This window comes from Cupriavidus yeoncheonensis, from assembly GCF_905397275.1.
Classification (GTDB): domain Bacteria; phylum Pseudomonadota; class Gammaproteobacteria; order Burkholderiales; family Burkholderiaceae; genus Cupriavidus; species Cupriavidus yeoncheonensis.
Window position 1 is genome coordinate 1 of sequence record NZ_CAJPUY010000017.1, and the last position, 113,383, is coordinate 113,383.

Sequence of the window (113,383 nt, forward strand, 5' to 3'; positions counted from 1 at the left end):
GACGCTGCGCGCGCAGATGGAGCAGGCCAGCGCCAACGCCGCGGGCCATCAGCAGCAGATCACCGACACGCTGGCGCAGACCGCGCGCGATATGTCGGCGGAAGCGCGCACCCACGCCAGCAGCACCATCGCCGAGATCGACCGCCTGGTCCGGGCGGCGGAACTGGCCCCGAAGGCCGCCGTCGCGCTGCAGGAAGAACTGGCCTCCCGCGATCAGCAGCGCCTGGCCGCATGGACCGAGGCGCTGGCCGGCATGGCGGCGACGCTGCGCGCGCAGATGGAGCAGGCCAGCGCCAACGCCGCGGGCCATCAGCAGCAGATCACCGACACGCTGGCGCAGACCGCGCGCGCGATGTCGGCGGAAGCGCGCACGCACGCCAGCAGCACCATCGCCGAGATCGACCGCCTGGTGCAGGCCGCCGAGCAGGCCCCCAAGGCCGCCGTGGCCCTTCAGGCCGACATGGCCGCGCGCGACGAGCAGCGCATGACCGCCTGGACCGAGACGCTGGGCACCATGGCCGCATCGCTGCGACAGGAATGGGAGCAGGCCACGACGCAGACGACCAGCCGCCAGCAGGAAATCTGCGACACGCTGGCGCAGACCTCGCGCGAGATTACGGCCCAGACGCAGGCACAAGCCAGCCACACCATCGCCGAGGTCTCCCGCCTGGTGCAGGTCGCCACCGAAGCGCCCAAGGCCGCGGCCGAGGTCATCGCGGAACTGCGCCAGAAGCTCACGGACAGCATGGGGCGCGACAACGCGATGCTCGAAGAGCGCGGCCGCCTGCTGGAAACGCTGGGCACGCTGCTCGATGCGGTCAACCATGCCTCCACCGAGCAGCGCGCGGCCGTCGACAGCCTCGTCGCCACCACGGCCGACCTGCTCGATCGTGTCGGCACGCGCTTCCACGATCAGGTGGAAGCCGAAACCGGCAAGCTCGCCAGCGTGGCCGCGCAGGTCACGGGCAGCGCCGTCGAAGTGGCCAGCCTCGGCGAGGCACTTGGCGTGGCCGTGCAGATGTTCAGCGCGTCCAACGACAAGCTGATGGCGCACCTGGAGCGCATCGAGACCGCGCTCGACAAATCCATGGTGCGCAGCGACGAGCAGCTTGCCTACTACGTGGCGCAGGCGCGCGAGGTCGTCGACCTCAGCATGCGCTCGCAGAAGCAGGTGCTTGACGACCTGCAGCAGCTTGCCGGGCAACAGGCATCCAACGCAGAGGCGGCATGAGAGACGACGACATCGACGCAGGGGTCGAGCCGTCGGTGCCGACCTGGGCCGTCTTCGGCGACCTGATGTCCGTGGTGCTGGGGGCGTTCGTGCTGATCCTGCTGGGCGTCATCGGCGCGCAGATGGAACTCACGTCCAGGCTGGAGAAGGAAGCGAGGCAGCGCCAGGAAGAAATGCAGCGCCGAGAGAGTCTGGAAAAGGCGCTCGCGGCGCCGCTGGCCGCCGGCCGCGTGACGCTGGTGAACGGCCGCATCGGCATCAATGGCAACGTGCTGTTCGCGCTCAACTCGGACCAGCTCCAGCCGCAGGGCCGTGACGTGCTGAAGAGCCTGGCCGGCCCGCTGTCGGCCTACCTGCGCTCGCGCGACGAGATCCTGATGGTGAGCGGCTTCACCGACGACCAGCAGGTGCGCGAACGCAACCGCCGGTTCGCCGACAACTGGGAACTGTCCGCCCAGCGCGCCCTGACGGTGACCCGCGCCCTGATCGATGCGGGCATTCCGGCCGCATCCGTGTTCTCGGCCGCGTTCGGTGCCGAGCAGCCGGTGACGTCGAATGCCGACGAGGCCGGCCGCGCCCGCAACCGGCGCGTGGAGATCGCTCCCGTTCCGCGCGTATCCATGGGCACGGGGAAGCCGCATGGCTAGCGACGCCGTGCTCGACACGCTGGCCGCCTGGCGCGAGAGCGGCGCCGACCGCGTCGACCCGGTCCGGTTCCGCCTGATCGAAGCGATGGCACGGCGTGCGGCTGGCCACAGTGGCGACGCACGCAGCCTGCTCGACGGCAGGCTGTCGGAACTGGTCAGGGCCTACGGCGATACCGTGGGACACGCAGCGCTGCGGGACGCCGGCGATGCGCCGCACCCCGGGCTGCCGGCGCGCGGCACGCTGGCCGAGGTGGTCGACTACATCGCGAGCCAGGCCCCGTTGCGCGATGCCACCGCTGCCCCCGGCGCGGCGCCGCGCAGCGCGCCACGCGACAGATGGCGCGTCGAGCCGAAGCTGATCGACTATTTCCGGGATACCTGGACGCGCGTCAGCGCGAGCCAGCAGTTGCAGCAGTCGCTGGAGCGGGTGCCCGAGCACGCGGGGCCGCTCAATTCCAGCCATCTCGTGCATCGCTCGCTGACGCTGATGCGCGAGATGTCGCCCGCGTACTTCGAGCAGTTCCTGTCTTACGTGGATGCGCTGACGTGGCTGGAACAGATGCATGGCGGCGGCGCCGCGGCCGTCAGGGAAGCGCCGCGCGCCGGCGTGGTGAAGAAGGTCGTTCGCGCCAGGACGACGCGCAAGTAGGCGGGCGGCACGCAAGCGTTGACTGGCGCCCATGACGGAACGCAGTGGTTCCGTCATCCATGTATCCCGGATAAGGCGGATAAGCGCGACTCACGCGGCTCCGGCTCCGGCGCGCCTCAATAGATCCTCGCTTCCCCCGCGGGCCGGTTCTTGAAGCGGCGGTGCACCCAATAGTACTGCTCGGGATTTCGCAGGATCTGCGTTTCGAGAAACGCGTTCATCTGCGCCGCGTCGGCCGTCACGCAGGCAGACGGAAAACCCTGCAGGGGCTTGAACACCCGGAGCTTGTAGCCGCGATAATCGGGCAAGACCTCGGTTGTGAATGGCACCACCTGCGCACCTGTTACCCTGGCGAGACGGGACACCGAGATCAGTGTGCAGGCCGAGACGCCGAAGAACGGCACGAAGACGGAGTCCTTCAGGCCGAAGTCCATGTCAGCGGCAAGCATGACCGGCACGCCCTTGCGCAATGACTGGATGACCTGCCTGGCGCTGTCGTTGCGCGGCACCATGACCGCGCCAAACCGCTCGCGCTGCGTTCTGGCAATGTTTTCGAGCGCCCGGTTCGACATCCGGGTGTAGAGCGACGTCACGGGGTTGGCCATCGAATAGAACATGCAGCCGGCTTCGATGGCGACGAAGTGGAAGCCGAGGAAAATCGTCGGCGTGCGCGAGCACGACGACAGGTCGATCTCGGATTCCAGTCGCATGAGGCCATTGAGGCGCTCGCGGTCACCAAACCATTGCACGCCTCGCTCGACGTAGCTGCGCATGACGTGGCGAAAATGCAGCCGTGCCAGGCCGCGCCGTGCGGCATCGGTCAGGTCGGGGAAACACAACGACAGGTTGGTATGGACGATGTCCCGCCTGCGGCTCGGGATGCAGTAAAGCAGCCCGCCAAGTGCTGCGCCAATGCGGGCGGACCATCGATACGGCACTGCGGCGAAAGCCTTGAGCAGCAGGGTAAGCAATGCCGCAATGAGGCTGTCGATCATGAGGGGGAGATAGCGGCGTCGCTGGCACGCGGCCGGACGACTGGCATGGGAGGACCTGCACTGTAGCACGCCGGCCGGATTCGCTGCGGCAATCCGTCAGCCCGGGAGGCGGCCCGGGAGGGAGCCCCGGGTCGCCGATGGCAGGCGCAGCCTTCTGAAGCCGCCGCCCGCCGTGCATTGCCGCAGCGCCATCAGTCCAGCGTGATGCCTTCGCGCTGGATCACCGCGCCCCAGTTCGCATCCTCCTTCTCGATGCGCTTCGCGAACGTGGCGGAATCGATCATCACCACATCGCCCTGCTGCCCGAGGGCCGCCTTCGCCTTGCTGTCCTCAAGCATCCCGTGCGTGATCGCATTCAGCTTCTGAACGATCTGCGGCGGCGTGCCGGCGGGGGCGAGCATGCCGATCCAGAACGTCACGTTGAACGGCGCAATGCCGAGTTCTTCGAGGGTCGGCACATCCGGCAACTGCGTCATGCGCTTCGATGAACTGACGGCGAGCGGCTTGAGCTTGCCGACCTTGATCTGCGGCAGCGCGGTCCAGGTGTCGAAGGCGGTCTCCAGCTCCCCGCTCATCACGGCCATCTCCGCCTGCGCGGCGGACTTGTACGGAATATGCGTCGTCCTGATCTTCGTCCGGTTGTTCAGCATCGCGAAGCTCAGGTGCGCGATATTGCCGGGGCCCGCCGAGCCGTAGCTGATCTTGCCGGGATTCTGCGCCGCGAACTTGACGAGGTCCGGCACCGTGCCGACGGCGTTCTTCTGCGACCACTCCGGGTTCGTCACGAGGATGAATGGCGCCTCTAGCACGAGCGTGACCGGCGTGAAGTCCTTCGGCTTGTAGTTGCTCTTCTTGTAGACCTGGTGGTTGATGGTGATGCTGCTGGAATTGGTGACCAGCAGCGTGTAACCATCCGGCGCCGCCCTGGCGGCCTCGGCCACGCCGATCAGCCCGTTCGCGCCGGCCTTGTTGTCCACGATCACGGACTGTCCGAGCGACTTGCTCAGGTGCTCGGACAGGACGCGCGCCACGGTGTCGGTGAACGATCCCGCCGGGAACGGCACGATCATCCGGATCGGCTTGTTCGGCCAGTTTGCGCTCTGCGCGGCGGCCGGACCCGACATGGTGCAAGTCAGCGCGACCAGCGCGGCGACGGCGAGTCCGAACCGGCCCGCGGCCCGCTGGCAGCGTGAAGCAATGTTGCGTTCCTGCATGCTTGTCTCCTGTTCCTGCTGATAGTTCGTGAAAGGCTGGTTGACCTATGCGGCCTTGCCCGATGACCTGGGCTGCGCCGTCTTGCCGGTAATTCCCATGCGTTCAAGTTCCGCGATCCGCGCCGCGCCGAGTCCCAGCACGCAGGCCAGGACTTCTTCGGTGTGCTGGCCCAGGGTCGGCGCCGCGTTGCGGATCGGCATGGCTTCGTTGCCGGTGCGGAACCATGCGGTGCTGGCGGTGTACGTGCCGCTGTGCGCGCGCTCCAGGCCGCGCCAGAATCCGCGTGCGCGCAGGTGGGCGTCCTGGAGCACCTGCGACATCGGACGGACCACGCCAGCGGCGATGCCGGCCTGCTGCAGCAGGCGCATGGCGTCTTCCGGATCGCGCGCGGCGGTCCACGACGCGATCGCCGCCTCGATCCTGTCCTGCTGCGCACGACGCCCTGCGGCATCGGCCAGCCGTCGATCGTCGCCGAGGTCTCCCCTGCCGATCGCGCGGCACAGTCCGGGCCAGTCCGCATCCGTGGCGGTCAGCACGATCCACGCGTCGTCGCCAGCGCAGCGGAAGCAGCCATGCGGTGCGTTCACGGGATGGCGATTGCCCTGGCGCGGCGCGACCGCGCCCGAAACCGACTGTTCGATGATGAACGGCGCCGCCATCGGCAACATGGCTTCGACCTGCGACAGATTGAGATGCCGGCCCTTGCCCGTCGCCTGCTGCGCGAACAGCGCCAGCAGCATCGCGGCCCCCGCATTCAGGCCACCGACCGGATCGCCGTAGGCGTACGAGGTCATGGCAGGCGGCCCGTCCGGGTGTCCGGTGTGGAGCGGCAGCCCGCTGGCCTGCTCGAGCGTGCCGCCATAGGCGCGCGTGTTGCTCCACGCGTTGCCCAGCCCGAAGGCCGGCATCGACACCATGACCAGGCGTTCGTTCACGGCGCGCAGTGCCTCGTAGTCGAGGCCGAGCTTCGGCAGGACCTCGGCCGAGTAGTTCTCGATCACCGCGTCGGCGCGTGCCACCAGGTCGAGCAGCAACTGCCTGCCTTCGGGCCGCGTCAGGTCCAGCGTGATGCCGAGCTTGTTGCGGTTCATCAGGTTGAAGTTGGAGTTCTTCTCGTACAGCCGCTCCCGATAGAATTCCTCGGTGAAGTTGGCGCCGCGCCACCAGTCCGGATAGCCCGTGCTCTCGACCTTGATGATCTCCGCGCCGAAATCGGCCAGTGTCCGCGACGCGAGCGGCCCCGCCCAGCCCATCGTCAGGTCGATGACGCGAACGCCCTGCAGCGGGAGTTCCGCAGAGGACGTCCTCCTGAGCTGCCGGCGCGGGTGGTGATCCAGTCCGGCGGCCCGGTAGAAGGCATCCTGCGCGCCCTTCACCGGTGCCGGACCGCCGAGCAGCGGCCCCGCCGCATCGAGGCGCAGCGGCACGACCGGGCCTTCGAATGCAATGCCTCCGGCTTCGACCGGCACGAACGCATTGCGCTGGCGATGCACGTCCTGCCGCAGCAGTTCCTCCATGGTCGGCACGATCACCGTCGGATGCTTCTTGTCGCCGAGGATCTCGAACCACTCCCTGGCCGTGCGCGTCCGGAACGCGGGAATGAGCAGCGCGTCGATCTCGTCCGCCCGAGCCATGCGTTCCTGGCCGTTGGCGAAGCGCGGATCGCTGCCCAATTCGGGACGCCCGATGGCTTCGCACAGTGCCTTCCACTGCGGCAGCGTGTGCGTGAAGATGCCGATCCAGCCCTGCGCGGTCTCGAAGATGCCGGCCGGATGCGTGCCGCAGAAGCGGTTGACGCCAAGGCGCCGCAGCGGGTGGCGCTGGTCGGGCACCATGCCGGCTTCCATCTCGACCACGCTGAAGATGCACTCATGCTCGCTCAGCACGTACCGGCGGCTGCCTTGACCGCTGCCGATCAGGCCTGCCACCGCGGCCGAGAATGCGGTCAGGCCGACGACGATCGCGGTCTGCACATCATGGGGCATGTGCGGAGGGCCGTCTGCCGGGCCGCTTCCGTGCACCGCGCCGGCAAGGGCCCGGCACATGGCCTCCCCGCCCGCATACTCGCTGTAGGGCCCGCTCTCTCCGAACCAGGTGAGGGCCACCTCGACCGGCTCATGCCCGCCGTCCGCGCCGGACCAGACCGGCGTGGCGAGGATGCCCGCCCCCCCGGTCAGTGCGCGCGCGTCGAGCACCACGTCGCAAGTGCGCGCGAGCTGTGCAAGCCATGCGCTGTCGTCCACGCTTGCCACATCGGCGGTGACGCTGCGCTTGTTGGTGTTCAGCCACGCGAACAGCGCGCTGTCCGGCTGCGCCGCGCCGGGCACGCTGACCATCGGCGGCATCTGCCGCCATGCATCGCCCGCAAGGCTTTCGACCTTGATGACTTCGGCGCCGAAGTCGGAGAACAGCTTGCCCGCGTACGCCAGCGCCGGACCGGCGCCGATTTCGAGTACGCGCAGCCCGCCCAGCGCGAGCTGCGCCGGATCAGGACCTTTCATGATCATGGAAACTCCCTGGCTGTGATGGACGGATCTCGCTGCGCCGGCGCTTACCACGCATCGACGAACGCGCGGCGCTCGCGGCGGCTGCGCACCTCGGCCGACGCAATGCCCTGTGCGATCCATTTCCGCGTCTGGGCCGGGTCGATCACGGCATCGATCTCCACCGCCGCGGCCGTGTTGATCGCGTGGCCGCGTTCGTACGACTGCGCGACCAGCTTGTCGAACAGCGCCTTGCGTTCGGGGCCGTCCGGCACCGCTTCGAGTTCCTTCCTGAAGCCGAGCCGGACGGCGCCTTCCAGGCCCATCGGGCCGAATTCGCCGGTCGGCCACGACACGGTGAAGTTCGCCGAGCGGAAGCCGCCGCCCGCCATGGCCATCGCGCCCAGGCCATAGCCCTTGCGCAGCGTCACGGCCAGCAGCGCGACACGCAGCTTGGCCGCCGTCAGGAACATGCGCGACACATGGCGCACCTGCGCGCGGGCCTCGCACTCGGGCCCGACCATGAACCCCGGGGTGTCGACCAGAGAGACGATCGGCAGCCCGTGCGCATCGCACAGTTGCATGAAGCGCGCGGCCTTGTCCGCGGCATCCGCGTCGATGGCGCCGCCGAGGTGATAGGGGTTGTTGGCCATGATGCCCACGGGCCGGCCTTCCACGCGCGCCAGCGCGGTGTGGATACCCGCGCCGAAGCCGCCGCGCAGCATCAGCACGCTGCCGGCGTCGGCGATCCCCTCGATGGCCTTGCGCGTGTCGTACACGCGCAGCCGGTTCTCGGGCACGACATGGCGCAGCGCCAGCGGGTCGGGCGCGCTCCAGTGTTCGACGCGCCCCTGGAACATCGACAGGTAGTGCTTCGCCACCTGCACGGCTTCCGCCTCGTTCTCGACCAGCACGTCGATCACGCCATTGGCGAACTGCACCGGCGCGGGACCGACCTCTTCAGGGCGGAAGATGCCGAGACCACCGCCTTCGATCATCGCCGGGCCCGCCATGCCGATATTCGCCGACTTGTCGGCAATGATCACATCGCAGCAGCCAAGGAACGCGGCGTTGCCGGCGAAGCAGCGGCCCGACACGATGCCGACCACCGGCACCTCGCCGCTGAGCTCCGCGAAGGCGGCAAACGACGGCTGGTAGAGCCCGGACACCGAGGGGAAATCCACGTCGCCGGGCCGCCCGCCGCCGCCTTCGGCGAAGAGCACCAGCGGCAGTTCATCGCGCAGCGCCACTTCGACGATGCGGTCGGTCTTGATGTGATTGCGCTTGCCCTGCGTGCCCGCGAGCACCGTCGCGTCGTAGGCCATCACCGCGCTGCGTGCGCGGTCCGTGCCGACGAGCGCGCCGTTGATGTTGCCGATGCCGGTGATCAGTCCGTCCGCCGGCGTGTTGGCGATAAGGTCCTCTTTCGTGCGGCGGGTCGACTGCGCCGCGAGCGCCAGCGCGCCGTATTCCACGAAGGAATCGGCGTCGCACAGGTCGGCGACGTTCTCGCGGGCGGTGCGCTGGCCGCGCGAGCGGCGCCGGGCGACGGCGTCGGGCCGTGCGGCGTCTTCGAGGATGGCATGCCGGTCCAGCACGCGCTGCAGGTCCGCCCGGATCGCGTGCGGATCGGCTTTCTGGGCCGCTGCAACGGACACGCCATCGGCCTCGACCTGCTCCAGCACGATCAGGATCTGGCCTTCGGATGTCAGCGCGCCCTTCTCCAGCCGCAGGTCGACCACGCGTCCACCGCATGCGGCCGCGATCGCGTGTTCCATCTTCATGGCGTCGAGCACCGCCACGGTCTGCCCTGGCTTGACGAGGTCATCGAGCCCGACGGAGATCTCGACCACACGGCCCGTCAGCGGCGCACGGATCGCGACCAGCCCTTCCTCCACCTCTTCCTCGGGTTCGGACGCGCGTGGCGTGTGCGCTGCCGCCGGGCGCGCGGCACCGCCGAGCAGCGCCTCCTGCGCACGCCCGGCTTGTGCAATGGCTTCGGCCGATGCCGCCAGCTCGGGCAGGATCGCTTCGAAGTGCCGCGTATGCACGTCCTGCGCGAGGAAGTCGTCGCGCTGCACCAGCGCGCGCAGCAGATCGATATTGGTCGGCACGCCGACGATCCGGAACTCCGCAAGGCTGCGCTGCAGGCGCCGCACGGCGGCGTCGAACTTCGGCGCGGCGCTGGTCACGATCAGCTTGGCCAGCAGGGTGTCGAAGTTCGGCGATGGCTCGTAGCCGGTGTAGCCATGCGAATCGACGCGCACGTCGGGGCCGCAAGGCGGGTCGAAGCGCTCCAGCCGGCCATGCGCCGGCCGTGCAAGGCCCTGTGCATCGGTAATCTCCGCGTTGACACGGACCTGGATCGCATAGCCCTTCGGTTGCGGGGGCGTGGCCGCGTCGAGGCCAAGCTCGCCGAGCGTGCGCCCCGCTGCGAGACCGATCTGCAGCGCGACGAGATCCACGCCGGTGACCTGCTCGGTGATGGTGTGCTCGACCTGCAGGCGCGGATTGGCCTCGATGAAGACAAAGTCCTTCTGCTCGCCCGATGCGGTTTCCTCGACCAGGAACTCGAAGGTGCCCAGGCTCCGGTAGTTCACGCGGCGCGCGAGCCGCAGCGCGGCCTTGATGATCTGTTCGCGCAAGGCTGGCCGGAGCACCGGGCTTGGCGCGATCTCGACGAGCTTCTGGAAGCGGCGCTGCAAGGTGCAGTCACGTTCGCCGAGCGCGATGACGTGGGCACCGTCGCCGGCAATCTGCACTTCGATATGGCGCGCGCGGCTGACCAGCCGCTCGGCATAGAGCGCATCGACCCCGAACGCGGAGGCCGCTTCGGACCGGCAGCGCGCATACGCTTCGGCCAGCTCCTCGCGCCGCCGCACCACGCGCATGCCGCGGCCGCCGCCGCCGCCGACGGCCTTGATGACCACGCCGGCGTCGCCCTGCGCGTCGAAGAAGCTGGTGATCTCTTCGAGCGAAGCGCTGCCGCGCGTCGCGGGCATGACCGGGACGTCGCTGTCCATCGCCAGTTCGAGCGCGCGCCCCTTGTCGCCGAACAGCGCAAGCTGCTCGATGGCCGGTCCGACAAAGGTGATGCCGGCATCGCTGCACGCCTGCGCGAAATCCGCGCGCTCGCTCAGGAAGCCGTAGCCCGGATGGATCGCATCGCTGCCGGAAGCCTTCGCCGCGGCGATGATCCCCGCAATGTCGATGTAGGCGGCCGGCCCCGAGCCGTCGAGGGCAATCGCCTCGTCAGCCAGCAGGCGGTGCCGCGCGCTGGCATCGTCCTGCGAATACACCGCGACGGTGGCGATCTCGAGATCGCGCGCGGCGCGCAGGACGCGCAATGCAATCTCCCCCCGGTTGGCGATCAACAGCTTCTTCAATTCGGTCTCCTCGTTCAGATTGCGGTGTCCGAACCGCGCCGACAGCAGGCGCGGGGCGGGACGATGGTCGTTTGGCTTCTGCGGCCAGTCCAACGGTGTGGTGCCCATGCCGCGGCCACGGCCACGGCATGTCGGTGAATCGCGTTCAGGGCCGGATGCCGAACCGGCTGATGCCGGTTTCGCGCAGCGGCGCGGCCAGATTGGCGAACTCGCACAGCAGCGTGCGGGTCTCGCGCGGGTCGATGATGTCCTCGATGACGAAGGCCTCGGCGCTGCGGAACGGCGACGTCAGGCTGCGCACGCGCTGCTCGATCTCGGCGCGCTTCTGCACCGGGTCGTCGGCGCCTTCGATCTCGGCCTTGTAGGCCACCTCCAGGCCGCCTTCGATCGGCATCGCCCCCCAGTTGGCCGAAGGCCACGCGTAGCGGCAGTTGAACCGTCCCATATGCTGGTGCGCGGCGGCGGACATGCCATAGGCCCGGCGCAGGATGACCGAGCACCACGGCACGGTCGCCTGGTACACCGCGGCCAGCGCGCGCACGCCATGGCGCATGGTTCCTGCCTGCTCCGCTTCAAGGCCGATCTGGAAGCCGGCGGTATCGACCAGGTTGACCACGGGCAGGTGGAAGGCTTGCGCCAGGTCGACGAAGCGCGTGAATTTCTCGGCGGTCGCGCTGTCCCAGCCGCCGCCATGGAAATAAGGGTCGCTCGCGATCACCGCCACGGGCCAGCCGTCCAGCCGGGCCAGCCCGGTCACGATGGCGCAGCCCCATTGCCGGCCGGTCTCGAAGAAGGAGCCGTCGTCCACCAGCGCCTGCACGATCGGGCGAATCTTGTAGACGGCACGGCCATCGCGCGGAATGGCGGCGAGCAGCCACTCGTCGCGGCGCGCGGGATCATCGGTCGGCTCGGTGCGCGGCGGCAGTTCATGGACCGACGCCGGCAGGTAGGACAGGAAGCGGCGCGCTTGTTCAAAGGCCTCCTGCTCGGTGGCGACCTCGTCGTCCACCACGCCGTTGCGCGTGTGGATATGGCTGCCGCCCAGTTCGCCCTTGGTGAGCTGCTGGCCGATGCGCGCCACCACGGGCGGCCCTTCCGTGAACACCTGCGAAGTCTCCCGGACCATCACCGAGTAGTGGCTGGCGGCGACGCGTGCCGCCCCCATGCCCGCAACCGATCCGAGCGCCAGCGACACCACCGGCACCACGGACATGTTCTCCACCACGTGCTGCCAGACCTTCATGGTGGGGATCAGCGTATGGCCCTTGATCTCGATATTGCGCACCGAGCCGCCCCCGCCGGTGCCGTCCACCAGCCGGATCATCGGCAGGCGCAGGTCATGCGCCATCTTCTCGGCGTGGATCAGCTTGTCGCCCACCGCGCCGTCATTGGCGCCGCCGCGCACGGTGAAATCGTCGCCGACCAGCACGACCGGACGTCCGCCGACCTGCGCGCGGCCCATCACCAGGTTCGACGGCACCAGGTCCACCAGGCGGCCGTTGCTGTCATAGCGGCCGCTGCCGCTCAGGCCGCCGACTTCGCGGAACGATCCCGCATCGGCGATCCCGGCGATGCGCTCGCGCACGGTCAGCTTGCCGGCCTCGCGGTGGCGCGCCACCTTGTCTTCGCCCCCCATGCGCTCGGCAAGCCGCCGCCGCCAGGCCAGTTCGTCGATTTCGGGTTGCCAGGTCACGGCGTGTCTCCGGGTGGGATGGGGGCGATGTGCCGGGTTCAGTACCGCACAAGCCGTGCCAGGTTGAAGACACACCGGTCCCCTTTGATTTCATTGAGGATTCTTCTCCCGCGGTCTATGATGTCCGCCACAACGACAGAATGTGTCCATAGCAAGGACACTCACGGAGACCGTCTGTGTCCTCAGCAGCAACACAAGACACCGGCACAGCCGCCACGGTTGGCGCCGTGGTGCGCGGACCGGATGGCGGGCGCGTCGCAGCCGTCGGCGTCTGCGCCGACCCCGCCACGGCCAATGCGGCGGAGGCTGCCTGCGACCGGGCCACCGATCGCGCCAACGGCAGCCGGCTGTTTCCGGTCGACGCCGGCGCGCACCGCTACATCGGCCTGTGCCTGGAGGACGGCGGCCACCAGTTGATCCTGCTGCACCGCGCGGACACGCACGCGGTGCTGTTCGACTTCCTTTGCACGGTCCCTTTCGCCAGCGCCATCCTCGACCACTTCCTCACCGACCCGTACCAGGCCATCACCGTGGCCGACCGGGACGGGCGCGTGCGCTTCATCAGTCCCGTGCACGAGAAATTCCTGGGCCTGGACCCCGGTGAAGGCATCGGGCGCCCCGCCGCCAGGGTCATTCCGAATTCGCGGCTGCCGCAGGTCGTGGCGAGCGGCAAGGCGGAGATCGGGCAGCTGCAGCAGATGAACGGCATCACGCGCGTGGTCAACCGCATTCCGATCCGCCAGGACGGCGAGGTGGTCGGGGCCATCGGCCAGATCCTGTTCAAGGGGCCGGAGGCCATGGTCCGCATGCACGACGAGCTGACCGAACTGCGCTCGCAGGTCGAGCGCTATCAGCGCGAACTGGATGGCCTGCGCGAGCACCAGCCGGCGCCGGGCCTGATTGGCGAAAGCGCGCCGATGCAGCGCCTGCGCCGCGAAATCCAGACCGTGGCACGGCTGGACGTGCCCGTGCTGATCCTCGGCGAAAGCGGCACGGGCAAGGAGTTGGTGGCCAACGCCATCCACAGCGCGGGGCGCGAGCCGGCGGGCGAACGGCCGCTGGTCAGCCTCAACCTGGCGGCGCTGCCCGCCACGCTGATCGAGTCCGAACTGTTCGGCCACGCGCCCGGCGCCTTCACCGGCAGCCGGCGCCAGGGGCAGGCCGGCAAGCTGGAACTTGCCGCCGGCGGCACCGTGTTCCTCGACGAAGTCGCGGACATTCCGATGGAGATGCAGGTCAAGCTGCTGCGCGTGCTGGAAGACCACATGGTCGAGCGGCTCGGCAGCCGGCGCGCGCAGCGGGTGGACTTCCGGCTGATCTCGGCGACCAACCGCGATATTCCGGCGCTCATCGATGCCGGGCGCTTCCGGCTGGACCTGTACTACCGGCTCAGCGGCGTGGTGCTGCGCATTCCCGCGCTACGGCAGCGGCGCGAGGACATTCCCGCGCTGCTGCAGCACTTCGTCAGCGCGTTCTGCGCCCGCAACGGCGTGCCTTTGCCGAAGATCGATCTTGATGTGGCGCGTCACCTTGCGGGCCAGCCCTGGCCCGGCAATGTGCGCCAGTTGCGCCAGCGCATCGAGGAAGCGCTGGTGTTCTGCGATGGCCGCACGCTGCGCGTCGTGGATTTTGCGCGCGGCGAAGCGGCGCGCGGGCTGGTCGGCGTGGAGAGCGAACCGCCCGTGCATCCGCTGGCGCGGGCCTATTCGCACGAAGACGCGGAAGCGGGCACCCTGCCTGCCGCGGCAGCGGCGCCCTTGCCAGTGAACGAGACGTCTGCGGGAATGAGCGAGCTGGCCTATGCGGCGGTGGTCGACGCGATCGCCCGCCATGGCGGCAACAAGAAGCGTGCCGCCGGGCAACTGCGGATCTCGCGCTCGCATCTGTACAAGATCCTGGAGCGCGGGCCGGGGCGGTGAACGCCCGGGAATGATGAGCGCCAGCCACGCCGTTGCGGCGCGGCCGGCGTGGTGACACTTGCGGTGAAACTTACTCGACCGCGATCCCCTTCTCGCGGATCACCTTGCCCCACTTGGCGTAATCCTGGCGGATACGCTGGCCCATCTGTGCCGGAGCCTGGTAGCTGGCAATGGCGCCGGCCTTCAGCAGCTTGTCCTGGACATCCTTGTCGGCCAGGATCTTGCCGACTTCGGTCGAGACGCGGTCCACCACGTCCTTCGGCGTTCCCGGCGGCGCCAGCAGGCCGCCCCACGACACCGCGTCATAGCCCTTGAAGCCTTGCTCGGCGATGGTCTTGACGTCCGGCAGCATGGCCACGCGCTGCGGCGAACCGACGGCGATGGCGCGCAGCTTGCCCGCCTGAATGTGCGGCAGCGCGGCGACGAGGTCGGCGTACATGATGGGCACCTGGCCGCCGATGGTGTCGCTGATCGCGGGCACGCCGCCCTTGTACGGCACGTGCTGCATCTCGAAGCCGCCCATCTGCTTGAGCAGTTCCATGCTCAGGTGGCCGAAGCTGCCGGCACCCGAACTGGTGTAGTTGAGCTTGCCGGGCTGGGACTTGGCCTGCGCGATCAGCTTCGGCAGGTCCGTCACGTTCGGCAGCAGCGTGGGGTTCACCACGATCACGATGGGCAGGTCATAGACCGTGGCCACCGGCGTGAAGTCCTTGAGCGTGTCGTAGCCGGCCTTCTTGTACAGGTGCGGCGCGAGCAGCGTGGGCGTGGCCAGCATCATGAACGTGTAGCCATCGGGCGCGCTCTTGGCCACCTGCGCGGCTGCGATGGAACCCGATGCACCGGCGCGGTTCTCGACGATCACGGGCTGCTTGAGGGCCTCGCCCAGCTTCTGGCCGACGATGCGCGACGCGGTGTCCGTCGGGCCGCCCGGCGGGAAGGGCACCACGAGCTTGATCGGCTTGCTCGGCCACGCCTGTGCGAACGCGCTGCCGATCAGCAGCGGTGCGGCGGCCAGTGCCAGGATGGCACGACGGCGGGAGTGGACCATACGGGTGAAATTTCGAATGCGCACTTTATTGTTCCAGTTTGAGTCAGTGCAAGGTCTCCAATGGGCCCCCTTGCCAGGCCTGGCCGCGCCAACTCTCATGACGTCCGCGCGGCGCGAATGCTCAGGCGTTGCCCGGTGCCTCCGGCAGCGTCAGCACGCCACGCGCCTGCAGGTCCTGCAGTTGCTCGTCGCTCAGTTGCAGCAGGTTCTGCAGCACGGCACGCGTGCCCTCGCCCAGCGTCGGCGGCGCGCTGCGGATCGGCAGGCGCTGGCCGTCGATGCGGTACGGCGGCGCGAACACATGCGTACTGCCCGCCACCGGGTGCGGCATTTCGCGCAGCAGGCCGCCCTGGCGGGTCCGCTCGCTGGTCAGGGCTTCGTGCAGGCCGGCCACCTTGCCGCACGGAATACCGCAGGCCGTCATGCGTTCGAGCAGCAGGTCGCGCGCAAAGCTGTGGATCAGGCCCGTGATCAGCGGGGTCAGCGTCTCGCGGTTCTTCGCCCGCTCGACATTGGTCGCATAGCGCGGATCCTCGACGATGTCCGGGCGCTCGATCACCTGGCGGCAGAACTTGTCGAACTGGCTGTTGTTGCCCACGGCGATGATCAGCGGACCGTCGGCGGCATCGAACATGCCGTAAGGCACGATGGACGGATGGGCATTGCCGTAGCGCGCCGGGTCGCGGCCCAGCAGCATGGCGTCCAGGCCGTAGTAGCCGGTGACCATCAGGCCGCAGTCATACAGCGCCATCTCGATCAGCTGGCCCTTGCCCTTGCGCTCGCGGCGGAACAGTGCCGCCAGCACGGCCTGGGCGGCGTACATGCCGGTCATCAGGTCGACCACGGCCACGCCGAACTTCAGCGGAGGCGTGTCGGCTTCGCCATTGAGCGCCATCAGGCCGGCCTCGCCCTGGATCACCAGGTCGTAGCCGGGGCGCTTGGCCTCGGGGCCGCTGGTGTTGTAGCCGGACACCGCGCAGTAGATCAAATCGGGCTTGATGGCCTTGAGCTGTTCAAAGCCCAGGCCCAGCTTCTCGGCGCCGCCGGTCTTGAAGTTGTGGATGACCACGTCGAACTGCGGCAGCAGGTCATAGACGATCTGCAAGCCTTCCTTGCTCTGCAGGTCCAGCGTGACAGACCGCTTGTTGCGGTTCATGCTGTTGTAGTACGTGGTCTCGGTCTTGCCGATGCGCATGCCCCAGTCGCGCGTGTCGTCGCCGCGGCCCGGGTGCTCGACCTTGACTACCTCGGCGCCGAAGTCGGCCAGGACCTGGCCGCACAGCGGCCCCGCGAACACGCGCGACAGGTCCAGCACACGCACTCCCTCCAGCGGGAAGTCGATGCCCCGGGATTGTTCCGTTGTAGTTTGCATTGCTCGTCTCCATGGGCTGCGACGAGGCAGGGTTGGCCTCGTCGCAATGAACTACTTTGGCCAGGCGGGCGCCATGCGCCGCGCCTGTCAGCGGGCCTGGTTGAGGCTGGCGAAATCCTTGCCTTCCGCCACCAGCTTCTCGAGCAGCGGTGCGGGCTTCCAGAACAGCGGGTCTTCCTTGGCGAAGGTGCGGATATCTTCCAGGATAGCCGGCAGGCCGACCATGTCCGCATACTTCATCGGGCCACCGCGGAAGCGCGGGAAGCCGTAGCCGGACAGGAACGTCACGTCGACGTCGAGCGGACGCAGCGCGATGCCCTCTTCCACCACCTTGGCGCCTTCGTTGACCATGGCCGCCATGTAGCGGCGCATGATCTCCTCGGCCGTGAACTTGCGCGGCGCGATGCCCTTCTTCTGGCGCTCGGCATCGACAATGGCGAGCACTTCCGGATCGGCCTGGCCGACGCGCGCGCCTTGCGGGTAGAGGTAGAAGCCGCGGCCGGTCTTCTGGCCGAACCAGCCGCGCTCGCAGATGCGGTCGGCGACCTCGACATAGCGCGCCTTCGGGTCGCGCGTCGCGGCGCGGCGCTTGCGCGTGGCCCAGCCGATGTCGCCGCCGGCCAGGTCGGTCACCTGGAACGGGCCCATCGGGTAGCCGAAGCCGCGCACGGCCTCGTCGATCTCGTAGGGGCTGGCGCCGTCTTCCATGATGTAGTCGGCGGCCTGCTTGTAGACGGCCAGGATGCGGTTGCCGATGAAGCCGTCGCACACGCCCGCGCGCACCGGGATCTTCTTCATACGCCTGGCCAGCTCGAACGCGGTCACCACCACGTCGGGGCTGACCCTGGCCGGCACGACGATCTCCAGCAGCTTCATGATGTTGGCCGGGCTGAAAAAGTGCAGGCCGATCACGTCCTGCGGGCGCGAGATGCTGCCGGCAATCGCGTCGATATCGAGATACGACGTATTGGTGGCCAGCACGGCGCCGGGCTTGCATACGCGGTCCAGCTGCTGGAACACCGCCTTCTTGACCTCGATGTCCTCGAACACGGCCTCGATCACCAGGTCCACGTCGGCGATGGCTTCATACGACGTGCTCGGCGTGTAGCGCGCCAGGATCGCGGCCTTGCCTTCCTCGGTCATGCGGCCCTTGGCGATCAGGCCGTTGTAGACCTTCTCGACGTTGGCCTGGCCGCGCGCGATGGACTCCGCATCGCGCTCGATCATCACCACCGGCAGGCCCGCGTCCAGTGCGGCCACGGTGATGCCCGCCCCCATGGTGCCGCCGCCGATCACGGCGACGCGGTTGAGCGCGCGCGGCGCGGCGCCTCGCGCTTCGGGCACCTTGGCAGTTTCGCGTTCGGCAAAGAAGGCGTGGACCAGGCCCGCGCGCTGCGGGCTGTTCAGGCATTCGACAAACAGCGCACGCTCGCGCGCCAGGCCTTCGTCGAACGGCAGTTCCACGGCGGCGCGCACGCATTCGACGATCTTCAGCGGCGAGAACAGGCCGCGGCTCTTCTTCGCGGTATCGGCCTGCAGGGCGTCGAGTTCGGCCAGCGCGGCAGCCTTGTCGGCAATGGCCAGGTTGCGCGTGCGGCGCAACGGCGCGCCCTGCTCGAGCAGTTCGTTGACATAGGCCAGACCGGCGGCCACCGGATCCTCCCCTTCGGCCAGGCGATCGACCAGGCCGGCGGCCTGCGCGGCCCTGGCCGACAGGTGCTTGCCGCTCAGCATCAGTTCGGCGGCTGCCTTCGCGCCCATCAGGCGCGGCGCACGCTGCGTGCCGCCGGCACCGGGCAGCAGGCCCAGGTTGACTTCGGGCAGGCCCAGCTTCGCCGCCGGCAAGGCCAGGCGATAGTGCGCCGACATGGCGACTTCCAGCCCGCCGCCAAGCGCCGGGCCATGGATGGCGGCGACCACGAGCTTGGCGCTCGCTTCGATCTGGTTGCAGACCTCGGGCAGCGACGGCGGCATCGGCGGCTTGCCGAATTCGCGGATGTCAGCCCCGGCGATGAACGCCTTGCCTTCGCCCACGACCAGCACGGCGCGCACGCCGGCATCGGCCTGCGCCTGCTCGATGGCCTGCTTCAGGCCCTGGCGCACAGCCACGCCCAGCGCATTGACCGGCGGATTGCTGATGCTGATCACCTGCACGTCGCCGTGGCGGACAGCGCGGACGACGGAAGCTTCGTTGGTCATGGTTGTCTCCGGTTGAGGTCAACCCGGCATTTTGCCTCGATAAGCCGGCTATACAATCCCAATGGTCATTGACAAAATGTCAAATATAACTTGACGATGCACCGCGTAATCGAACAGGAGCCGTTTGCGCCCTGATATTCAGCCAGGAAGTGCATCGATCAGCACTCATCGGACCGCAATGCCGGTCCGCGACGCGTCGATACGGTACATCATCCTCCGCTACGCTGAAGCGTCAGGATGCCCCGAACCCTGAACTAGCCGCGCGGCCCCGCGCGGGGGCGGGTGTCATGACCGCATCGCGGCGGATGCCGCTCCGGCAGCCCCGGGAGTTTCAACGGGCAAAATTTTTCTGCGTCGCAAAATGACGGCACTTGCCGGTTGGCCTATAACCGCTCCTGCAGGTTTCACGTGACGAAAACCTGGCAAGGAGACAACCGGCGTGACCACTCCCAGCACTTCGCTGCAGAAGGCCTGTCGCCTGCTGCGCGCGCTGACCGATGCCCGCAACAGCCGCCTGACCGACCTCGCGAACGCCGCCGGCGTGGACAAGGCGTCGGCGCTGCGCCTGCTGGAAACGCTGGTGGCGGAAGGCATGGTGCAACGCGACCCGGCCACCAAGGCGTTCACGCCCGGCCCGGAATGGCTGACGCTGCATGCCACCACCGTGCAGCGTACCGACCTGCGCCCGCTGGTCCGGCCCGCGCTGATCCGGCTGGCCAATGCCTTCCAGGACAGCGCCATCCTGTCCGTGCCCAGCGGCTGCGAGTCGGTGTGCATCGAGCTGCGGCTGGGCACCTTCCCGATCCGCGCCAATTACCTGGACGTCGGCAGCCGCCGGCCGCTGGGTATTGGCGCGGGTAGCCTGGCGTTGCTGGCCGCGCTGCCCGACACCGAGGTGGAGGCCGTGCTCGACGGCATCGCGCCGGCCATGCGCCGCTACCCGCGCTTCAGCCGGCCCATGCTGCTTGGCCACGTGCAGGCCACGCGCGAGCGCGGCTACGCGGTGCTGCTGGACGTGGTGATTGAGCGCATGGGCGGCATCGCCATCGCGCTGCCCGGCCCCGACGGCTATCCGCTGGGTGCGATCAGCATCGCGGCGCTCAATGAACGCATCACCGACCGCGAAGCCGCCATGGCGCGCGCGCTGCGGCGCGAGGCCGATGCCATCTGCCAGACCTGGCACCCGCGCGCGGGCGCCACCCCCGGCACAGAACAAGAACGGCCGGCCGCCCGGCCCCGCACACGAGAGGAGGCATGACATGCGCTGGAAGCAACGTCCGCAAGGTTCGAACTGGGGCGATTTCGGGCCCGACGACCAGCTCGGCCGCATCAACCTGATCGGCCCCGAGCAGGTCGTGAAAGGCGCGCGCGAGGTCCAGGCCGGCCTCAGCTTCTGCCTGTCGCTGCCGCTCGACTACCCGGGCGGCAACAAGCTCAATCCGCGCCGCCACCCGCCGGTGCTGCGCCCGACCTTCCGCGACGACATCCCGTACGTGAACTTCCCGCTGGCAAAAGTCGACCCGGCCGCCACCGACGTCATCAGCGACGACCAGGTGCTGATGTGCCTGCAGTACAGCACCCAGTGGGACTCGCTCGCGCACGTGGGCGCGCTGTTCGATGCCGACGGCGATGGCAGGCCCGAGCGCGTCTACTACAACGGCTACCGCGCCAACGAGCATATCGTCGGCCCCGTGGACTACGCCGAGGACGATCACTTCGCCGCCCACCCATGCGGGCACGACCACAGCGCCGCGCAGGCGCTGGGCATCGAGAACTTCGCGGCCAAGGGCATGCAGGGCCGCGGCGTGCTGGTGGACCTGGCGCACGCCTTCGGCATGGACTTCCGCAACGTCGGCTATGACGACCTGATGCATGCCATGGACGCGGCCAACGCTGAAGTCGAGCCCGGAGACATGCTGCTGCTGCGCACCGGCTTTGCCGAAATCGTCCTGTCGATGCAGCGCGAGCCCGACGAAGCGGTGCTGCACCACAGCTGCTGCGCGCTCGACGGGCGCGACGACAGGCTGCTGCAATGGATCACCGATACCGGCATTGCCGCGCTGGTCGCCGACAACTACGCCGTCGAGCGCTACCCGGCCCGCCCCGCGCCCGATGGCGACACGCACCACCCGCTGCTGCCGCTGCACCACCACTGCCTGTTCAAGCTGGGCCTGCCGCTGGGCGAGCTGTGGTACCTGCGCGAACTGGCGGACTGGCTGCGCGCCAATGGGCGCACCCGTTTCCAGCTCACCGCCCCGCCGCTGCGCCTGCCGGGCGCGGTGGGCTCGCCGGTGACACCGATCGCCACGGTCTGACCACGCCACACGACACGACACGCCAGGGAGACGACATGAAGCTACGCCATTCGATGTTCCGCAAGGCCGCCGGCACGCTGACCATGGCCGCCGCGCTTGCCTGCGGCGCCGTGCAGGCCCAGACAACCGCAGCAATCTCCGACGACGTGGTCAGGATCGGCATGCTGCTCGACATGAGCGGCCTGTACGCCGACGTCACCGGCCGCGGCAGCGCCACCGCGGCGCAGATGGCCATCGACGATTTCGGCGGCAAGGTGCTGGGCAAGAAGATCGAGCTCGTGGTGGTCGATCACCAGAACAAGGCCGACATCGCCGCCAACAAGGCGCGCGAGTGGTTTGACACCGGCCATGTCGATGCCATCCTCGACGTGGCGGCATCCGCGCCGGCGCTGGCCGTGCTGGACGTGGCCAAGCAGAAGAACCGCATCGTGGTGTTCTCGGGCCCCGGCAGCGAGCGCATCACCAACGACCTGTGCACGCCAGTGTCGGTGCATTACGCGTACGACACCTATGCGCTCGCCAATACCACCGCGCGCGCCATGGTGCAGCGTGGCGGCAAGACCTGGTTCTTCCTGACCGCCGACTACGCCTTCGGGCACACGCTGCAGGCATCGGCCACCGCGGTGATCAACGAAGCCGGCGGCAAGGTGCTGGGCGCCGCGCGCCACCCGATCGGCGCCAGCGACTTCGCGTCCTACCTGCTGCAGGCACAGGCCAGCAAGGCACAGGTGGTCGGCCTGGCCAATGCGGGCGGCGACACCGTCAACGCCATCAAGGCCGCGTCGGAATTCGGCCTGACCCGCAACGGCGCCCAGCGCCTGGCCGGCCTGCTGCTCTATATCAACGATATCCATGCGATCGGCCTGAAGACGGCGAGCGGGCTGGTGCTGACCGAGGCGTTCTACTGGGACATGAACGACGCCACGCGGGCCTGGTCGCGGCGCTACTTCGAAAAGGTGAAGAAGATGCCGAACATGAGCCAGGCGGGCGCCTATTCATCGGTCATGCACTACCTGAAAGCCGTACAGGCCGCCGGCACCGACGAAACCGCCGCGGTAATGAAGAAGATGAAATCCATGCCGATCAATGACTTCTTCGCGAAGAACGGCCGCATCCGCGAAGACGGCCGCATGATCCACGACATGTACCTGTTCGAGGTGAAGAGCCCGGCGGAATCCAGGTATCCGTGGGACTACTACAAGGTGCTGGCGACGGTGCCGGGCGAACAGGCCTTCATGCCGGCGGCGAAGTCGCAGTGCCCGCTGCTCAAGCACTGATATGGCGAGCAAGAGCTATCTGCGCGGTACCGGCAATACGCGCTTCGGCCGGCTGGAGGGCAGCACGCCGCTGACGCTGATGGCGCAGGCCGCCGATGCCGCGCTGGCCGATGGTGGGCTGGCACGCGCCGACATCGACGGCGTGCTGTGCGGCTATGCCACCACGCTGCCGCACCTGATGCTGGCCGACCGCTTCTGCGAGTACGCCTCGCTCACGCCGGCCTATGCGCATGGCGTGGCCGCGGGCGGCGCCACCGGCGGCGTGATGGCGATGCTCGCGCACGAACTAGTGCGCGCCGGCCGCTGCCGCCACGTGCTGGTGGTGGCCGGCGAAAACCGGCTCAGCGGCCAGAGCCGCGACCAGTCGATCCAGACCCTGGCGCAGGTCGGCGAACCGCATGCCGAAGTGCCCAACGGTGCCTCGGTGCCGGCCTACTACGCGCTGCTGGCCTCGCGCTACCTGCATGAAGCCGGCATGGATGCCGATGCGCTGTCGGGCTTTGCCGTGCTGATGCGCGAACACGCCGCGAGCCATCCCGATGCGCACCTGCGCGAACCGCTGTCGCTGGCCGACGCGCGGGCAGCGCGCGCCATCGCCACGCCGCTGCGCCTGTCGGATTGCTGCCCGATTTCCGATGGCGCGGTCGCCGTGGTCGTGTCCGCCGAGCCCGGTGCCGGCACGCCGGTGCGCATCGCCGGCGCGGGCCAGGCCCACCGGCACCAGCACCTGAGCGCGATCGACGACGTCATGCAGACCGGCGCCGCCGACGCCGCGCGGCGCGCGTTTGCCGAGGCCGGCGGCGGCGCGGACAGCATCGACTACCTGGCGGTCTACGACTCGTTCACCATCACGCTGGTGATGCTGCTGGAGGAGCTTGGGCTGGCCGGACGCGGGCAGGCGCATGCGCGGTTGCGCGGGGGCGACTTCGGGCGCGACGGCCCACTGGCGCTGAACACGCACGGCGGCTTGCTTGCCTTCGGGCACTCGGGCGTGGCCGGTGGCCTGATGCACCTGGCCGAAGCCGCGCGCCAGCTCGCCGGCCGCGCCGGCGCACGCCAGGCCGGCACGCGCCGGCGCGCGCTGTTCCATGCCGATGGCGGCGTGCTGTCATCCCACGTCAGCCTGGTGCTGGAGGCCATGCCATGACCCATCCGTACACAGCGGGCCTGGGCGCCGGCGTGGTGCGCTACCAGTGCTGCCGCGACTGCGGCGCCTGGCAGCCGATGGAGCGCCACGCGTGCCGAGCCTGCGGCGGCCTGCAGTTGAGCTGGCGCGATGCCGTCGGACTGGCAACCGTCCACGCCGTGACCGAGATCAGCCGCGCGCCGGACGAAGCGTTTCGCGCGCTCGCGCCCTACACGCTGGTGCTGGCCACGCTCGACGAAGGCCCGCGCGTGATGGGCCATGCCGAGCCCGGCGTGGCCATCGGCGACCGGGTGCGGGCGGGCTTCCTGCGTTTCGGCGAAGGCACGCTGCTGCGTTTCCGGCGCGAATAGCGCCGCCGCTGGCGCCTTGCCGGCAAGCGCCTGTCCGTCCCGGCCGGCATCCACAACCGGAGTACCCCTTTGGCACCGAATCGATCCCGGCGGCACGCGTTCGCCCTGATTTCCTGTCTGGCCCTGTCCGCAACGGCCTTGCCGGCCGCGCAGGCACAGTCGTTCCCGCACAAGCCGATCCGGCTGGTAGTGCCCTATCCGCCGGGCGGCCCGACCGATATCGTCGCCCGCGTGGTCGGGCAGAAGCTGTCCGAGAAGCTCGGCCAGCCGCTGGTGGTGGAAAACCGTCCGGGTGCCGGCGGCAATATCGGCGCCGAAGCCGTCGCGAAGGCCGCGCCTGACGGCTACACACTGCTGGTCGCCACGACCGCGCACGCCATCAACATGACGCTGTTCAGCAAGCCCGGCTACGACACGCGCAGGGATTTCGCGCCCGTCAGCATGCTCACGCGCGGCCCGCTGGTGCTGGTGACCGCGCCGGCCACGCCGGCCGGCAACGTGGCCGAGCTGATCGCGCTGGCCAGGGCCAGGCCGGGACAGGTCACCTTTGCCAGCTCCGGCAACGGCCAGTCGACCCATCTCGCCGCGGAACTGTTCAATAGCATGGCCGGCGTCCATATGACGCACGTGCCGTACAAGGGCAGCGCACCCGCGCTGACCGACGTGATGGGCGGCCAGGCCACGGTGATGTTCGACACCATGCTGTCCGCCATGCCGTTCGTGCGCGACGGCAAGCTCAAGGCGCTCGCCATCACGGGCGCCACGCGCTCGCCCGCCGCGCCGGACACGTCGACCATCGCCCAGTCCGGCCTGCCCGGCTACGAGGCCAGCGCGTGGAACGCGCTGCTGGCCCCGGCCGGCACGCCGCCCGCTGTCCTCGGCACGCTCAACGGCGCCCTCAAGGCCGTCCTGCAGGATCCGGACGTGCGCGCGCGCTTCGCCACGCAGGGCTTCGCCGCCGAATGGACCGATCCCCCCGCCACCGTCCGTTTCATCGGGCAGGAGATCGACAAGTGGTCCAGGGTCGTCAAGACCTCGGGCGCCACCGTCGACTGACCTCTCACAACTCCGCTCTCACCACTCCGCTTACGCCTTGCTCATGACCGCCCCACTCCAGTCCCTGCTCTCCCCGCGCTCGATTGCCGTGATCGGTGCCTCCGACAATATCCACAAGATCGGCGGCCGGCCCATCCACTACATGAAGACGCACGGCTACGCCGGCACGCTCTACCCCGTCAATCCGCAGCGCGACACCATCCAGGGCCTGCGTGCCTATCCCACGCTGGACGCGCTGCCGCAAGTCCCGGAGCTGGCCATCATCATCGTGGCCGGCGAGGCTGCGGTGCAGGCCGTGCGTGACTGCGCGCGGCTTGGCGTGGCGGCGGCCATCGTGATCGCCTCGGGCTTTGGCGAGGCCGGCGCCGAAGGCCGCCGCCAGCAGGACGAGATGGTGCGCGCCGCGCGTGCCGGCGGCCTGCGGCTGGTGGGCCCGAACAGCCAGGGGCTGGCCAACTTCGGCAGCGGCGCGATCGCCAGCTTCTCCACCATGTTCATCGAGGTGCCGCCGCACGACGGGCCGGTGGCCGTGGTCAGCCAGAGCGGCGGCGTGGCGGCCATGGTCTACGGGCTGCTGCGCGGCCAGGGCATCGGCGTGCGCCATATGCACGCCACCGGCAACCAGGCCGACGTTACGGTCAGCGAACTTGCGCTGGCCGTCGCGCATGACCCCGGCGTGCGGCTGGTGCTGCTGTACCTGGAAAGCCTGACCGATCCCGAGGTGCTGGCCGAAGCCGCGCGCGTGGCGCGGGCCCGCAACGTGCCGGTCGTGGCGGTCAAGGCGGGCCGCTCGCAGGATGGCCAGCGCGCCGCGGCCTCCCATACGGGCGCCATCGCCAACGAAGACCGCGCCGTCGATGCCTTCCTTGCCCGCCACGGCATCTGGCGCGTGGACGATGCGCATGCGCTGGCGCGCTGCGCGCCGATGTACCTGCGTGGGTGGGACGCCGCAGGCCGCCGGCTGGTGGTGGTGAGCAACTCGGGCGCGAGCTGCGTCATGGCGGCCGACGCGGCGCAGACGTTCGGACTGACGCTTGCGCCGCTGTCCGAGACCACGCGGGCCGCGCTGGCCGAACGCCTGCCGGGCTTTGCCACCACCACGAACCCGGTCGATGTCACCGCGGCGCTGCTCTCCAACAGCGCGCTGTTCGGCGAGGTGCTGCCCGTGGTGGCAAGGGATCCCGCCGCCGACCTGTTCCTGCTCGACATCCCCGTCTCCGGCATGGGCTACGACGTGCCGCGCTTTGCGCGCGACGCCGCTGCGTTTGCCGACACCTCAGGCAAGCCCATCGCGGTCGCGGCCTGGCAGCAGCCGGTGGCCGAGGCATTCCGCGAAGCCGGTGTACCGACCTACGCCAACGGCACCGAAGCGCTGTCGGCCTTCTCGCAACTGGTCTCGCACCAGCAGCGCCTGCGCCAGATCGCGGCCGAAGGCGAGCCGCCAGTGCCGGCACGCCCCGCGCCGCCAGTCGCTGCTGCGGGCGTGACGCTGAGCGAGGCCGCCAGCCTTGCCCGGCTGGTGGCCGCCGGCATGCCGGTGGTCGAGCACTACGTCTGCCACGACGTCGATGCCGCGGTGGCGGCATGGCAACGCATCGGCGCCCCTGTGGCGGTCAAGGCAAGCTCCCCACAGGTGCCGCACAAGAGCGAGCACGGGCTGGTGGCCCTGCACTGCAACGATCCGGAGGCGGTCGCCAGCGCCTTTGCGGCCCAGACCCGCACGCTGCGGGCCATGGGTGCCACGTGCGAGGGCGTGGTGGTCGCGCGCATGTCGCGCGGCCAGCGCGAGTGCATGATCGGCGCGCACTGGGATCCGGTATTCGGCGCAGTCCTGGTGATTGGCGATGGAGGCAAGTATGTCGAGGTGCTGCGCGACACCGCGGTGCTGCTCGCCCCCTGCGGCGAGGCCGAGGTGGAGCGCGCGCTGGCCGGCCTGCGCATCGCCCCGCTGCTGCGGGGCGTGCGCAACGAGCCGGCCGTGGACATTGCGGCGCTGTGCCGGCTGGCCGTCCAGGTGGGTGAACTGGTCCATGAGGCCAGTGGCTCCATACACTCGATCGACCTCAACCCGGTGATGGCAAGCCCGGATGGCGTGGTGGTGGTGGATGCACTGCTCGAGGTCGCGGCAACCCCGCATCAGGGAACCGCTGATCGCATCGCTGCCGATTCAGCCTGAAGGTTCGATACGAGCGATAGGCCATGTGCACTGGCTTGCTGGAGCCGGCCAGGGTCTGTTCCATATAGAACCTGCGTGCGCAAGGGGATACGCGGCGCAGTGCCAGGCGCTGGTCGCGCCGCCGTCAGCAGTCTGAGCGACGACTTGCATCCCACCCCATCGTTTCGCCCAGCCGCCAAGTCGACAATGCCTTCACCCCTTGTGAAATCGGCCTCATCTTGGCCGGATTCCGCCTCAATCAGTCGCACAGGGTGCACGTCCGCTTGACGAAGCTGCACTATTAGGCCGTGCGCCGGCCAATCTATCCACTGGACCCGGATACTGCTCCGAATACGCATAGCTGACACGGCTGCAAGCACCGGGCGATCAGGTGCGGCGTGTCCGCATCCGATCGCAGCCAATCCGGCAATGGCACAAGGGAACAGACCATGAAACTGCACGCTCGATTCCGCAGACGTCTTCGCGACTGTCTGATGATCAGCGCATTGACCTCGACACTGTGTGCATTCGGCACGAATAGCGCCCTCGCTGCCGGTCAGCAGGCTTGGCCGGCGCGCGCCATCACGTTATTGGTGCCAATCGCCGCTGGCGGCGGCACGGACATCATTGCCCGCGCAGTTGGCGAAAAACTGGCGGCTGAACTGGGCCAGCCGATCATAGTCAAGAACCAGGCAGGTGCGAATGGGGCGATTGGCAGCGCGGCGGTTGCCCGTGCCCCGGCGGACGGCTACACCATTCTGGTCGGATCGATCGGCACCCACGCGGCCAATCAATGCCTATACAAGCTGCCTTACGACCCGGTGCAAGACTTTACCCCGGTGGCACTGCTGGCCAAATATAACAATGTTGTTATGGTGCGACGCGATTCTCCCATCAAATCTCTTGATGACCTGGTCAAGCTCGCCAAAGCCCATCCGGCCACTCTGACGTATGCCATCACCGTGGTCGGCAGTTCTGCGCACCTGGCACTGGAGCGATTCAAGTCCGAAGCAGGCCTGGACATGTTGGGAGTACCGTACAACGGAGCTGTTCCCGCAACGGTAGATGTCCTGGGAGGCCAGGTCGATTTCATGCTGGACACCGTGGTGTCGCAGTATGGAAATCTGACGTCCGGCAGAGCCCGCGCATTGGCGACCACAATGGGCGAAAGGCGATCGGACATCTTGCCCAAGGTGCCGACAATCGCCGAACAGGGTTACCCGAAATACGATGTCGCTGGCTGGACCGGCCTGTTCGTACGGTCCGGCACGTCCGCGGAAATCGTCGAGAAAATCAGCACGGCTCTGCAGCGCGTCTACGCCACGGGCAAATTGCAAAAGCTGCTGGGTAGCCAGGGCCTCGACGTCACCACGAACACGCAAGCAGAATTCGCCGCCTTCGTTGCCAAAGAGCGTCAGACTTGGTGCGACGTTATCAAGACGGCCAACATCAAGGTCGAGTGACTATGGGGAGAGACGGGCGATATCCTGCGCCATGTATTGGGCAAGCCCGTTCCTGGCTGGCGCTCACCTTCTGGCCGAAAAAGAGCGACCTGACCATGCGCGGACTCAAATCGATGGGCTATCTCACGCGCGCTTCAGGCGACCAGGGGCATGGGCGACTCTTCATTCTTCGCCCTTGCTGATTCGGCCGCGGCCTCTTCAAAGAACCGCACCGCGTTCTTCCCCGCGCGCTTGGCGGCGTACATAGCGTGGTCGGCCCGCTCGACGAGCAGCCTGGGGTCGACACCATCATCCGGATAGACGCTGATCCCGATGCTCGGCGTGACTTGAACTGTGTTGCCTACCGCCAGGATGGGCTCCCCGACCGAGGCCAGGAGCTTGCTTGCGATCGGCTCGATCTGGAAATGCGCATGCAGATCTTCCAGCACGACGGCGAACTCGTCGCCGCCCAGCCGTGCGACGGTGTCCGCTTCGCGCAATCCACCGCGCAGTCGCTGCGCTACCGTGCGCAGCGTTTCGTCCCCGGCCTGGTGCCCGAGGCTGTCGTTGATCTCCTTGAAGTGGTCAAGATCCACGAACATGACAGCGACCAGCGAAGATGCGCGATGCGCACGCGCGATCGCGTGTTTCAGGCGCTCATTGAACAACAGGCGATTGGGCAAGTCCGTCAGCGGATCGTGGGTCGCCAGGTACTCTCGCTGCTCTTCCTCCATCTTCTGTCTGGTAATGTCCGAACAAATGGCGGCATAGTGGGCGTCGTCGGCGCCGCCAATCCTGGAGATCGAGATGGACTCGAGATAGAGCTCACCACACTTCCGGCGATTCCAGATTTCCCCTGTCCAACTACCATCGGCTTCCAGGCACCGGAACATCTCCCGATAGAACTCCGGCGGCTGCCGGCCGGAACTCCACATGCTTGGGTTGCGGCCCAATACCTCGGCCTCGGTGTAGCCGGTGAGCTTGGTGAAGGCGGGGTTGACCTTCGTAATCGTTCCGACCTTGTCCGTGATGATGACGCTATCCGTGGACATCTTGTAGACCTGATCGACCATGAGCAAATGCTCAATGGATTCCTGGACAGCGTCGTCCCGCTGCCGCATCAGCCGCAGCGCCAACGTCATGACCCCGATGACAGCCAGCACAAATATAGCGATGGCCGTGCCGGTGACGACCCGGATCGTCGACGCGCTTTTTGCTACAAAGCTGGCGGCCTGGGCCGCATTCACGTCAATGTCTTTCGTGATCCGTTCGTCCATCTGGTCGAGGAACGGGATGTAGGTCAAGAGCCATTGCATCGCGTCGTCGTAGTTGCCCGTGCCGAGATGATCGAGGCTACCGTGGATGATCGCCACGAAGCGCGGCATGTCGACGACGAGCTGACGGGCTAGCTCGGCCTCTCTAGGGCTGCTGACACCCGCCGGATAGTAGAGTGCCCATTCGCGCTCGCTCAGCGCCAGCTTCTCGCGCATCTGTGCCAGAAGCTCATTTGTTTGCGCGGGGTCACGTTGTGCCAGGATTCGCCATTGCAGCCGCCTGATGTTGGTCTCCGCGGCACGGATGTCGGCCAGATGCGTGATCGGTTCTGTATTGCCGTAGTACATCGTGTGGAGGAACGAGTCGAGCTCCTTCATCGTCATCGCACTGATGACGATCAGTGCAGAGAGGGCCGCAACACCGGAAAATGCCGCCGCTGCGAGTCGCGATCGTGATCTTCGCAAATAGGCTTTCAATCGATGTTCTCCCTGGCAACCGGAGCCGCGCCCGCGGCAACATGGCAGCTTGTAACGGCAAGTTACGCTGTTACCTAATTGTGACAATCCATCAGAATCCTGGGAGCTAGCAAACTTGATCTTGCACAAATTCGGTACTGTCGATTCCCGGCGTAGTTGAGCTCTGCCCGCGTAAGAAGGAGCAGGCGCCCACCGCGCTTCGTTTCGCACTGATGGCGCTCACCGCTGCCAGTACCTGCTCCAGACTGTCGAGCTCCCCGATTCGGTGGCCAGCTCCAATTCGGCGCTGTCACGTAGCCGAATGGAGTCATGCAAGCCCGGACGATGAAGGGCGAATCGCGCTACCAGGGCCATTGATTTCCATCGGTGATTATTTCTGCCTCCACGATCGACCAGTACCTTTGCGTATTTTCCGCACAGCGCCGGATCGCTTGGCATTTCCCGACGCTAAGCCAGTGAGACGTTCATCCTGAAAAAAAATCATCTGATTTGGAAAATTGTCGTCGACGTGTCCGCGGATCACGAGAAGGACACCCGAGAGTAGATGTCACGATTGGTGTGTGGTCAATTGGTGGACACAGGCGGCACAGTTGCACCAATGAACATGAGCCTACGACGTCGCTTCGGCATGCGCATTCGTGAACTGCGACAAGCTATCGGACTATCCCAGGAAGCCCTTGCCGACCAGGCGGGATTCGCACGAACCTATCTGAGTCGCATTGAAACCGGCGGAGCAAATCCGTCGCTGGACGCCATCGAAACGCTGGCGACAGCGCTGCAGATAAATGTCGAGAGTCTCTTTGTCGTCTCGAAAGAGACGCTGGAATGACTCCTGCCCCCGGGGCTCTGTCGCGGTAAGGGAGTGAAGGCGCAGAAAGTCCGATGTGCGCGATAGCCTTATGCTCTCGTAGCTGACGACCATGCCGCGCTCAAACAGCAGATCCTCGATGTCGCGCAGGCTCAGCTAGATGCGAAAATGCCAGCGCACCGCACAACTGATGACAACGGCAGGGAACGGTGACCGTGATACAGCGGCTTCTTTTTCATCGCACCATCCTATGCGCCCTAGCCAACGTGACTGAGCTGCGCCACCACCGACCGCATCCAGCGGTGCGACGGAACCTCATCCCAACGCGCGTGCCACACCATGTTGTAGCGCGATTTCGGCAAGCTGAAGGCCAGGTCCTTCACGTGTAGCCGATGGAATCGTGCGATGTAGTTGGCCAGCCTGCGCGGCATCGTCACCGCCAGGTCGGTTTGCAGCAGGATCAGAGGCACGTGGCTCATGCTGGACACGTAGAGATCGAACCGACGCTGGTAGCCTGCGCCATGCAGCCAGGCGTCCACCTCATTGTTCTTGCCGTACATGTCCGTGGTGGTGACGAAACGCAGAGCGCTGAAGGCCGCGGGTGTCAAGCGCCGCCGCGCCGCAGGATGGCCATGCCGCAGCAGGCAGACGCGGTCGTCATCGAACAGGACCTGGCTGCGAATGCGTCCCCCCACGTCCTCGAAACGGCCGAGCGCGATATCGATGGAATGATCCTCCAGCTGCTTCTCAGGCAGTGCCACGCCTTGCATATTGACGAAGCTGAAGCGCACCAGCGGCGCATGGATATCGCAATAGCTGCGCAGGCTCGGCGCCAGCATCCATTCGAGGGTATGGCGCGCCGCGATGCGGAAGGTGCGTGTCGATTTGAGCGGGTCAAACGCGCCTCCGTCTTCCATGATGCTGCCGATGGCCGCCAGCGCCTCGCGCACCGTTGGCCGTATTTCCATCGCACGCGGTGTGGGCACGAGCCGGCGCTTGGTCAGCACGAACAGGGGGTCGCCAAACATCCGCCGCAGTTCGGCCAGTTTTCGACTGATGCCCGGCTGCGTCGTGTGCAGGCGTGCAGCCGTCTCGGTGGCGCTACGGGTTTCCATGAGAAGCTCGAATACCGTCAGCAGGTTCATGTTCATCTTGTGCAGGGTATCCAGTTCCATGGCGAGAGTCCTTGGTCCAATCCGGCTTAGGTCATATCAAAATCGGCATTATATGTTTCGCATAAATGATTTGAATGTATGAAAAAGCGTATTTAGCATCTTTCCTGACCCCGGGCCGACCTGGCCGGGCAAACCAGGAGAGCATGCATGAACAGGCAGGCCCAGATGCCATTTCCGCTGTACGAAGTCACTGGTGCCCCGCAGGAGCGCGGCCGCTCCTACGGCGAACAAGCAAGACAGCGCATCGTACGGTCCATCGAGCACTACAGCGAACAGGCCGCGAAGCTGAAGCTGGCGCCGCTGGAGATCGACAAGATCATCCACAGCTACATTCCCACGGTCCGCAAGTTCGACGAAAACTATCTTACGGAAATGCAGGGCATCGCGGACGGTGCCGGCGTGCGCCTGGAGGACATCCTCCTGCTGAACGCCCGCACCGAAATCATGAAGCTGGCGGTGCACCCCGACCTGCGCGCGCGCCTGCTGCGCGAGACCAACGACGGCTGCACCTCGGTCAAGGTAACGCGCGATGCCACCAGGGACGGCGAACTGATCCATGCCCAGAACTGGGACTGGAAGGAAGAGTGCGCAGAAACCGGCGTGGTGCTGCGCATCCTGCGCGAGGACGGCCCCGACCTGCTGACTTTCACCGAAGCCGGCATGCTGGCTCGCTCGGGCTTCAACGCCGCTGGTGTTTCCATCACCGGTAACAACCTGGAGTGCGACCGCGACTATCGCCAGATTGGCGTACCCCTGCCCCTCATCCGTCGCAAGGCCCTGGAGAGCGGCTTCGTCGCGCACGCCATGCACGCGGTGTACGCCACCCCCAAGACCGGCTCCAACAATATGGCGATCGCCCACGTGGGCGGCGTGATCATCAACTTCGAATGCGCTCCGGACGAGACCTTCCAGTTGCATCCGGAGAACGGCCTGCTGGTGCACGCCAACCACTGGCTCAGCCCGATCGCGCTGACCAGGCTCAAGGACATGGGTATCGCTTTCTCGCCCTGCACGCTGTACCGGGAACAGCGCGTGCGCGAACTGCTGGCGCCGCATGTAGGCCACATCACGATGGACGACGTCAAGCAGGCGCTGCTGGATGACTACCAGTCGCCCTGGTCGGTCTGCCGGCCGCCGCGCGGCGACTTTGGCCGTGACACCCGCAGCGCAACGGTCGCCACCGTCATCATGCGGCCCGCCGCCAACTATATGGAGGTGGCGAACCTGCCGGCGCTGGATCCGACCTTCACCCGGTACGAACTGCCGCAGCGGAGTTGATTGAACGCGCGATGCACGACACGCATCTCCACAAGACCATGGGAACCCAGTGATGAAGCCCACTCTCACCTGCCTCCTGCGCCTGGCGACCGGCGCCGCCCTCGCCGCCCTCGCCGCCCTGATGGCCGCGCCCGGCCTGTCGTCCGCCGCAGATACCTATCCCGACCACGCCATCCGCCTGATCGTTCCCTTCGCAGCGGGCGGCGGCACCGATATCATGGCGCGCATCATCGCGCAGGACGTCGGCAAGGAACTGGGCCAGACGATCGTCGTTGAGAACCGCCCGGGAGCCGGTGGCGGCATCGGCGCCGCCTTCGTCGGGCAATCCAGGCCTGACGGCTATACCCTGCTGGTCGGCTCGACCGGCACGCACAGCGCCAACATGTTCCTCTATTCCAGGCTGCCATACGACCCGGTCGGCGGCTTCACTCCGATTTCCGTGCTCGCCACCTTCGACAACGTCGTGGTCGTGCCCAAAGCATCCAAGACCCACACGCTCAAGGAGTTGATCGACAGCGCCAGGCAGAACGCGGGCAAGCTGAGCTACGGCGTCACGACCGTGGGCAGTTCCTCGCACCTGGCGGCCGAGAAGTTCAAGCGCGACGCTGGCATCGAAGCCAGTGCCGTGCCCTACAACGGCTCTGGCCAGGCGACGACGGATCTGTTGGCCGGCCGCCTGGACTTCATGCTCGACCTGGTCGGTACGCAGATCGGCAACATCAAGTCTGAAAGGCTGCGGCCCATTGCCACGACGGGTCTGAAGCGAAATGCCCTGCTCCCCAAAGTGCCCACCATCGCCGAATCGGGCTACCCGGGCTTCAGCGCCGTGGGCTGGATCGGCCTGTTTGGTCCCGCCAATATGCCTAGATCGACGGTGGACAAGCTCTACAAGGCCATCGACAAGGTCTACGCCTCGCCGGACTTCCAGGCCAATATGCGTGCGCGCTCCTTTGATATCGCCCAGATGCCGCCCGGCGAATTCACCAGGTTCCTGGCCAGTGAGCGCGAAAAGTGGGGTAGCGTGGTGCGTGAAGCGCATATCAAACTGGACTGACCAAAGCAGGAGGACAGCAATGAGTCAAGGAACGACTTTTCCTGAAGAGATGCGCTGTGTGGTGCTGATTGGCATCGACTTCGATGGCCCCAGCCACGAAGTCGGCCGCGGCATCGCGCCGCTGGGCAAGCATTCCTGGGGCAATTACTCGGCCCGCTGCGGCGTGCCGCGGCACATGGAGATGCTGGCGCGCCACGACGTCAAGGCCACCTTCTTCATTCCTGGCTATGATGCCGAACGGCACCCTCAGACCATCGAGCAGATTGATCGCAACGGCTTCGAAGTCGCCGCGCATGGCTATCTGCACGAGGCCTGGGAACTGGGCGCGGAAGAAGAGGAGGCGCTGCTGCGCAAGACCGACCGCATCCTCAAAGAGATCGTCAACAAGCCCGTGCTCGGGTGGCGCTCGCCGTCCGGCCGCAAGAGTGACCGCACCATGGCCGTGCTCAAGTCCATGGGCTACATCTACGACTCCAGCGACAAGGATTACGACCGTCCCTACCGCCTGCGCTTCGGCAAGGGCGAGGATGACATCATCATCGAACTGCCGAACAACACGTACAGCCTGGATGATTTCCCCTTCTACAAGTTCAGCTACACGCCGCCCTCGGAAGTACTGGACCAATGGAAGGCGGAATTCGACGCCATCTATGGCGCCGACCGATTCTTCGTGCTATCGCTGCATCGGCGCGCCGGCTGGGGCTCGGGCACACCCTCGCACACCCGCATCCTGTCGGACCTGATTGCCTATATGAAGAGCCACGACGGCGTACATTTCATGGAAGCGCGGGGCTTCGCCAAGTGGTGCCAGGAAAATGCCAACAACCTGGAAGAGGTCTCCTTCGCATGAGCACGCACACGTATACCTGGCCTCAAGGCGCGCGCACCGTCGTCCTGCTGAGCGTGAATTTCGACGCTGAATCTTTCGACCTCAGGGAAGCTGCGCCCGAACGCATGTTCGGCCGCTATTCCTACGGCCGCTACGGCGTGCGCGCGGGTTTTCCGCGCCTCGTCGAACTCCTTGGCAGGCACGGCGTGCCAGCCACCTTCTTCGTGCCGGGCGCCGATGCACGCCGTCATCCCGGACTCATTCGCGAACTGGCCAGCCACGGCCATGAAATCGCCGCCCGCGGCATCGACCTGGAGAACTTCGCGACCCTGGGCGACCGGGAAATCGAAGTGCTGAAGACCTCGCGGGATATGCTTGCCGACATCGCCGGCAAAGCGCCGCAGGGCTTCCGCGCGCCCGGCGGCGAGCTGTCCTCGAAGACCCTGCATCATCTGGCTGACCTGGGTTTTATCTATGACGCCAGCTTCCAGGATGCCGACTATCCCTATGTCTACGGATTGGGCGTCGGCAAGCAGCTCGTCGAACTGCCGTCCAGCTTCGCCCTGGACGACGCACCCATCTACTCCGCGCGCCACACCCACGCACGCCTGCAGGCCATATGGCGCGAGGAGATGCACGCGATGTACGCCGAAGCCACGCTGATACCCATCACCATCAGTCTGCGCGGCGACTTCGGCTCGACCCGCGCAGCGCGCATCGCTGTGCTGGATACGCTGCTGACGGAACTCAGGCAGTTGGGCGAGGTGCGCTTCATGACCTGCCAGCAGCTGGCTGAGCACACGTTGTCGCTGAACCTGACACCGGAGCCAGATCCCTATCTGGCCCACGCCGAGACCTTGTCCAGGACCGTGTATCGGGGCGATCTGGCGATCAAACCCCTGTAAGCGAGCGATTGCAAAACAAATCAGGAAGTCAGGCGTGTCATTGCAACTCGGACAGCGCCTGCCGCAATGAGGTCGAGGCCCCATACAGAGGCATGTATCCCGCCAGCAGAACCTGCGCGCTGCGCTGATAGGCCGCCGAACGGATAGCCAGCGCGCCGTCCTCCATGTGGGCAACGACAGTCGTACCGAGCACGCCCGCCGGGTTCTCGATGCCGACTCTGACTTCGCATTCTTTTGCTTGTGCCTGCTTGGGGGCAATCTCGTGTGCGACAGAGCCAGGGATCAACGTGGCGGCGGCCAGACAGCACCCGCCCGATACCGCCATCGAACCGTGCACGGTCTGCGGCGTAAAATAGCGCACCGACAGATCGCCCGTGCCGCGCGGTGCGCCGATGATGCAGACCTTGGGGATCGTTTCGCTGCGAGCTATATCCTCTCGCGTCATCAAGCTGCCGTCCTTGCGCCGCAAATTCATTCGCAAGCCGGCCTCGATCCAGAGCGCCTTCAGTCGTTGGAGAAATTCTTTATCGGCGGCCAGTTCCCCTGGCGGCTCGTGGCCAGTCTTGCCGAAATCGGCCGCGCGGGCGATGACCATGGGCACCGCCACGTCGACGCAGCTGACACATAGGTCATCGATGACGTCTACCACATTACCGGTCGGTAGCAGCGCACCTGTCTTGGCGCCGGCCGGATGATGCAAGAACAGATCCACTGCGGGGTGACGGCCCATCACCCCAGGAATCTCGGCGACTTCGAAACCACCATCCTGCGCAATGATCATGCGCGAAGTGGTCAGGACCCCGGTGTTGGTATTCCGGATGGTCAGCGTCTGGAGGCCGGTGGTGGATCGTCTGGCTAGCCCGGTATCGAGTGCCCAAAGCTGTAGCGCCGAGGACATGTTCCCGCAGTTCACGCTCCAGTCAATGCGACCGTGATCCGACGCCAACTGCGCGAGCGCACTGACGAGACGACGACCATCGGCCGCGTCCTCCATGTCGGCAAAGAAAACTTTGTTGCTGGTTGCGGGCCCTCTGCCCAGCCCCGTAGTCTGGCGGTTGCCGGGATATTCCCCTCTGAGTGGCACCCCCATCAGGTGGCGCAGCAGTTCTTCACGCAGCTCCGGCTGTGTCGGGGCGATACGGTCCCAGATGACGAGGCCAGTGGATGTCCCACCACGCATGTGATGGACGGGGAATTCCCAGGTGTCGTGGCGCAGGCGAGGAGGCTGTAGATCGATCATGAAAGTTGATAGTGCGTGTATGCGAAATGTGGCTCTGTCGCAGTAAATGAGCGCTCCGCGACCATGGGATCGTCGGTGCACGCGTCGATGACGCGGATGGGGCAGTCCCAGGCGCCAGCCGGTAGCTCAGGGACGTCGCGCATGTCGTCATCGCTCCAGCATGCGTTGGGCGAAGGCGCGGCCCGCTTCAGCAGTGCCCAGGCGGCCACCGATGTCGCGCGTGGTCTCGCCCGCCTGGATCGCGGCGATCATCGCTTCGTCGATGGCGCGCGCAGCAGCCAGGAAGGCAGACAGGCTCCTGCGCTGGCCATGCCAGCCAAGCAGTTGTCCGGCGGACACGATCAGCGAGAAGGGATTGGCAATGTCCTGGCCCGCAATGTCGGGCGCCGATCCGTGTGCGGCCTGGCCCATTGCATGGTCCTTGCCGGCGTTCAGTGACCCGCCCAGGCCCAGGCTGCCGGACAACTCCGCGGTAAGGTCGGACAGGATGTCGCCGAACATATTGGTCGTGACGATCACGTCGAATCGCTGCGGGGCGCGCGCGACGTGTGCCATCATTGCGTCGACAATGAAGTCGTCGACCTGTACCTCGGGGAATTCGCGCGCCACCTGGCGGCAGATGTCGATGAACATGCCATCGCCGATCTTCAGCACATTGGCCTTGTGCACGATGCTGACATGCCTGCGACGTGTCATGGCCAGCTCGAACGCCGAGCGCGCAATGCGCTCGCAGCATTGCCGCGTAATGCGACGCAGCGAGATGACAACATCCGGCGTGATCAGCATCTCGCTGCCGCCGGACTCGATATTGCGGTCGGCATAGAAGCCCTCGGTATTCTCGCGCACGACGACGAGGTCGAACTCGCCAGCCCGGTGCTGCAGGCCCGGATAGGTGCGGGATGGCCTGATGTTTGCATACAGGTCCAGTTCCTTGCGGAAGAACTTCGAGGGATTGATCTCGCCCCTGGCTTCATCCTTGAAATCATAGGTGGCCATCGGTCCGAGCATCAGGCCATCGGCGGACTTCACTTTCTGCAACAGGGCCGGCGTCACGGTGGCCCCATGCCGGCGCAGGCTCTCATGGCCGGCAACGTCCAGATCGAATTCAAGGCCGAGCCGGAAACGCGATGATACGGCTCGCAGCACCTCGAGCGTGGCAGCCATCGTTTCGGGGCCGATGCCATCACCGGGAAGCACGACGATCTTCATGTCTGGTCCTTGATCATGCGAGGGGAAAGCGATACGCGGGCATATGGTCATTCAATGCAAGCACCCGCTGCCCTGGCGAGTTGCGCGAATCTCTGGCGTCCGGCACGCACGAACGCGCGAAGCACGCTGGTGACGGGCGCAACGGCGGGGCGCGACGGCGTTGCCACGGGTCGTGGCCGGCGCGGGTCTTCCGACCGGCCGGCGCCTGATTGAGCGGCAATGATCGGCCGGGCGGAATCTGCTGTAAAGTGCAAAAATCCTATCGATTAATGCCGAAATCGAATGAATTTTGATCTCGCGGACTTGCGCGCTTTCGTGACCGTGGCAGACCTTGGCAGCTTCCGCGCAGCCTCGGCGACGTTGCATATTTCCCAGCCGGCACTCTCGCGCAGGGTGGACAAGCTGGAGCAAGCGCTGGGGTTTCGCTTGCTTGAACGCACCACGCGGAGAGTGGAGCTCAACGCCATGGGCAGGAACTTTATCCCCAAGGCCAGGCACGTCCTGAACGAGCTTGAGAGCGCGTTGCTTGGCATGACGGACTTGTCCGACCGACTTCGCGGGCAGGTTTCCGTGGCCTGCATTCCTTCCGCCGTTGGCAACTTCCTGGCGGATGTCGTCAGGAAATTCCACCAGGCGTACCCCCGTATCCACGTTCGCTTGCTGGACGAGACCGCCTCCGAGATCCTGCTGGCCGTGGCGCGCTCGGAGGCGGACTTTGGCGTCAGTTACCTGGGAACCCAGGAGCCGGACCTGGAGTTCGAAGCGCTGCTAGAGGAGCGCTTTGTCCTGGCGTGCCGGCCGGAGCATCCTCTGGCGCGCAGGCGTCAGGTCACCTGGGCCGAGTTGGCAGAGTACGAATGCGTGACGCTCGCGCCGGGCAGCGGCAATCGCATGCTGATCGATCAAGGCTTGTCGGCGGTCGCGGCGCGCCCGGCGTGGACCTGCGAAGTCCGTCATGTACCGGCCCTGGTGAGCCTGATCGAAGCGGGCATTGGCATAGGTGCCGTGCCTGCCCACGCAGTGCCTGCCAACCATCCGGCCGGCCTGGTCAGCGTCCCGCTGGTCGAGCCAGAGATTGTTCGCACCATAGGTATCACCAGGCTTCGTGGCCGACCGCTGGCTCCGGCCGCACAAGCCTTCCACGACTTGCTGGTCGCCTCCTACGGCCGAACCGCGCAAAAAGCCAGGAAGAAGAGATAGGGACAGTTGGGGCCCTCGGGACAACTTGCGGTCGAGGCCGTCGCGCCGGACGCCCGACCATCGCGACCTTGCAATCTGCAGGGTTGCGCGATCACGTGTACCTGCGACCCGTCGGCGTCATCTCATCCATTGTTGGCCAACAGCGCGTGGATCATGCGTGCCATCAACTCCTGCGTATCGTCGTGCGCCAGGTACTCCGGCCTCATGAGCGCCATCGCGCGCGGTAATGCCAGGATGGTATGAAACGCGAGGAACCTCGCCTTGGCGCGGTCCCGGACCTGCACTTCATCGGGAAATCGCTCCATCAACGCGTCCGTCGCCATGGACGTCCAGTACTGCTCCGGCTTCACCAGGTCAAGCCGCACCAGTTCGTCGTAGTGCGATGACTTGACGAACAGTTCCGGGTCCAGCTTCACCCATGTGTGAAGCATCGGAATGCCAATGCTGAGCAGCAGCATGATGCCATCGAACAGCTTCGTGGATGGCGGCAGCGCCTGCAGTTCTTCGACCAGCCGCCGGCGCGCCTCGGCGCGAAAGTCATCGAAGATCGCGACAACGAGTGACTCCATCGTCGGAAAGTACTCGTAGATCGAGCTGATGGCGACGCCCGAGCGCGCGCACAGCCGCTCCAGCGTCAGCGCGTCGCGCCCTTCCTTCTCCAGGATCTGCCACCCGGCCTTCCTGAGCGCATCCACGAGCAGCACCGAGCGCTCCTGCCGGGGGCGCTTGCGCGGCCTGGCCGGCAATGCGATCTGCAAAGTGTCTGCGGAGTTGGAAGTTCTACGGGATGTCATGGCCGGCAACCAGAGGCGTTGGGGAAATGCAGAACGTGCCGATACCTGATCGGTACGAGGCAAGCTGCTTAGCTTGCCTGCATTTCGGCCACGCCTTCCCCTCTCCTGGCGGACGTTCTTCGCCATGCCGACCGTGCCCGTCACATGGCCCGCGGAAAGACAGAGCCGCCCTGCAACCGAAGATAAATTTCCCTTTGGATTCATATAGTTGGAACGCGCAACCCGGCTCCGGAATCCGGAGGCAAAAGCGCATTTCCCGCTCCTATACTGACCTGCCGACAAACCACCGAGGTCCCGCGCCGAATCACGGACGCCCCCGCTCCCTTGTCGGATTTCCAATCCAGTCAGCGAGTCTTGCTCATGTCCCTTGCGGAAGTCTCTGAAGAGAAGAAGGTCCAACTGCTGCTGAACGACCCGGCGGCCCTTGCCAACCACAGCGTGCAGGCGTGGCAACACCTGCCGCGCGCGCAAGTCGATGCGATCCAGCTCGCGGCGCTGAAGCAGCGCTTCGCCGCGCTGCGTGACCGCGTTCCGGTCCTGAAGAAGCTCGCCGATGCCGAGGACCTAACGCGGATCGACAAGCTCGACGATGTGGTGCCGCTGCTGTTCGAACACACGGTCTTCAAGTCGTATCCGCCATCCCTGCTCGACAAGAAGAGCTTCGGCCAGATCAACAGGTGGCTGGGCAAGCTGGTCACGCCCGAGATGGCGGAACGCCTCGCCAGCGCGGACGTGGGCGGCTGCCAGGGGCTTGACGACTGGTTCGCCGCCATGGACCGCGCCGTGCCGGAAATGCGCATCAGCCATACCTCCGGCACCTCGGGGACGGTGTCCTTCCTTCCCAACAGCGTGCGCGAATGGGAGAAGGCGGCGTCCATCCGCAAGCTGTTCGTCTGGCGACAGGAAGGTGCGGACATGCCGGACCCGAACCTGCATACCGTCTACCCCTATTTCCACAAGGGCTACCTGAGCCATGTGCGCGCCAACGAGTTCATGATCCGCGCGCTGCTGCCCGGCGAGCGGAACTTCCATGCCGCCTACCCGGAGACGCTTTCGAGCGACATGCTTCACCTCGGCGCCCGGATTCGCGCCGCCCATGCCAAGGGCACGCTCGACCGCCTCGAGATCAGCCCGGAACTGCTGCAGAAGAAGAAGGCATTCGACAAGCTTCAGGCGGAGATGCCCCAACACCTCGCCGCATTCTTCGATGAGGCGGCGAGCAGGCTGCGCGGCAAGCGCGTGTACATCGGCGCGACCTGGAACCTGCTGCACGGCATGGCCAGGGCCGGCCTGGAACGCGGCCTGCAGGGCATGTTCCATCCCGATTCCTTCATCACCACCACCGGCGGCGCCAAGGGTGTGGTGCAGCCGGACGGCTGGCGCGAGGACGTGATGCGTTTCACCGGCGTCGACCGCCTGAACGAGACCTACGCCATGTCCGAGCTGGTGAGCGGATCGAACCCGCGTTGCGAGCACGGCAATTTCCACTTCACCCACACCGTGATCCCGTTCGTGCTGGACCCCGAAACCAGCAAGCCGCTGCCGCGCGAAGGCCGCGTGACCGGCCGCGCCGCGTTCTACGACCTGGGCGCCGACATCCACTGGGGCGGCTTCATCACCGGTGACGAAGTCACGGTGGAATGGGACCAGCCCTGCGCCTGTGGCCGCCCGAGCCGTTACGTGACCGGCGGCGTGCAGCGCTACAGCGAAAAGAACGGCGGCGACGACAAGATCACCTGCGCCGCCACCGAGAATTCCCACCGCGAGGCGATGGATTTCCTGAACACCATCGAGCAATAACGCGATCACGCAATCACGCAATCACGCAATCACGAATAGCGAATCCCGAGACCCAGACATGTCCCAGCACACGCCCCTTCCCATCGCGCCGATGGTCATCCGCGGCCAGGTCATCACCGACAACCTGGTCGAAGTCGGCGGCCGCGGCGGCGACCTGACCTTCCTGACGCCGGACGCCCACAAGCATCTCGACAGGCTGCCGCTCGGCAATCCGGCCCGCCTGGGCGACCTGTACAAGCTGAGCTTCAACGACATCCTCGACTACGCCGAAGCGCTGGGCGAACGCCTGGACCTCGCGACCAACACGCACCTGCAGGAAGCCTGCAAGCTGTCCTACCACACCGCACCGGTGACGCCGACCATGGTCACGGGCACCTACATGGGCCTGCGCAACATGCTGTCCCGCGAGGCGATCACCGAAGCCGTGGAGAGCACGGTCGGCATCCGGTACCTGGAAGGCTGGGTGCCGCAGAAGCTCATCGACGGTACCGAGCTGGAAGTCCGCTGCTTCGGCGCGCGCGCGCTGCACATCGTCGCGGGCAATGCGCCGAGCCTGTCGCTTCTGACCATCATCCGCAACATGGTGTTGCGCAGCGATGCGATCATCAAGGCCCCATCGAACGACCCGTTCACGGCGCTCGCCATCGCCCGCACCATGATCGACATGGCGCCTGACCATCCGCTGACCCGCCACCTGAGCGTGGCCTACTGGAAGGGCGGCGACCAGGCGTTCGAGGCGCGCCTGTACCAGCCGCAGCACCTGGAGAAGATCGTCGCCTGGGGCGGCTTCGCCTCGATGAAGCACGTGACCCGGTACATCCAGCCCGGCCTGGAACTGATCTCGCTGGACCCGAAGCGCAGCGCCAGCATCATCGGCCGCGGCACCTTCGCCAGCGAGGACACGATGCGCGAAGCCGCGCTGCGCCTGGCCAGCGACATCGGCGCGCTGAACCAGAAGGGCTGCGTCTGCGCCCGCGTAGTCTATGTGCAGAGCGGCACCGACGAGGAAGGCCTGCGCCAGCTCAATGCCTTTGGCCGCTACGTCTACGACGCGATGCTCGGCCTGCCCAACACGCTGTCCACCGCGCCCAGGCGCTATGACCCGGCGCTGAAGGCCGAAGTCGACGCCCTGCGGCTCGACGACGAGTGGTACCGGGTCATTGGCGGCAAGGACGGCGAAGGCGCGATCATCTGCTCGCAGATCCCCGAGCCCGTCTCGTTCGCGACGCGTCTCGATGACCGCACCGCGAATCTCGTGCCGGTGGATTCCCTGGATGAGGTCATGGCTGCCGTGGATGCCTACACGCAGACCGTTGGCGTCTACCCGGAAGGCATCAAGGAGGAACTGAAGGACAAGCTGCCCCTGTACGGCGCACAGCGCATCGTCTCGCTCGGCTACGCGGCCGCCATGAAGTGGGCCGCGCCGCAGGACGCGATCGAGCCGCTGCGCCGCATGGGCAAGTGGATCTCCAACCAGATCGCCTCGCCCGAGACGTCGCCGGCACCGTGGATGCGGCCGAATATCGACCTGTAGCCAGCACCGGGTCCGGCCGGGCCATCGCCGGCCGGACTCCCTATCCCTGCCCTGCGAATCCCTTCCCCATGACCACCTGCAAAGCCTACGGCGCCTGCGAAGCGCACGCCGATCTCACTCCCATGCACATCGAACGCCGCGCGCTGCGTGCCGACGATGTCGCCATCGCCATCGACTACTGCGGCATCTGCCACTCCGACGCCCACGCCGTCAACAACGACTGGGGCAGCACCGTCTATCCCTGCGTGCCTGGCCACGAGATCGTCGGCCATGTCACCGCGGTCGGTCCCCAGGTCACCCGCCACAAAGTCGGCGACCGCGTCGCCGTCGGCTGCATGGTCGACAGCTGCCAGGACTGCCCGTCCTGCGACGACGGCCACGAACAGAACTGCAGCAAGGGCCTGACCGCCACCTACAACGGCAAGGACCGCCATACCGGCGCTCTCACCCATGGCGGCTACTCGGAAGGCATCGTCGTGCGCGAGAAGTTCGTGCTGCGCGTGCCGGACGCGCTCGACATGAAATTTGCCGGCCCGCTGCTGTGCGCCGGCATCACCGTGTGGACGCCGCTGCGCCGCCACGGCGTGGGCAAGGGTTCGAAGGTCGCGGTGATTGGTCTGGGCGGCCTCGGCCACATGGCGGTCAAGCTCGCTGTCGCACTGGGCGCCGAGGTCACGGTGATCACGACCTCGGCGGGCAAGGCCGACGATGCCCGCGCGCTCGGTGCCGCCGACGTGCTGCTGTCGAAGGATCCGAAGGCCATGCAGGCCGCAGCCAACCGCTTCGACTTCATCCTCGACACCATCCCGACGAAGCACAACGTCAATCCGTACCTGATGCTGCTGGGGCGCGATGGCGTGCTGGTGCTGGTCGGTGCGCTGGAACCGCTGGAGCCCATTCACGGGGCGCTGCTGGTGATGAACAACCGCTCGATCTCGGGCTCGCTGATCGGCGGCCTGCCCGCGACGCAGGAACTGCTCGACTTTTGCGCCGAACACAACGTGCTGCCTAACTGCGAAATGGTCGATGTGCGCGATATCAACTCGGCCTTCCAGCGCATGCAGGCCAACGATGTGAAGTACCGCTTCGTGATCGACATGGCGTCGCTGCGCGAGACCGCCGTCGGGTAAGACCGGACCCGGCATTCGCCCGGCACAACGACATCGCGGCGCCCATGGGCGCCGCGATGCCTTTTCGGGGCCCGAGGGTGCTTACGAGACGTGCCGGCCCTTGCCCTGCCAGTATTTGTCCCGCACCTGCCGGCGCAGCACCTTGCCCACCACGCTGACCGGCAACGCCTCGACGAACGTGATCGACTTGGGTCCCTTGAACCGCCCGAGCCGCTCCTTGACGAACTCGATCAGCTCCTGCTCGCTGACCTGCGCGCCACTGCGCAACTGCACTTCGGCATGAACGGCCTCGCCCCACTCTTCGTGCGGCACGCCCACCGCGGCGGACATCGACACTGACGGATGCGCGTTCAGCGCCGCTTCCACCTCGATCGCATAGACGTTGAAGCCGCCGGTGATGATCATGTCCTTCTTGCGGTCGACCAGGTAGACGTAGCCTGCCTCGTCGATATAGCCGAGGTCGCCCGACTTCCAGAAGCCGTCCTCGAACTCGGCGGCCGTCGCCTCCGGATTCCTGTAGTAGCCGGAAATCACGCCGCGGCTGCGTGCCCAGATCTCGCCGACGGCGCCAGGGGCTGCGTCGTTGCCGTCGTTGTCGACGATCCTCACCTCGACATGCGGCTGGAGCCGGCCGGCGGAGCCAAGCTGTGTTTCCGTCGCGGTAAGGTGGTCGGCCTTGCCGAGGATGGCGACGGACTGCAGGCTCTCGGTCGCGCCGTAGTACTGGACGAAGACATTGCCGAAGCGCTCCTGCGCGCGCCGCAGCTTGGCCGGACTCATCGGTGCACCGCCATAGGCGATGGTCTGCAGCGAGGACAGGTCATAGTTCGTCGCCTCAGGCATATCGAGCAGGCGATAGACCAGCGTCGGCAGCAGCAGGGTCATCGTGATCTTCTCGGCCTCGATGTTCCTGCACATCAGCGCCAGGTCGGGCAGGTTCTGCGTGACCGTGCAGGCGCCGCGGAACAGCGTGGCCAGCACGCCGAAGCCGGAGCCATGGCTGATCGGCGCCATGTGCAGCATGCGGGTGTCCGGGAGCTGGACCTGGTCCGGCTCCATGAACATCGTGTCGCGGCAGGCCAGCCAGTTGTCCATGGTGTAGGCGGCGCATTTGCCGGCACCCGTGGTGCCGCCGGTGAAGCGGTAGACCAGGATGTCCTTTTCCGCATCGCTCTCGACGCCGGGATTGTGGTCCGGCACGCCTTCCATCAGGTCCCAGAAGTAGTGAAGGCCGTCGCGCGCTTCGGCCGGGGGATCCATGCAGACCACCGTCGCGCCGAGCTCGCGCAGCATGCCGTAGTAGCGGTCGAGCAGCGCGGTCTCGATGAACACCACCTTGGGCCGGATGTACCCGGCCTGGCGGCGGTGCTCGTCGAACGCATCGCGGAAGTTGGTATAGGCCGCCGCCGCGTCGCCCTTGAGCGCGGTCCAGAAGTGCAGCAGCGACATATTGTCGTTCTCGAGCACGCAGAGATAGATGTCGCCGCGGCGCAGCTGCAGGCGGTCGCGCATCATGTTCACGATGCGGTTGGTCACCGCATGGAACTCGCGGTAGGTGTAGCGGCGGTTGCGCTCGATATTGACCAGCGCCTCCCGGTCACCGAAGCGCAGGACCAGGTTGCCGAACAGGCGCGCGAAATTCGTCTTCATGTTCTGTCTCCTTTTCTGTCTGCCCGCACCGTAAGCGCAGCGCCTCAATGCGGATCGGTCATATCAATGTACAAAATAGAAAAGGGAACCCCGACCGGGATTCCCTTGCTCAGCACAACGCGTCAGGCCCCGACAAGTCAGGCAGCAGCCCTGGCATGCTGCATCATGGTCGTGACGAAGGCATGGACCTGGTGGTTGGCGTCATCGCGGTGGACCGAGGTGCTCCAGTCGCTGATCTGCGCGAAATGTGCCGCCACGGCATCGGGCGACAACTCCTGACGCGGAATGTAGACCGGCGTGGTTTCTTCCATGCGGACCGCGGAGAACACGCCGCCGCTGGCCCCCAGGATCACCTTGTTCGGCGCGTCCTCGCTCACCAGGTAGAGCGCACCCGGCGTCACCTGCTCCGGACCGGTGGCCTTGAGGATGTCTTCCGGCAGGACGTCTTCGGTCATGCGGGTAGCGGCCATCGGGGCCAGCGTGTTGACGCGGATGTCGTTCTTCTTGCCTTCGAGCACCAGCATATTCATCAGGCCGACCACGGCCATCTTGGCCGCGCCGTAGTTGGTCTGGCCGAAGTTGCCGAACAGGCCGGCGGCCGAAGTGGTCATCAGCACGCGGCCGTAGTTCTGCTCGCGCATGGTTTCCCAGACGGCTTTGGTGCAGTAGACCGAGCCCATCAGGTGTACGTCGACCACGGCGCGGAAGTCGGCCATCTCCATCTTCGAGAAGGTCTTGTCGCGCAGGATGCCGGCATTGTTGATCAGGATGTCGACGCGGCCGAATTCGGCCTTGGCCTGTTCGACCATGGCGGTGGCCTGCTCGAAGTCCGCCACGTTGGCGCCGTTGGCAATCGCCTGGCCGCCGGCCTTGCGGATCTCTTCGACCACGGCCAGCGCGGCGTCGGAAGAGCCGCCCTTGCCGTCGCGGCTGCCGCCGAAGTCGTTGATCACGACCTTGGCGCCAAGGCGCGCCAGTTCCAGCGCGTGCACGCGGCCCAGGCCGTTGCCGGCGCCCGTCACAATGGCCACACGGCCGTCAAAGCGAATCGTCATGGTAATTCCCCGAAGTACTCGATGATGAATGGCAGTGCGCGGCGGTAGCGCGCCACGCACTGCGGTTGCTCAATACCGCAATAAGACCGGACCGGGCGCGCCTGGCGACCACGGCAGCCTGACTGCCACGTTACGCCGCCCGCGTCGGTCCCCTCACCTCCCCTTGTGGACGGCGCGCGTGACACCGTGCTCAGAACAGCCGGTCCGCGCCGGGATAGAGCGGCGCCTCCCTGGCGAAGAAGCGGCGCACGGCCTCGGTGTTGTAACGGCTGGCCGCGCACAGCCCCTGCACCGCGGATTCAAGCTGGGTCATGGCGTGCCGGTCGGTCTCGAACGTGCGGTTCATGATGCCCTTGGCCATGCCGAGGACATGCGTCGGGGCATCGTCGAAGCGGCGCGCAAAGGCCACGGCCGTCTCGCGCAGGCGGTCGGCCGGCACCACGGCCTGCACCAGGCCGATCCGGAGCGCTTCGTCGGCCAGGATCTCGCGCGCCGAGAACACGATCTCTTTGGCGCGCACCAGCCCGACCAGCCTGGGCAGGGTGTACATCAGCCCGAGGTCAGGCGCAAAGCCGATACGCGGGAAGTTCGACAGCAGCCGTGCCTTGTCGCTGGCGATGATGAAGTCCGCGCCAAGCGCCAGTGACAGCCCCGCGCCGACGGCAAAGCCATCGATGGCGGAGATCACCGGCTTCTCGAGGTCCATCAGCTCGGCATGCCAGCGGTGCGCGCTGAGCAAGCCGTCGCGAACGAGGAAGGGCATTTCCCCCTCTTCCGGGCCGCCGGCGAGGTCCGCACCGGAACAGAAATGCCCGCCAGCCCCGGTGAGCACCACCGAACTGACCGCGCGGTCTTCGCGCGCACGCCGGATCGCGGCGGCAAGCAACTGCTTCGCTTCGTCATCGAGCGCGTTCCTGCGCTGCGGGCGGTTCAGGGTGATGACTGCGGTCTTGCCGTCCTTTTCGAACAGGATCTTGCCCTCGTTCATGTCTCTCTCCTTGCGCGGGCGTATCCCGCTGGCATTGTGATTGGCGGTCAGGCGGCGCCGCACCAGTCACTGAGTACGGATTCGGTGTGTTCGCCGCGCCGGGGAACCTTGCCGGGCCGCGCGGCCGGCGTGCCGGAGAAGCGCGGCGCGGGGTTGGCCTGCAGCACGCCGTCGATTTCGGTGTAGACGCCGCGGGAGACCATGTGCGGATGCGCCGCGGCCTCGTCGGGGTTCAGCACCGGTGCAAAACACGCATCGGTACCTTCGAGCAGCGCGCACCACGCGTCGCGCGTTCTCGCGGCAAACAGCGCGGCAAGGCGCTCGTGCTGCTGCGGCCAAAGCGTCTTGTCGTGCTGGGTGGCGAACACCGGGTCGCCGGTCAGGCCGAGTTTTTCCAGCAGCAGCTTGTGGAAGCGTGGTTCGGCCGATGCGATCGAAACGAAGTGTCCGTCGGCGCAGCGGTAGGTGCGATACCAGTGAGGACCGTCGAGCAGGCTGCTCCCCCGCTCGTTGACGAACACCCCGGCCGATTTCAGCCCGAGGATCAGGTTCATCATGTGGGCGCTGCCGTCCACGATGGCCGCGTCGATCACCTGGCCCTTGCCGGTCTCGCGCGCGCTCATGATGCCGGCCAGCAGGCCGACCATCAGGTACATCATGCCGCCGCCAATATCGCCCACGAGGCTGGGCGGGGACATCGGCGCCTCGCCCGGCTGGCCAGACCACCAGAGCGCGCCGGACAACGCGACATAGTTCAGGTCATGGCCCGCGGCCTGCGCCAGCGGCCCGTCCTGGCCCCAGCCGGTCATGCGGCCGTACACCAGCTTCGGATTGCGCGCCAGGCACACGTCCGGGCCCAGGCCCAGCCGTTCCATCACCCCCGGACGCATGCCCTCGATCATCGCGTCACACTGCTCCACCAGCCGCAGCACGGTGTCCACTCCCTCCTTCGTCTTGAGGTCGACGGCGATCGAGCGCTTGCCGCGGTTCTGGATCGCATGGCGGCCGACATCGAGATCTTCCGGTCCCGGCTGGAGGCGATCCACAAGGACGACGTCGGCGCCGAGGTCCGCCAGCATCATGCCGGTGACTGGCGTGGGGCCGAGGCCGGCGATCTCCAGAATACGCAGGCCTTTGAGCGGGCCGCTTGCGTTTGATGCCATTCCTGTCTCCTGATGTAGCAGAGCGGCCGCGGCTGCGCCCCTCGCCCGCGTGCGGGCGAGGGAAGAAGACCGCTGGCCACTTCTGTAAGCAGCGGCTCTCAGAGCCGGAACATCATCTTCGCGACGATCCCGCGCTGCACCTCGCTCGTGCCGCCATAGATGGTCGCGGCGCGCCGGACAAACATGTCGTTGGCGATGCCGCGCGCCAGGTCCTGCAGCGGATACGGTTGCGCCGGAGCGGCCTCGTGCCAGTGCGCATAGGCGACGGCACCGTAGTCGCCCAACGCCTCGACCTGGGCTTCGGTGATGCGTTGCTGCAGGTCCGTGGCGCGCAGCTTGAGCATCGACCCGAGCACGTGCGATGTCGGGTCGTGCGCCATTTCCATCCGGGCGACACGCTGCACCATCATGCCGATCGCCCGCAGCTCCGCATCGAGACGCGCCAACTTCAGCGCGAACGCCGGCTGGTCGATCAGCTTGCCGTCCGCAACGTCCAGCGTTGCCGCGATACGGCGCAGTTCGCGCATGTAGCGATTGAGGTCCGGCAAGTCGGCCGTGGTCGCATGCTCGTTGTTGAGCAGGAACTTGGTGATGTTCCAGCCCGCGCCCTCCTCGCCGATCAGGTTCGCCACCGGCACGCGCACATTGTCGAAGAAGGTCTCGTTCAGGTGATGCGCGTCGTCGATGCTGCGGATCGGCCGCACGGTGATGCCGGGCGTCTTCATGTCCACCAGCAGGAAGCTGATCCCGGCCTGCTTCCTGACCGTCGTGTCGGTGCGCACCAGCATGAAGATCCAGTCTGCGTGGTGCGCGTAGCTGGTCCAGATCTTCTGGCCATTGACGACATAGTGGTCGCCGTCGCGGATGGCGCGGGTCTTGAGCGAGGCGAGGTCGGAGCCCGCGCCCGGCTCGGAGAAGCCCTGGCACCAGAGCCGCTCGCCGTCCAGCGCCGCGCGCAGGTGCTCGGCCTTCTGCGCCGGTGTCGCGAACGCGTTCAGCACCGGGCCGAGCATCTTCTGCACGAAGCCGTCCTGCGTCGGCGTACCGGCGGCCGTGCATTCGTCGTCGAACACCAGCATCTGCTCCACCGACCAGCCGGTGCCCCCATGCGCGACCGGCCAGTACGGCGCGCCCCAGCCATGCGCGCGCAGCAGCTTCTGCCAGCGCAGGATCTCCGCGCGCGGCGAGCGCGTGCAGCGCGGCAGCCCCTTCAGGTCCGCGGGCACCTTGTCCCGCAGGAACTGGCGGACTTCCTGGCGGAACGCTTCCAGTCCCGGATCAGCTTGAAAGTCCATGCGCGCCCCCGTCAGTCCTTCCGGTACATGGTGACGACCGCTGCGCCGCCGATGCCGACGTTGTGCTGCAGGGCGACCCGCGCGTTCTCGACCTGGCGCTTTTCGGCCTGGCCGCGCAGTTGCTGGACCAGCTCCGTGCACTGGGCGAGGCCGGTCGCACCGATCGGGTGTCCCTTGCACAGCAGGCCGCCCGACGGGTTGACCACGTACTTGCCGCCGTAGGTGTTGTCGCCGTCGTCGATGAACTTCGCGGCGCCGCCTTCCGGGCACAGGCCGAGCGCTTCATACGTCAGCAGTTCGTTCTGCGCGAAGCAGTCGTGCAGCTCGACCACGTTGACGTCTTCGGCGCCGATGCCCGCCATCTCGTAGACCTTGCTGGCGGCCGCGCGCGACATGCCGAAGCCCGCCAGGTGGCGCAGGTCACCCGAGTGGAAGGTCTCGGCGCCGTCGGTGGTCAGCGCCTGGCCGGCAATCCACACGCGAGTGTCCAGGCCGTGCTTCTTCGCATAGGCTTCGCTGCACAGCACCGCCGCGGCCGCGCCGCACGTCGGCGGGCAGGCCATCGAACGCGTCATGACGCCGGGCCACATGACCTTCTCGGCCATGACTTCCTCCGGGGTCACCACCGTGCGGAACACCGCCATCGGGTTGTTGAACGCATGGCGGCTCGCCTTGGCGCGGATCCTGGCGAAGGCTTCGATCGGCGTGCCGAAGCGCTTCATGTGGTCCAGGCCGGCGGCGCCGAACAGCTGCAGCGCGGGCGGCACGCCGTCCGGCACCACGCTCTCGCACGTGCGGTTGAACAGTTCCAGCGGCGCGGGCCGGTCGTTGTAAATGGTGCCCAATGCGCCCGGGTTCATCTGCTCGAAACCGAAGGCCAGCACGATGTCGGCCATGCCGCTGGCGATCGCCTGGTTCGCCAGGTACAGGGCGGTCGAGCCGCTGGCGCAGTTGTTGTGGACGTTGATGACGGGAATGCCGGTCATGCCGATGTCGTACAGCACGCGCTGGCCGCCGGTGGAATCGCCGAAGATGTAGCTGGCATAGGCGGACTGGATCGATTCATAGCCCACGCCCGCGTCGGCCAGTGCCAGGCGCACGGCCTGCGCGCCCATCACGGTGTACGGATCGCTCTGGCCGGGCTTCTTGAACGGAATCATGCCAACGCCGGCAACGACGACTTTCTGCGTCATGTCTTTCTCCTTGAATGCTTGCAATGAATGGGTACAGGCGGAAATCCAGTGGATTTCCGTCAGAACAGGCGTTGCGTGCCCGGGAACATCGGGGCTTCCTTGGCAAAGAAGCGCCGCACCGCTTCCGCGTTGTACTGGCTCGCCGCGCACAGGCCCTGCACGGCGGCTTCGAGCTGGAGCAGCGCATGCCGGTCCGTCTCGAACGTGCGGTTCATGATGCGTTTGGCCATGCCGAGCACGTGGGCAGGCGCGTTCGCGAAGCGCTGCGCGAACTCCAGGGCGGCATCGCGCAGGCGGTCGGCCGGCACCACGGCCTCGGCCAGGCCGATCGCAAGCGCCTCGTCCGCCTGGATCTCGCGCGCGGAGAAGACGATCTCCTTGGCACGCACCAGCCCTACGCGGCGCGGCAGCACGTACATCAGCGACAGGTCGGGCACGAAGCCGACGCGGGCGAAGCTCGACACGAAGCGCGCCCGATCGCTGGCAATGATGAAATCGGCCGCCAGCGCGACCGACAGGCCCGCGCCGGTGGCAAAGCCATCGACGGCGGAGATGACGGGCTTTTCCAGGTCGGTCAGTTCGGTGAACCACCCGTGATGGTCCAGCAGCAGGTCGCGCACATAGAAGCCGCGCTCGGCATCCGCACCGCCGTCGCCAAGGTCCGCCCCGGCGCAGAAATTGCCGCCGGCGCCGGTCAGCACGACCGCGGTCACCAAGCGGTCTTCCCGGACCGCTTTGACGATGTCCGCCATCGCGAGCCTGATGGAATCGTCGAGCGCGTTGCGCCTGTGCGGCCGATTCAGCGTGATGACGGCCGTCCCGCCGATCCGCTCCAGTGTCACCGTGTTCTCAGACATGCAGATTCCCCTCTCCAGCGAAGTGTCCTGACTTGCACTTGCATGGTCATCTTAGGGACGCAGGCAGGCCTCGCGCCCCTCCCTTTTTTGCTGTCGGGGCAGGAAGGCACGGGGAGGCGGCAACGACCGCGGTGTCCGCGCCGGGACCATGCGGACGGCCCCGCCATTCAGAGAGGGGACGTCGCGTAAACCCGCTGGCTATCGTCGAAGCGCTGTTTCATCAACGCCAACATGGAGGAGACACCATGGATTTCGCCGATTACGAGCACATCGCCTTCGCACGCCGCGGCCGCGTGCTGGAAATCACCCTCAACCGCCCGGAGCAGCTCAATGCCTTCAACGGCGGCCTGCACGCCGAAATGGCGCGCGTCTTCGTCGACGCGAACAATGACCCCGAGTCCGAGGTCATCGTGCTGACCGGCGCCGGCCGGGCCTTTTCCGCCGGCGGCGACCTGCAGGCCGTGAAGGCCATCTTCGACGACCCGGACGCCTTCCGCGTGACGGCGCGCGAGGGCAAGCAGATCATCTTCACGCTGCTGGACTGCGAGAAGCCGGTCATCGCCAAGGTCAACGGCCCGGCCATTGGCCTGGGCTGCAGCATCGCGCTGTTCTGCGACGTGATCTTCGCCGCGGACACCGCGAAGTTCGCCGATCCGCACGTCAACGTCGGCCTGGTGGCCGGTGACGGCGGCGCCATCATCTGGCCGCAGCTGATCGGCTACGCCCGCGCCAAGGAGTACCTGCTGACCGGCGACGCGCTGAACGCAACCGAAGCAGCGCGCATCGGACTGATCAATCACGCCGTGCCCGCCGCCGAACTGGACGAGCGCGTCAGCCAGTTCGCCGACCGCCTCGCCAATGGCGCCTCGCAGGCGATCCGCTGGACCAAGGTGTCGGCGAACATCGGCCTCAAGCAGCTCGCGCACTCGATCATGGACACCTGCATGGGATACGAATGGCTCGCCAGCAAGACGGACGACCACCGTGAAGCGGTCAACGCCCTGCTGGAAAAGCGCAAGCCGGCATTCACCGGCAAGTGAACGGAGCAAATGAGCGGAGCAACGAAATGGGAAACACCATGAACCACCGAGCCGACCAGAGCCCGCGCATCGACTTCAGCGGCAAGCGGGTGCTGGTCACCGGCGGCGCCAGCGGGATCGGTGCCGCCGTGGCGGAATTCTTCGCGGAGCAAGGCGCCGTGGTCTGCGCCTCCGACCTGAATCCCGCCGACGACCTGCCCGGACGCAGGATGCTGCGCGGCGATGTGTCGTCCGAGGCGGACGTGCAGCGCATCACGGCCGAAGCGGTCGCCCAGATGGGCGGCATCGACATCCTGGTCAACAACGCCGGCATCCTCGAGCCGGCCAGCCGCACCGTGACGCAGCCTGCGGCGACCTGGCAGCGGACCATCGACGTCAACCTCACCGGCACGTGGCTGATGTGCAAGGCCGTTGGTGCGCAGATGCTCGAACAGGGCGGCGGAGCGATCGTCAACATCGCTTCGATCTATGGTCTTGGCGGCGGCCCCGGCATTGCTGCCTATACCGCGTCCAAGGCCGGCGTAGTGATGCTGACGCGCTCGCTCGCGTGCGAATGGGCGCAGAAAGGCATCCGCGTGAACGGCGTCGCGCCGGCCATCATCCGGACGCCGCCGCTCGATGCCATGACGAATGCCGGCCGGCTCGACGTCAGCACGCTGGAACGCCGCACGCCGATGGGGCGGCTCGGGTATCCGGCCGAAGTCGCGCAGGCGGTGGCATTCCTCGCGTCGGACTGGGCGTCATACGTGACCGGCGCGACGCTGCCGGTCGACGGCGGCTGGACCGCATTCGGCGCGGACGGCAACGCCTCCAGGGGCTAATCAGCCGGTTCGCTCGTCTCTCCCGCGGGCGGGAGAGACGAGCATTGTCGGCACACGCCGGCGCCGTCAGCGCCCAAGGGTCATACGGACTCCACCTGCAACGAATTCCCGGCCGCACGCCGTGCCGCCGCGCCCTTGATCACCAGCGCCACGGCGGAAACCAGCACGAACCCCATCACCACGGTAAAGACCGTGCCGAGGCTGAAGCCATCACGCAGCATCAGCGCGCCGGCCAGGGGTCCCACGATGCCGCCGAACCGGCCCACGCCATGCATCCAGGCAATGCCGGTCGAGCGGCCGCTCGCCGGGTAGTACGCCGCGGCCACGGCACCCATCGACATCAGGGCGCCGCTCAGGCCCACGCCACCGATGAAGACGCAGGTGGCCACCCAGGCCAGGTCGCCCTTCTGCTGCCCGACCAGCCACATGCCCAGCCCGCCCAGCACGAAGGCGCCCGCCACCACGGTGTTCCGGTCGATGCGGTCCATCAGCCAGCCGAACAGGAAGGTGCCGAAGATGCCGCCGACGGTCATCAGCACGGTGATCAGCGTCGAATGCCGCAACGAGGCGCCCATGTCCTGCACCAGCGTCGGCAGCCAGCCCAGCAGCAGGTAGTAGGCAAAGGTGCCGAAGAAGTAGGCGGCCCACAGCATGGTCGTGCCGGTACGCAGCTGGCGGGACAGCACCACCGCGACGCCTGCCTTCCCGGCTTCCGGCGCCGCCGTCAGGACGAAGCGGGTATCGTCGGCGATCTGCGCGCCGGGTGCGATGCGACGCAGCACCGATGCGATCGCCGGGGCCGGATAGCCCTGCTGGACCATGAACTGCAGCGGCTGCGGCATGGTGACGAGCATGAACAGGGCCAGCACGACCGGCACCACGCCGCCGATGAGGAAGACGCTGGTCCAGCCATAGGCCGGCACGACGGCCGCGGCGGCCATCCCGCACGACGAAGCGCCGATCAGCGCGCCGCAGGCGATCGTGTTGACGAGCAAGGCGCTCATGCGCGCCGGCGCATACTCGTAGATCAGCGTGACCGCCCCGGGCACTGCCGCGCCCACGCCGAGCCCCGTGAAGAAACGCCAGGCGCCCAGCGACACCAGCGAGTCGGCCGTCATGGTCCCCAGGCTGCACACCCCGAACAGCAGCATCGATCCGACCATGACCGTCTTCGGGCTGGTGCGATGGAACAGCGGACCGGCAATGAGCGCGCCGAGGGCCAGGCCCAGCACACCCACGCTCAGCACCGGGCCGAATGCGGCCCGGGTCGTGCCCCATTCCTTGAGCAGGACGGGCACGACAAAGCCGATGGCCACGCTGTCATAGGCATCGATGGCAATGAGAAGAAAGCAGGTGACCAGAATCAGCCACTGGTACCGCGAAAACCTGTGCTCGTTGATGAACTGCTGCACGTCGAGCGTGCGTGAAGGACTTGTCATGGCGTCTCCATAGGTTTTGTTATGCGTCTCGTGCGCCGGAACCGGCGCCGATCCATGGCACAGCAATCGCATGCCCGGGTCTGCGCCCTGGATCGGCTTGACGATACGTACCGCCTGCGTGGCCCTCTCCCCCATTTATGGGAGGGGAACGGCAACACGCGGAGCCCGCGCCGGGTGCTCGCGCGAAGCACCCGGCCCGATCACGACACCGGCCTGGCCGCCGGCAGTTTCCAGGTTCCCTGCAGGATCTCGGCCTGGGGCAGGTAGTACCGGACCATGTAGTTCCAGCCCGGCATGGTGGGCAGGCAGTTGACCGTGTCCGCGCCGCATCCGCCGAAGCGGATGGAAACCGAACCGTCCGCCGACCGCTTCGCGGTCAGGCTGTTGATCGAATAGGCATCGAGCGGATTGCGCTGGAAGTAGCCGACCGCGTTGTACACGCTGACCGACCAGAACGCCCCGACCGGCACGTCACGCAGGTCGAGGCGATAGATCGTCGCGCCGTCATTGCGTTCGGGGTTGACGATCTGGTAGAACGCGTCCTTTTCCGGAATGCCGCCCCACGCAATGGCGCTGCCGATCAGGTGCCGCACGGGATCGACCTGATCCCGCGTGCCGAACATCCTGCGCGAATCCGGGATGGTGGTCCCCAGCGCGATCAGGGCGGTGCGGATGGCATCCTGGCTCGCCTTGTCCCAGTCGGGAATCTCGAAGCGGCCGGGACCGCCGGGCTGGCTGACGCCAATGGCATCCTGCAGGGCGCGCACCTGTTCCGCATCGCCGGGCCTGCCCGGATCGATCAGCGTGCGCACACCCAGCATGACGTACCGGGAACCGATGTCCTGCTTGCGCAAGGTGTAGCTGCCCGCGCGATAGTGCACGCCGAGCACGTGGCTGTCCTGGTCCAGCACGGCCAGCGACATGAAGCGCTTGCCGGCATCGGGCATGGTGACAGTGACCGGCCCGGCATCGAGATCGAACACGGCGGTCGAGTACACCGTGTCCCGGTTGGGGCGCACGACGGTCGGGCGGTCCACCGGCACCAGTTCGCGAAAGTGGGAAAACTTTCCGAACCCGCCGCGCCTGACCGTGAAACCGAAGTAGCGGTCGGACTCGGCACGCGGGAAGTTGTCGACCGTGACCTGTACCGGCGCACCCGCATCGACCTGCGCATGCGCGGCGCACAGGACCGTGGCGAGCATGGCACAGGCCGCGGCATGCAGTGGCTTGACTGACATAGGCGTCTCCTCATTGTTCTCTGGTTGATGTCGTGCAGCGCAAAGCGGCCCGTTACGGGCCGCAATGACTGCAGGTAACACTACGAAAGCCGGACGATCGGCGGCGGCACATACTTGCCGGCGGCCTCCTTGTCCCTGGGGCCATAGAAGCGCAGCATCAGCCGGTACTGCTGTCCTGCCGGCGTCGGAAGCCAGTTCCCCTCGGGCGCCTGCTCCGGCTTTTTCGGCCCGAAGTACAGGGTCAGCGAACCGTCCTTGCCATACTGCAGCCGCGACTGGTTGTTGAGCAGGAACCGGTTCATGGGGTTGGGCAGCACGCGGAAGTAGCGGGAATCCACGGCAAGGACGGACCAGAAGTAGCGCGCCTCGGCCGCGGGAAGCTGGTCCTTCGGGAAGGTCAGCGAGTAGGTATGGCTGCTGTCGAGCGGGGCACCCGCACCGTCGACCGCGCCACGGAAATAGTTCGCCTCGTCGAACGTGTTGACCCAGATTCCGCCATAGTTGAACAGCGTCCGGCTGAGGTAGTCGTTGCCGTAGGCGCCCGACACCGCGGCACGCGTCCAGCCGTTGCGGATCGAGCCCGGACCGATGGTCCGGCTGGCCCTGGCGAAGTCGGCAAAGGCGCGCTTGCGGATCACGCTGTCCACGCGGTCCCGCTCGGCGGGACTCGCAATAGCCCGGACAAGGGCATGCACCTTCGCTTGCTGGGCTTCCATGCCCGGGTTGAGGTCCGGCTCGCTCGCCAGGGCGGCTTCCGCCGCGTCGAAGGCTTCCACGCCCGGCAGTTTCTGCAAGTCGAACACCGGCGTCTGGGGAATGCGCGGCAGACGTGGCGTACCGGTGGCACGCATGCTGAACTGGTGCTGAAGCGCTTCGGCCTGCTTCCAGTCCGCGCCGAGCTCGACGCGCGACAGCACGCGCGTATGGCGCGCCGGCAGATCGATCCGCGTCACGTCCGCCGGCAGCGCGACATTGGCCCCGCGCAGGCAGACGGCAAAGTCGCCGCTCGGCCGGCCGGGAAAGGTCCGCTCGTTGATATTGGCCAGCGTCTCGCCCCAGCCGTTGAGGAACTGCACCGTGTAATAGCGGCCGGAGATCTTCGGCACGGTGACGATCGTGCAGCTGGTCTCGTCCACGGCGACCCAGGCTTCCGAATAGGCCACGTCCAGGTTGGGATTGGGCCAGTCCACCGCGCCCGGCCTGCGATGCACGAGCTGGTTCCAGGCCATGCCCTCGCGGAAATCCAGCTGCTGCTGCCGAAGCACCAACAGGCGACCGAGCAGGTAGATGTAGGCGTCGCTGATGTCCTGATCGGAGACAGTCGCTTGCTGGACCGCGGACGGCGCGGAAGTCGCCACCGGGAGCTGGTGCTGGCAGGCGCCGATCAGCAGCGATGCCGCGATGGCTCCGACTGTCAGTGGCAAGCGGGACAATGACATGCACTCCTCCTTTTCGTTCTCGCACATAGTTCTGCTGCACCCGCGCCATCGGCCTCGCGGCGCCCGGCCGGCTGCAACGCGCTGATTTCCCCGGAAGCCGGAGGTCTCCATGGTCACCGCGATAGGCGCGCTTCGCTCCGCGCCATATCCGCCGGTTCCGTTTCCTGAATGCCATCCGATTAAGCACGGATTCGTGTGTGCGCAGCCCCTCCCTCATTGGGGGGGCGATTTCCGTCAGCGGCCGCAGGCATCCCTCCCCTGAGGGAGGGGAACAATCCAGCCGCGTCGAACAATCTCCCGGAAGCAGGCAAATGCCGCTCAGCCAGAATCCGCGCCCCAATGCAATACGGCCCGGCTGAAGCCGGGCCGTACTACGCATCAGGCTGGCAAAGACCAGGCCTACGAGACCCGGCGTCCCTTGCCCGCCCAGTACTTCTCGCGCACGTGCCGGCGCAGCACCTTGCCGACCACGCTGACCGGCAGCGCCTCGACGAAGACCACCGACTTGGGCACCTTGAACCGGCCCAGCCTGCCCTTGACGTGTTCGATCAGTTCCTCCGCCGTGACCTGCGCCCCGGCCTTGACCACCACCTCCGCGTGCAGCGCCTCGCCCCACTCTTCATGGGGCACACCGATCACCGCCGAGTTGGATACCGCGGGGTGCGAGTTCAGCGCGGCCTCCACCTCGACGGCATAGACGTTGAAGCCGCCCGTGATGATCATGTCCTTCTTGCGGTCGACGAGGTACAGGAAGCCCTCGTTGTCGATGTAGCCCAGGTCGCCCGATTTCCAGAAACCATTCGTGAACTCGGCGGCGGTGCCTTCGGCGTTGTTGTAATAGCCGGAGATCGTGCCGCGGCAGCGCAGCCAGATCTCGCCGGTCTCGCCTGGGGGGATCTCGTTACCCTCGTCGTCGACGATCATGATCTCCACGCCCGGCACGATGCGGCCGGCCGAGCCGAGCTGCTTGTCCGTGGCGCTCAGATGGTCGGCCTTGGTCAGGATGCCGACGGCGTGCAGGATCTCCGTCGCGCCGTAGATCTGCATGAAGATATTGCCGAAGCGCTCCTGTGCCTGGCGCAGCTTGGCCGGGCTCATCGGCGACGCGCCGTAGGCCAGCGTGCGCAGCGACGACAGGTCGTACTGCGTGGCCTCGGGCATTTCCAGCATGCGGTAGATCATTGTCGGCACAAGCAGCGTGTTGGTGATCTTCTCGGCCTCGATGTTGCGGCAGAGCTGTGCCAGGTCCGGGATGTTCTGCGTCACCGTGCAGCCGCCGCGGAACAGCGTCGGCAGCAGCCCCAGGCCCGACCCGTGGCTGATCGGCGCCATATGCAGGAAGCGCGTGTCCGCGTCATAGACCTGCTCGCTTTCCATGTACATGGAATCGCGCATGGCCAGCCAGTTGTCCATCGTGTACGCCGCGCATTTGCTCTTGCCGGTGGTGCCGCCGGTGAAGCGGTAGACCAGCGCGTCGTTGCGCGTGTCGTTCTCGACGCCGGGGTTCTCAGCCGAAACGCCGTCCAGCAGGTCCCAGAAGTACAGCAGCCCATCGCGCGGCGCGGCCGGTGGATCCATGCAGACCACGGTCGCGCCCAGGCTTTGCAGCATGTCGAAGTAGCGGTCCAGCAGCGCGTTCTCGATGAAGACGACCTTGGGGCGGATGAACTCCACCTGCCAGCGGTGTTCCTCCTGCGCGTCGCGGTAGTTGGTATAGGCCAGCGCCGCATCGCCCTTCAGCGCCGTCCACGCGTGCAGCAGGGCGATGTTGTCGTTCTCGAGGATGCACAGCCCGATATCGCCGCGGCGCAGTTGCAGGCGGTCGCGCATCATGTTGACGATGCGGTTGGTCAGCGCATGCAGCTCGCGGAACGTGTAGCGGCGCTGGCGCTCGATATTGACCAGCGCCTCGCGGTCGCCGAAACGCACGGCAAGGTTGCCCATCGTGCGCGCGAAATTCATCTTCATCTGGTGTCTCCTGCCTCCTTGAAGCGGCCACACGCCTGCCCATTATGGCGTGCGCCCGCGCGCATGTTAGGCGAAGGGGGCGGGGATCGCACCTCCCCTGGCGGACGCGCGGGCAAGCGTTGTCTGTCAATGCGAGGCATGTTAACGAAACGGGGGATGCTGCATTGCCGCATCCCCCGCTCTCCCTCCGCTTGCGCCATGCGGTGCGAAGCGCACCGCATGGTTCAGGCGCCGCTTGCGTGAAGCGCCTCAAACGTCATGTGTTTCAGGCCAGCCCGAAGATGCCGACGTGCTCGGTCGACTCCTCCACGCGCCACAGGCCGCCGCCGTTGCCCTGCAGCGCAATGCGGGCGCCTTCGACCTGGCGCTTGCCGCAGTTGCCGCGCAGCTGTTCCACCAGTTCGAAGATCTGGCCAATGCCGGTCGCGCCGATCGGGTGGCCCTTCGATTCCAGGCCGCCCGACGGGTTGATCGGCAGCTTGCCGCCCAGCGTGGTGTCGCCGCGCTCGGCCATGGCGCCGCTGTCGCCCGGCTCGCACAGGCCCAGCGACTCCACTGCCAGGAGTTCGCCGATGGCGGTAGCGTCGTGGATCTCGGCCACATCGACGTCCTTTGGCGAAATGCCGGCCTGCTCGAACGCCGCCTTGCCGGCCAGGTGCGTGCAGCCCTTGTCGAAGTCGTCGGCAGCGCGCGCCGAGGCCGAACGCACCACGCTGGCCAGTACCTTGACGGCGCGCTTGCGGTCGAAGCCGTATTTCTTCAGGCCCGCTTCCGTGCACAGGATCGCGGCGGCGGCGCCGTCCGAGATCGGCGAGCACATGGGCAGCGTAATCGGGTAGGTGATCGGTGGCGCCGCGAGGATCTCCTCGATCGTCATGGCATTGCGGTACTGGGAGCGCTCGTTGTGCACCGAGTGACCGTGGTTCTTCGACGACACGGCCGCGAGCTGGCGCTGCGTGATGCCGAAGCGCTCCATCAGCCCGCCACGGCCGAGCGCCGCGTACACGTCCATGAACGGACTGTAGGGATTAGGCGACTGCGAGCCCGGCGGCGGCACGATGCCCTTGCCCATCTCGGCCAGGTAGTTCTTGTTCTCCTCGAACGTCTCGACGTCCCAGGCCGATTCGAAGGCGGAGAACATCTTGGCCTTGTCCTTCGAGAACATCTTCTCCGCGCCCACGGCGATGGCCACGTCGGCCGCACCGCCACGCAGTTGCGTCACGGCGAGGTTGAACGCATGGCTCGACGACGCACAGGCGCCCTCGATGTTGAAAATGGGAATACTGTCAAAGCCCAGCGGCAGCAGCGCGACCTGGCCGCGAATCATGTGCTGGCCATCGAAGTGACCCTGCGTGCAGTTGCCGTAGAACGCGGCCTGCACCCACTTGCGGTCGCAGCCGGCATCCCTGAGCGCATCTTCCACGGCCGAGGCGGTCAGTTGCTTGATGGTCTTGTCCGCGTGGCGGCCGAACGGCGTCATGCCGACGCCGACGATGTAGATGTTTTCCATGTGTCCTTGCTCCGGTACGTCTTCGATCTCGATCAGTAGCCCTTGAATTCGGGCGTGCGCTTTTCGGCGAAGGCGCGCAGGCCTTCGGTGATGTCGTACGAGCGCTGGTGGTTGCGCAGCTCCAGCAGTTCGTGGCGCAGCGCGTCCGCCAGCGGCTTGTCCGCCGCCTCATCGGCCACTTTCTTCATCTTGCGCAGCACCAGCGGGCTCTTGGTGGCCAGCTTGTCGCCGATGGCCTGCACGCGTGCCACCAGTTCCTCGTCGGCCACCACTTCGGCCACCAGGCCGTACTGCTTCATGTCGGCTGCCGGCAGCGATTCACCCGTGTACAGCAGGTACTTGGCGATATTCAGCGGGATCTTGCGCGGCAGCACCGCGGCGCCGCCGCCGCCCGGAAACACGCCGAAGTTGGAATGCGCATCGCCAAAACGGGCGCTCTGCGCGGCGATCACAAAGTCGCAGGCCAGCACCGTTTCCAGGCCGCCGGCGATCGCCAGGCCATTGACGGCGGCGATGGTGGGCTTGGGGAAGGCGCGCAGCGTGTCGAAGAAGGCGACGAGCGTGTCGAGCAGGTCCGGCTCGCCGGGCCCCGGGGTGCCGGAGGCCTTCAGGTCCGCGCCGGCGCAGAAGGCCGGGCCCGTCGCGGTCACCGCGACGACACGCACCGCGTCGTCCTGCCGCCATTCACGCAGTTGCGCGGCCATGGCCAGCGCCATGTCCTTGCTGATGGCGTTGCGGGCCTGCGGGCGCATCAGGGTGATCCAGCCGACCCGGCCCCTCACTTCAAACGAAACGGCTTCGCTCATGTCTTCTCCTTGATCCAATATCCAAATGCCGACAGCGTTTCTGGCTGGATGCCAAGGTACGACAGGGGAATGCCGGCCTGCCCCTCCCCTTGCGGACGTGGACCGTCCGCGCCTGGCAGGGCGCGCGGCCTGTGCCGGATATCGCACTGGCGGTACCGCGCGGGCGCAGGCGCCAGCCCTTTCCAAACAGGGACAGGAAACGCCATAATGCCCTCACCCTGCCCCAGCCCGAGCATCGAAACCGGCGCCAATGGCGAATCCATCCACGCAAGCACCCGCGATGAATCCCGACAATCTCCTGGTGGCGACCAAGTTCTCCCCGCCTCGCATCAGCCCCCGCCACATCCCGCGCGAGCACCTGCTGGCGCGCCTGCGCGACACCAAGTACTGCGCGGCCACGCTCGTCACCGGGGGCGCGGGCTTCGGCAAGACCATCCTGCTTGCGCAATGGCGCCAGGAGCTGATGAAGGCCGGCATCGATGTCGCATGGCTGTCGCTGAGCCACGACGACCGGCAGTTCCCGAGCTTCTGCACATACCTGCTGGCCGCGTTCCAGCGCCTGGGCATGCGTGCCGACGACGTCGTGCCCGACGCCACCGGCAGCGAGCAATCGATGGAAACGCTGGTGGCCATGGCGACCAGCGCCGTGGAGGAGATCGACCGCGAGCTCTACCTGCTCATCGACGACTATCAGCATGTGGAAGCCCCGGCCGCGCACCGGCTCATGCAGAAGCTGCTCGACCACTGCCCGGCCAACCTGCATATCGTCATCGCCTCGCGCACCATGCCGCCACTGAGCCTGGGCCGGCTGCGCATGCAGGGCCAGGTGTCGGAGATCGATTTCGCCGAACTGCCGTTCGACCTGGAGGAAACGCGCGCCTTCTTCGACCAGAACCTCAGCACGCTGAAGCTGACCGCCGACGAAGTCCGCCTGATCCATGACCTGACCAGCGGCTGGCCGGCGAGCCTGCAGCCGGTCGCGACGATGCTGCGCATCCGCCCCGCCAAGCGCGCCAACCTGCGCTCGCTGCTATGGAAATCGGCGGACCTGCAGTCCTACCTGGCCGAGGACGTGGTGGCCTACCTGCCGCCGGAACTCACGGCGTTCATGGAAAAGCTGTCGGTGTTCCGGCGCTTCAATGCCGGACTCGCGCAGGCGGTCACGGAGAACCCCGACGCCGCCGACCTGATCAAGCGCGCGGAGGACGAAAACCTGCTGATCTATCGCGTGGAGACCGATGATCCCGCGCCGTGGTACCGCTTCCATCCGCTGTTCGGCGAGTTCCTCGCGCAGCGCCTGGCCCAGCAGGGCAAGGACGCCGTGGAAGCCGTCCATCGCCGTGCCAGCCGCTGGTTCGCCGCGAACGACCTGCTGGTGGAGTCCGTGCGGCACGCCAGCCTTGGCGGCGACCTCGACTTCGCGGCCGACGCCATGGAGCAGGCCGCCACGGCATCCACCTGGAGCATGTCGTACATCGGTCCGCTGCTGCACATGCTGGATCGCCTGCCGCAGGAAACGCTGTTCTCGCATCCGCGCCTGTTCTTCCTCGGCTGCCTGGCCCATGCCTTCACCGGACGCGCCGACAAGGCCGAGCGCTGGCTCGAACAGATCCGCCGTACCGAGGCCGCGAAGATCCCGGCGCTGTCGTCGAAGTTCCCCATCATCGATTCCTCCGTCGCCGTGCAGCGCGACGACATGCAGCGCGTCATCGAGGTGCTGGAGCCCCTGTGCAAGGTACCCATGGAGAACGCATCGCTGCGCTACGTATGCCTGGCGGGGCTGGTGGTTGCCTATCTCGCCGTCGGCCGCCTGGACGACGCGCGCGCGCTGTTCGACGCGAACCCGGTCCCGCCGGAAGACCGCGACAACGACATGGCGATGGTCTTCGAGAGCCAGCGCGCCCAGACCTGCCTGGTCGAAGGCGACATGCGCGAAGCGGAGCGCCTGGGCGCCGCCACGCTCGCCCGCGCGGAGGCGACGTTCGGCCGCGCCTCCCTGCCCGCGAACCTGTGCGCCGCGACCGTGGCCTTCGCCTGCTACGAACTGGACCGCATCGACGATGCGCGCGACGTGCTGGCGAACCGCGCGGGCATCTCGCAATCGTCGTGGCCCGACGTGATGATGCAATCCTCGCTGTGCCGCGCACGCCTCGATTTCCTGCAGGATGCGCCGGAAACCGCGCTGTCCTTCCTCGACGCGCAGGCCGCGCACTTCCACCTGCTCGGGCTGGACCGCGCGCTCGCCAGCATGCTGGCCGAGCAGGCCAATATCCTGCTGACCATCGGCGAACACCGCCGCGCGGCCGAGCTGGCCACGCGGCTGGAAGGGCTGCGCAAGGTCCATGAGCACGCGACCGGCGCCCTCGCCCAGATACCCGCGATCGCCGCATTCGTGCGCGCCCGGCTCGCGCTGGCGGACTCCAACCCGCAGGTAGCGCTGGATGCGCTGGCGGAGGTGCGCAGGTTTGGCGAAAAATACGGGCGCGCCCGCAACCTGGTCCGGGTCGGATTGCTGGCCGCGGTGGCATATGACGGACTGCAGCAGGAAGCCGAGGCCACGCGTTGCCTGACGGAAGCCGTGACGCGCGCCGCAAAGCTCGGTCTCGTGCGCACCCTGCTCGACATGAAGGACCAGATAGCTGTGCTGCTGGCCCGCCTGCAGAAGGGCGACGGCCTGCCCGCTCCCGTATCGCGCTACCTCGCCGATATACTGGCGCGCATGACGCCGGGCACCGCCAGGCCGGATTCGGCGCCCGTGAGCCCCGCCGCAAGCGCCGGCGCCCGGATCGCCCCGGACGCCGAGCGCGGGCCCCTCACGCCGCGCGAACTGGAGATCCTGGCCCTGATCGCGGAAGCCATGTCGAACAAGCGCATCGCGCTGACGCTCAACATCACCTTCGGCACGGTGAAATGGAACGTGAAGAACATCCTGGCCAAGCTGGGCGTCTCCAGCCGCTATGATGCGATCGCGCTGGCGCGCCAGCGCGGATTGCTGAAGTAGGCGTGGGGCGGATTCTCCCTCACTGCGCGCGCGCATGAGCGCCGGGGATTATGCTGGCGCCAGACGGCTTTTTTTTCGCGCCGACGTCATGAAAAGTCATTTGGTTGGCGCTTCCAAGCGCGTATGCTGAAACTGCCACCTTGGTCACGCACCAGGAGCAAGCCATGGCCAAGAGTCAACTCCGGGAGATGTCCATGCCGCTGCGCCACCATGTATGCCTGCTCGCTTTCCTCGCCGGTCTGACGCCTCTGCTTCATGTACATGCGCAGGCACAGCGGCCATCTCCGGCAGACGCCGCGATCAATGATGCAATTTCTGACGCAGTGCGTGAGGGCTCGTACCGGTTCCAGCCCACCCCCACGCAACCGCCTACCCTTGATGAGCAGTGCGATCAGCTGGCCGAACAGATCGGCGAGACGCCGCGCCGCAGCTACCGACCCTCGGGCGCGCCAGTCGAGAATAGCCAGGGCAATGAAATCTCCACGGTCGAGCGCGACCGGACGCGCAGGCAATTGCAGCGCGTGTATCAGGAAAAGTGTACGCAATAGGCTCGCCACCAAAAAAGGCCAGCGCATCGGCTGGCCCTTCGAAAGCAGCTGACCCCCAGACCGGTCAGATCGACCCGATGCCCCCGCCACAGATCAGCACCTGCCCCGTGACGTAGTTCGACTCCGGGATGCAGAACAGGTACACCGAACCCGCCGCCTCTTCAGGCCGGCCGGGGCGGCCCAGCGGGATCGCCTTCTTCGACTGCTCAACGATCTGTTCGCTGATCCCGACCTTGATCTCGCGGCCCTCGATGCTGACCGTCGCACTTGCCTTGCCGGCAAACGGCACCGTCAGGCGGGTCTCGATATGGCCGAATGCCACCGCGTTGACGTTGACGTTCAACCGTCCCCACTCCTTCGACAGCGCCTTGGTCAGGCCGATGATGCCGGCCTTGGCCGCCGAGTAGTTGACCTGGCCCGCATTGCCGCCCGCCGACACCGACGATATGTTGACGATCTTGCGGTACACCTCCCTGCCCTCGGCGATCTCCGCCTTGGCGGCGGCGCTGATGACGGGGTAGGCGGCGCGCAGGATGCGGAACGGCGCCGTCATGTGGCAGTCCACGATGGCCTGCCACTGCTCGTCGGACATCTTCTGGATGACGTTGTCCCAGGTATAGCCCGCGTTGTTGACGATGATGTCGATGCCGCCGAAATGCTCCACCGCGGTCTTCACGAAGCGGTCCGCGAACGCGGCATCCGTCACGCTGCCTACGCAGGCCGCCGCCTCGGCGCCCATGGCGCGGATCTCGGCCAGCACCTCGTGCGCCGGGTCCGCATCGAGGTCGTTGACGACGACGCGCGCGCCTTCCGACGCCAGCTTCAATGCCAGGCTGCGGCCGATGCCCCGGCCCGAGCCGGTGACCAGGGCGACTTTTCCATCAAGCTTTCCCATGATTCCCCTTGTTCCTTTCCTGCTCAGCGACCGCTCAGGCTGCGCGCGATGATGACCTTCTGGATGTGGCTGGTGCCCTCGTAGATCTTGGTCACGCGGGCGTCGCGGTAGTAGCGCTCGACCGGGAAGTCGGTCAGGTAGCCATAGCCGCCGTGGATCTGGATCGCATCCGAGCACACTTTCTCGGCGATCTCGCTGGCGTACAGCTTGGCGATCGATGCTTCCTTCGCGCACGGCACGCCCGCGGCCTGCAGGCGCGCGGCGTGCAGCATGTACTGGAACGCCACGTCCACCCTGGTGGCCATGTCCGCCAGGTCGAACGCCACGCCCTGCAGGTTGATGATCGGACCGCCATAGGCCTCCCGTTCCTTCGCGTACTGCACGGCGGCTTCGAGCGCGGCGCGGGCCACGCCGCAGGCCACGGCTGCAATGCCGATGCGGCCTTCGGACAGCATGCTCATGACGCGTTTGTAGCCGGCGCCCTCTTCGCCGATCAGGTTTTCTGCCGGCACGCGGTGGTCGTCGAGCTGGATCGCCGCGACGTGTGCCGAGCGCTGGCCCAGCTTCTCTTCCACGCGGGTCACGTTGTAGCCCGGCGCACGCGGATCGACGATGAACAGGCTCGGTCCCTTCCTGCCTTCCGGGGTTTCGGTGATCGCCGCGATGCAGATGCCGACGCCCGCCTCGTTGCCGTTCGAGATGAACTGCTTGCTGCCGTTCAGCACGTAGTGCTCGCCTTCGCGGCGTGCCGTGGTGCGGAATGCCCCGGTATCCGAGCCGGCCTGGGGCTCGGTCAGCAGGCCGGCCACGATGGTTTCGCCCGATGCCATCCCCGGCAGGTATTTGCGCTTTTGCGCGTCGGTGCCCGCATGGGCGACCACGCCGGCGAGCCCGTTGTGGACGTGCAGGATGGTGGCAAAGCCCGCATCGGCAGCCGCGAACTCGGTAATGGCGAGGCAGTACTCGACAAAGGTCGCGTCGGAGCCGCCGTATTCCTCGGGCACGTGCATGCCGAGGAAGCCCAGCTCGCCCACCGCCTTCAGTTCGCTGCGCGGCCACGCGCCGGCGCGGTCGCGTTCCGCGGCAGTGGCGGCCACCACTTCCTGGGCAACCTTGCGGGCCGCGTCGCGGATCATGACTTCCTGCTCGCTCAGGAGCACGGACGATGTATCGCTCATTTCTCTACCTCTTCTCGGATTCGTTCAGGCACTCGGGCCAACCAGGCCAATCAGGCCAACCAGGCCAATCAGGCAAACACGCGCACGATGGACTCGGCGACGCAGGCGGGCTTGTCGGCGCCTTCCATCTCGACGGTCATTTCATAGGTCAGCTGCGCACCGTTGCTGTCGAGCGGCTCGAAGCTCGCCAGCCGGAAGTGCGCGCGCAGGCGGCTGTCAACCGGCACGGGCTTGAGGAAGCGCACCTTGTTCAGGCCGTAGTTGACGCCCATCCTGACGTTCTGGATCGCGAACGCCTTCTGCGAAAAGATCGGCAGCAGGCTCAGCGTCAGGAAGCCATGCGCGATGGGCGCGCCGAACGGGCCCTTGGCCGCGCGCTCGGGATCGACGTGGATCCATTGGTGGTCGCCGGTCGCGTCGGCGAAGGTATTGATGCGCTGCTGGTCGATCAGGATCCAGTCGCTGGTGCCGACAACCTCTCCCACCAGGGATTGCAGTTGGGCGATGGTTTCGTAGGTCTTCATATTGTCTCGCTCGTCATGATCAGGTAGGGGAATGCATGCCGCTTCAGGCCGTCGTGGCGCGCAGCCCGGCCTGCAGGACGGCTGCACAGGCGGCTTCATGGCTATCGCTGCTGCCCAGCAGCAGGTCCGCCACCACGGCGCGCTTGTAGTAGTGGCCGACCGCGAACTCCTCGGTCATGCCGATACCGCCGTGCAGCTGGATGCCCTGGCCGCAGACGAATTTCGCCGCTCGGCCGATCAGCATCTTGGCCGCCGACAGCACCTGCTGCCGCGTCCCGGCATCGTCGTTGGCCATGGATGCCATCGCCGCGTGCAGCATCGACCGGGCCACTTCCATCTCCGCGGCCATATCGGCCATGCGGTGCTGCAGTGCCTGGAACGACCCGATCGTCACGCCGAACTGCTGGCGTGTCTTCAGGTACTCGGCGGTCATCTCGATGGTCTTCTCCATCGCCCCGATCAGTTCGGCACACAGGGCGACCGTGCCGCTCGCCAGTCCCGCCTGGAGCGCGGCGAGTCCCTGTCCGGGCTCGCCCAGCACCGCGTCGGCCGCGACGCTGGCACCATCGAACGTCAGTTCCTCGACCCAGCTGCCGTCATGCAGCGGCAGGGCGCGGCGGGTCAGGCCCGGGGTCTCGGCATCGACCAGCAGCAGCGTGATGCCCGGCGCATCCGGCACCTGCGCGGACACGATGAACACATGCGCGCCGACCGCGCCGAGCACCAGCGACTTGCGTCCGCTCAGCACATACCGGTCGCCGTCGCGCCCGGCCCGCAGGGACACCGGCTCGGCCAGGCCGCGCGACGCCGGCTCGCTATAGGCCAGCGCGATGCGCAACGAGCCCACGGCCAGCAGCGGCAGCAGCTTTGCCTTCTGCGCGTCCGTCCCGCCCGCCACCAGCGTCTGCGCCGCCAGGACCGCGCACCCCAGGTATGGCTCGACCACGAGCCCGCGCCCGAACTCCTGCGCGATGATGGCGGTATCGACCAGCGTGCCGCCGAGGCCGCCATGCGCTTCCGGCAATGCCGCCATCAGCCAGCCGTTCTCCGCGAACAGGCTCCAGTTGCCGTCGCTGCCGCTCCTGCCCGCCTTCAGCAAGGCGCCGCGCGCTTCGAAGGTGTACACCTTGTCGATGAAGCGGCGCACGCTGTCCTGCAGCAGTTGTTGTTCCGAAGTCAGATCGAAGTCCATGCTATGTCCCTTGCGGCGGACGCAGCGCCATCATCGCTGTCGTGCCGATCCCAGATATCGCCGCGCCGGCATCCTCCGGGGCACCCCGGATGCCTTGCATGCTGGCCTGAGGAGTCATCTTAGGGATTCAACCCTGCATTCCTCCCCTCCCCTTTTTGCAGGGGCCATGCATCCACCGGCTACGCGGCGGCGAGAACATGGCGCCGGCGGCGCAGCCGCAAGCGCCCGCTCGCATCCAGCTCGCCCTGGTCCCGCGTCCTGAAGAAGCCGTCCGGCGTCAGGCTGTCGGCGGTCTTCGCGGCGGCCTTGTAGTAGCCGATCATCCGCCCGGGGCTCTTGACCAGCACCTCGCCATTACCGGCAATACGGCATTCGACACCAGGGTTGCACCGGCCCACATAGCCGTCGCGCGCCTGCCCCGGCAGGCTGAGGTGGGAATAGCCGAAGTTCTCGGGCAGGCCGTAGCCGACCACCAGTTCCAGTCCGGCGGCGCGGTACCACGCCGCTACCGGGCGCGGCACCGGGCCGCCCGCGGCGAACGCGACCCGGGCCTGATCCAGTCCGATGCGGCGGCGCTGCAGCCACCTCAGGCCAGGGGACAAGCCCGGTACCGCAAGCAGGCATCGGTGCAATCGCGGCGACACATAGGGGCAGAACGGCAGATCGCACAGCGCCCAGGCGCGCGGTATGGCATGGAAGAGCGTGGGCCTGGCGCGGCGCAGGTCCTGCAGGATGGTGTCGGGCCGCTCGTAGAAGAACACGCGGTAGCCGAAGCACAGCGACGCGCATTCGACCACCAGGCGGCCCGCGCATTGCGCGAGAGGCAGGTAGGCGAGCAGGCGGTCCGACGATGCACGCCGGTGCCGCGCGGGCAGCACGTCATTGAGCGCGCGCGGCACGTCACAAAGGGTGCGGAAGCGGTGCATCACACCCTTCAGTCGGCCGGTGCTGCCTGGCACGTAGAGAATCGTGGCAAGCGCGGACGGATCGGGCATCGTGACAGTGCGCAGCCGTGGCGAGGCCGCGATGATCGACTGCCAGGCCTCACCCCGCCCCGGTCCGGCCTGGGGCAGGCGGATCACCGGCATCTGCCCCGGCACCGCCGCCTCGTGTTCGCGCCATCGTGCGGCGTCTTCGAACGGCCGGCCGATGAATGCCAGTTGCGCATCGCTGTGGGACAGCATATAGGCGACGCCGCGCCGGTCGGCGTCCGGACACACGGTCACGCTGACATGGCCGGCCATCCAGATCGCCAGGTCGGCGATGATCCAGTGCGCGCTGTTCTGCCCAAGGATGGCAATGGTCGACCCGGGCGGCAAACCCAGTGCCAGCAGATACGAGGCCATGCGCCTGGCCTCGTCCGCCACCTCGCACCAGCGGTAGTCCGCCACGGTGCCGTCAGGCTGGGGCTGCGTGAGATACACCGCGAACGGTGACGTCCGCTCCCAGTGCAGCAGGCAGTGCACGGGCGTAGGCTGGGGCTGCGGATCTGGCATGGCGGTGACTCGCTTTCGGCGGGTGTGGACGGGAGCAGGCCTGGCGTGGCTTGCTGATTCGAGCGTAGTCGAGCCAGCCCGGTTGGCGCCCCCCTCGCATGGAGAGGGATCACCCACGGCCTGTGCCGGGGTCGGCAGCAGCGCCCCGAGGAAACCCTCCCTCTCCTCTGGGGAGGGGCACTCCAAAAAACCGCACTCCTACACTGCTTCGCCAGCACACGAAAAAAGAAGCCACGGAGACAGCGATGAAAATGGACTTCGCCCGCGTCATGGGGCAGCTTGCCGCACAGTTTGCCGACCAGGAGGCGCTGGTCAACATCGAGCGCAACCGGCGCTACACCTTCCGCGAACTGCACCGGCTGACCAACCGCATCGCCAACATGATGCGCACCCGCCTGGGCCTGCATCGCGGCGATGTCGCGCTCTGCATCCTGGAGAACGACAACCTCTCGCTGCTGCACGCCTGGACGGCCTTCAAGGGCGATGTGGCGGTGGCGCACACCAATATCCGCGACGCCTTCGACGAACACCGGTGGCAGGTCGAGTTCATCCGCCCCAAGGTTGTCTTCATCGAGACGCCACTGCTGGACCGCTACGCCGACATGCTGCGCGAGCGCGGCGTCACCGTGGTGTGCATGGACGAGCCCGCGGCGCCGCGCGAGGGCGTACATCACTTCCGGGACTTGCTCGACGGCATCCCGGACACGGAGCCGGGGGTCCAGTCGGACACGCAGTCGGACATCCTGATCTACCGCTTCACCGGCGGCACGACCGGCCGCAGCAAGTGCGCGCAGTACACCATCGACAACTGGCTCGCCGCGCGCGACACCATGTATGCCGATGCCGAGCAGAGCGTGGCGCTGAACCGCGAGACGCGCTACCTGCATATCGCGCCGGTCAGCCACGGCTCGGGCCTGTCGTTCCTGCCGACCCTGTTTCGCGGCGGCTGCACGCTGACGCAGAACGCGGCCGACCTGAAGGCCTGGTGCCGCAACGTCGAAGCGGAGAAGGTCACCACCACGCTGATGGTGCCGACCCTGGTGAACCTGCTGCTGGACCTGCCCGAAGCCACCGGATACGACCTTTCCAGCCTGCGCACCCTCTACTACGGCGCCGCGCCGATGAGCCCATCCAAGCTGGGACAGGCACAGCAGCGCTTCGGCAACATCTTCTTCCAGCTCTATGGCGCGACCGAATGCGCGCAGGCGGTCTGCACGCTGACCCAGTCCGACCACCTGACGGCGATTGAGACCGGAAGGCTCGCTTCCGCCGGCCGGCCCACCATCGGCATCGAGATGCGCATCGTCGACGAAGCCGGCAACGACGTCGCGCGCGGCGCCACGGGCGAGATCTGGCTGCGCGGACGCGGCACCATCAGCGGCTACTACGGCAACCCGGAAGGCACGGCGTCGGAGTTCTCTGACGGCTTCTGGAAATCCGGCGACCTCGGCTATGTCGACGAGGCCGGCTACGTGTTCATCGTCGACCGCAAGAAGGACATGATCATCAGCGGTGGCTTCAACGTGTACGCGGTCGAGGTCGAGGCTTCTCTCAATGCCCATCCGGCCGTCTTCATGTCGGCGGTGGTCGGTGTTCCGCACGACAAGTGGGGCGAGGCGGTGCACGCGGAAGTGGTGCTGCGGCCCGGCGCCACGGTCGAGACGGAGGTGCTGATCGAACATGTCAAGGACACGCTGGGCCGCTTCAAGGCACCCAAGACGATCGCCGTGGTCGAGGCACTACCCGTCAGCGCGGTCGGCAAGGTGCTGCGCCGGCGTGTGCGCGAGAAATACTGGGCCGACCAGCCCAGGCAGGTCTCCTGAAAAGACTGGCATCCGGCCGCACGGACTTCGGGGGAGGCGAGGTGCGCCGGGCAGCCAGCAATCAAAGGCTTCGCGCTTGATCTCCGCGTTGTTTGGCTCTCCGGCTTCGTGCCGGAGTCTTTTTTCCACATTGCCATCCCGATGTCATCCGACACCCACAGCCCCTGCCAGGACTACTTCAACCTCCATGTCAGCGTCGACCGGGACACGCGGCGGCCGCTTGCCCTGCCGCCGGCACTGCGCGAGGCCCTGCTGCCGCTCGCAGTGCCGGCATGCCGCGGCACCGCGGCTTGATGCGCCGGCCCGCAACGATCGCCATGGCCGCCATGTCAGACACCGGACCCGCTTCTGTCGGCCGGCTCCAGCCGCGCATCAGCGCGCTGCTCGCGCAGGTGCGAGAAACTAGCCGCCATGCCAAGCGGCTGGCCCGCGCCAGTGCGCGGCGCGGCGAAGGCGACTTCGCCGATTGCCTGGCACGGCTGTATGACCATTGGATTGTGTTCAGCCAGGGAAAGCAGCGCCTGATCCGGATTGCCAGCGCGGCGGAAGTCGGCGCGCTGAGCCTGCGGCATCTGCAGTACGGGGAGCGCGATGTCGGCATGACCGACGACGCGGCCCTGCGCGCGCTCTACTGGACCACGGCGCGCCGCTGGCAGGGCGCGAGGCACGATGTCATGAACGCCGATGCGACGGACCGCGGGCCGGCGGGACACGCCCGGCCTGACCTGGACTCGATGTGCGGCGCATGCCGGGAGCTGCATCGCGATGCCCGCCGGCGCGGGCCCCATGTCGCACTCCGGACAGCCCCTCCAGCCAGCTCGGCACCTCTGCGCGCCGGTGGCCGCTGGTTCCGGTGCACCGCATGCCCCACCCACTGGGTGCGCCGCCATCCGGCCCATGAGCCGTTCGCAGTGTGGACTGCCACGGCCGCTCGCGCGTAGCCCCAGGACAAAAGGGCCCGGCAGGCACGAAGGCCTCCCGGGTCATGGCTGCTGGGGATCAGGACACGCTCAGCACGCGGCCTGGTGGATCGCCAGTGCGTCGGCTTGCCGGATACTGATCAGGCAACAGCGCGCCGAGGCGGCGCGCCACGCCATATTCGACCACCAGGGTCGGAACGGTCTGAAAGCGAAACACGTTCAAGATGCATGCCTCCAGCGGACCGGTCAGGCCAGGCTGCGCGAGATGATGAGCTTCTGGATATGGCTCGTGCCCTCATAGATGCGGGTCACGCGCACGTCGCGCAGGTAGCGCTCCACGGGGAAGTCGGTGAGGTAGCCATAGCCGCCATGGATCTGCAGGGCATCGGAGCAGACCGCTTCGGCGATATCGCTCGCGTACATCTTGGCCATCGCCGCTTCACGCGCGCAGTCGATACCGGCATCCGCCAGCCGCGCGGCGTGCAGGCAGTACTGGAAGGCGGTCTCGACGCGCGTCGACATATCGGCCAGATCGAATGCAACGCCTTGCAGCTGGTTGATCGGTGCGCCATAGGCTTCGCGCTCGGAGGCATAGGCGATTGCGGCTTCCAGCGCGGCACGCGCCGCGCCCGCGGCAATGAAGGCGATGCCGATGCGGCCATCGGACAGCGAACTCATCACGGTCCGGTAGCCCTGTCCTTCCGCGCCCAGCAGGTCACCCACGGGAGCACGGTAGTTTTCCAGCGCGATTTGCGCGGTATGCGCGGTGTGCTGGCCCAGCTTCTCCTCGATACGGGTGACCACGTAGCCGGGCTGCTGCGGGTCGACGAGGATGGTGCTCGCGCCCTTCTTGCCCGCGGCCTTGTCCGTCAGTACGAAGGCGATGCCGACACCGGCCTCGCTGCCATTCGAGATGAACTGCTTGGCGCCGTTCAGCACGTAGTGGTCGCCGTCGCGCACGCCGGTGGCGCGCAGCGCCGCGGTGTCGGAGCCGGCGTGCGGCTCGCTCAGCAGGAAGGCCCCGATGGACTCGCCGCTCGCCATGGCGGGCAGGTAGCGCTGCTTCTGCGCTTCGGTGCCATGCGCCGCGATGGTCGCGGCGACAAAATTGTGGACGTGCACGATCGTGGCCAGGCCGGCGTCGACCGAAGCGAACTGGTGCTGTGCCAGGCAGAATTCCAGCAGCCCCGAGCCGCTGCCGCCGTAGGCTTCCGGAACCAGCATGCCCAGGAAACCGAGCTCGCCCAGCACCTTCAGCTCGTCACGCGGCCACGCCGAGGCCCGGTCGCGTGCCGCTGCCGTGGGAGCGATCACCTCGGCCGCCAGCCGGCGGGCCGAATCGTTGATCAGGATCTGCTGTTCGGTAAAGAGTGCGGTATTGATGTCTGCCATGGCGGTGTTTGTCTGGTGTCGTGTCGTACGGTTGCGGTATGCGTCGGGGCTGTCGCGCATTCCACGGAGAATTCCGGCGTGAACCGATCGCCCGGTCCAGCATAGGGCGCGGGCGCCGGCCACGCCCCTCCCGGGAATGGAGGGTGGCGGACGCCGTCCGGCGTCGCGTCGGGTCCGGTCTCGCGCAGCGCCAATGCGCAACGGGCCAGCTCGAGCAGCAAGCCATGCCGGTCATCGATCGACGCATCCGGCGCCGGCCGGTCAAGGCACCGCAGCAGGGTGTCGCGCCATTGCCGCAGCGCCTGCGCCGGGTGCGGTTCGTCGCCGTCGGCGCCAGATGCCGCGGCCCCCTGGTTCGCAATGCCGGCTTCCTGCTTCATGCTGCCCACCTGATTTGCGTCGCCTGGCACCGGGCTCAGGCAGTCGCGCCGGACCGGCTGGCGTGGTACCAGGCCATGCCGGCGTCGTCGACGCGCACGTCGAGCTCGCCCAGTGCGTCCAGGTAGTTCAGATGCGCGATGGACTCGCCCGTGGCGAGCGCGTACTGCAGGGCATCGTCGCCCGACACCGGAATCGCGAACAGCACCGCGAACAGGTCGATGACGCGGCGCGGCTCTCTCAGTGCCTCGCGCAGCTGCGCCACGCCCCGCCACAGCGCCTGCTCCAGGCGGTCGATGCGTGCATGGAGACCCTCGAACGGTTCATTGTGTGCCGGCAGCACCAGCACATCGGCGGGGACCACGCGGCGGATACGCGCGAGCGATGCCTCCCAGCCGGCGAGCGGATTGGCATCGGGTTCCATCGGATGCACCGATACATTGGACGAGATGCGCGGCAGGACCTGGTCGCCGGCAATCATCACGTGCAGGTCCGGCGAGTACAGGCACGCATGCTCGGGCGTATGGCCCTGCCCGATCAGCACCCGCCAGTCGTGGGCGCCGATGCGCACGACCGCGCCATCCTCGATGCGACGAAAGCTGCGCGGCAGGCGCGAGATCATCCTGCCCGCACGGCCGAAGCGGTTCCTGTAGCCGGTCAGCGCGGCTTCGTCCCAGCCGGCGCGACGATAGAAGGCAAGGCCTTCCGGCGGAACGTCCTGCCCGACCTCGGCGACCATGGCCAGGCTGTGCAGGTATTCCAGCTGCGTCATCCAGAGGCGGCACCCGAAACGCTCCGTCAGCCAGCCTGCCATGCCGACATGGTCGGGATGCTGGTGCGTGACGAACACGCGCGTGACCGGCCGCCCGCCGAGCGGCCCGGCGAGCAGGGCTTCCCAGGCCTGCACCGTCTCCGGCGACAGCACGCCGGTATCGACGATCGCCCAGCCCTCGCCGTCTTCGATGGCCCAGACATTGATGTGCCTGAGCACATTGGGCAACGGCAGGCGCATCCACAGGACACCCGGTGCGATCTCGAAAGCCTGCCCGGGCGCGGGTGCGTCGCCGCATGGATAGTGCAGCCTTGCGGCCGGCTGGCCGATGTGTTCGGAATCAGGGCGATACATGGGTGGGCTCCCGCAGTCGAACCATCGCCAGCCGACTCGCGGGCCAACGGATTCAGATGAACATTGCCGGTGGCCTTCTCGCTCTGCGCTGCCACCGTCCTGCTGTGCGCAGGTTGAAAGGTAGCCCGGCCACTGCACGCCATGCCCCCCTCCTTCAGGAAGGGGAAGCCGTGTGCGGGGCCCGTGCGCCTCCCATTGTTGTGTTCGGGTAACACACTGGTGAAATCCCTCAGGCGTGCGCGATCCCGTATGCCAGGGACACGCACTTGGCTACGCACAGCCGTTTCGAGGCGGCGCGGACCGGCGCCATGGTGCACCCCGCCCCTCCCCCCTCCCTTTTTGATAGGCGAGGCGCCACAGCGCCATCTCTACTGTCAAAGCGCGCTGGCAGCCTGGCTGACGGGCAGCGCCGCCAGCGTTTTCGCATGGCCAGCCCAAGACAGGCACAAGCCTGCGTTGACAGCTACAGACCAAAGGAAAAAAGGAGACTTCCGAGCATGAAGAAATCGCTTATCGCCCTTGCGACACTCGGCGCAGTGGCAGGGGCGGCGAATGCCCAGACCAGTGTGACGTTGTATGGGGTGATTGATACGGGTATCGAATACGTCAACCGGGTCGCCTCCGCTCCGAGCGCCCTGTCGCCGACGAACGCCCTGAGCGGCGTTGCTCCCGCTGGCCCGCGGGTCGCCATGAACGGCAACGGCGGGCTGTCGGCCTCGCGTTGGGGCCTGCGCGGCGTGGAAGACCTCGGCGGCGGCCTGAAGGCTTCTTTCTTACTGGAAAGCCAGTTCACGCCCGATACGGGCGCGTTCGCTGGCAATACCGGAATCTTCAACCGGCAGGCATACGTCGCGTTGGCCAACGAGTACGGCAAGATCGGCTTCGGCAAGCAGTACTCGAGCCTCGCCGAGGGCATGCTGAACTTTTCCCCGACCCGCGCCGCGCCCGCCTACGAGCCGGGGGTGTGGTGGCTTGGCGTGAACTACCGGCCCGCCAATACCGTCAAGTACACGGGTACCTTCGGGGCGCTGTCTGTCGCGGCCCATTACTCCTTTGGCGCCGGGACCGCGTTGTCGTCGCTCAGCGGCGGCGGCATTCTCTACGGCGGCGGCCTCGGCGAAACGCCGGGGGCCTGGAAGGACAACACGGCCTGGGGCGCGTCGGCGACCTATCTGGGCGAGAACATCGGCCTCGGCATCGGCTACGACGAGTGGCATCCCGCCGTGACCGTCGGCAACCCCGGGAAGGTGCGCAAGCTTGCCGCGGCCGGCAGCTATACCACCGGTCCGTGGAAGTTCGTCGCCGGCTATCGCTGGGGCGACCAGACCTACGCAAACGGCAACACCGGCATGCGCGACGACTACTGGTTCGGCGGCGTGAGCTATCGTTTCACCCCGGCTTTCGATGTCCAGCTCGCTTACTTCTACACGAACATCAAGCAACTGGCCCTGACCAACACCGCCGCGTCGACCAATCCGGCGAACCCGCAGCAAGTGAGCCTGGTGGCGGACTACGCGTTCAGCAAGCGGACCGACGTCTACCTGACCACGGCGTGGGCACACAACGGCAGCCTCGCCAACGACGGCCCGTTCACCGGCTACCTGTTCAACTACGCCTCGGCGCCGGGCCAGAAGAACATGGTCGGCGTGATGGCCGGCATCCGTCACGTGTTCTGAGTCCACGGAAGGCACAGTCGCCGCCGGCACTTCTGCCTCGGTGGCTGTGCTCCGGTAGCACGCAAAATCAAGGGCGAACTGGCGAGCTTGCAGGGCCAGCGCACGTTCTCCTTGCACACCGCGGATTACTGTATATATTTACAGTAACTGTATGGATGAACAGTGCAAGGAGGCCCCATGGAACATCTGATCCGCGTTCAAAACGACTATGACCGCCAGGTGCTCGCCTGGCTGCGCGCGCGCATGGGCGATGCCGCGCTCCAGTCCGCGGCGGGCCGGCTGGCCGGCGCACGCAAGCCTTACCTGTCCACCATCTGCCGCAGCCTGGGCATCCGGCCGCCCACGCGCCGCGAGTTTGCCCGGGAAACGGCGCGCACCCACAGCGCGGTTGGCGACCAGTACCTGGCGCGCATCCGCGCCATCCTTGCGGCACCGGCTGGCGCCGCCCGCTGATCCGGCTGCTTGCGGTGGCCACGCAGTGACTATCATCAATCACGACGCTGCGTGCGGCGCGGGCCGCGCCGCCGGGCCATTGCAACCCACCGGACAAGAACATGAGCAAGATCGGCTTCATCGGCCTGGGCGTGATGGGTACGCCCATGGCCCAGCACCTGCTGCAGGGCGGCCACACGATATTCGCGCACAGCCGCAGCGGCGTGCCGCAGGCACTGCAGGATGCCGGCATGCAAGCCTGTGCCAACGGCACCGAGGTCGCGCGCCGGTCGGAGATCGTGATCCTGATGCTGCCCGACACCCCCGACGTGGAACGCGTGCTGTTCGGGGAGCACGGCGTGGCTGCCGGCCTGTCGCGCGGTGCGACCGTGGTCGACATGAGTTCGATTTCACCGATCGCCACGCGCGAATTCGCCCACAAGGTCGAAGCGCTCGGCGCCGACTATGTCGATGCCCCGGTGTCCGGCGGCGAGGTGGGCGCGCGCGCCGCCACCCTGTCGATCATGGCGGGCGGGCGCCAGCAGGCCTTCGACCGCGTGCTGCCGCTGCTGCAGCTGATGGGCAAGAACATCACGCGGGTCGGCAAGGCGGGCGACGGCCAGGTGGCGAAGGTCGCGAACCAGGTGATCGTCGCCCTCACCATCGAGGCCGTCAGCGAAGCGCTCGTGCTGGCCGCGCGCGCCGGCGCGGACCCGGCGCGGGTGCGCGAAGCACTGATGGGCGGCTTTGCCAGCTCGCGCATCCTGGAAGTGCACGGCGAACGCATGCTGCAGCGCAAGTTCGACCCGGGCTTCCGTATCGCCCTGCACCAGAAGGACCTGGAACTCGCGCTGTCCACGGCGCGCGCGCTGGGTGTCGGGCTGCCGTCCACGGCGTCGTGCCAGCAGCTGTTCAACGTCTGCGTCGGCATGGGTGGCGCGGGCTGGGACCATGCCGCGCTGGTGCGGGCCATCGAACACCTCTCCTCGTTCTCGCTTGACGACGCGCATGCAGGCTGAGCCGGCCGCCGCGGCGCGGGCCATGCCGCACGCGCGCGTCGCCCTGCTGACGGCCGTGACCATGCTGGCCTTTGCCGGCAATTCGATCCTGTGCCGGCTCGCGCTCAAGGGCACGGCGATCGACGCGGCAAGCTTCACGCTGGCCCGGGTGGCCAGCGCGGCGGCGGCCTTGTGGCTGATCCTGCTGGTCCGCCAGGGCCCGCGCCGGCTGGCGGGCGGCGGCAGCTGGCCGTCGGCGCTGGCGCTGTTCGCGTACGCGGCCGCGTTCTCGTACGCCTACCTCCACCTCTCCGCCGGTACTGGCGCGCTGCTGCTGTTCGGCGCCGTGCAGGCCACCATGACCGGCTACGGCCTGTACGTCGGCGAGCGGCTGCGCGCATGGCAATGGCTGGGACTGGCCCTGGCGCTTGGCGGGCTGGCGTGGCTGGTGCTGCCAGGGCTGGCCGCACCGCCGCCGGGCTCTTCGCTGCTGATGATCGTGGCTGGCATCGCCTGGGGCATCTATTCGCTGCGCGGCCGGGGAGCGGCCGATGCCGTTGCCACCACCGCCGGCAACTTCGCGCGCGCCGTGCCGCCGGCGCTTGCGCTGGCGTTGCTGATGCACGCGCAGCGCAGCCTGGATGGCGCCGGGCTGGCGTGCGCGCTCGTGTCCGGCGCACTGACCTCCGGACTGGGCTACGTGGTCTGGTATGCGGTCGTGCCACAGCTGAGGGCCGCCACCGCCGCGACGGTCCAGCTGAGCGTGCCGGTGATCGCGGCGGCAGGCGGCCTGGCGCTGCTCGGCGAGGCCATGTCCTTGCGGCTGGCCGTCAGCGCTGCCGCCGTACTCGGCGGCATCGCGCTGGTCATCGCGGGCAAGCAGCGCTGATTCCCGCAAAGCCGCCGGCATGAAACACCAGTGGCTCACCCCGGTTCACGCGGTACGACACGATCTCCGCAATGAACAGGACATGGTCGCCCACCTTGCGCGCGCTGCGCGGGCGGCACACAAAGCAGGCCAGCGCGTGGTCGATCAGCGCCGTGCCGCACGGCCCGGGCGCCAGCGAAACACCCTGGAAGCGATCGATGCCGCTGGTGGCAAACCGTTCGCACAAGGCCTGCTGCGTGTGCGCCAGTACGTTGACCGCGTAGCAAGGCGCGGCGCGGAACGCGGCCAGGCTGCCGGAGCCGAGCGCCAGGCTCCAGAGCAGCAGCGGCGGCGACAGCGACACCGAGGCCAGCGAATTGATGGTGACGCCAACGGGCCGGCCATCGGACCCGGTTGCCGTCACCACCGCCACGTCGGTGGCGAACTGCCCGAGCGCACGGCGCAGGGCACGGCGCACCGGGTGCGCTGCGTCTGCGCCATGGCCGGCGTCGTCCTCGTCTTCCTGGCCGCTGTCGTTGCTGGCCTCGGTGGCATACGGCAGCGGCGCGAGCGCGGGCATCATTGCACAGCCGGCCGCACGTCTCCGGGCGGCGCATCGATATCGAGGCCAAGGGCCATGCGGCCCGCGTACTCGTGTTGCGCACCCGCCTGCAGCGGGTGGAAGCGCGCGCCCTGGGCATCGCGGAAGCGCCGTTCCAGCCCGGCGTCGCGATAGAAGCCCGCGCCGCCGGCCAGCTCCATGGCCAGGTCGGCAGTCGCCAGCACCGCGCGCGCCGCCAGCGCGCGTCCGCACATGACCCGGTTCGTGGTCACGGCACCCGGAGCCTGGCTGGCCGCCGCGGCGAACATGTCGTCCAGCGCCAGGCGCGCGACATCCCATTCGTTGCCGATGCGGCCGGCCAGCTCGACAGCATGCGGCGTGATGCGGCGCTGCTTCGCCAGCTGCAGCGCGATATCGCGCGCGGACTCGGCAATGCCGACGTAGACCGAATAGATCAGCGGCAAGGCGATCATCGCCACGGTATGCATCATCGGGTGCCACACGCCTTGCGGGCGCCGCGCGGCAATGGAGCTGTCCGGCACCACCACGTTCTCCAGCACCACGTCGTGCGAGCCCGTGCCGCGCATGCCCATCGCGCGCCACGTCGGCACGATGCGCACGCCCGGTGTCTTCATCGGCAGCGGGAAATGCAGCACGGTAGGGCCGGCCTGCGGATCATCATGGACGGCGCAGGTCATGAACAGGTCCGCCACCGGCGCACCGCTGGCGAACACCTTGTGCGCGTCAATGCGGAAGCCGCCGTCCACGCGCGTCGCCGTGCCACTGCCGTGCAGCCAGTCGGAGCCGCCGCTGCCGAGCACCACGATCTGCTCGCCGCCCACGCGCTTGAGCAGCCCTTCCACCGGCGCCTTCTGGTTGCGCCAGCGCCAGGCCGCGGTGGCCACCGGATGCGTGTGCATGGCAAAGGCCAGTGCGGTCGAGCCGCAATACTTGCCGAGCTCGCGCAGCACCTGTCCCAACTCCTGATGAGAGAGGCCAGCACCGCCAAACTCCTGCGGCACCGCAGCGGCCAGGAAACGTTGCGCCCTGAGATCGTCGTAATTGGCGCTGACGAAGGCGTCGCGGGCGTCGATGGCCGGCGCGCGCTCGTCGAAGGTGCGGCCGAGCGAAGCGGCAAGCGCGAGCCAGTCAGACTGCGCACCTGCGCTGGCATCGGGGGCGGTGATCGTTTCCATGGCATAGGTCTCCTGCGGAATTGCCGGGGGTCCCCGCGCCGTTGTTTGGCGACAGGCACGGTGCTAGTATCGGAGCCCGGCCAGCCCGCTTCCTTGACCAGCCCTCCGGCTTTCTTGCGCGAGACGCCGGATTTGCGAAAGGAGTGACCATGGATGCCCTGTCCGATCTCCTGCGCGCGGTGCAACTGAGCGGCGCCGTCTTTCTCAACGGCGAATTCAAGGCGCCGTGGTGCGTGATCTCCGAAGCCGACAGCAGCCTGCGTGCCGCCTTCCTGCCTGGCACGGGCCCGGTCGTGTCCTACCACCTCATCACCGAAGGCAGTTGCTGGGCCCGCCTGGTCGATGGCGACGGGCCGGGGTTGCGCGTCGATGCCGGCGAACTGCTGGTCGTGCCGCAAGGCGAAGCCCATGTGCTCGGCAGCGATCTCCACCTGTGCCCGATCCCGGCCGGGCCATTGATCGCCGGGATGATCGAGAGCAGTCCGGGCGAGGTCATGCGGCTGTCCTATGGCGGGGCAGGCACCCCCACGCGCATGGTGTGCGGCTTCCTTGCCTTCGACGACATGTTCGGCAACCCGCTGCTCTCGTCCTTGCCCCGGCTGTTCAAGGTAGGTCTGGACGGCGGCGTGGAATCTGCGTGGCTGTTATCCGCCCTCGCGTTTGCCACTTCGGAAGCTGCGGAGCCCAGGGCCGGCAGTGCCACGGTCCTGGCGAAGCTGTCGGAACTGCTGTTCGTGCAGGCCGTGCGGCGTTGCATCGACGGCATGCCGGAAAGCGAACGCGGCTGGCTGGCGGCGCTGCGCGACCGCTATGTCGGCCGCGCGCTGTCGCGCATGCACGCGCGCCCGGCGTATCCGTGGACAGTCGACGAACTGGCCGGCAGCGTGGGCCTGTCGCGCTCGGCGCTGGCCCAGCGCTTCACCGACCTGCTTGGCCAGCCGCCGATGCAGTACCTGGCGCACTGGCGGCTGCGCATCGCGGCCACGGCCTTGCGCAATGGCAGCCAGTCCATCGGCGAAGTCGCCGGCATCGCCGGTTATGACTCCGAAGCGGCATTCTGCCGGGCTTTCAAGCGCGAATTCGGCCTGCCGCCGGCAAGCTGGCGCCGCCATCGCGCCGACCACGCGCCGGAGGCAGCCGAGGCAACCACGGCACCGTGATCCGTCCGTCGCTTATCCAGCCTTGGCTCCACAAATGGCCAGGGGCCCGCAAAGGGCCCCTGGGCTGATGGCCTGCCGACCTGCGGGCTTACATCTTCTGCTTGGTTTCGTCCGCGGCTCCCTGCACCTTCTCGCCACCGCGTTCGATGTCCTTGCCGGCACCGTGGATGGTGTTGCAGCCCGTAATCACCAGCATGCCGGCGAGGGCGAATAGTGCGCACAGCTTTCTCATGACGATTCTCCTTGCTTCGTGTGGAGGCGGGGATGCCCCGCAACGGAAATGAAGGGCTCTGACCGGTAAGTTGAGCGTAGCAAGCAGCAAACCGTGCGGGCAGTCCGCATTCGTCCTACAACGGTGTCAGAGGGCAACGGAAATGGGATGCCGCGCGGCAGGACCAGGCATGCGCAACACGTCATTGCGCCGATTGCGTTGAGCCAGGTCAACAGGCCAACGATAGCCTGGCGCGCGGCCCCCGTGCGCTGTCCATACTGGAACCAACGAGGCGTGCGCGTCAGATCCCCTGGCGGGACGATGGCCAAGGCCGGGCAGCGCAGCCGATACATCTATCCAATTTGACAGACAACACCATGCCCTTCCGCCTGAGGTTCAGCCCCAACGACATCTACCCCGACGCGCTCGAAGCGCGTCTGGCCGAACTGCACGAGATCGCCGCCGATGTGCAGCGCGCCCAGGAACGCCTCTGGCGCAAGCACGGCACCCTGCTCCCGCAGGGCGCTGCGTCCCAGGACAATCCGCCCACGCGTCACTAAGCCCGCGTTCCGGCCGGTTGCAGATAGCGCGCGGCTGGCGTGGCGAGGGTCAGGTGGCCGGACATGGCCTGCCGCGCAGCCTCGTAGGCGGTCCACTCGCCGCCGTCCTGCAGCGGCGGGATGGTGACCACCTCGCCCTGGTCGAACCCCACCAGCGCCGCATCGACCATGTCGTCGGCGCGCATCACCCATTCCGCGGGCAGGTTCTCGTGCGCCGACCCGGCGATGTCCCAGAACTCCGTCGCCGTCGCGCCCGGCAGCACGGCCTGCACCCGCACGCCCTTGCCGGACAGTTCGTGCTGCAGCGAATGGCTCAGGGCCAGCACGTAGGCCTTGGTCGCGCCGTAGACGCCATTGAGGAGCTCGGGACTGATGGCCACGACCGACGCGATATTGATGATATTGCCGCGCCCGCGCTCCACGAACCCCGGAGCCGCGGCATAGACCAGGCGCGTCAGCGCCGTGACGTTGAGGCCGATCATCTGCTCCATGCGCTCGATATCCGCCTCCAGCAGCGGCGCAACCGCACCAAACCCGGCATTGTTCACCAGCGTGTCGATGTCCTTGTCCGCGCGCAGGATTGCCTCCACGCGCGCCAGATCGGCGTGCTTGCCAAGATCGGCTGCGACGATGCTGACATTGCGCCCGGTCGTCTCGCGGATGCGCTGCGCGACTTCCGACAGCCGTTGTTCATTGCGCGCGACCAGGATCAGGTCGTGGCCGCGCCGTGCGAGCCGGTCGGCATAGATGGCGCCAATGCCCGAAGATGCGCCGGTGATAAGGGCCTTGCCCGGGGTCGTGGTTTTCATGCTCAACTCCTGTGTGCATTGAAAGGATCGGATTCCATTCTGGACGCTGGAGGCAATGTCTCAAATGACCAAAAACCATCAAAAAGAGACACACAACCCGATCTGCACGAAGTCCGGAGGGGGCTTACAATGGCTGGCACTACTTGCATGAAACCTCTGATCCGGACACCATGAGCGCACGTATCGGACTCGTCGTATTCCCCGGCTTCCAGTTGCTCGACCTGTCGGCCCTGACCGTCTTCGAGCTGGCCAACCATGGCCGGCAACCCGCGCCCTACGAAGTGGCGGTGGTATCGCATGGCGGCGGGTTGATCAGGAGTTCCTCGGGCGTCGCATTCGAGACCCAGCCGATCGGCAAGCGGCGCTATGACACGCTGATGGTTGCCGGGGCGACCGAGGTGATGCCGTCGGACCCGGAACTGATCCAGCAGTTGCGGCGCGCGGCGCCACGTGCGCGACGGGTGGCAAGCATCTGCACCGGCGCATTCATCCTTGCGGAAGCCGGATTGCTCGAAGGCAGGCGCGTCACCACGCACTGGGCCATGGCTCACGAACTGCAAAAGCGCCATCCGTCCGTCACTGTCGATGAAGACCGAATTTTCGTGCAGGACGGTCCGGTCTGGTCATCGGCGGGCATGACCGCCTGCATCGACCTTGCGCTCGCCCTGCTCGATGCCGACCAGGGCGCATCCGTGGCCAGGAGCGTGTCGCGCAAGATGGTGATCCACTACCGGCGTACCGGCGGCCAGTCGCAGTTCTCCACGCTCGCCGAGCTGGAGCCGAGTTCCGACCGGATTCGCGAAGCGCTCACATTCGCGCGCGAGAACCTGCGCGAGCCGCTATCGATCGTCCAGCTCGCCGAGCATGTGCATTGGAGCCCGCGTCATTTCAGCCGGGCTTTCCAGCTGCAGACGGGCCTGACGCCGGCCAAGGCCATCGAGAAGCTGCGGCTCGAAGCCGCGCGCGCCCTGATCGAGAAGGGGGAGTCGTCCATCACGCGCGTGGCCGCACTGACCGGCTTTGGCGACGAGGAGCGCATGCGCCGCGCGTTCCTGCGCGCGCTTGGCAAGCCGCCGCAGGCGCTGGTGCGCGAGATGCGCGCCCGGCGCGACGAGCCGTTGGCGGTCCTGGTCGCGGCGGCCTGAGCGCGGCAGCCACGGAAGCCGTGGCAGCGATCATCGCCAGACCCGGGCGCCAATTGTGAACAACTGTGATATGCGATTGGCAAGGCGCTGGGGCTACGGAAGAATGGGTAGTTCGATGCGGCGTGGCCAGGGAAGGATCGGGCCGCGGGGCAAGTTCTTCCGACGTAGCCACCATGAAACGACCAACCCGGGAATGTGTACTCGCGCTGATCGCCTGCTTGCGGGATGCTGGCCCCCTGCGCCGCGACCATCTTGCCAGCGCGTGCCGCCTGTCCGCTGCCGAACTCACACGCGCACTGAAATCCGCCCGCCAGATGGGCGTGGTCGAACATCTGCCGGCGGATGACGACGTTGCGCAGACCGAGCGCCTGTTCGGCCTGACCGGCCGGGCCCTGCCCCCGGCGCGGCGCGTAGCCGCGCGAGACGCCGAAGGCGGCCCCAGCTTCCAGCCGCTGCTGGATGCCTGGGGCATCGCCCGGCCAAGCCGGCGCCGAGGCAGCCACCCGCCATGAAGCGGCGGCAACGCGTTGGATGGAGTGACCCGCGCAGTCCCGGCGCGGTGCCAGATGATCCCCTCGCGGTGTACCCCGTACCACCACCCCTATTAGCCCCCATTACGGCGCATGCCGCCGCCGGTTCCCGAAGACCTGCGCAAATACACCTGGCATGCCCTGGCGGCTCAGACCGCCTTGCCGACCGGCAGCACGGCCACCACGGCAGGCACGGCCATGCGGATCTCGGCGCCGTGGCAATGCGCGAACTGGTCGCAGCCATCGCAGGATGGCTCGGGACAAGGATGCAGGTCCAGCCGTTCGCAGACGCGATGGTAGAAGAACTTCTTCCACTTCATGTCCGTGTTGTTGGCGAGAAAGACGGGCTCGAACGTCTGCCGCAGCAAGCGCGAAACATCGTCGCGGCCTGAAAGGCCCATGTCCTGCCAGAGGTGGGTGCGGCCGAAGCAGCCGCACGCGAGCGCGTGCGCGGCCCATCGGACATGGCTGCCCCCGGCACCTTGCGAGCGCCCGTCCCACAGCATTTCCACGATGTCACCGAACTCGCACGGCAGCGTGGCCAGGTCCGCCGGCGGCGCGTCGGGCTCCCACCCGGCCGAAGCGGCACCGGGAAACCAGGTGTCGAGCATGTCCCGGAATTCGCCCGGCGGCAGCCCCAGCCACTGGGCAAAGCGCGGCAGGCAGCCCGCGGCGGCGCTTTCCAGCACGCCGGACAAGGCCCGCGATACCGGATCGCCCGGATGCGCGGCGAATGCATCCAGCAGAAGCAGGGAATGGTTCATGGAGCGCAATATAGATGCCTATATAACGATAGTCAAACCATGGGCTGGCGTGCTCTCGGCCGCGTCCCGGTGGATCGGGCTCAAACCCCCAACGCCGCGGGGCAAGGGAACCCGCGTCAGCGTATGCGCCGGTAGCTTGCGCTCATGAATTGCGTCCATTCGCCGTTCGCGCCCGGGACGTATGAGGCAAGCGTGCCCGGGGGGAGCGACTGCGGCGAGGCCTGAACCTTTGCCGCGAAGCATTGCGATCGCAGAAGCTGGCCGGCCTCCCCATCCGCTTAAGTCCCCTCCGATAAGTCCCGCCATGGTTTTCCCTTTCCCACCCGCGCCGAGCGTTGCGAGGGCAATCGCCTCGCGCCAACATCGTCGCACTCGTTGACACGAGGCATGACCTGAGTATCCACGGGAGATCTCCATGACGCAGCACGCCACGTTCCGGCGCATGCAGGACAGCACGGCCGAGGACTGGGCCATCATCCGCCCCGAAGCGGCGCGCTTCGGCGCCGGGCTGCCGGACCGCATCCTCGCCCATCTCAGGTTGCTGGAAGGCGACTACGGCGGCTTCCCCGTCGACCGCTACACCCATTGCCTGCAGACCGCCACTCTCGCCCTGAAGGACGGCCGCGACGAGGAGTACGTCGTCTGCGCCCTGCTCCACGACATCGGCGACACGCTCGGCTCCTGCAACCATCCGGACGTCGCGGCCGCCATCCTCGAACCGTTCGTGTCTGAGGCCAACCACTGGACCATCAGGCATCACGGCATCTTCCAGGGACACAACTTCTTCCATCACGTCGGACTGGACCGCAATCTTCGCGACCGCTTCCGCGAGCATCCGCACTACGACCGCACCGTCGAGTTCATCGAACGCTACGACAGCCCTGCCTTCGACGCCGACGCGCAGACCTATCCGATCAGCGTGTTCGAGCCGATGGTGCGGCGCGTGTTCGCCGCACCGAAGCGTTCGCTATACCGGCCGGCGGTACAGACCTCGCAGACCCGGTAGGGCCACGGGAGGCAGCATCAATACAACGACACATCACAACGGAGGAGACAACATGGCAGGCACACCCCCAATCATCGACGTCAAGCGGTTCATCGACGAGCAGCGCTTTTCCCCATACCAATGGGGCATCCTGGCGGTCTGCTTCCTGATGATCGCCATCGATACCTACGACGCCGTCGCCGTCGGCTTCGTCGTCCCGGTACTGATGCAGGAATGGCACATCGGCAAGGAGCTGTTCGGCCCGGTGATGAGCGCATCGATCCTCGGCATGGCGATCGGAGCGCTGGTTTCCGGACCGCTCTACGACCGCACCACGCCAAAGACGGTCATGGTGATTTCCATGATCCTGTTCGGCCTGTGCAGCCTCGGCACCACCCTGGCAGACACGCCCCTCGCTCTGGGCATCTGGCGCCTGCTGACCGGCATCGGCATCGGTGCGGCCGTGCCGGGGGCCACCACGCTGGTGTACGAATACGCGCCGGCACGACGCAGCGCACTCGTAGTCAACACCATGGCCTGCGGCGGCATGATCGGCGCGGCATCCTGCGCCATGACGGCGGGCATGCTGATCCCCGCCTATGGCTGGAAGAGCCTCTTCCTGGTGGGCGCGGTGGTGCCCATCGTGCTCGCCCTGGTCGTGCTTGCCACCATGCCCGAACCCTTGCGCTTCATGGTGCTGCGCGAATGGCCGGCCGAACGGATCGCCAGCGTGCTGCGCCGCATCGCTCCGGGTCATGCCTTCGACGGCGCGCGCTTCGTCTTCTCGGAAGAACAGGGCGCCGACCGAAAATCTGGCATGGCGGTCATGCTGTCGAGTCGCCTGCGCACCGGCACGCTGATGCTGTGGCTGACCTACTTCGCCGGCACCTTCGCCTACTACCTGCTGATGGGCTGGATGCCGACGCTGGTGCAGGAAGCCGGCGCCTCGCTGCGCCAGGCCACGATGGCCACCAGCCTGCTGTCGCTCGGCGGCATCGTGGGGGCCTTCGGCGTGGGCTGGATGATGGACCGCTTCGAGCGCAACGGCGTGGTGGCGCTGGCCTTCGTGGTGGGCGGCGTGTCGGTGTGGATGATCGGCCAGCAGACCTCGCATCCCGTGCTGCTGCCGCTGTTCATCTTCCTCGCGGGTGTCGGCCTGAACGGCGCGATGTTCTCGATGGGCGGGCTGGCCGCGATGTTCTATCCGACCAGCGGACGTTCGGCGGGCGTGGCGTGGATGTACGGGGTGGGCCGGATCGGCGGCATCCTCGGGCCGATTGTCGGCGGCATGCTGCTGCGGACCAGTGCCGGCTCTGGCATGTTCTTCACGGTGGTGATGGCGACGGTGATGGTGCCGGCGGTCGCGCTGTGGATCAAGCGCCGGGCGGCATCCCGCGCGGAAGCGGGCGGCACGGGCGCCATCGGCACGGACGTGGCGGCCTGACTGCCTGCGGGGCCGCGGCGGCCTCGTTCACGCCGGCGGCGTACGCGCCCTACCGGCCCTCGCGAAGCTGGCGCCGGTACTGGTGCGGCGTCGCGCCCTTCCACCGGCGGCAGGCGCGGATGAAGTTGGAGACTTCGCCATACCCCAGCGCCTCCGCCACCTGCTCCAGCGTCAGGCCCGTCGCCAGCAGTTCGTCGGCGAGGGTTTCACGGACCTCCTCCTGCAACTGGCGGAACGTGGTGCCCTCCTCCGCCAGCCGGCGGCGCAGCGTGCGCGACGTCATGTGCAGTTCATCGGCGAGCATCTCCATGTCAGGCAGGTGGCCGGGGCGGGCGACCAGCCGGTCGCGCAGGCGCCCGGCCAGCCCGTCGCGCGCACGGCGCTGGGCCAGGATCGCCTGGCACTGCGCCTCGCACTGGCGTGCCACGTCCTCGCTCGCGCCGGGCAGCGGACGGTCGAGATAGCCGGTCGCGTCCTTGACGATCCGGTTCTCGGCGGCGCCGAACTCGGGCGTCATGCCAAACAAGGCTTCATAGGGCCGCACATCGGACGGCTCGGCCATGCGCAGGCTCACGCTCGTCACCGGCAGGTCCGCCTGGACGAGATCCCGCGCGATGCTCGCCATGGTCGCGCAGCCCCGGTCAACGATGAAGGTGCGCACGTCTTCCGGCACGCTGCTGTCGTCGAGCGTCGACACGATCGAATCCCCCTGCACTTCCGAGTGGATGCGCGGGAACGGATAGGCGAGGTCCACATACCGCACCGCCATCGCCACCGCGTGGCGCAGCGTGGCGCAACTCAGCAGCGCAAACCCCCAGATGCCGTAAGTCGTTACCCGGTACCGCCGCCCGGCGTCGATGCCGATGCCCGGTATATGGCCGAGCGCCGCCACGAGGTTGCGGATCAGCCGCAGTTCCTGATGGGCCTCCACCACCGCCCCCGGGTCCGACAGGCGCTGCCAGTCGATCCCCGTGCCGGCCAGGCAGCGGTCGCCCGTCAGGCCATGGTCGAGGCCGAACTGGACGAGCAACTGCACCCCCGGACCGTTGTGCCGGGGGAAATTACCGAACTGCGGACTGGACTGCGGCATGGCGTCAGGAGGCTGAAAAACGGGCTGTCCGGAAATGACAATTTTCTGTCCGAATATGCCATAACGCGGGCGACAGCGCCAACTTAGGATGGCGCCACATGGAAACCGGCCACACCGCGAGCCGGAAGATGGAGACACAACCTCAAATGCGATTGCAGAACAAGATTGCGCTGGTCACCGGCGGCGCTTCCGGCATGGGCCTCGCCTTCACCCGGCGCCTTGCCCGGGAAGGCGCGAAGGTCTGGTTCACCGACATCAACGAAACCGGCGGAAAGCAGGCCGAGCAGGACCTGAAGGCGGCCGGGCTCGACGTGGCATTCCTGCCTCACGACGTATCGGCCGAAGCCGACTGGCTGCGCGTGCTCGACCGCATCCGCGCCACCGATGGCCGGCTCGGCGTGCTGGTGAACAATGCCGGCATCGCCATCTCGCACAACATCGAGACCTGCACGGTCGAGGACTTCGACCGGACCATGAGCATCAACCTGAAGAGCGTCTTCCTCGGCTGCAAGCATGGCCTTGCGCTGATGAAGGAGACCGGCGGCTCGATCATCAATGTCTCGTCGATCACCGCGATCTGCGGCGAGCCGGTGGCGCTGGCCTACAGCGCGTCGAAGGCCGGCGTGCGCTACCTGTCGAAGTCGGTGGCGCTGCACTGCGCCGAGAAGGGCTACGCCATCCGCGTCAACAGCCTGCATCCAGGCTATATCGACACCCCGCTGCTGGCCGGCAGCAATGCCGGCGGCCGCCTGACCGAGGCCGAGGTGATGGCCTCGCGCGTGCGCATCGGCGGCGAGATCCCGCTGAAGCGGCGCGGCACGCCCGACGAAGTGGCCGGCGCCGTGCTGTACCTGGCGAGCGACGACTCCACCTATGTCACCGGCACCGAGCTGGTGGTCGACGGCGGCTACGCCTGCCACTGACCGCATTCCGACAACGACAAACCCACGGAGACCCCACATGGCACTTCCCGCCGTCCAGACCGAGCAGGACCGCCTGCTGACCGTCGACACCACCGCCCACCCTTTCCTCAAGTCCCTCGGCGGCCACGCCGGCACCGACATCTTCCCGCTCTACCTCGACCCGTACAACGGCCTGATGGTGATGCGTGCCCGCTTCGCGCCGGGCCTCACGCTGCCCCTGCACTTCCACACCGGCGCGGTGCACATGTACACGATCTCCGGCTGCTGGTACTACACCGAATACCCCGACCAGAAGCAGACCGACGGCTGCTACCTGTTCGAGCCGGGCGGTTCGATCCACCAGTTCAACACGCCCGCCGACGGCGGCCCGACCGAGGTCATCTTCATGCTCTTCGGCTGCAACGTGAACTACATGCCGGACGGCACCTTCCTGGGCCTGTCCGACGCCGGCCTCATCAAGAACTGGGTCGACCGCGCGGTCCAGGAGCAGGACAACGGCCTGCAGTACATCGCGGCCGCCGCGCCGTCGTACTCGGCCAAGTGACCTCCGGAGCGATTCGATGTTGCGCATGATGGGTTTCCCCGGCCAGTACGTGCAGGGGCCCGGCGCCCTGCGGGAACTGGGCGGACTGCTGGCGAAGTCGGGATGGAAACGGCCGCTGGTGCTGTGCGACGCCATCGTCACCGACAAGATCTGGCCGGTGGTGTCCGACGGCCTGCAAGCGGCCGGTCTTGCCGCGCGGCACGTCCTGTTCCCCGGCGAATGCACGCGGTCTGCCATCGACGCCCTGGCAGATCGTTCGCGCAAAGGCAGCCATGACGTGGTGGTCGGCCTCGGCGGCGGCAAGGCGCTGGACACGGCCAAGGGCGTGGCGCTGGCACTGGACGTGCCGATCGCCGTCTGCCCGACCATCGCGTCCAACGACGCCCCCACCAGCCGCGTGATCGTGCTGTACGACGAGGCCCACCGTCTGGCTGGCGCGGAGTTCCTGAAGTCGAACCCGGCCGCGGTCATCGTCGATACGCAAGTCATCGCCCAGGCCCCCGCGCGCTTCTTCGCGGCCGGCATCGGTGACGCCATCAGCAAGAAGTTCGAAGCCAGGCAATGCAAGGCGACCGGACGCAACAACGTCTTCGGCACGCCGCCGCTCGACACGGCCCTGCTGCTGGCAACCGCCACCTATGACACGCTGGTGAAGCACGGCCCCGCCGCGTACCGCGCCGTGCTCGAACACCAGGCCGACGAAGCCGTGGAGCGCGTGGTCGAGGCCACCGTGCTGCTCAGCGGCGTGGGGTTCGAGGGCGGCGGCTTGTCGCTGGCCCACGGGCTGACGCGCGGCTTCAGCGCCATTCCGGCCCTCGCCAGCGTGCTGCACGGCGAGCAGGTGGCCTTCGGCGCGCTGGTGCAACTGGTCGCCGAGGGACGTCCGCAGGCGGAGATCGACGAACTGCTCGACCTGCTCTGCACGGTCGGCCTGCCGGTCACGCTGGCGGCACTGGGCCTGCCCTCCACCCAAGCCACCGCCGCCGTGGCGCAGATCGCCGATCTCACGCTGGCCGGCCAGGCCAGCCAGATTCTCAGTCCGCCCCTCACCCCCGCCCGGCTCGAGACCGCGATCTGGCGCGCCGACCGGATGGGCGCCGCCGCGCTGAAGCGCCGCAAGCCATAACACGCCGGCAACAGACCGGCTACTGGAAGAGACATGATCAAGCATTGGAAGCAAGCGCTCGCGGTGGCCGCCACGCTGTGTGTGCTCGGGCCAGCCGCGTCGGCCGCCCCGCAGAAGCCGAACATCCTCGTCATCTGGGGCGACGACATCGGCTGGGAGAACGTCAGCGCCTACGGCATGGGCGTGATGGGCTACACCACTCCGAACATCGACAGCATCGGCAAGGAAGGCATCCGCTTCACCGACCAGTACGCGCAGCCGTCCTGCACGGCGGGACGCGCCGCGTTCATCACCGGCCAGTACCCGATCCGCTCGGGCATGACCACGGTCGGCCAGCCCGGCGACAAGCTCGGCTGGCAGTCCGCCTCGCCCAGCCTGGCCGACGTGATGAAGCAGGCCGGCTACCGCACCGGCCACTTCGGCAAGGCCCATATGGGCGATCTCAATCCGCACCTGCCGACCGTGCACGGCTTCGACGAGTTCTTCGGCAACCTCTACCACCTGAACATCGAGGAACAGCCCGAGTACCACGACTACAAGGCCTACGCGGAGAACTACCCTGGCGGCCCCAGGGCGTTCGCGGCCAAGTTCGGTCCGCGCGGCGTGCTGCATACCTTCGCCACGGACAAGGATGACCCGACCGAGATGCCGCGCTTCGGGCGCATCGGCAAGCAGACCATCGAGGACACCGGCGCCCTCACCATGAAGCGGATGGAGGACTTCGACGCCGCCGAGGTCATCCCGAAGGCCATCGACTTCATGGACCGCTCGCAGAAAGCCGACAAGCCCTTCTTCGTCTGGCTCAACACCAGCCGCATGCACCTGTACACCCACCTGAACGACAAGTGGCGCTACGCGGCGGCGAAGTACACCCACGAGGATGACCTGCACGGCGGCGGCATGATGCAGCACGACCACGACATCGGCCTCGTGCTCGACTACCTGAAGAAGAGCGGCCTCGACAGGAACACCGTGGTCTGGTACTCCACCGACAACGGCCCCGAGCATGCGTCGTGGCCGCATGGCGCCACCACGCCCTTCCGCGGCGAGAAGATGACCACCTACGAGGGCGGCGTGCGCGTGATCTCCATGCTGCGCTGGCCGGGCGTGGTCAAGCCGGGGCAGGTGCTGAACGGCATCCAGGCGCACCAGGACATGTTCACCACCTTCGCCGCCATCGCGGGCGTGCCGGACGTGAATGCGCGCATGCTGCGCGAGAAGAGGCAATACATCGACGGCCTCGACAACCTCGACTACTGGACCGGCAAGTCGTCCGAAAGCGCGCGCAAGGACGTCCTGTACTACTACGAAAGCAAGCTGGCGGCCGTGCGCATGGGGCCGTGGAAGTTCCACTTCTCGCAGAAGGAGGACTACTACGCCAACCTGCAACCGCGCACGATCACGATGCTGTTCAACCTGCGCAGCGATCCGTTCGAAAGCTACGACAGCAAGGACTCCTACGGCCATCTCGTGCAGAAGGCCGCGTGGATGGCGGGCCCGCTGGGCGAGACTATTGCCGCCCACCTGCGCACGCTGGCCGAGTATTCCCCGGTGTAGCCCGCCAAGTCGTTCGACCGCTCGAACATGGTGCAGGACTTCCTGAACCAGCAGGCGCAACTCAGGAAGCAGCAGGCGCAGCCGGCCCCCGTGAAAGAAGTGAAGGAATAGAGGCAGGCATGGCAGTGACAGCAGTCTCCGCGCCGCGCCGGCAACGCCGGCGGGCCATGCAGGTGCTCGTGGTGGCCGCCCTGGCCGCCACGGGCGGCGGCTATGCGTGGTGGCACGCCAGCGCCGCAAGGCCCGCCGGCCAGCCGATCCCGATCGGCGACGGCGTGACCGGGCCTGCCGGCATGGTCCACATTCCCGGCGGCGAGTTCCTGATGGGCAGCGACAGCAAGCTCGCGCAGCCCAACGAAAAACCGGCCCACAAGGTGCGGGTGCACGGCTTCTGGATGGACCGGCACCACGTGACCAACGCCGAGTTCCGCCAGTTCGTGGAGGCGACCGGCTACGTGACCACCGCCGAACGCCCGCCGGAATGGGAGACGCTGAAGGTGCAACTCCCGCCCGGCACGTCCCGCCCGCCCGACAGCGCCCTCGTGCCCGGCGGCATGGTCTTCGTCGGCACGCCGGGGCCGGTGCCATTGCAGGATTTCTCGCAATGGTGGCGCTACGTGCCCGGTGCCGACTGGCGGCATCCCGACGGCCCGGGCAGTTCCATCGACGGCAGGGAAGAACACCCCGTCGTGCAGGTGTCCTGGGAGGACGTCCAGGCCTACGCCGGATGGGCCGGCAAGCGCCTGCCCACCGAGGCCGAATGGGAGTTCGCCGCACGCGGCGGGCTGGAGCAGGCCACCTACGCCTGGGGCGACCGGTTCGCCCCGCAGGGAAAGCAGATGGCGAATGTGTGGCAGGGCCAGCAGGCGCAGCCGTTCCCGGTGCTCAGCCCGAAGGCCGGCGGCGCGCTTGGCACCAGCCCGGTCGGCACGTTCCCGCCCAACGGCTACGGGCTGCCCGACATGACCGGCAATGCGTGGCAATGGGTCGCCGACTGGTATCGCGCCGACCAGTTCCGGCGCGTGGCCGCGTCGGGAGGCCTGCAGCAGGACCCGCGCGGGCCGTCCGACGCCTGGGACCCGGACGACCCCGGCGTGCCCGCCAACGCGCCCCGGCGCGTGACGCGCGGCGGCTCGTTCCTGTGCAACGAGGACTATTGCCTGAGCTACCGCCCCAGCGCCCGGCGCGGGACCGACCCGTACAGCAGCATGTCGCACCTCGGCTTCCGGCTCGTGATGGACGACCGCACCTGGACGGACAGGCGACAACGCAAGGTGGCGTCAGCGCCCATGCAGTGAGCGGATCAGCCCTCGCCGAGGAGCCCGTTGCGCACCTCGCGCAGCGCCTCCAGGTAGGCGTCGCGATGCTTGCGCATGCGGTCCGCCGGGCCCGCCAGCGAGATCCCGGCCGGCTGCCCGGCCAACCAGCCGGTGACCGCGAGGCCATCGACACCCTCGGCGCCCTCTTCCCGCGCCTCGTGCCAGCCGCGCTGGCGGCCTTTGGCGATATCCGCCATCAGCCTGTCGACATCGACGATGGTGTGCGGCGTCACCTGGCGGCGCTGGCTCTTTTCCAGCGCCGCACGCGCCTCATCCTCGGGCAGCAGTGCGAGCAGCCCCTTGCCCAGCGCCGACGCATGCAGCGCGGCGCGGCTGCCCACGTCGATGATGTAGCGCAGTGGCTGCCGGCTCTGCTGCATGGCGACGACCTTCACCGCCGTCGGCTCCAGCAGGCCAAAGAAGGCGCTTTCGTTGGTGCGCTCGACCAGCTGGTCGACGGCTTCCTGCGCGGCCGTGGTCAGCGGGTCGTTTTCGGCGATCTGGCGGGTGAGTTCCGCCAGCCGGCCGGTCGGATAGAAGCGGCGCGTGCGCGTGGTGCGCATCAGGTAGCCCAGGCTGTGGAGCGTGTGCAGCAGGTCGGACGTGCTGGTCTCGGGCAGTGACAGCTGGCGCGCCATCTCGGAATTGGACAGTTCGCGCTGCTCGCGGGCGAAGACTTCAAACACCGCCATGGCACGGCCGGCGGCGGGAATCATGGTGGGCATGGGTATCCACGGATCGTTCGGTATCGGACAGCACTATACGAAATTTCGTAGACAACAGGAAGTGGCAAATCCGGGCTCGCGATACAGCGCATGTATTGATCGACATACCAAAAGTATTTTTCAGATCGCCGCCGCCTCCTTAGCATCCAGGAAACCCGGCTTGCGGGATCAGAACACCAGAACGACAGGACTGACAAGGAGACGACATGGCATTCCACTGCGCCAGGCGACGCCGGATGGCGGCATCGCTGCTGCTGTTCGCATTGCCCTCGGTACTGACCGGCTCGCTGGCAATGGCCCAGACCGACTACCCGAACCACCCGGTCAAGATCATCGTGTCGCTGCCGCCAGGCAGCGGGGCCGACACCACGGCCCGCTACATCGCCCAGCATCTGTCCCGGACGTTTCACCAGCCCTTCGTGGTCGAGAACCGCCCCGGCGCCAACGGCTTCATCGGCGCGCGCGCAGCGGCCGAGGCGGCGCCCGACGGCTACACGCTGTTCATCGGCAGCAACTCGTCGATGGTCACCAACGCGGCCGTGTTCAAGAGCCTGCCGTACGACCCCGTAAAGGACTTCGTGCCGGTGGAGCGCATCGCCCGCTTCGCCATGGTCGTGGTGGTGCCGTCCAACTCCCCGTACAAGGCGCTCGGCGACCTCGTCGGTGCCGCCCGCAATGCGCCCGGCAAGCTGAACTACGCCGCCGGCAGCGCGGGCTACCAGGTCTACGTCGAACTGTTCCACGAGCGCTTCGGCATCAAGGGCAACCCGATTGCCTACAAGGGCACCGCGCCGGCCATGACCGACGTGGCCGCCGGCAACGTGGACTACTCCATCGGCGAGATCAGCGCAGTGCTGCCGCTGATCCGCGCCGGCCGCATGCGCGCGCTGGCCGTGACCGACTCCCGCCGCCTGAAGGAACTGCCGCAGGTGCCCACCGTGGCCGAGAGCGGCGCGCCGGGCTTCGAGGTCACGGCCTGGACCGGCCTGTTCGCCCCGGCCAGGGTGCCCGCGCCGGTCGTCAAGGCGCTTTCGGACGCCGTGCGCACCGGGATGCAGCAACCCGACAGCGTGAAGTTCATCGAGAACCTGGGCGCCACCGTCTACCCGGGCAGCCCGCAGCAGTTGCGCGACTTCCAGCTCGCCGAGATCCAGCGCACGCGCGACATCGTCCGGACCGCCGGCATCCCCGTGGAGTAAGGACCCGATATGCAAGACAACAAACCGAAGCAGGGTCCGCTCGCGGGCATCCGGGTCATCGAACTGGCCGGCATCGGTCCCGGCCCGCTGGCCGGCATGATGCTGGCCGACATGGGCGCAGAGGTGCTGCGCATCGAGCGTCCGGGCGACACCGACCTCGGCGTGAAGCGCGAGCGCCGCTTCGACCTCATGCTGCGCAACCGCAAGTCGATCGCGCTGGACCTGAAGGACCCGCACAGCGTGGCCATCGTGCTGGAACTGGCGGAGAAGGCCGATGCCCTGATCGAGGGCTTCCGCCCCGGCGTGACCGAGCGCATGGGCCTCGGTCCGGACGCCTGCCTGGCGCGCAATCCCCGCCTCGTCTACGGCCGCATCACCGGCTGGGGCCAGCACGGCCCGCTGGCGCACACGGCCGGGCACGACATCAACTACATCGCGCTGACCGGCGCGCTCAACGCCATCGGCCAGCGCGGCGGACCGCCCGCGATTCCGCCGGCCTACCTGGGCGACTTCGCCGGCGGCGGCATGTTCCTGGTCTCCGGCGTGCTCGCCGCGCTGATCGAGGCCGGCAGGTCCGGCAAGGGCCAGGTCGTCGATGCCGCCATCGTCGATGGCGCCGCCGCGCTGGGCGCGGTGTTCTTCGGCATGACCGCCGCCGGCCAGTGGCGGCAGGAACGCGGCACCAATGTGCTCGACTCCGGCGCGCACTACTACAACGTCTACCAGTGCAAGGACGGTGGCTGGATCTCGGTCGGCCCGATCGAGGCGCGCTTTTATCGCGACCTGCTCGCCCTGATCGGCGTGGATCCGGCCAGCCTGGGCGCCCAGGCCGACCCCGCCAACTGGGACGCCGCCAGCGCCGCGCTGGCCGAGGTCTTCCGCACGCGCACCCGCGATCAATGGTGCGCCCTGCTGGAAGGCACCGACGCCTGCTTTGCTCCCGTTCTCAGCTACGAGGAAGCGCCCCGGCACCCGCACCTGCAGGCGCGCGGAACCTTCGTCGAGGTCGACGGGATCATGCATCCCGGCCCCGCGCCGCGCTTCAGCCGCACGCCGTCGGTGCCGCCCTCGGCGCCGCGCGCGCCCGCTGCGCGCGATATCGCGCAAATCCTGGCTGGCTGGCTGCCACCCGACCGCATCGACGCGGCACGCGCCGCGTCGGAACAAGCGTGCCGGTGCGCCTGAACCTGCCCCGATTCAAATCGGCCGGACAACCCGGCCTCTCTACATGCCTGTGCAAACCATGAGTCCTTTCCTCGATATCCAACGCGAAGGCGCCATCGCCGTCGTCACCATGAACCGTCCGGAGACGCGCAATGCCCTCTCGGACAACGACGCCGTCGAGGCGCTGGTGGCGATGTGCGAAGCGGTCAACCGCGACCACTCCGTGCGCGTGGTCGTGCTGACTGGCGCCGGCCCCGCCTTTTCATCCGGTGGCAACCTCAAGAGCCTGCGCACCACCTTCGGGCGCGAGTCGGGCGAGCCGGTCATGGCCCGCTACGCCTACCGCGACGGCATCCAGCGGCTGCCGCTGGCGCTGTCGAACCTGGAAGTGCCGGTGATCGCCGCCGTCAACGGCCCGGCGCTCGGCGCGGGCAACGACCTCGTCTGCACGTGCGACATCCGCATCGCGTCGGAGCAGGCGATCTTCGCCGCCACCTTCGTCAAGCTGGGCCTGATCCCGGGCGACGGCGGCGCGTGGCTGCTGCCGCGTGCCGTGGGCATGTCACGCGCAGCGGAGTTGTGCTTTACCGGCGACACCATCGACGCCGCGCAGGCGCTCGAATGGGGCCTCGTGTCCCGCGTGGTGCCGCCCGAAGCGCTGATGCCCACGGCGATGGAGCTGGCGCAGCGCATCGCGGCCAATCCCGGCCACGCGCTGCGCATGGCGAAGCGGCTGCTGAAGGAAGGCCAGCACGCCCGGCTCGACACCATCCTCGAAATGTCGGCCGGCTTCCAGGCGCTCGCCCACCACACCGCCGACCACGAGGCCGCGCTCGACAGCTACATGGCGAAGCTCAAGCGCTAAGGGGACAGGCCATGGACATCCGCGACAACATCTTCCTCATCACGGGCGGCGCCTCGGGCCTCGGTGAAGCCACCGCCCGCCTGCTGGCCGCGGCCGGCGGCACGGTCGTCATTGCCGACATCAACCCCGCCGGCGAGGCGCTGGCCGCCGAACTGGGCGGCCGCTTCGTGCGCTGCGACGTGAGCAGCGAGGCCGACGGCCGCGCCGCCGTGGAGGCGGCCACCGCCCTCGGGCGGCTGGCCGGCCTCGTCAACTGCGCCGGCGTCGCGCCCGCCTGCAAGACCGTCGGCAAGGACGGGCCCCATCCGCTCGATGCCTTCGAGCGCACCGTCCGCATCAACCTCATCGGCACGTTCAACATGGTTCGCCTCGCGGCTGCCGCCATGGTCGGCAACACGCCCGACGCGGGCGGCGAGCGCGGCGTCATCGTCAACACGGCCTCGGTGGCCGCCTTCGAGGGCCAGATCGGGCAGGCGGCGTATGCGGCGTCGAAGGGCGGCGTGGCGGCGATGACCCTGGCCGTCGCCCGCGACCTGGCGCGCGACGGCGTGCGCTGCGTGACCATCGCACCGGGCCTGTTCGAGACGCCGATGCTGCTGGGCCTGCCCGAAACAGTGCGCGATGCGCTCGGCCGGATGGTGCCCTTCCCCTCGCGCCTGGGGCGGCCCGCCGAGTACGCGAAGCTGGTGGAAGCGGTGATCGGGAACAGCATGCTGAACGGCGAGGTCATCCGGCTGGACGGAGCGATCCGGATGCAGCCGAAGTAATCGCGAAGTCATCGTTGAGCTGTGGACTCACCCCTCTCCATGAACGGGAGAGGGGGGCCGCAATCCTCCTTCAATCCACCGTCGCGCCCGAGCGCTCGATCGTCCCCTTCCACCGCACCCGCTCCGACTGCACATAGGCGCCGAACTGCGCGCTGTCGAGCCGCAGCGGCATGCCGCCGATCCGCTCCAGCGCCTGCACGCTGACCGGCTCGTGCAGCATGGCCGCCACGTTCTTCTCCCACAGCTTCACCACCGCAGGCGGCGTACGCGCCGGGAAAAACAGGCCAATCCAGGCCGTGGACTGCGCCGTCGGATAGCCCGCCTCGGCAATCGTCGGGACCTGCGGCAGTTGCGGCAGGCGCGTCGCGCCCATCACGGCCAGCGCCCGCAGCTTGCCGCCCTGCACCTGCGCAAGCGTCGAGGCCGGATAGTCGAATGTCAGGTCCACCTGTCCGCCGAGCAGGTCGGTGATCGCCGGGGCGCTGCCCTTGTAAGGGACGTGGACAAACTTCACGCCGGCTTCCGACTGGAACAGTTCCGCCGCCAGATGCGTCGCCGTGCCATTGCCGGCCGACGCCACCGCCAGCTTGCCGGGATGCCCCTTGGCGTATGCCACCAGTTCCTTCACCGACTGGAACGGCGCCGAACGGTTCACCACCAGCAGGTTGGGCGAAGACATCAGCGCGTGCACCGGCACGAAATCGCGCGCCGGGTCGAAGCGCAGCCCCTTGTACAGGTACTGGTTGGTCGCCATGGTGCCCTGCGTGCCGAGCAGCAGCGTGTAGCCGTCCGGCTCCGCGCGCGCCGCCACTTCCGTCGCCAGGTTGCCACCCGCGCCGGGGCGGTTCTCCACCACCACGCGAATGCCGTAACGCGTGCTCATCTGGTTGGCCACCAGCCGGCCCAACTGGTCGGTGATGCCGCCGGGCGGCCCCGGCACGATCAGCGTGACCGGCTTCGCCGGATAACTGCCGTCGGCGGCCACCGCCTGTGCCAGGCCGCCCAGGCCACCCAGGCCCAGCACGGCCACCGCCCCGCATGCCAGTACCTGCCTGAGGGCCTGGCGCTTCGTTTCCTGCATCTGCGTCTCCTGTCGTTTTTCGAAGTGGTTGCCCCGTCAGGGCATGGTTTGAGCGGACTCGCATGTGTACCTGACGCCGCATGTACCCTGCGAGACCACCCGGCAATCTTTACGATCAATCGAATTCTAGTCCTAAATATCGAAATTGGTTGCGCTGTTTTGCGAAACCTCGTATTGTTTTCCCATATCTCGTACAAACACATCGATTTCCCGGAGCCTGAATTGCCCACGCTGATCCCCGCCGCCAGCCGCACCATGGCCGTGTTCGAAGTCTTCGCCCGGGAGCAGCGCGACCTGTCGAACTCCGACGTGGCGCGGCTGCTTTCGCTCGCGGACAGCAGTTGCTCCGACCTGCTGCACACCCTGCATTCGCTCGGCTACCTGATGCGCACCTCGCGCACCCGCCGCTTCTATCCGACGGGGCGCCTGCTGGAGACCGCGCGCCGTATCGCTCAGAGCGATCCGCTGACCGCGCTGGCGCAGGAAGCCGTCGACCAGCTTGCCGAGCGCACCAACGAAAGCGCCTTCTTCGGCGTGCTGGAGCCGATGGCCGTCAAGGTGGCCGCCGCCGCCGCGAGCCGGCTGCCGCTGCGCTACATCCTCGACGTCGGCGAGCGCGTGGCCTTGCACGCGTCGGCGCTGGGCAAGTCGATGCTTGGCCTGCTGCCCGAGGACGAGGCCCGCGCCCGCCTCGACGCCATCCGTCGCCCCGCCGTCACCCCGCACACCGTGGTCGACGTGGACCGCCTGCTGTATCAGCTCCAGCGCGGCCGCCAGCTTGGCTGGTACGAGGCCCACGACGAAGGCACGCCCGGCGTGACGGCGCTGGCCGTCTCGCTGTGGATGGGCGGACAACCGGTTGGCCTCTCGCTGGCCGGGCCGGTCGACCGCATCGAGAAAAACCGCGAAACCTATCTGTCCGCGCTGCGCGAAGTCAGCGAGGCGCTGCAGGCCGACAACTGACCCACCCCATCTGGCAATCACGCAACACACAACGCAACACGCAACAACTGGAGAAGACATGGATCTTGGATTGAACGATCGCGTGGCGATCATCACCGGCTCGGCGCGCGGCATCGGCGCCGAGACCGCGCGCATGCTGGCGAAGGAAGGCGCCTCCGTAGTGGTGACCGACCTCGACCTCGACGCCGCCACCGACAACGCCCGCACCATCGAGGCCGCCGGCGGCAAGGCCATTGCCGTGGCCTGCGACGTGCGCAAGGAAGAACAGGTCAGGCAACTTGCCGGCGCTGCGCTGGAAGCCTACGGCCGCATCGACGTGCTGGTGAACAACGCCGGGCTGGTCAAGGACCGCACCATCCTCAAGATGGAAGAAGCCGACTGGGACCTCGTGCTCGACGTCACCCTGAAGGGCGCCTTCCACTGCTGCCGCGCCGTGCTGCCCGCCATGCACGAACGCGGCTGGGGCCGCATCATCAACATCAGCTCGCGCGCGCTGTTCGGCAATCCCGGCCAGGCCAACTACTCGACCGCCAAGGCCGGGATCATCGGCCTGACCCGCGCGCTGTCGCTGGAGCAGGCGCGCAAGGGCGTGACGGTCAACGCCATCGCCCCGGGCTATATCGAGACCGAGTACATCAAGAGCCTGCCCAACTACGAGACCATCCTCGCCAACGTGATGGCGAAGAACGCGGTCACCTTCCCGGGCCAGACCAGCGATATCGCCGGCGCCGTGTGCTTCATGGCGTCGGAACACGCCCGCTACATCACGGGTACCACCCTGTTCGTGACCGGAGGCCGCTATGGTTGATCCGATGGTTGACGTTGACGGCCTCGACGGCGGCCAGCAACTGCTGCGCGACAACATCCGCCGCTACCTCAAGGAGAACATCGCACCGCTCATCCCGCAGGCGGAGCGCGACAAGAAGTTCCCGCACGAGGCCATGACCGGCCTGACCGACTTCGGCTACTTCGGCGGCATCCTGCCGGAAGCCGACGGCGGCCTGGGCCTGGACTACCTGACCTGGGCCGTGATGATGGAGGAAGCCGGCTACTGCTGGCTGTCGCTGCGCATCCTGCTCAACGGGCTGAATATCGTCTCCGGCATCATCAACGCCTACGGCACCGAGGAGCAGAAGGAGCGCTTTGTCCGCCCCCTGCTGCGCAACGAGCGCAAGCCGTTCGTGTCGATCTCCGAGCCGGACGTGGGCTCGAACGTGGCCGAGGTGAAGACCCGCGCCGACAAGCGCGGCGACCGCTACGTCCTGAACGGCAGCAAGCTGTGGGTGACCAACGGCATGTTCGCCGACTTCGGCATCGTGGTCGCCCGCACCTACAGCGAGACCTGCAATGGCGAGCTGTCGCTGTTCCTGGTCGAGCGCGACGTGACGAAGTACGACGCCACGCCGGTCGACGTGATGTTCACCCGCAGCACCGGCACGGCCGCCTTCACCTTCGAGAACGCCGAGATCCCGGCCGCCAACCTGATCGGCACCGAAGGCCTGGGCCTGCGCCAGATCCTGATCGGCCTGAACTTCGGCCGCCTGAACGTGGCGATGGGCGCCGTGGGCGCGGCGCAGTGCGCGCTCGATCTCAGCGTCGACTATGCGCTGCAGCGCAAGCAGTTCGGCCGCCAGATCGGCTCGTTCCAGCTCGTGCAGAAGCACATCGTCGACATGACGATGCGCGTGCAGGCCTCGCGCTCGCTCGGCTACCGCGCCGCCCGTTCGATGCAGAACGGCACCTCGCGCACCGAGTGCTCGATCGCCAAGCTGTACGCGACCGAGGCCGCCTTCGAGGTTGCCAACCTCGCCCTGCAGGTGCACGGCGGCATCGGCTACGCCACCGACTACCCCATCGAACGGATCTTCCGCGACACCCGCGGCGGGATGATCCCCGAGGGCACCACCGAAATCCAGACGCTGATCATCGGCCGCGAAATCCTCGGCATCAGCGCACTGACCTGACACAGTAATCCGGAGACACACACGATGACCCAACCCGCCATCCTCGACCAGATCGCCCAGACCACCCTCTACTGGGAAGACCTGACGCCGGGCATGACCTACAGCACCTCGTCGCGCACCATCACCGAGGCCGACGTGGCCGCCTTTGCCGCCCTGACCGGCGACTTCAACAAGGTCCATGTGGACGCCGAGTACGCCAAGGGCACCATCTTCGGCCAGCGCATCGCCCACGGCATGCTGGTCGCCGCGTTCATGGCCGGCCTGACCTCGCGCTCGATCCCGAACCAGTTCTTCGAAGGCTCGCTGTTCAGCGTGCTGGAAAACCGCCTGAAGTTCCCGAAGCCGACCTTCATCGGCGACACCATCCGCGTGGACATCGAGGTGACCGAGCAGAAGCCGACCAGCCGTCCGGACCGCGGCATCGTCAGCTTCCTGCGCAAGGCCGTGAACCAGCGCGGCGAAGTCGTCGCCGAGATGGCCGCCACCTGCCTGTTCAAGCGCCGCACGCAGGGAGAAGCGCAATGACCGCCAGACCAGACGCCAACGGCCTCTGGTTCAGCGACCTCACCCGCCTGGTCGAGCCGCGCTCGATCGTGCTGGTGGGCGCTTCCGAGAAGCCCGACAGCATCGGCGCCCGCACCTTCGAGAACCTGACGGTCTATTCGCAGTTCCAGGGCGACCTGTACCTCGTCAACCCCGGCCGCAAGGAAATCCACGGCCGCCCGTGCTACCCCTCGGTGCGCGACCTTGGCGCCGTGCCCGACCTTGCCATCCTTGCCGTGCGTGCCGACATGGTGCTCGACTCGCTGCGCGAATGCGGCGAGTGCGGCGTGAAGTTCGCGATCGTCTTCACCTCGGGCTTCGGCGAGACCGGTGACGAAGGCCGCGCCGTCGAGGCAGAGATGCGCGCGATCGTCGCCAATACCGGCATGCGCATCTACGGCCCGAATTGTCCCGGCCTGAACAATATGAACGCGCGCCTGGGCATGACGTTCTCGCCCGCCTGGCGCATCGACCACGCCAGGCCGGGCCCCATCGGCGTGGCCACGCAGGGCGGCGGCCTGGGCCGCTCGTTCATCCAGTCGATGGACCGTGGCGTCGGCATCGGCCTGTGGTGCTCGGGCGGCAATGAAGCCGACCTGGAGGTCAGCGACTACATCCACTACATGGCGGATGCGCCCGACATCAAGGTCATCGTCACCACGCTCGAAGGCGTGCGCAACGGCCCGCGCTTCATGGCCGCTGCGCTGCACGCCGCGCGCCGGGGCAAGCCCATCGTGGCGCTGAAGGTCGGCAAGTCGGAAATCGGCGCCAAGGCCGCCGCCTCGCACACCGCCGCCATCGCCGGCGTCGCCGAGATCAACAGTGCGGTGTTCCGCCAGCTCGGCATCATCGAGGTGGACGACATCGACGAGCTGATCGACGTGGCCTCGCTGCTGTCGCGCGCCACGCCGACCGGCAAGGAGCAGCTTGCCGTCTACAGCTTCTCGGGCGGCACGGCGGCGCTGTGCACCGACATGGTCGGCATCGCCGGCCTGACGCTGTCGAAGTTCGCGCCCGAGACGCTTGAGGCCCTGTCCCGTGCCCTGCCCGGCTACGCCGCGTTCGACAACCCGGTGGACGTGACCGCCGAGGTGCTGGTCAACGCCGAGGTCGGCTACGCCGCGCTCAAGGCCACGGCCAGCGACCCGAATACCGATCTCGTGCTGGTGCCCATCCCCGTCGAGTACGGCAAGACCAGCGCCATGCTGGCCGACAGCATGGTTCGCGTGCAGTCAGAGGACAGCACCCCCATCGTGCCGGTCTGGATGAGCGACCGCACCGGCGAAGGCCACCGCAAGATGATCGAGGGCGGCCTGATGCCCATGCGCGCGGTCGGCAACACGGTGCTGGCCGTCAAGCGGTTCATCGAATACGGCAAGTGGCGGGCGCAGTTCAACCCCGACTGGCGTCCGCTGGCCGAGGCCGCCCCGCGCAAGGCCGAGGGCGACAGTACGGCCCTGTCGGAAGCCGGCGGCAAGACGCTGCTGGCAGGCGCCGGCGTGACCGTGCCGGGCGGCGTGGTCGCCACCTCGGCCGACGAGGCAGCGCGGGCCTTCCGCAATGTGGCGGCACAAGGCACCGGCAAGGTGGTCATGAAGATCGTCAGCGCGGCCATCACGCACAAGACCGATATCGGCGGCGTGCGCCTGGGCATCGCGTCCGAAGACGCTGCCCGCGCGGCGTTCGAGGAAATCCACGCCAACGGTTGCAAGGCCGCGCCGGCGGACCGCATCGAGGGCGTGCTGGTCGAGCCGATGCTGCCGTCGCCGTTCGTGGAGGCCGTGGTCGGCATCCACCGCGACGAGGTGTTCGGCCACGTCTGCACCTTCGGGCTCGGCGGCGTCGCCATCGAGCTGTTCAAGGACGTCAGCCGCCGCCTGCTGCCGCTCACGCCGCAATCGGCGCGGGCGATGATCGCCGAGACGCGCTGCCACGAACTGCTGAAGGGCCATCGCGGCCAGGCGGCGTTCGACATCGAGGCCCTGGCGGACACGCTGGTCAAGCTGTCGGACTTCGTGGCCAGGCACGCCGACCGCATCGACGAACTCGAAATCAACCCCCTCGCGGTGCGTCCGCAGGGCCAGGGCGTAGTGGCGCTGGACGCCGTCATCGCCTTCCGTGGCACGGAGCCTTCCCAATGGTAAAGACCGACATCGGCTATACGACGACCGACACCATCATGGTGCGCGGCAAGAACCTGTCCACCGAGATCATCGGCAAGTTCGACTTCGTCGACATGATCTTCTTCACCACGCTCTCGCGCATGCCCACGCCGCGCGAGAAGGTCATGGTCAACGCGCTGCTGGTGACCACCGCCGATCACGGCATCACCCCCAGCTCGCTGTCGGCCCGCCTGACGTACATCGGCGCGCCGGAAGCCCTGCAAGGCGCGGTGGCGACCGGCCTGCTCGGCGCGGGCAGCGTGTTCCTCGGCCCGATGCAGAACGCGGCCGAGATGCTGATCGAAGGCGCAAAGGAACTGCGCGACGATGCGACCGACGCCGAAGTCATGCAGGCCGCGCGCGAGGTGATCCGCCGCCACAAGGAGCGCCGCCAGCAGGTCTTCGGCGTGGGCCATCCCATCCACGTCGACGGCGACCCGCGCGTGCCCGCCCTGCGCGAGCTGTCGCGCGAGAACGGCTACTACAGCCTGCACTGGCGCCTGATGGAAGCCGTCTCGGAAGTGCTGATGACCGAGCACAACCGCAAGCTGCCGATGAACGTCGTCGGGGCCATCGGCGCCATCATCGCCGCGATGGGCCTGGACCCGCTGATCGGGCGCGGCCTGGCGCTGGTGGGCCGTTCGGCCGGCCTGCTGGCCCACGTGCTGGAAGAGAAGAGCCAGCCGATGGCCCGCGAGGCGTGGGAACTCGTCCTGAAGGCCGACCCGCGCAACGTCCTGCCCTGACCCCCTGACCCTGGGCACCGGCCCGGCCGCCGCGCCGGGCCGGCGAGAAGAATTCGCTGAGAGACATCCCGATGCAGAAGCTCACCGCCGAACGGCAAATGATCCAGGAGGCAGCACGCCAGTTCACGATGGAACGCGTGCTGCCGCTCGCCAACAAGCTGGACCCGGAGAAGGGGCAGATTCCCCGCGACCTGATCGACGAAATGGCCGAACTGGGCTATTTCGGCATCCTCATCCCCGAAGAATATGGCGGCCTTGGCCTGGGCGCCTACGAGTACTGCCTCGTCGCCGAGCAGCTTTCGCGCGGCTGGATGAGCGTGGGCAGCCTGATCGCGCGGGGCAACCAGCTGATCGGTGCGCTCAAGGCCCTCACGCCGGAGAAGAAGGCGGAGTACCTGCCCCGCATGGTGCGCGGCGAGTTCCTTGGCGCGTTCTCGCTGTCAGAGCCCAACGCCGGCTCGGACATCGCCAACATTACCTGCCGCGCCGTGCGCGACGGCGACGAGTGGATCATCACCGGCAACAAGTACTGGTGCACCTTCGCCGACGAGGCGGACTTCATCCTCGTGATCTGCCGCACCGATCCCGTGGTCGACCCCAAGGCGCGCCACAAAGGCCTGTCCGCCTTCATCGTCGAGAAGCCGCGCGGCCAGTTGCCCGAGGGCGTGAAGGGCAGCATCATCCCCAAGATCGGCTACCACGGCTGGACCACCTGGGAACTGGCCTTCGACGGCTGCCGCGTGCCGGCGTCGAAGATGGTCGGCGAGGAAGGCAAGGCGTTCTACCTCGCCACCGCCGGGCTGGAGACCGCCCGCGCCCACACCGCCGCGCGGTCCATCGGGCTTGCGCAGGGCGCGCTGGAGGATTCGATCCACTACTCGCGGGACCGTGCCCAGTTCGGTTCGTCCATCGGCAACTTCCAGGCGATCCGCTTCAAGATCGCCGACATGGCGACGCAGATCGAGGCCGCGCGGGCCCTGCTCTATTCGGTGTGCGAGAAGATCGACGACGGCGGCCGGGCCGACACCGAGGCGTCGATGGTCAAGCTGTTCGCCAGCGAGATGTGCGAGCGCGTGGCGAGCGAAGGGCTGCAGATCCATGGCGGCGCGGGCTACACCACGCATTTCGCGGCCGAGCGCTACTGGCGCGACGCACGCCTGACCAAGATCTTCGAGGGCACCTCCGAGATCCAGATGCGCATCATCTCCGACGCCCTGATGGGCAAGGTGGCGGCATGACCCAGGCGGCATCCACCGGCGCCCTCGCCGGCCTGCGCGTGGTCGACCTTACGCAGATGCTGGCCGGCCCGTTCTGCACCCAGGTCCTGGCCGACCACGGCGCCGACGTGATCAAGGTCGAAGCCATGACGGGCGACGGCACGCGCCTGACCGCGCCCTTCTGCGAGGACGACACGCTGCGCGAGTACGGCGGCTATTTCCAGAGCGTCAACCGCAACAAGCGCTCGATTGCCGTCGACCTGAAGACCGCCGAAGGCGTGGCGCTCGTGCGCAAGCTGATCGACGGCGCCGACATCGTGGTCGAGAACTTCCGCGCCGGCGTGATGGAGCGGCTCGGGCTGGGCTGGGAGACGCTGCGGGAAAGCAACCCTCGCCTCGTCTACGGCACCGTGCGCGGCTTCGGCGATCCGCGCTCCGGCGCCAGTCCCTATGCGAACTGGCCGGCCTATGACGTGGTCGCGCAGGCCATGGGCGGCATGATGGGCATCACCGGCCCCGACCGCCACACCCCGATGAAGATCGGCCCCGGCGTGGGCGACACCATCCCGGCGCTGATGCTCTGCATCGGCATCCTGTCGGCCGTGCATCGCGTCCGGGAGACCGGCAAGGGCCAGTTCGTCGACGTGGCAATGACCGACGCCGTGCTGGCCATGTGCGAGCGCATCGTCTACCAGACCTCGTACACCGGCGTGGCGCCCGGCCCGGAAGGCAACCGCCATCCGCTGCTCTGCCCGTTTGGCCTGTTCCGTGCGCGCGACGGCTACGTGTCGATCGCCGTCGCCAACGATCCGCTGTGGGAAAAGCTCGCCGCCGCCATCGGCCGCCCCGAACTGGGCACCGATCCGGCCTTCGCCACCAATGCGGCGCGCGTGGCCAATGTGCAGCAGGTCATCGACCTGCTGGAAGGCTTCACGTCCGTGCGCAGCAAGGAGGAAATCGCCGGCGTGCTGGGCGGCAAGGTGCCGTTCGGGCCGGTCTGCACGGCAGCCGAGATCTTCGCCGATCCGCACTATGCGGTACGGGAGATGCTGGTCGACGTCGAGCAGCCCGGCTCGGCGCAGCGCGTGAAGATCGCCGGCGTGCCGGTCAAGCTGAGCGACACGCCGGGTGCGGTGCGCCGCCGCGCGCCGATGCTCGGCGAGCACACCGACGAGATTCTTCTTGCCGCCGGCTACGGCCGCGCCGATATTGATCATCTGCGCGCGGCGGGCGCCGTTCGCTAACTTTTGCAGGGCAGTAGAGATGGACCTCCGACAGATGCGACAGGCGCTCGTCCTGAGCGAAACCCTGAATTTCCACCGCGCCGCCGAGCGCCTGTGCATGGCCCAGCCGCCGCTGTCCACGGCCATCCGCAAGCTGGAAGAGGAACTCGGCGCCACGCTGTTCGACCGGCTGCCGTCCGGCCTCACGCTGACCCCGGTCGGCGAACTGGTGCTGCGGCAGATGCGCAATACCCTGTTCTTCGCCGACGAGATCCGCCGGGCCGCCAGTGAAGGCGATGCGGGCGAGCGCGGCAAGCTGCGCGTGGGCTTTGTCGGCTCGTCGGTCTACTCGCTGATGCCCCGGCTGATCCGCGCCTTCCGCACCCGGTACCCGCACGTGGAACTGGTGATCGAGGAATCCACGACCGTCGACCTGCTGCACGCCGTGGAGGAACACACCCTCGACGCCGCACTGGTCCGCCATCCGGTACTGGGCAAGACTGCCGCGCAGGTCACCCTGCTCCAGCCCGACCCGCTGGTGCTGGCGGTGAGCGCCGATTCGCCGCTGGCCGGGCGCGAGTCCGTCGCGCTTGCCGAGTTGGGCGACACACCGTTCATCGTCTATTCGCAGGAGCGTGTGCCGA

At 67.3% G+C, this 113,383-nt stretch carries 99 protein-coding genes and 1 pseudogene (1 of these 100 cut by a window edge); 56 read left to right on the forward strand and 44 right to left on the reverse strand.

The window, feature by feature from the left end; genetic code table 11:
* The 3 genes from KHO22_RS21855 to KHO22_RS21865 form a co-directional block, all read left to right on the forward strand.
* Positions 1–1,231: coiled-coil domain-containing protein (locus KHO22_RS21855; protein WP_476728697.1), on the forward strand; the 1,231-nt coding region annotated here is incomplete at its 5' end.
* On the forward strand, positions 1,228–1,878 hold the full coding sequence (locus KHO22_RS21860) for an OmpA family protein (protein WP_211949268.1): 651 nt from the start codon (positions 1,228–1,230) through the stop codon (positions 1,876–1,878). The genes KHO22_RS21855 and KHO22_RS21860, both read left to right, overlap by 4 nt.
* Positions 1,871–2,527: a DUF2894 domain-containing protein gene (locus tag KHO22_RS21865; protein WP_211949269.1), complete on the forward strand. Its 657-nt coding sequence runs from the start codon at positions 1,871–1,873 to the stop codon at positions 2,525–2,527. Before KHO22_RS21860 ends, KHO22_RS21865 begins: the two co-directional genes overlap by 8 nt.
* A 116-nt stretch (positions 2,528–2,643) precedes the next feature.
* Here KHO22_RS21865 and KHO22_RS21870 read toward each other — a convergent pair whose 3' ends face one another.
* From KHO22_RS21870 to KHO22_RS21890, 5 genes are all read right to left on the reverse strand, one after another.
* On the reverse strand, positions 2,644–3,522 hold the full coding sequence (locus KHO22_RS21870) for a lipid A biosynthesis lauroyl acyltransferase (protein ID WP_211949270.1): 879 nt from the start codon (positions 3,520–3,522) through the stop codon (positions 2,644–2,646).
* Between the two features lie 191 nt (positions 3,523–3,713).
* A complete protein-coding gene (locus KHO22_RS21875) occupies positions 3,714–4,736 on the reverse strand; it encodes a Bug family tripartite tricarboxylate transporter substrate binding protein (protein ID WP_211949271.1) in 1,023 nt (340 codons plus the stop codon).
* A gap of 45 nt (positions 4,737–4,781) precedes the next feature.
* A complete protein-coding gene (locus KHO22_RS21880; RefSeq protein ID WP_211949272.1) occupies positions 4,782–7,244 on the reverse strand; it encodes a CaiB/BaiF CoA-transferase family protein in 2,463 nt (820 codons plus the stop codon).
* A 44-nt stretch (positions 7,245–7,288) separates the two neighbouring features.
* Positions 7,289–10,606: an acetyl-CoA carboxylase family protein gene (locus tag KHO22_RS21885; protein WP_211949273.1), complete on the reverse strand. Its 3,318-nt coding sequence runs from the start codon at positions 10,604–10,606 to the stop codon at positions 7,289–7,291.
* Between the two features lie 145 nt (positions 10,607–10,751).
* Positions 10,752–12,299 carry an acyl-CoA carboxylase subunit beta gene (locus tag KHO22_RS21890; protein ID WP_211949274.1) on the reverse strand — a complete coding sequence of 516 codons (1,548 nt, stop codon included), beginning with the start codon at positions 12,297–12,299 and terminating at the stop codon, positions 10,752–10,754.
* A gap of 176 nt (positions 12,300–12,475) precedes the next feature.
* Between KHO22_RS21890 and KHO22_RS21895 the strand changes: the two genes are divergently transcribed.
* Positions 12,476–14,218: a sigma-54 interaction domain-containing protein gene (locus KHO22_RS21895; protein ID WP_211949275.1), complete on the forward strand. Its 1,743-nt coding sequence runs from the start codon at positions 12,476–12,478 to the stop codon at positions 14,216–14,218.
* Between the two features lie 70 nt (positions 14,219–14,288).
* Here the strand turns inward: KHO22_RS21895 and KHO22_RS21900 are convergent, their stop codons facing one another.
* From KHO22_RS21900 to KHO22_RS21910, 3 genes are all read right to left on the reverse strand, one after another.
* Complete coding sequence (locus KHO22_RS21900; protein WP_211949276.1) at positions 14,289–15,266, reverse strand: Bug family tripartite tricarboxylate transporter substrate binding protein; 978 nt, start codon at positions 15,264–15,266, stop codon at positions 14,289–14,291.
* A 121-nt stretch (positions 15,267–15,387) separates the two neighbouring features.
* Positions 15,388–16,638, reverse strand: coding sequence for a CaiB/BaiF CoA transferase family protein (locus KHO22_RS21905; RefSeq protein ID WP_211949277.1), 1,251 nt, complete (start codon positions 16,636–16,638; stop codon positions 15,388–15,390).
* Positions 16,639–16,725: 87 nt separating this feature from the next.
* Positions 16,726–18,837 carry a 3-hydroxyacyl-CoA dehydrogenase NAD-binding domain-containing protein gene (locus KHO22_RS21910; protein ID WP_211949278.1) on the reverse strand — a complete coding sequence of 704 codons (2,112 nt, stop codon included), beginning with the start codon at positions 18,835–18,837 and terminating at the stop codon, positions 16,726–16,728.
* 439 nt (positions 18,838–19,276) lie between these two features.
* On the opposite strand from KHO22_RS21910, the gene KHO22_RS21915 reads away from it, so the two are divergent.
* The 8 genes from KHO22_RS21915 to KHO22_RS21950 all read left to right on the forward strand — a co-directional run bounded on the left by KHO22_RS21915 (position 19,277) and on the right by KHO22_RS21950 (position 28,600).
* Positions 19,277–20,095: an IclR family transcriptional regulator gene (locus tag KHO22_RS21915; protein ID WP_211949279.1), complete on the forward strand. Its 819-nt coding sequence runs from the start codon at positions 19,277–19,279 to the stop codon at positions 20,093–20,095.
* A gap of 1 nt (position 20,096) precedes the next feature.
* Positions 20,097–21,152: a cyclase family protein gene (locus tag KHO22_RS21920; protein ID WP_211949280.1), complete on the forward strand. Its 1,056-nt coding sequence runs from the start codon at positions 20,097–20,099 to the stop codon at positions 21,150–21,152.
* 35 nt (positions 21,153–21,187) lie between these two features.
* Positions 21,188–22,429 carry an ABC transporter substrate-binding protein gene (locus KHO22_RS21925; protein ID WP_211949281.1) on the forward strand — a complete coding sequence of 414 codons (1,242 nt, stop codon included), beginning with the start codon at positions 21,188–21,190 and terminating at the stop codon, positions 22,427–22,429.
* 1 nt (position 22,430) lies between these two features.
* Positions 22,431–23,576: a thiolase family protein gene (locus KHO22_RS21930; RefSeq protein ID WP_211949282.1), complete on the forward strand. Its 1,146-nt coding sequence runs from the start codon at positions 22,431–22,433 to the stop codon at positions 23,574–23,576.
* Complete coding sequence (locus KHO22_RS21935; RefSeq protein WP_211949283.1) at positions 23,573–23,926, forward strand: Zn-ribbon domain-containing OB-fold protein; 354 nt, start codon at positions 23,573–23,575, stop codon at positions 23,924–23,926. Before KHO22_RS21930 ends, KHO22_RS21935 begins: the two co-directional genes overlap by 4 nt.
* 69 nt (positions 23,927–23,995) lie before the next feature.
* On the forward strand, positions 23,996–24,982 hold the full coding sequence (locus tag KHO22_RS21940; RefSeq protein WP_211949284.1) for a tripartite tricarboxylate transporter substrate binding protein: 987 nt from the start codon (positions 23,996–23,998) through the stop codon (positions 24,980–24,982).
* A 43-nt stretch (positions 24,983–25,025) separates the two neighbouring features.
* On the forward strand, positions 25,026–27,158 hold the full coding sequence (locus tag KHO22_RS21945; protein ID WP_211949285.1) for an acetate--CoA ligase family protein: 2,133 nt from the start codon (positions 25,026–25,028) through the stop codon (positions 27,156–27,158).
* A gap of 428 nt (positions 27,159–27,586) precedes the next feature.
* Positions 27,587–28,600 carry a Bug family tripartite tricarboxylate transporter substrate binding protein gene (locus tag KHO22_RS21950; protein WP_211949286.1) on the forward strand — a complete coding sequence of 338 codons (1,014 nt, stop codon included), beginning with the start codon at positions 27,587–27,589 and terminating at the stop codon, positions 28,598–28,600.
* Positions 28,601–28,734: 134 nt separating this feature from the next.
* Here KHO22_RS21950 and KHO22_RS21955 read toward each other — a convergent pair whose 3' ends face one another.
* Positions 28,735–30,330 carry a diguanylate cyclase domain-containing protein gene (locus KHO22_RS21955; RefSeq protein ID WP_211949287.1) on the reverse strand — a complete coding sequence of 532 codons (1,596 nt, stop codon included), beginning with the start codon at positions 30,328–30,330 and terminating at the stop codon, positions 28,735–28,737.
* 544 nt (positions 30,331–30,874) lie between these two features.
* Between KHO22_RS21955 and KHO22_RS21960 the strand changes: the two genes are divergently transcribed.
* A complete protein-coding gene (locus KHO22_RS21960) occupies positions 30,875–31,159 on the forward strand; it encodes a helix-turn-helix domain-containing protein (RefSeq protein ID WP_230426959.1) in 285 nt (94 codons plus the stop codon).
* Positions 31,160–31,222: 63 nt separating this feature from the next.
* On the opposite strand, the pseudogene KHO22_RS21965 reads toward KHO22_RS21960, so the two are convergent.
* A pseudogene (locus KHO22_RS21965) lies at positions 31,223–31,377 on the reverse strand (IS6 family transposase); the annotation flags it as partial.
* A gap of 18 nt (positions 31,378–31,395) precedes the next feature.
* Entirely contained in the window at positions 31,396–32,283 is an 888-nt protein-coding gene (locus KHO22_RS21970) for a LysR family transcriptional regulator (protein WP_211949288.1), read from the reverse strand.
* 177 nt (positions 32,284–32,460) lie between these two features.
* On the opposite strand from KHO22_RS21970, the gene KHO22_RS21975 reads away from it, so the two are divergent.
* From KHO22_RS21975 to KHO22_RS21990, 4 genes are read left to right on the forward strand one after another with little or no spacing between them, the layout of a single operon-like run.
* Positions 32,461–33,591: a C45 family autoproteolytic acyltransferase/hydrolase gene (locus KHO22_RS21975; protein ID WP_230426960.1), complete on the forward strand. Its 1,131-nt coding sequence runs from the start codon at positions 32,461–32,463 to the stop codon at positions 33,589–33,591.
* Positions 33,592–33,643: 52 nt separating this feature from the next.
* Complete coding sequence (locus KHO22_RS21980) at positions 33,644–34,645, forward strand: Bug family tripartite tricarboxylate transporter substrate binding protein (protein WP_211949289.1); 1,002 nt, start codon at positions 33,644–33,646, stop codon at positions 34,643–34,645.
* A gap of 19 nt (positions 34,646–34,664) precedes the next feature.
* Positions 34,665–35,495: a polysaccharide deacetylase family protein gene (locus KHO22_RS21985; protein ID WP_211949290.1), complete on the forward strand. Its 831-nt coding sequence runs from the start codon at positions 34,665–34,667 to the stop codon at positions 35,493–35,495.
* Positions 35,492–36,379, forward strand: a complete 888-nt coding sequence (locus KHO22_RS21990) for a polysaccharide deacetylase family protein (RefSeq protein WP_211949291.1) — start codon at positions 35,492–35,494, stop codon at positions 36,377–36,379. Before KHO22_RS21985 ends, KHO22_RS21990 begins: the two co-directional genes overlap by 4 nt.
* 37 nt (positions 36,380–36,416) lie before the next feature.
* Here KHO22_RS21990 and KHO22_RS21995 read toward each other — a convergent pair whose 3' ends face one another.
* Complete coding sequence (locus tag KHO22_RS21995; RefSeq protein ID WP_211949292.1) at positions 36,417–37,619, reverse strand: PrpF domain-containing protein; 1,203 nt, start codon at positions 37,617–37,619, stop codon at positions 36,417–36,419.
* Positions 37,620–37,766: 147 nt separating this feature from the next.
* A complete protein-coding gene (locus tag KHO22_RS22000) occupies positions 37,767–38,828 on the reverse strand; it encodes an isocitrate/isopropylmalate dehydrogenase family protein (RefSeq protein WP_211949293.1) in 1,062 nt (353 codons plus the stop codon).
* 282 nt (positions 38,829–39,110) lie between these two features.
* Between KHO22_RS22000 and KHO22_RS22005 the strand changes: the two genes are divergently transcribed.
* On the forward strand, positions 39,111–40,028 hold the full coding sequence (locus tag KHO22_RS22005) for a LysR family transcriptional regulator (RefSeq protein WP_211949294.1): 918 nt from the start codon (positions 39,111–39,113) through the stop codon (positions 40,026–40,028).
* Between the two features lie 122 nt (positions 40,029–40,150).
* Here the strand turns inward: KHO22_RS22005 and KHO22_RS22010 are convergent, their stop codons facing one another.
* Positions 40,151–40,786 carry a TetR/AcrR family transcriptional regulator gene (locus KHO22_RS22010; protein WP_230426961.1) on the reverse strand — a complete coding sequence of 212 codons (636 nt, stop codon included), beginning with the start codon at positions 40,784–40,786 and terminating at the stop codon, positions 40,151–40,153.
* Positions 40,787–41,182: 396 nt separating this feature from the next.
* On the opposite strand from KHO22_RS22010, the gene KHO22_RS22015 reads away from it, so the two are divergent.
* From KHO22_RS22015 to KHO22_RS22025, 3 genes are all read left to right on the forward strand, one after another.
* Positions 41,183–42,622, forward strand: a complete 1,440-nt coding sequence (locus tag KHO22_RS22015; RefSeq protein ID WP_211949296.1) for a phenylacetate--CoA ligase family protein — start codon at positions 41,183–41,185, stop codon at positions 42,620–42,622.
* Between the two features lie 58 nt (positions 42,623–42,680).
* On the forward strand, positions 42,681–44,156 hold the full coding sequence (locus KHO22_RS22020; protein WP_211949297.1) for an acyl-CoA reductase: 1,476 nt from the start codon (positions 42,681–42,683) through the stop codon (positions 44,154–44,156).
* A gap of 68 nt (positions 44,157–44,224) precedes the next feature.
* Positions 44,225–45,286, forward strand: a complete 1,062-nt coding sequence (locus tag KHO22_RS22025; RefSeq protein ID WP_211949298.1) for an NAD(P)-dependent alcohol dehydrogenase — start codon at positions 44,225–44,227, stop codon at positions 45,284–45,286.
* 81 nt (positions 45,287–45,367) lie between these two features.
* Here the strand turns inward: KHO22_RS22025 and KHO22_RS22030 are convergent, their stop codons facing one another.
* The 7 genes from KHO22_RS22030 to KHO22_RS22060 form a co-directional block, all read right to left on the reverse strand.
* Entirely contained in the window at positions 45,368–46,936 is a 1,569-nt protein-coding gene (locus KHO22_RS22030) for a class I adenylate-forming enzyme family protein (protein ID WP_211949299.1), read from the reverse strand.
* Positions 46,937–47,073: 137 nt separating this feature from the next.
* Positions 47,074–47,991, reverse strand: coding sequence for an SDR family NAD(P)-dependent oxidoreductase (locus KHO22_RS22035; RefSeq protein WP_211949300.1), 918 nt, complete (start codon positions 47,989–47,991; stop codon positions 47,074–47,076).
* 190 nt (positions 47,992–48,181) lie between these two features.
* The gene (locus KHO22_RS22040) at positions 48,182–48,979 is read right to left on the reverse strand and encodes an enoyl-CoA hydratase/isomerase family protein (protein ID WP_211949301.1); all 798 of its coding nucleotides are present in this window, start codon (positions 48,977–48,979) and stop codon (positions 48,182–48,184) included.
* Positions 48,980–49,026: 47 nt separating this feature from the next.
* Positions 49,027–50,142 carry a CaiB/BaiF CoA transferase family protein gene (locus KHO22_RS22045; RefSeq protein ID WP_211949302.1) on the reverse strand — a complete coding sequence of 372 codons (1,116 nt, stop codon included), beginning with the start codon at positions 50,140–50,142 and terminating at the stop codon, positions 49,027–49,029.
* A gap of 98 nt (positions 50,143–50,240) precedes the next feature.
* Positions 50,241–51,437, reverse strand: coding sequence for an acyl-CoA dehydrogenase family protein (locus KHO22_RS22050; RefSeq protein WP_211949303.1), 1,197 nt, complete (start codon positions 51,435–51,437; stop codon positions 50,241–50,243).
* Between the two features lie 11 nt (positions 51,438–51,448).
* The gene (locus KHO22_RS22055) at positions 51,449–52,630 is read right to left on the reverse strand and encodes a lipid-transfer protein (RefSeq protein WP_211949304.1); all 1,182 of its coding nucleotides are present in this window, start codon (positions 52,628–52,630) and stop codon (positions 51,449–51,451) included.
* A gap of 59 nt (positions 52,631–52,689) precedes the next feature.
* Positions 52,690–53,487 (reverse strand): enoyl-CoA hydratase/isomerase family protein, encoded by a 798-nt coding sequence (locus tag KHO22_RS22060; RefSeq protein ID WP_211949305.1) that lies wholly within the window; start codon positions 53,485–53,487, stop codon positions 52,690–52,692.
* A 245-nt stretch (positions 53,488–53,732) separates the two neighbouring features.
* Between KHO22_RS22060 and KHO22_RS22065 the strand changes: the two genes are divergently transcribed.
* Together KHO22_RS22065 and KHO22_RS22070 are read left to right on the forward strand one after the other, a co-directional pair.
* Positions 53,733–54,527: an enoyl-CoA hydratase/isomerase family protein gene (locus tag KHO22_RS22065; protein WP_211949306.1), complete on the forward strand. Its 795-nt coding sequence runs from the start codon at positions 53,733–53,735 to the stop codon at positions 54,525–54,527.
* A gap of 38 nt (positions 54,528–54,565) precedes the next feature.
* On the forward strand, positions 54,566–55,348 hold the full coding sequence (locus KHO22_RS22070) for an SDR family NAD(P)-dependent oxidoreductase (RefSeq protein WP_211949307.1): 783 nt from the start codon (positions 54,566–54,568) through the stop codon (positions 55,346–55,348).
* A gap of 80 nt (positions 55,349–55,428) precedes the next feature.
* Here the strand turns inward: KHO22_RS22070 and KHO22_RS22075 are convergent, their stop codons facing one another.
* The 6 genes from KHO22_RS22075 to KHO22_RS22100 all read right to left on the reverse strand — a co-directional run bounded on the left by KHO22_RS22075 (position 55,429) and on the right by KHO22_RS22100 (position 63,748).
* Positions 55,429–56,787, reverse strand: a complete 1,359-nt coding sequence (locus KHO22_RS22075; RefSeq protein ID WP_211949308.1) for an MFS transporter — start codon at positions 56,785–56,787, stop codon at positions 55,429–55,431.
* Positions 56,788–56,987: 200 nt separating this feature from the next.
* Positions 56,988–58,025 (reverse strand): DUF1254 domain-containing protein, encoded by a 1,038-nt coding sequence (locus tag KHO22_RS22080; RefSeq protein ID WP_211949309.1) that lies wholly within the window; start codon positions 58,023–58,025, stop codon positions 56,988–56,990.
* Positions 58,026–58,105: 80 nt separating this feature from the next.
* Positions 58,106–59,464, reverse strand: coding sequence for a DUF1214 domain-containing protein (locus tag KHO22_RS22085; RefSeq protein ID WP_211949310.1), 1,359 nt, complete (start codon positions 59,462–59,464; stop codon positions 58,106–58,108).
* 399 nt (positions 59,465–59,863) lie between these two features.
* Positions 59,864–61,432, reverse strand: a complete 1,569-nt coding sequence (locus tag KHO22_RS22090; protein ID WP_211949311.1) for a class I adenylate-forming enzyme family protein — start codon at positions 61,430–61,432, stop codon at positions 59,864–59,866.
* A gap of 265 nt (positions 61,433–61,697) precedes the next feature.
* Positions 61,698–62,942 carry a thiolase family protein gene (locus KHO22_RS22095; RefSeq protein WP_211949312.1) on the reverse strand — a complete coding sequence of 415 codons (1,245 nt, stop codon included), beginning with the start codon at positions 62,940–62,942 and terminating at the stop codon, positions 61,698–61,700.
* 32 nt (positions 62,943–62,974) lie between these two features.
* Positions 62,975–63,748: an enoyl-CoA hydratase/isomerase family protein gene (locus KHO22_RS22100; RefSeq protein WP_211949313.1), complete on the reverse strand. Its 774-nt coding sequence runs from the start codon at positions 63,746–63,748 to the stop codon at positions 62,975–62,977.
* Positions 63,749–63,998: 250 nt separating this feature from the next.
* On the opposite strand from KHO22_RS22100, the gene KHO22_RS32785 reads away from it, so the two are divergent.
* Together KHO22_RS32785 and KHO22_RS22110 are read left to right on the forward strand one after the other, a co-directional pair.
* A complete protein-coding gene (locus KHO22_RS32785; RefSeq protein WP_275950844.1) occupies positions 63,999–66,749 on the forward strand; it encodes a winged helix-turn-helix domain-containing protein in 2,751 nt (916 codons plus the stop codon).
* Positions 66,750–66,913: 164 nt separating this feature from the next.
* Positions 66,914–67,297 carry a hypothetical protein gene (locus tag KHO22_RS22110; RefSeq protein ID WP_230426962.1) on the forward strand — a complete coding sequence of 128 codons (384 nt, stop codon included), beginning with the start codon at positions 66,914–66,916 and terminating at the stop codon, positions 67,295–67,297.
* Positions 67,298–67,361: 64 nt separating this feature from the next.
* Here the strand turns inward: KHO22_RS22110 and KHO22_RS22115 are convergent, their stop codons facing one another.
* From KHO22_RS22115 to KHO22_RS22135, 5 genes are all read right to left on the reverse strand, one after another.
* Complete coding sequence (locus tag KHO22_RS22115) at positions 67,362–68,192, reverse strand: SDR family NAD(P)-dependent oxidoreductase (RefSeq protein WP_211949314.1); 831 nt, start codon at positions 68,190–68,192, stop codon at positions 67,362–67,364.
* A gap of 23 nt (positions 68,193–68,215) precedes the next feature.
* Positions 68,216–69,352 carry an acyl-CoA dehydrogenase family protein gene (locus KHO22_RS22120; protein ID WP_211949401.1) on the reverse strand — a complete coding sequence of 379 codons (1,137 nt, stop codon included), beginning with the start codon at positions 69,350–69,352 and terminating at the stop codon, positions 68,216–68,218.
* Between the two features lie 86 nt (positions 69,353–69,438).
* Positions 69,439–69,894, reverse strand: coding sequence for a MaoC family dehydratase (locus KHO22_RS22125; protein WP_211949315.1), 456 nt, complete (start codon positions 69,892–69,894; stop codon positions 69,439–69,441).
* Positions 69,895–69,937: 43 nt separating this feature from the next.
* Positions 69,938–71,086, reverse strand: coding sequence for an acyl-CoA dehydrogenase family protein (locus KHO22_RS22130; protein ID WP_211949316.1), 1,149 nt, complete (start codon positions 71,084–71,086; stop codon positions 69,938–69,940).
* A 179-nt stretch (positions 71,087–71,265) separates the two neighbouring features.
* On the reverse strand, positions 71,266–72,582 hold the full coding sequence (locus KHO22_RS22135; RefSeq protein ID WP_211949317.1) for an AMP-binding protein: 1,317 nt from the start codon (positions 72,580–72,582) through the stop codon (positions 71,266–71,268).
* Positions 72,583–72,827: 245 nt separating this feature from the next.
* Between KHO22_RS22135 and KHO22_RS22140 the strand changes: the two genes are divergently transcribed.
* The 3 genes from KHO22_RS22140 (at position 72,828) to KHO22_RS22150 (ending at position 75,346) form a co-directional block, all read left to right on the forward strand.
* The gene (locus KHO22_RS22140; RefSeq protein WP_211949318.1) at positions 72,828–74,405 is read left to right on the forward strand and encodes a class I adenylate-forming enzyme family protein; all 1,578 of its coding nucleotides are present in this window, start codon (positions 72,828–72,830) and stop codon (positions 74,403–74,405) included.
* A 141-nt stretch (positions 74,406–74,546) separates the two neighbouring features.
* Positions 74,547–74,699, forward strand: coding sequence for an acyl-CoA thioesterase family protein (locus KHO22_RS22145; RefSeq protein ID WP_211949409.1), 153 nt, complete (start codon positions 74,547–74,549; stop codon positions 74,697–74,699).
* The gene (locus tag KHO22_RS22150) at positions 74,678–75,346 is read left to right on the forward strand and encodes a hypothetical protein (protein WP_211949319.1); all 669 of its coding nucleotides are present in this window, start codon (positions 74,678–74,680) and stop codon (positions 75,344–75,346) included. The genes KHO22_RS22145 and KHO22_RS22150 overlap by 22 nt, the downstream gene beginning before the upstream one ends.
* Positions 75,347–75,404: 58 nt before the next feature.
* Here KHO22_RS22150 and KHO22_RS22155 read toward each other — a convergent pair whose 3' ends face one another.
* From KHO22_RS22155 to KHO22_RS22170, 4 genes are read right to left on the reverse strand one after another with little or no spacing between them, the layout of a single operon-like run.
* Positions 75,405–75,548, reverse strand: a complete 144-nt coding sequence (locus KHO22_RS22155) for a hypothetical protein (protein ID WP_211949410.1) — start codon at positions 75,546–75,548, stop codon at positions 75,405–75,407.
* Positions 75,549–75,571: 23 nt separating this feature from the next.
* Positions 75,572–76,717, reverse strand: coding sequence for an acyl-CoA dehydrogenase family protein (locus KHO22_RS22160; protein ID WP_211949320.1), 1,146 nt, complete (start codon positions 76,715–76,717; stop codon positions 75,572–75,574).
* Complete coding sequence (locus KHO22_RS22165) at positions 76,672–77,097, reverse strand: hypothetical protein (protein WP_211949321.1); 426 nt, start codon at positions 77,095–77,097, stop codon at positions 76,672–76,674. The genes KHO22_RS22160 and KHO22_RS22165 overlap by 46 nt, the downstream gene beginning before the upstream one ends.
* Before the next feature lie 35 nt (positions 77,098–77,132).
* Positions 77,133–78,221: an MBL fold metallo-hydrolase gene (locus tag KHO22_RS22170; protein ID WP_211949322.1), complete on the reverse strand. Its 1,089-nt coding sequence runs from the start codon at positions 78,219–78,221 to the stop codon at positions 77,133–77,135.
* A 497-nt stretch (positions 78,222–78,718) separates the two neighbouring features.
* Here KHO22_RS22170 and KHO22_RS22175 point away from each other — a divergent pair, with 497 nt between their 5' ends.
* The 4 genes from KHO22_RS22175 to KHO22_RS22190 all read left to right on the forward strand — a co-directional run bounded on the left by KHO22_RS22175 (position 78,719) and on the right by KHO22_RS22190 (position 82,216).
* Positions 78,719–79,897 carry a porin gene (locus KHO22_RS22175; protein WP_211949323.1) on the forward strand — a complete coding sequence of 393 codons (1,179 nt, stop codon included), beginning with the start codon at positions 78,719–78,721 and terminating at the stop codon, positions 79,895–79,897.
* Positions 79,898–80,074: 177 nt separating this feature from the next.
* A complete protein-coding gene (locus KHO22_RS22180) occupies positions 80,075–80,350 on the forward strand; it encodes a CppA family protein (RefSeq protein ID WP_211949324.1) in 276 nt (91 codons plus the stop codon).
* Positions 80,351–80,451: 101 nt separating this feature from the next.
* Positions 80,452–81,348 carry a 2-hydroxy-3-oxopropionate reductase gene (locus KHO22_RS22185; RefSeq protein ID WP_211949325.1) on the forward strand — a complete coding sequence of 299 codons (897 nt, stop codon included), beginning with the start codon at positions 80,452–80,454 and terminating at the stop codon, positions 81,346–81,348.
* 22 nt (positions 81,349–81,370) lie between these two features.
* On the forward strand, positions 81,371–82,216 hold the full coding sequence (locus KHO22_RS22190; RefSeq protein ID WP_211949402.1) for an EamA family transporter: 846 nt from the start codon (positions 81,371–81,373) through the stop codon (positions 82,214–82,216).
* On the opposite strand, the gene KHO22_RS22195 is transcribed toward KHO22_RS22190, so the two are convergent.
* Positions 82,194–82,778, reverse strand: a complete 585-nt coding sequence (locus KHO22_RS22195) for a flavin reductase family protein (protein WP_211949326.1) — start codon at positions 82,776–82,778, stop codon at positions 82,194–82,196. The genes KHO22_RS22190 and KHO22_RS22195 overlap by 23 nt on opposite strands.
* The gene (locus tag KHO22_RS22200) at positions 82,775–83,953 is read right to left on the reverse strand and encodes an acyl-CoA dehydrogenase family protein (RefSeq protein ID WP_211949327.1); all 1,179 of its coding nucleotides are present in this window, start codon (positions 83,951–83,953) and stop codon (positions 82,775–82,777) included. Before KHO22_RS22200 ends, KHO22_RS22195 begins: the two co-directional genes overlap by 4 nt.
* 149 nt (positions 83,954–84,102) lie before the next feature.
* Here KHO22_RS22200 and KHO22_RS22205 point away from each other — a divergent pair, with 149 nt between their 5' ends.
* Positions 84,103–85,113 carry an AraC family transcriptional regulator gene (locus KHO22_RS22205; protein WP_211949328.1) on the forward strand — a complete coding sequence of 337 codons (1,011 nt, stop codon included), beginning with the start codon at positions 84,103–84,105 and terminating at the stop codon, positions 85,111–85,113.
* Between the two features lie 88 nt (positions 85,114–85,201).
* Here the strand turns inward: KHO22_RS22205 and KHO22_RS22210 are convergent, their stop codons facing one another.
* Entirely contained in the window at positions 85,202–85,345 is a 144-nt protein-coding gene (locus KHO22_RS22210) for an entericidin A/B family lipoprotein (protein ID WP_211949329.1), read from the reverse strand.
* 356 nt (positions 85,346–85,701) lie between these two features.
* Here KHO22_RS22210 and KHO22_RS22215 point away from each other — a divergent pair, with 356 nt between their 5' ends.
* Positions 85,702–85,884, forward strand: a complete 183-nt coding sequence (locus KHO22_RS22215) for a hypothetical protein (protein ID WP_211949330.1) — start codon at positions 85,702–85,704, stop codon at positions 85,882–85,884.
* Here KHO22_RS22215 and KHO22_RS22220 read toward each other — a convergent pair.
* A complete protein-coding gene (locus tag KHO22_RS22220) occupies positions 85,881–86,693 on the reverse strand; it encodes an SDR family NAD(P)-dependent oxidoreductase (protein WP_211949331.1) in 813 nt (270 codons plus the stop codon). The two genes, KHO22_RS22215 and KHO22_RS22220, sit on opposite strands and share 4 nt — an antisense overlap.
* A gap of 170 nt (positions 86,694–86,863) precedes the next feature.
* On the opposite strand from KHO22_RS22220, the gene KHO22_RS22225 reads away from it, so the two are divergent.
* The gene (locus tag KHO22_RS22225) at positions 86,864–87,838 is read left to right on the forward strand and encodes a GlxA family transcriptional regulator (RefSeq protein WP_211949332.1); all 975 of its coding nucleotides are present in this window, start codon (positions 86,864–86,866) and stop codon (positions 87,836–87,838) included.
* Positions 87,839–88,011: 173 nt separating this feature from the next.
* Entirely contained in the window at positions 88,012–88,350 is a 339-nt protein-coding gene (locus KHO22_RS22230) for a hypothetical protein (RefSeq protein ID WP_211949333.1), read from the forward strand.
* 167 nt (positions 88,351–88,517) lie between these two features.
* Here the strand turns inward: KHO22_RS22230 and KHO22_RS22235 are convergent, their stop codons facing one another.
* Positions 88,518–89,132 (reverse strand): nitrogen fixation protein NifQ, encoded by a 615-nt coding sequence (locus KHO22_RS22235; RefSeq protein WP_211949334.1) that lies wholly within the window; start codon positions 89,130–89,132, stop codon positions 88,518–88,520.
* A gap of 415 nt (positions 89,133–89,547) precedes the next feature.
* On the opposite strand from KHO22_RS22235, the gene KHO22_RS22240 reads away from it, so the two are divergent.
* Together KHO22_RS22240 and KHO22_RS22245 are read left to right on the forward strand one after the other, a co-directional pair.
* Positions 89,548–90,138, forward strand: a complete 591-nt coding sequence (locus KHO22_RS22240) for an HD domain-containing protein (RefSeq protein WP_211949335.1) — start codon at positions 89,548–89,550, stop codon at positions 90,136–90,138.
* A gap of 52 nt (positions 90,139–90,190) precedes the next feature.
* Positions 90,191–91,561, forward strand: a complete 1,371-nt coding sequence (locus KHO22_RS22245) for an MFS transporter (RefSeq protein WP_211949336.1) — start codon at positions 90,191–90,193, stop codon at positions 91,559–91,561.
* Positions 91,562–91,610: 49 nt separating this feature from the next.
* On the opposite strand, the gene KHO22_RS22250 is transcribed toward KHO22_RS22245, so the two are convergent.
* Positions 91,611–92,651, reverse strand: coding sequence for an AraC family transcriptional regulator (locus KHO22_RS22250; protein ID WP_211949337.1), 1,041 nt, complete (start codon positions 92,649–92,651; stop codon positions 91,611–91,613).
* A gap of 146 nt (positions 92,652–92,797) precedes the next feature.
* Between KHO22_RS22250 and KHO22_RS22255 the strand changes: the two genes are divergently transcribed.
* The 5 genes from KHO22_RS22255 (at position 92,798) to KHO22_RS22275 (ending at position 98,099) form a co-directional block, all read left to right on the forward strand.
* Positions 92,798–93,574: a glucose 1-dehydrogenase gene (locus KHO22_RS22255; protein ID WP_211949338.1), complete on the forward strand. Its 777-nt coding sequence runs from the start codon at positions 92,798–92,800 to the stop codon at positions 93,572–93,574.
* 37 nt (positions 93,575–93,611) lie between these two features.
* Positions 93,612–94,118, forward strand: a complete 507-nt coding sequence (locus tag KHO22_RS22260) for a 2,4'-dihydroxyacetophenone dioxygenase family protein (RefSeq protein WP_211949339.1) — start codon at positions 93,612–93,614, stop codon at positions 94,116–94,118.
* 16 nt (positions 94,119–94,134) lie between these two features.
* The gene (locus tag KHO22_RS22265; RefSeq protein ID WP_211949340.1) at positions 94,135–95,244 is read left to right on the forward strand and encodes a glycerol dehydrogenase; all 1,110 of its coding nucleotides are present in this window, start codon (positions 94,135–94,137) and stop codon (positions 95,242–95,244) included.
* Between the two features lie 33 nt (positions 95,245–95,277).
* Positions 95,278–96,801 carry an arylsulfatase gene (locus tag KHO22_RS22270; RefSeq protein ID WP_230426963.1) on the forward strand — a complete coding sequence of 508 codons (1,524 nt, stop codon included), beginning with the start codon at positions 95,278–95,280 and terminating at the stop codon, positions 96,799–96,801.
* 119 nt (positions 96,802–96,920) lie between these two features.
* Complete coding sequence (locus tag KHO22_RS22275) at positions 96,921–98,099, forward strand: formylglycine-generating enzyme family protein (RefSeq protein ID WP_211949341.1); 1,179 nt, start codon at positions 96,921–96,923, stop codon at positions 98,097–98,099.
* Between the two features lie 5 nt (positions 98,100–98,104).
* On the opposite strand, the gene KHO22_RS22280 is transcribed toward KHO22_RS22275, so the two are convergent.
* Positions 98,105–98,845: an IclR family transcriptional regulator gene (locus tag KHO22_RS22280; protein ID WP_211949342.1), complete on the reverse strand. Its 741-nt coding sequence runs from the start codon at positions 98,843–98,845 to the stop codon at positions 98,105–98,107.
* Between the two features lie 206 nt (positions 98,846–99,051).
* On the opposite strand from KHO22_RS22280, the gene KHO22_RS22285 reads away from it, so the two are divergent.
* The 4 genes from KHO22_RS22285 to KHO22_RS22300 are packed head-to-tail and all read left to right on the forward strand — an operon-like array spanning position 99,052 to position 102,840.
* Complete coding sequence (locus KHO22_RS22285) at positions 99,052–100,044, forward strand: Bug family tripartite tricarboxylate transporter substrate binding protein (protein WP_211949343.1); 993 nt, start codon at positions 99,052–99,054, stop codon at positions 100,042–100,044.
* 9 nt (positions 100,045–100,053) lie between these two features.
* Complete coding sequence (locus KHO22_RS22290; protein WP_211949344.1) at positions 100,054–101,229, forward strand: CaiB/BaiF CoA transferase family protein; 1,176 nt, start codon at positions 100,054–100,056, stop codon at positions 101,227–101,229.
* Positions 101,230–101,287: 58 nt separating this feature from the next.
* Complete coding sequence (locus tag KHO22_RS22295) at positions 101,288–102,073, forward strand: crotonase/enoyl-CoA hydratase family protein (RefSeq protein WP_211949345.1); 786 nt, start codon at positions 101,288–101,290, stop codon at positions 102,071–102,073.
* 11 nt (positions 102,074–102,084) lie between these two features.
* A complete protein-coding gene (locus KHO22_RS22300; protein ID WP_211949346.1) occupies positions 102,085–102,840 on the forward strand; it encodes a 3-hydroxyacyl-CoA dehydrogenase in 756 nt (251 codons plus the stop codon).
* A 70-nt stretch (positions 102,841–102,910) separates the two neighbouring features.
* On the opposite strand, the gene KHO22_RS22305 is transcribed toward KHO22_RS22300, so the two are convergent.
* Positions 102,911–103,921, reverse strand: coding sequence for a Bug family tripartite tricarboxylate transporter substrate binding protein (locus KHO22_RS22305; RefSeq protein WP_211949347.1), 1,011 nt, complete (start codon positions 103,919–103,921; stop codon positions 102,911–102,913).
* Positions 103,922–104,143: 222 nt separating this feature from the next.
* Between KHO22_RS22305 and KHO22_RS22310 the strand changes: the two genes are divergently transcribed.
* The 9 genes from KHO22_RS22310 to KHO22_RS22350 all read left to right on the forward strand — a co-directional run.
* Positions 104,144–104,884: an IclR family transcriptional regulator gene (locus tag KHO22_RS22310; RefSeq protein WP_211949348.1), complete on the forward strand. Its 741-nt coding sequence runs from the start codon at positions 104,144–104,146 to the stop codon at positions 104,882–104,884.
* 58 nt (positions 104,885–104,942) lie between these two features.
* Entirely contained in the window at positions 104,943–105,692 is a 750-nt protein-coding gene (locus KHO22_RS22315) for an SDR family NAD(P)-dependent oxidoreductase (RefSeq protein ID WP_211949349.1), read from the forward strand.
* Positions 105,685–106,848: an acyl-CoA dehydrogenase family protein gene (locus KHO22_RS22320; protein ID WP_211949350.1), complete on the forward strand. Its 1,164-nt coding sequence runs from the start codon at positions 105,685–105,687 to the stop codon at positions 106,846–106,848. Before KHO22_RS22315 ends, KHO22_RS22320 begins: the two co-directional genes overlap by 8 nt.
* 24 nt (positions 106,849–106,872) lie before the next feature.
* Positions 106,873–107,373: a MaoC family dehydratase gene (locus KHO22_RS22325; protein WP_211949351.1), complete on the forward strand. Its 501-nt coding sequence runs from the start codon at positions 106,873–106,875 to the stop codon at positions 107,371–107,373.
* Complete coding sequence (locus KHO22_RS22330; RefSeq protein ID WP_211949352.1) at positions 107,370–109,535, forward strand: acetate--CoA ligase family protein; 2,166 nt, start codon at positions 107,370–107,372, stop codon at positions 109,533–109,535. Before KHO22_RS22325 ends, KHO22_RS22330 begins: the two co-directional genes overlap by 4 nt.
* Positions 109,529–110,299, forward strand: a complete 771-nt coding sequence (locus KHO22_RS22335; protein ID WP_211949353.1) for a citryl-CoA lyase — start codon at positions 109,529–109,531, stop codon at positions 110,297–110,299. The genes KHO22_RS22330 and KHO22_RS22335 overlap by 7 nt, the downstream gene beginning before the upstream one ends.
* 71 nt (positions 110,300–110,370) lie before the next feature.
* Positions 110,371–111,537, forward strand: coding sequence for an acyl-CoA dehydrogenase family protein (locus KHO22_RS22340; protein WP_211949354.1), 1,167 nt, complete (start codon positions 110,371–110,373; stop codon positions 111,535–111,537).
* Positions 111,534–112,760, forward strand: coding sequence for a CaiB/BaiF CoA transferase family protein (locus tag KHO22_RS22345; RefSeq protein ID WP_211949355.1), 1,227 nt, complete (start codon positions 111,534–111,536; stop codon positions 112,758–112,760). Before KHO22_RS22340 ends, KHO22_RS22345 begins: the two co-directional genes overlap by 4 nt.
* Positions 112,761–112,779: 19 nt before the next feature.
* A protein-coding gene (locus tag KHO22_RS22350; protein ID WP_211949356.1) for a LysR family transcriptional regulator crosses the window boundary here: on the forward strand, positions 112,780–113,383 show its 5' portion. It continues 299 nt past the right edge of the window; the window shows 604 of its 903 coding nt (coding positions 1–604); its start codon is at positions 112,780–112,782; its stop codon lies beyond the right edge, outside the window.

What these genes read in the sequence shown, in the direction of transcription:
- KHO22_RS22280 (WP_211949342.1), bottom strand. Translation starts at nt 98,845, where the DNA reads ATGCCCACCATGATTCCCGCCGCCGGCCGTGCCATGGCGGTGTTTGAA.
- KHO22_RS22085 (WP_211949310.1), bottom strand. Translation starts at nt 59,464, where the DNA reads ATGTCATTGTCCCGCTTGCCACTGACAGTCGGAGCCATCGCGGCATCG.
- KHO22_RS22160 (WP_211949320.1), bottom strand. Translation starts at nt 76,717, where the DNA reads ATGGCAGACATCAATACCGCACTCTTTACCGAACAGCAGATCCTGATC.
- KHO22_RS22320 (WP_211949350.1), top strand. Translation starts at nt 105,685, where the DNA reads ATGGTTGATCCGATGGTTGACGTTGACGGCCTCGACGGCGGCCAGCAA.
- KHO22_RS21930 (WP_211949282.1), top strand. Translation starts at nt 22,431, where the DNA reads ATGGCGAGCAAGAGCTATCTGCGCGGTACCGGCAATACGCGCTTCGGC.
- KHO22_RS21950 (WP_211949286.1), top strand. Translation starts at nt 27,587, where the DNA reads ATGAAACTGCACGCTCGATTCCGCAGACGTCTTCGCGACTGTCTGATG.
- KHO22_RS22115 (WP_211949314.1), bottom strand. Translation starts at nt 68,192, where the DNA reads ATGGGAAAGCTTGATGGAAAAGTCGCCCTGGTCACCGGCTCGGGCCGG.
- KHO22_RS22005 (WP_211949294.1), top strand. Translation starts at nt 39,111, where the DNA reads ATGAATTTTGATCTCGCGGACTTGCGCGCTTTCGTGACCGTGGCAGAC.
- KHO22_RS22305 (WP_211949347.1), bottom strand. Translation starts at nt 103,921, where the DNA reads ATGCAGGAAACGAAGCGCCAGGCCCTCAGGCAGGTACTGGCATGCGGG.
- KHO22_RS22170 (WP_211949322.1), bottom strand. Translation starts at nt 78,221, where the DNA reads ATGTATCGCCCTGATTCCGAACACATCGGCCAGCCGGCCGCAAGGCTG.
- KHO22_RS22335 (WP_211949353.1), top strand. Translation starts at nt 109,529, where the DNA reads ATGGTAAAGACCGACATCGGCTATACGACGACCGACACCATCATGGTG.
- KHO22_RS22210 (WP_211949329.1), bottom strand. Translation starts at nt 85,345, where the DNA reads ATGAGAAAGCTGTGCGCACTATTCGCCCTCGCCGGCATGCTGGTGATT.
- KHO22_RS22315 (WP_211949349.1), top strand. Translation starts at nt 104,943, where the DNA reads ATGGATCTTGGATTGAACGATCGCGTGGCGATCATCACCGGCTCGGCG.
- KHO22_RS22030 (WP_211949299.1), bottom strand. Translation starts at nt 46,936, where the DNA reads ATGAAGACGAATTTCGCGCGCCTGTTCGGCAACCTGGTCCTGCGCTTC.
- KHO22_RS22255 (WP_211949338.1), top strand. Translation starts at nt 92,798, where the DNA reads ATGCGATTGCAGAACAAGATTGCGCTGGTCACCGGCGGCGCTTCCGGC.
- KHO22_RS22110 (WP_230426962.1), top strand. Translation starts at nt 66,914, where the DNA reads ATGGCCAAGAGTCAACTCCGGGAGATGTCCATGCCGCTGCGCCACCAT.
- KHO22_RS22015 (WP_211949296.1), top strand. Translation starts at nt 41,183, where the DNA reads ATGTCCCTTGCGGAAGTCTCTGAAGAGAAGAAGGTCCAACTGCTGCTG.
- KHO22_RS21970 (WP_211949288.1), bottom strand. Translation starts at nt 32,283, where the DNA reads ATGAACCTGCTGACGGTATTCGAGCTTCTCATGGAAACCCGTAGCGCC.
- KHO22_RS22205 (WP_211949328.1), top strand. Translation starts at nt 84,103, where the DNA reads ATGGATGCCCTGTCCGATCTCCTGCGCGCGGTGCAACTGAGCGGCGCC.
- KHO22_RS21905 (WP_211949277.1), bottom strand. Translation starts at nt 16,638, where the DNA reads ATGCAAACTACAACGGAACAATCCCGGGGCATCGACTTCCCGCTGGAG.
- KHO22_RS22100 (WP_211949313.1), bottom strand. Translation starts at nt 63,748, where the DNA reads ATGAGCGAAGCCGTTTCGTTTGAAGTGAGGGGCCGGGTCGGCTGGATC.
- KHO22_RS21870 (WP_211949270.1), bottom strand. Translation starts at nt 3,522, where the DNA reads ATGATCGACAGCCTCATTGCGGCATTGCTTACCCTGCTGCTCAAGGCT.
- KHO22_RS21975 (WP_230426960.1), top strand. Translation starts at nt 32,461, where the DNA reads ATGAACAGGCAGGCCCAGATGCCATTTCCGCTGTACGAAGTCACTGGT.
- KHO22_RS22070 (WP_211949307.1), top strand. Translation starts at nt 54,566, where the DNA reads ATGAACCACCGAGCCGACCAGAGCCCGCGCATCGACTTCAGCGGCAAG.
- KHO22_RS21900 (WP_211949276.1), bottom strand. Translation starts at nt 15,266, where the DNA reads ATGGTCCACTCCCGCCGTCGTGCCATCCTGGCACTGGCCGCCGCACCG.
- KHO22_RS21880 (WP_211949272.1), bottom strand. Translation starts at nt 7,244, where the DNA reads ATGATCATGAAAGGTCCTGATCCGGCGCAGCTCGCGCTGGGCGGGCTG.
- KHO22_RS22055 (WP_211949304.1), bottom strand. Translation starts at nt 52,630, where the DNA reads ATGACGCAGAAAGTCGTCGTTGCCGGCGTTGGCATGATTCCGTTCAAG.
- KHO22_RS21925 (WP_211949281.1), top strand. Translation starts at nt 21,188, where the DNA reads ATGAAGCTACGCCATTCGATGTTCCGCAAGGCCGCCGGCACGCTGACC.
- KHO22_RS22135 (WP_211949317.1), bottom strand. Translation starts at nt 72,582, where the DNA reads ATGCCAGATCCGCAGCCCCAGCCTACGCCCGTGCACTGCCTGCTGCAC.
- KHO22_RS22040 (WP_211949301.1), bottom strand. Translation starts at nt 48,979, where the DNA reads ATGAACGAGGGCAAGATCCTGTTCGAAAAGGACGGCAAGACCGCAGTC.
- KHO22_RS22145 (WP_211949409.1), top strand. Translation starts at nt 74,547, where the DNA reads ATGTCATCCGACACCCACAGCCCCTGCCAGGACTACTTCAACCTCCAT.
- KHO22_RS21865 (WP_211949269.1), top strand. Translation starts at nt 1,871, where the DNA reads ATGGCTAGCGACGCCGTGCTCGACACGCTGGCCGCCTGGCGCGAGAGC.
- KHO22_RS21945 (WP_211949285.1), top strand. Translation starts at nt 25,026, where the DNA reads ATGACCGCCCCACTCCAGTCCCTGCTCTCCCCGCGCTCGATTGCCGTG.
- KHO22_RS22065 (WP_211949306.1), top strand. Translation starts at nt 53,733, where the DNA reads ATGGATTTCGCCGATTACGAGCACATCGCCTTCGCACGCCGCGGCCGC.
- KHO22_RS22240 (WP_211949335.1), top strand. Translation starts at nt 89,548, where the DNA reads ATGACGCAGCACGCCACGTTCCGGCGCATGCAGGACAGCACGGCCGAG.
- KHO22_RS21985 (WP_211949290.1), top strand. Translation starts at nt 34,665, where the DNA reads ATGAGTCAAGGAACGACTTTTCCTGAAGAGATGCGCTGTGTGGTGCTG.
- KHO22_RS21860 (WP_211949268.1), top strand. Translation starts at nt 1,228, where the DNA reads ATGAGAGACGACGACATCGACGCAGGGGTCGAGCCGTCGGTGCCGACC.
- KHO22_RS21990 (WP_211949291.1), top strand. Translation starts at nt 35,492, where the DNA reads ATGAGCACGCACACGTATACCTGGCCTCAAGGCGCGCGCACCGTCGTC.
- KHO22_RS22175 (WP_211949323.1), top strand. Translation starts at nt 78,719, where the DNA reads ATGAAGAAATCGCTTATCGCCCTTGCGACACTCGGCGCAGTGGCAGGG.
- KHO22_RS21935 (WP_211949283.1), top strand. Translation starts at nt 23,573, where the DNA reads ATGACCCATCCGTACACAGCGGGCCTGGGCGCCGGCGTGGTGCGCTAC.
- KHO22_RS22215 (WP_211949330.1), top strand. Translation starts at nt 85,702, where the DNA reads ATGCCCTTCCGCCTGAGGTTCAGCCCCAACGACATCTACCCCGACGCG.
- KHO22_RS22285 (WP_211949343.1), top strand. Translation starts at nt 99,052, where the DNA reads ATGGCATTCCACTGCGCCAGGCGACGCCGGATGGCGGCATCGCTGCTG.
- KHO22_RS21980 (WP_211949289.1), top strand. Translation starts at nt 33,644, where the DNA reads ATGAAGCCCACTCTCACCTGCCTCCTGCGCCTGGCGACCGGCGCCGCC.
- KHO22_RS22340 (WP_211949354.1), top strand. Translation starts at nt 110,371, where the DNA reads ATGCAGAAGCTCACCGCCGAACGGCAAATGATCCAGGAGGCAGCACGC.
- KHO22_RS22260 (WP_211949339.1), top strand. Translation starts at nt 93,612, where the DNA reads ATGGCACTTCCCGCCGTCCAGACCGAGCAGGACCGCCTGCTGACCGTC.
- KHO22_RS22345 (WP_211949355.1), top strand. Translation starts at nt 111,534, where the DNA reads ATGACCCAGGCGGCATCCACCGGCGCCCTCGCCGGCCTGCGCGTGGTC.
- KHO22_RS22090 (WP_211949311.1), bottom strand. Translation starts at nt 61,432, where the DNA reads ATGAAGATGAATTTCGCGCGCACGATGGGCAACCTTGCCGTGCGTTTC.
- KHO22_RS22300 (WP_211949346.1), top strand. Translation starts at nt 102,085, where the DNA reads ATGGACATCCGCGACAACATCTTCCTCATCACGGGCGGCGCCTCGGGC.
- KHO22_RS22235 (WP_211949334.1), bottom strand. Translation starts at nt 89,132, where the DNA reads ATGAACCATTCCCTGCTTCTGCTGGATGCATTCGCCGCGCATCCGGGC.
- KHO22_RS21995 (WP_211949292.1), bottom strand. Translation starts at nt 37,619, where the DNA reads ATGATCGATCTACAGCCTCCTCGCCTGCGCCACGACACCTGGGAATTC.
- KHO22_RS22000 (WP_211949293.1), bottom strand. Translation starts at nt 38,828, where the DNA reads ATGAAGATCGTCGTGCTTCCCGGTGATGGCATCGGCCCCGAAACGATG.
- KHO22_RS22295 (WP_211949345.1), top strand. Translation starts at nt 101,288, where the DNA reads ATGAGTCCTTTCCTCGATATCCAACGCGAAGGCGCCATCGCCGTCGTC.
- KHO22_RS22245 (WP_211949336.1), top strand. Translation starts at nt 90,191, where the DNA reads ATGGCAGGCACACCCCCAATCATCGACGTCAAGCGGTTCATCGACGAG.
- KHO22_RS22200 (WP_211949327.1), bottom strand. Translation starts at nt 83,953, where the DNA reads ATGGAAACGATCACCGCCCCCGATGCCAGCGCAGGTGCGCAGTCTGAC.
- KHO22_RS22290 (WP_211949344.1), top strand. Translation starts at nt 100,054, where the DNA reads ATGCAAGACAACAAACCGAAGCAGGGTCCGCTCGCGGGCATCCGGGTC.
- KHO22_RS21910 (WP_211949278.1), bottom strand. Translation starts at nt 18,837, where the DNA reads ATGACCAACGAAGCTTCCGTCGTCCGCGCTGTCCGCCACGGCGACGTG.
- KHO22_RS32785 (WP_275950844.1), top strand. Translation starts at nt 63,999, where the DNA reads ATGGCGAATCCATCCACGCAAGCACCCGCGATGAATCCCGACAATCTC.
- KHO22_RS22050 (WP_211949303.1), bottom strand. Translation starts at nt 51,437, where the DNA reads ATGGACTTTCAAGCTGATCCGGGACTGGAAGCGTTCCGCCAGGAAGTC.
- KHO22_RS22250 (WP_211949337.1), bottom strand. Translation starts at nt 92,651, where the DNA reads ATGCCGCAGTCCAGTCCGCAGTTCGGTAATTTCCCCCGGCACAACGGT.
- KHO22_RS22095 (WP_211949312.1), bottom strand. Translation starts at nt 62,942, where the DNA reads ATGGAAAACATCTACATCGTCGGCGTCGGCATGACGCCGTTCGGCCGC.
- KHO22_RS22225 (WP_211949332.1), top strand. Translation starts at nt 86,864, where the DNA reads ATGAGCGCACGTATCGGACTCGTCGTATTCCCCGGCTTCCAGTTGCTC.
- KHO22_RS22220 (WP_211949331.1), bottom strand. Translation starts at nt 86,693, where the DNA reads ATGAAAACCACGACCCCGGGCAAGGCCCTTATCACCGGCGCATCTTCG.
- KHO22_RS22190 (WP_211949402.1), top strand. Translation starts at nt 81,371, where the DNA reads ATGCCGCACGCGCGCGTCGCCCTGCTGACGGCCGTGACCATGCTGGCC.
- KHO22_RS22165 (WP_211949321.1), bottom strand. Translation starts at nt 77,097, where the DNA reads ATGAAGCAGGAAGCCGGCATTGCGAACCAGGGGGCCGCGGCATCTGGC.
- KHO22_RS22140 (WP_211949318.1), top strand. Translation starts at nt 72,828, where the DNA reads ATGAAAATGGACTTCGCCCGCGTCATGGGGCAGCTTGCCGCACAGTTT.
- KHO22_RS22080 (WP_211949309.1), bottom strand. Translation starts at nt 58,025, where the DNA reads ATGTCAGTCAAGCCACTGCATGCCGCGGCCTGTGCCATGCTCGCCACG.
- KHO22_RS22195 (WP_211949326.1), bottom strand. Translation starts at nt 82,778, where the DNA reads ATGATGCCCGCGCTCGCGCCGCTGCCGTATGCCACCGAGGCCAGCAAC.
- KHO22_RS22130 (WP_211949316.1), bottom strand. Translation starts at nt 71,086, where the DNA reads ATGGACTTCGATCTGACTTCGGAACAACAACTGCTGCAGGACAGCGTG.
- KHO22_RS22045 (WP_211949302.1), bottom strand. Translation starts at nt 50,142, where the DNA reads ATGGCATCAAACGCAAGCGGCCCGCTCAAAGGCCTGCGTATTCTGGAG.
- KHO22_RS22075 (WP_211949308.1), bottom strand. Translation starts at nt 56,787, where the DNA reads ATGACAAGTCCTTCACGCACGCTCGACGTGCAGCAGTTCATCAACGAG.
- KHO22_RS22330 (WP_211949352.1), top strand. Translation starts at nt 107,370, where the DNA reads ATGACCGCCAGACCAGACGCCAACGGCCTCTGGTTCAGCGACCTCACC.
- KHO22_RS22025 (WP_211949298.1), top strand. Translation starts at nt 44,225, where the DNA reads ATGACCACCTGCAAAGCCTACGGCGCCTGCGAAGCGCACGCCGATCTC.
- KHO22_RS22150 (WP_211949319.1), top strand. Translation starts at nt 74,678, where the DNA reads ATGCCGCGGCACCGCGGCTTGATGCGCCGGCCCGCAACGATCGCCATG.
- KHO22_RS22275 (WP_211949341.1), top strand. Translation starts at nt 96,921, where the DNA reads ATGGCAGTGACAGCAGTCTCCGCGCCGCGCCGGCAACGCCGGCGGGCC.
- KHO22_RS22180 (WP_211949324.1), top strand. Translation starts at nt 80,075, where the DNA reads ATGGAACATCTGATCCGCGTTCAAAACGACTATGACCGCCAGGTGCTC.
- KHO22_RS22325 (WP_211949351.1), top strand. Translation starts at nt 106,873, where the DNA reads ATGACCCAACCCGCCATCCTCGACCAGATCGCCCAGACCACCCTCTAC.
- KHO22_RS22020 (WP_211949297.1), top strand. Translation starts at nt 42,681, where the DNA reads ATGTCCCAGCACACGCCCCTTCCCATCGCGCCGATGGTCATCCGCGGC.
- KHO22_RS22060 (WP_211949305.1), bottom strand. Translation starts at nt 53,487, where the DNA reads ATGTCTGAGAACACGGTGACACTGGAGCGGATCGGCGGGACGGCCGTC.
- KHO22_RS21920 (WP_211949280.1), top strand. Translation starts at nt 20,097, where the DNA reads ATGCGCTGGAAGCAACGTCCGCAAGGTTCGAACTGGGGCGATTTCGGG.
- KHO22_RS22270 (WP_230426963.1), top strand. Translation starts at nt 95,278, where the DNA reads ATGATCAAGCATTGGAAGCAAGCGCTCGCGGTGGCCGCCACGCTGTGT.
- KHO22_RS22230 (WP_211949333.1), top strand. Translation starts at nt 88,012, where the DNA reads ATGAAACGACCAACCCGGGAATGTGTACTCGCGCTGATCGCCTGCTTG.
- KHO22_RS22035 (WP_211949300.1), bottom strand. Translation starts at nt 47,991, where the DNA reads ATGACGATTCGCTTTGACGGCCGTGTGGCCATTGTGACGGGCGCCGGC.
- KHO22_RS22265 (WP_211949340.1), top strand. Translation starts at nt 94,135, where the DNA reads ATGTTGCGCATGATGGGTTTCCCCGGCCAGTACGTGCAGGGGCCCGGC.
- KHO22_RS21875 (WP_211949271.1), bottom strand. Translation starts at nt 4,736, where the DNA reads ATGCAGGAACGCAACATTGCTTCACGCTGCCAGCGGGCCGCGGGCCGG.
- KHO22_RS22125 (WP_211949315.1), bottom strand. Translation starts at nt 69,894, where the DNA reads ATGAAGACCTACGAAACCATCGCCCAACTGCAATCCCTGGTGGGAGAG.
- KHO22_RS22185 (WP_211949325.1), top strand. Translation starts at nt 80,452, where the DNA reads ATGAGCAAGATCGGCTTCATCGGCCTGGGCGTGATGGGTACGCCCATG.
- KHO22_RS21960 (WP_230426959.1), top strand. Translation starts at nt 30,875, where the DNA reads ATGTCACGATTGGTGTGTGGTCAATTGGTGGACACAGGCGGCACAGTT.